The 115,343-nt window shown below is 62.3% G+C and carries 86 protein-coding genes and 1 CRISPR repeat array; of the genes, 41 read left to right on the top strand and 45 right to left on the bottom strand.

From position 1 onward, the window contains the following. The first annotated feature begins 230 nt into the window (after positions 1 to 230). The 4 genes from groL to ACW73L_RS09590 all read left to right on the top strand — a co-directional run bounded on the left by groL (position 231) and on the right by ACW73L_RS09590 (position 5,746). Positions 231 to 1,886: a chaperonin GroEL gene (gene groL / locus ACW73L_RS09605; RefSeq protein WP_498921699.1), complete on the top strand. Its 1,656-nt coding sequence runs from the start codon at positions 231 to 233 to the stop codon at positions 1,884 to 1,886. Positions 1,887 to 2,130: 244 nt separating this feature from the next. Then, complete coding sequence (gene rlmKL / locus ACW73L_RS09600) at positions 2,131 to 4,332, top strand: bifunctional 23S rRNA (guanine(2069)-N(7))-methyltransferase RlmK/23S rRNA (guanine(2445)-N(2))-methyltransferase RlmL (RefSeq protein ID WP_498921697.1); 2,202 nt, start codon at positions 2,131 to 2,133, stop codon at positions 4,330 to 4,332. After that, positions 4,329 to 4,613 (top strand): acylphosphatase, encoded by a 285-nt coding sequence (locus tag ACW73L_RS09595; RefSeq protein WP_498921696.1) that lies wholly within the window; start codon positions 4,329 to 4,331, stop codon positions 4,611 to 4,613. The genes rlmKL and ACW73L_RS09595 overlap by 4 nt, the downstream gene beginning before the upstream one ends. Before the next feature lie 62 nt (positions 4,614 to 4,675). Then, positions 4,676 to 5,746: a potassium channel family protein gene (locus ACW73L_RS09590; protein ID WP_498921695.1), complete on the top strand. Its 1,071-nt coding sequence runs from the start codon at positions 4,676 to 4,678 to the stop codon at positions 5,744 to 5,746. Here the strand turns inward: ACW73L_RS09590 and sdhA are convergent. The 5 genes from sdhA to ACW73L_RS09565 form a co-directional block, all read right to left on the bottom strand. After that, positions 5,726 to 7,516, bottom strand: a complete 1,791-nt coding sequence (gene sdhA, locus ACW73L_RS09585) for a succinate dehydrogenase flavoprotein subunit (protein ID WP_498921693.1) — start codon at positions 7,514 to 7,516, stop codon at positions 5,726 to 5,728. The genes ACW73L_RS09590 and sdhA overlap by 21 nt on opposite strands. A 4-nt stretch (positions 7,517 to 7,520) precedes the next feature. Continuing rightward, positions 7,521 to 7,901: a succinate dehydrogenase, hydrophobic membrane anchor protein gene (sdhD, locus tag ACW73L_RS09580; protein ID WP_498921691.1), complete on the bottom strand. Its 381-nt coding sequence runs from the start codon at positions 7,899 to 7,901 to the stop codon at positions 7,521 to 7,523. Between the two features lie 9 nt (positions 7,902 to 7,910). Beyond that, complete coding sequence (gene sdhC / locus ACW73L_RS09575; RefSeq protein WP_498921689.1) at positions 7,911 to 8,291, bottom strand: succinate dehydrogenase, cytochrome b556 subunit; 381 nt, start codon at positions 8,289 to 8,291, stop codon at positions 7,911 to 7,913. Between the two features lie 404 nt (positions 8,292 to 8,695). Further along, positions 8,696 to 8,917 carry a DUF2970 domain-containing protein gene (locus ACW73L_RS09570; RefSeq protein WP_498921688.1) on the bottom strand — a complete coding sequence of 74 codons (222 nt, stop codon included), beginning with the start codon at positions 8,915 to 8,917 and terminating at the stop codon, positions 8,696 to 8,698. A 102-nt stretch (positions 8,918 to 9,019) separates the two neighbouring features. Next, positions 9,020 to 9,415 (bottom strand): hypothetical protein, encoded by a 396-nt coding sequence (locus ACW73L_RS09565; RefSeq protein ID WP_498921687.1) that lies wholly within the window; start codon positions 9,413 to 9,415, stop codon positions 9,020 to 9,022. A gap of 317 nt (positions 9,416 to 9,732) precedes the next feature. Between ACW73L_RS09565 and metH the strand changes: the two genes are divergently transcribed. The 14 genes from metH to rluB all read left to right on the top strand — a co-directional run bounded on the left by metH (position 9,733) and on the right by rluB (position 23,546). After that, positions 9,733 to 13,371 (top strand): methionine synthase, encoded by a 3,639-nt coding sequence (gene metH / locus ACW73L_RS09560; protein ID WP_498921685.1) that lies wholly within the window; start codon positions 9,733 to 9,735, stop codon positions 13,369 to 13,371. An 80-nt stretch (positions 13,372 to 13,451) separates the two neighbouring features. Next, the gene (locus tag ACW73L_RS09555; RefSeq protein ID WP_498921683.1) at positions 13,452 to 13,703 is read left to right on the top strand and encodes a glutaredoxin family protein; all 252 of its coding nucleotides are present in this window, start codon (positions 13,452 to 13,454) and stop codon (positions 13,701 to 13,703) included. Positions 13,704 to 13,749: 46 nt separating this feature from the next. Then, positions 13,750 to 15,129: a class II fumarate hydratase gene (locus tag ACW73L_RS09550; protein WP_498921682.1), complete on the top strand. Its 1,380-nt coding sequence runs from the start codon at positions 13,750 to 13,752 to the stop codon at positions 15,127 to 15,129. A gap of 72 nt (positions 15,130 to 15,201) precedes the next feature. Continuing rightward, positions 15,202 to 15,984 carry a succinate dehydrogenase iron-sulfur subunit gene (locus ACW73L_RS09545; RefSeq protein ID WP_498921680.1) on the top strand — a complete coding sequence of 261 codons (783 nt, stop codon included), beginning with the start codon at positions 15,202 to 15,204 and terminating at the stop codon, positions 15,982 to 15,984. A gap of 5 nt (positions 15,985 to 15,989) precedes the next feature. Beyond that, positions 15,990 to 16,229, top strand: coding sequence for an FAD assembly factor SdhE (locus ACW73L_RS09540; protein WP_498921679.1), 240 nt, complete (start codon positions 15,990 to 15,992; stop codon positions 16,227 to 16,229). After that, positions 16,204 to 16,668, top strand: coding sequence for a protein YgfX (locus ACW73L_RS09535; protein ID WP_498921678.1), 465 nt, complete (start codon positions 16,204 to 16,206; stop codon positions 16,666 to 16,668). The genes ACW73L_RS09540 and ACW73L_RS09535 overlap by 26 nt, the downstream gene beginning before the upstream one ends. A gap of 35 nt (positions 16,669 to 16,703) precedes the next feature. Next, a complete protein-coding gene (locus ACW73L_RS09530; RefSeq protein ID WP_498921677.1) occupies positions 16,704 to 17,255 on the top strand; it encodes a tetratricopeptide repeat protein in 552 nt (183 codons plus the stop codon). A gap of 1 nt (position 17,256) precedes the next feature. After that, positions 17,257 to 19,200: a DNA repair helicase YoaA gene (gene yoaA / locus ACW73L_RS09525; RefSeq protein WP_498921675.1), complete on the top strand. Its 1,944-nt coding sequence runs from the start codon at positions 17,257 to 17,259 to the stop codon at positions 19,198 to 19,200. Then, positions 19,197 to 19,889: a tRNA (adenosine(37)-N6)-threonylcarbamoyltransferase complex dimerization subunit type 1 TsaB gene (gene tsaB / locus ACW73L_RS09520; protein WP_498921674.1), complete on the top strand. Its 693-nt coding sequence runs from the start codon at positions 19,197 to 19,199 to the stop codon at positions 19,887 to 19,889. Before yoaA ends, tsaB begins: the two co-directional genes overlap by 4 nt. 31 nt (positions 19,890 to 19,920) lie before the next feature. Then, the gene (locus ACW73L_RS09515; RefSeq protein WP_498921673.1) at positions 19,921 to 20,541 is read left to right on the top strand and encodes an L-threonylcarbamoyladenylate synthase; all 621 of its coding nucleotides are present in this window, start codon (positions 19,921 to 19,923) and stop codon (positions 20,539 to 20,541) included. Between the two features lie 19 nt (positions 20,542 to 20,560). Beyond that, on the top strand, positions 20,561 to 21,208 hold the full coding sequence (locus ACW73L_RS09510) for a site-2 protease family protein (RefSeq protein WP_139556983.1): 648 nt from the start codon (positions 20,561 to 20,563) through the stop codon (positions 21,206 to 21,208). Then, positions 21,192 to 22,049: a segregation and condensation protein A gene (locus ACW73L_RS09505; RefSeq protein ID WP_498921670.1), complete on the top strand. Its 858-nt coding sequence runs from the start codon at positions 21,192 to 21,194 to the stop codon at positions 22,047 to 22,049. The genes ACW73L_RS09510 and ACW73L_RS09505 overlap by 17 nt, the downstream gene beginning before the upstream one ends. Continuing rightward, the gene (gene scpB / locus ACW73L_RS09500) at positions 22,046 to 22,663 is read left to right on the top strand and encodes an SMC-Scp complex subunit ScpB (RefSeq protein WP_498921668.1); all 618 of its coding nucleotides are present in this window, start codon (positions 22,046 to 22,048) and stop codon (positions 22,661 to 22,663) included. The genes ACW73L_RS09505 and scpB overlap by 4 nt, the downstream gene beginning before the upstream one ends. After that, on the top strand, positions 22,656 to 23,546 hold the full coding sequence (rluB, locus tag ACW73L_RS09495) for a 23S rRNA pseudouridine(2605) synthase RluB (protein ID WP_498921667.1): 891 nt from the start codon (positions 22,656 to 22,658) through the stop codon (positions 23,544 to 23,546). Before scpB ends, rluB begins: the two co-directional genes overlap by 8 nt. A gap of 495 nt (positions 23,547 to 24,041) precedes the next feature. Here the strand turns inward: rluB and smbP are convergent, their stop codons facing one another. Next, entirely contained in the window at positions 24,042 to 24,428 is a 387-nt protein-coding gene (smbP, locus tag ACW73L_RS09490) for a small metal-binding protein SmbP (RefSeq protein WP_498921665.1), read from the bottom strand. A 264-nt stretch (positions 24,429 to 24,692) separates the two neighbouring features. Here smbP and ACW73L_RS09485 point away from each other — a divergent pair, with 264 nt between their 5' ends. Then, positions 24,693 to 24,848: a hypothetical protein gene (locus ACW73L_RS09485; protein WP_498921663.1), complete on the top strand. Its 156-nt coding sequence runs from the start codon at positions 24,693 to 24,695 to the stop codon at positions 24,846 to 24,848. A 149-nt stretch (positions 24,849 to 24,997) separates the two neighbouring features. On the opposite strand, the gene ACW73L_RS09480 is transcribed toward ACW73L_RS09485, so the two are convergent. From ACW73L_RS09480 to ACW73L_RS09455, 6 genes are all read right to left on the bottom strand, one after another. After that, on the bottom strand, positions 24,998 to 26,347 hold the full coding sequence (locus ACW73L_RS09480) for a sigma-54-dependent transcriptional regulator (RefSeq protein WP_498921661.1): 1,350 nt from the start codon (positions 26,345 to 26,347) through the stop codon (positions 24,998 to 25,000). Then, positions 26,344 to 26,706, bottom strand: a complete 363-nt coding sequence (locus tag ACW73L_RS09475) for a response regulator (RefSeq protein WP_498921660.1) — start codon at positions 26,704 to 26,706, stop codon at positions 26,344 to 26,346. Before ACW73L_RS09475 ends, ACW73L_RS09480 begins: the two co-directional genes overlap by 4 nt. Continuing rightward, the gene (locus tag ACW73L_RS09470; RefSeq protein ID WP_498921658.1) at positions 26,703 to 29,165 is read right to left on the bottom strand and encodes a PAS domain-containing sensor histidine kinase; all 2,463 of its coding nucleotides are present in this window, start codon (positions 29,163 to 29,165) and stop codon (positions 26,703 to 26,705) included. Before ACW73L_RS09470 ends, ACW73L_RS09475 begins: the two co-directional genes overlap by 4 nt. A 358-nt stretch (positions 29,166 to 29,523) precedes the next feature. Further along, on the bottom strand, positions 29,524 to 32,664 hold the full coding sequence (locus ACW73L_RS09465) for an efflux RND transporter permease subunit (protein ID WP_498921656.1): 3,141 nt from the start codon (positions 32,662 to 32,664) through the stop codon (positions 29,524 to 29,526). Then, entirely contained in the window at positions 32,661 to 33,854 is a 1,194-nt protein-coding gene (locus tag ACW73L_RS09460; RefSeq protein ID WP_139556993.1) for an efflux RND transporter periplasmic adaptor subunit, read from the bottom strand. Before ACW73L_RS09460 ends, ACW73L_RS09465 begins: the two co-directional genes overlap by 4 nt. A 53-nt stretch (positions 33,855 to 33,907) precedes the next feature. Next, positions 33,908 to 35,500, bottom strand: coding sequence for an efflux transporter outer membrane subunit (locus tag ACW73L_RS09455; RefSeq protein ID WP_498921654.1), 1,593 nt, complete (start codon positions 35,498 to 35,500; stop codon positions 33,908 to 33,910). 219 nt (positions 35,501 to 35,719) lie between these two features. Between ACW73L_RS09455 and glsA the strand changes: the two genes are divergently transcribed. Next, the gene (gene glsA / locus ACW73L_RS09450) at positions 35,720 to 37,561 is read left to right on the top strand and encodes a glutaminase A (RefSeq protein WP_498921652.1); all 1,842 of its coding nucleotides are present in this window, start codon (positions 35,720 to 35,722) and stop codon (positions 37,559 to 37,561) included. A gap of 44 nt (positions 37,562 to 37,605) precedes the next feature. On the opposite strand, the gene ACW73L_RS09445 is transcribed toward glsA, so the two are convergent. Beyond that, the gene (locus ACW73L_RS09445) at positions 37,606 to 39,861 is read right to left on the bottom strand and encodes a CHASE2 domain-containing protein (protein ID WP_498921650.1); all 2,256 of its coding nucleotides are present in this window, start codon (positions 39,859 to 39,861) and stop codon (positions 37,606 to 37,608) included. 1,087 nt (positions 39,862 to 40,948) lie between these two features. Between ACW73L_RS09445 and ACW73L_RS09440 the strand changes: the two genes are divergently transcribed. After that, positions 40,949 to 41,731, top strand: coding sequence for a hypothetical protein (locus ACW73L_RS09440; RefSeq protein WP_498921648.1), 783 nt, complete (start codon positions 40,949 to 40,951; stop codon positions 41,729 to 41,731). Positions 41,732 to 41,916: 185 nt separating this feature from the next. Here ACW73L_RS09440 and ACW73L_RS09435 read toward each other — a convergent pair whose 3' ends face one another. Beyond that, positions 41,917 to 42,573 carry an HD domain-containing protein gene (locus tag ACW73L_RS09435; RefSeq protein ID WP_498921647.1) on the bottom strand — a complete coding sequence of 219 codons (657 nt, stop codon included), beginning with the start codon at positions 42,571 to 42,573 and terminating at the stop codon, positions 41,917 to 41,919. Positions 42,574 to 42,961: 388 nt separating this feature from the next. On the opposite strand from ACW73L_RS09435, the gene ACW73L_RS09430 reads away from it, so the two are divergent. From ACW73L_RS09430 to ACW73L_RS09420, 3 genes are all read left to right on the top strand, one after another. Then, the gene (locus ACW73L_RS09430; protein ID WP_498921646.1) at positions 42,962 to 46,372 is read left to right on the top strand and encodes a FecR domain-containing protein; all 3,411 of its coding nucleotides are present in this window, start codon (positions 42,962 to 42,964) and stop codon (positions 46,370 to 46,372) included. 139 nt (positions 46,373 to 46,511) lie between these two features. Continuing rightward, complete coding sequence (locus tag ACW73L_RS09425) at positions 46,512 to 46,964, top strand: hypothetical protein (protein WP_498921645.1); 453 nt, start codon at positions 46,512 to 46,514, stop codon at positions 46,962 to 46,964. A 276-nt stretch (positions 46,965 to 47,240) separates the two neighbouring features. Continuing rightward, positions 47,241 to 48,047 carry a hypothetical protein gene (locus ACW73L_RS09420; RefSeq protein WP_498921644.1) on the top strand — a complete coding sequence of 269 codons (807 nt, stop codon included), beginning with the start codon at positions 47,241 to 47,243 and terminating at the stop codon, positions 48,045 to 48,047. 113 nt (positions 48,048 to 48,160) lie between these two features. Here ACW73L_RS09420 and ACW73L_RS09415 read toward each other — a convergent pair whose 3' ends face one another. From ACW73L_RS09415 to ACW73L_RS09400, 4 genes are all read right to left on the bottom strand, one after another. Then, positions 48,161 to 53,296 carry a peroxidase family protein gene (locus tag ACW73L_RS09415; RefSeq protein ID WP_498921643.1) on the bottom strand — a complete coding sequence of 1,712 codons (5,136 nt, stop codon included), beginning with the start codon at positions 53,294 to 53,296 and terminating at the stop codon, positions 48,161 to 48,163. Positions 53,297 to 53,700: 404 nt separating this feature from the next. After that, positions 53,701 to 54,327, bottom strand: coding sequence for an SCO family protein (locus ACW73L_RS09410; RefSeq protein ID WP_498921642.1), 627 nt, complete (start codon positions 54,325 to 54,327; stop codon positions 53,701 to 53,703). Between the two features lie 35 nt (positions 54,328 to 54,362). Then, positions 54,363 to 56,138 (bottom strand): multicopper oxidase family protein, encoded by a 1,776-nt coding sequence (locus ACW73L_RS09405; RefSeq protein WP_498921641.1) that lies wholly within the window; start codon positions 56,136 to 56,138, stop codon positions 54,363 to 54,365. Between the two features lie 86 nt (positions 56,139 to 56,224). Continuing rightward, positions 56,225 to 56,794, bottom strand: a complete 570-nt coding sequence (locus ACW73L_RS09400) for a sensor histidine kinase (protein ID WP_498921640.1) — start codon at positions 56,792 to 56,794, stop codon at positions 56,225 to 56,227. Positions 56,795 to 57,521: 727 nt separating this feature from the next. Between ACW73L_RS09400 and ACW73L_RS09395 the strand changes: the two genes are divergently transcribed. Next, on the top strand, positions 57,522 to 58,937 hold the full coding sequence (locus tag ACW73L_RS09395; protein WP_498921638.1) for a sensor histidine kinase: 1,416 nt from the start codon (positions 57,522 to 57,524) through the stop codon (positions 58,935 to 58,937). Positions 58,938 to 59,119: 182 nt separating this feature from the next. On the opposite strand, the gene ACW73L_RS09390 is transcribed toward ACW73L_RS09395, so the two are convergent. Next, complete coding sequence (locus ACW73L_RS09390) at positions 59,120 to 59,800, bottom strand: response regulator (protein WP_498921636.1); 681 nt, start codon at positions 59,798 to 59,800, stop codon at positions 59,120 to 59,122. Positions 59,801 to 59,978: 178 nt separating this feature from the next. Then, positions 59,979 to 61,541, bottom strand: coding sequence for a transglycosylase SLT domain-containing protein (locus ACW73L_RS09385; RefSeq protein WP_498921634.1), 1,563 nt, complete (start codon positions 61,539 to 61,541; stop codon positions 59,979 to 59,981). Positions 61,542 to 61,768: 227 nt separating this feature from the next. Here ACW73L_RS09385 and ACW73L_RS09380 point away from each other — a divergent pair, with 227 nt between their 5' ends. Then, positions 61,769 to 64,405, top strand: coding sequence for a tetratricopeptide repeat-containing protein (locus tag ACW73L_RS09380; RefSeq protein ID WP_498921633.1), 2,637 nt, complete (start codon positions 61,769 to 61,771; stop codon positions 64,403 to 64,405). Positions 64,406 to 64,408: 3 nt separating this feature from the next. On the opposite strand, the gene ACW73L_RS09375 is transcribed toward ACW73L_RS09380, so the two are convergent. The 9 genes from ACW73L_RS09375 to ACW73L_RS09335 form a co-directional block, all read right to left on the bottom strand. After that, positions 64,409 to 64,858, bottom strand: a complete 450-nt coding sequence (locus tag ACW73L_RS09375; RefSeq protein WP_498921631.1) for a YqaA family protein — start codon at positions 64,856 to 64,858, stop codon at positions 64,409 to 64,411. Beyond that, positions 64,842 to 65,657: a 3-deoxy-manno-octulosonate cytidylyltransferase gene (kdsB, locus tag ACW73L_RS09370; protein ID WP_498921629.1), complete on the bottom strand. Its 816-nt coding sequence runs from the start codon at positions 65,655 to 65,657 to the stop codon at positions 64,842 to 64,844. Before kdsB ends, ACW73L_RS09375 begins: the two co-directional genes overlap by 17 nt. Further along, the gene (locus ACW73L_RS09365; protein WP_139557012.1) at positions 65,654 to 65,872 is read right to left on the bottom strand and encodes a Trm112 family protein; all 219 of its coding nucleotides are present in this window, start codon (positions 65,870 to 65,872) and stop codon (positions 65,654 to 65,656) included. The genes kdsB and ACW73L_RS09365 overlap by 4 nt, the downstream gene beginning before the upstream one ends. Beyond that, on the bottom strand, positions 65,865 to 66,872 hold the full coding sequence (lpxK, locus tag ACW73L_RS09360) for a tetraacyldisaccharide 4'-kinase (protein ID WP_498921627.1): 1,008 nt from the start codon (positions 66,870 to 66,872) through the stop codon (positions 65,865 to 65,867). Before lpxK ends, ACW73L_RS09365 begins: the two co-directional genes overlap by 8 nt. 21 nt (positions 66,873 to 66,893) lie before the next feature. Further along, positions 66,894 to 67,340 carry an ExbD/TolR family protein gene (locus ACW73L_RS09355; protein WP_498921625.1) on the bottom strand — a complete coding sequence of 149 codons (447 nt, stop codon included), beginning with the start codon at positions 67,338 to 67,340 and terminating at the stop codon, positions 66,894 to 66,896. Positions 67,341 to 67,350: 10 nt separating this feature from the next. After that, positions 67,351 to 67,980 carry a MotA/TolQ/ExbB proton channel family protein gene (locus tag ACW73L_RS09350; RefSeq protein ID WP_498921623.1) on the bottom strand — a complete coding sequence of 210 codons (630 nt, stop codon included), beginning with the start codon at positions 67,978 to 67,980 and terminating at the stop codon, positions 67,351 to 67,353. A 154-nt stretch (positions 67,981 to 68,134) separates the two neighbouring features. Further along, complete coding sequence (locus ACW73L_RS09345; RefSeq protein ID WP_498921621.1) at positions 68,135 to 68,785, bottom strand: transglycosylase SLT domain-containing protein; 651 nt, start codon at positions 68,783 to 68,785, stop codon at positions 68,135 to 68,137. A 387-nt stretch (positions 68,786 to 69,172) separates the two neighbouring features. After that, positions 69,173 to 69,475, bottom strand: a complete 303-nt coding sequence (locus ACW73L_RS09340) for a ComEA family DNA-binding protein (protein WP_498921620.1) — start codon at positions 69,473 to 69,475, stop codon at positions 69,173 to 69,175. A 297-nt stretch (positions 69,476 to 69,772) separates the two neighbouring features. Next, complete coding sequence (locus ACW73L_RS09335) at positions 69,773 to 70,660, bottom strand: hypothetical protein (RefSeq protein WP_498921618.1); 888 nt, start codon at positions 70,658 to 70,660, stop codon at positions 69,773 to 69,775. On the opposite strand from ACW73L_RS09335, the gene ACW73L_RS09330 reads away from it, so the two are divergent. Next, entirely contained in the window at positions 70,637 to 70,891 is a 255-nt protein-coding gene (locus ACW73L_RS09330; protein WP_498921617.1) for a hypothetical protein, read from the top strand. The two genes, ACW73L_RS09335 and ACW73L_RS09330, sit on opposite strands and share 24 nt — an antisense overlap. A 446-nt stretch (positions 70,892 to 71,337) precedes the next feature. Here the strand turns inward: ACW73L_RS09330 and ACW73L_RS09325 are convergent, their stop codons facing one another. The 11 genes from ACW73L_RS09325 to ACW73L_RS09275 form a co-directional block, all read right to left on the bottom strand. Then, a complete protein-coding gene (locus ACW73L_RS09325; protein WP_498921904.1) occupies positions 71,338 to 71,676 on the bottom strand; it encodes an integration host factor subunit beta in 339 nt (112 codons plus the stop codon). Between the two features lie 5 nt (positions 71,677 to 71,681). Then, positions 71,682 to 73,352 (bottom strand): 30S ribosomal protein S1, encoded by a 1,671-nt coding sequence (gene rpsA, locus ACW73L_RS09320; RefSeq protein WP_139557018.1) that lies wholly within the window; start codon positions 73,350 to 73,352, stop codon positions 71,682 to 71,684. A 129-nt stretch (positions 73,353 to 73,481) separates the two neighbouring features. After that, the gene (cmk, locus tag ACW73L_RS09315; protein ID WP_498921615.1) at positions 73,482 to 74,150 is read right to left on the bottom strand and encodes a (d)CMP kinase; all 669 of its coding nucleotides are present in this window, start codon (positions 74,148 to 74,150) and stop codon (positions 73,482 to 73,484) included. Continuing rightward, entirely contained in the window at positions 74,147 to 75,475 is a 1,329-nt protein-coding gene (gene aroA / locus ACW73L_RS09310; protein WP_498921613.1) for a 3-phosphoshikimate 1-carboxyvinyltransferase, read from the bottom strand. The genes cmk and aroA overlap by 4 nt, the downstream gene beginning before the upstream one ends. Before the next feature lie 4 nt (positions 75,476 to 75,479). Continuing rightward, a complete protein-coding gene (locus ACW73L_RS09305; RefSeq protein ID WP_498921611.1) occupies positions 75,480 to 76,346 on the bottom strand; it encodes a prephenate dehydrogenase in 867 nt (288 codons plus the stop codon). Continuing rightward, complete coding sequence (gene hisC, locus ACW73L_RS09300; RefSeq protein WP_498921610.1) at positions 76,343 to 77,473, bottom strand: histidinol-phosphate transaminase; 1,131 nt, start codon at positions 77,471 to 77,473, stop codon at positions 76,343 to 76,345. The genes ACW73L_RS09305 and hisC overlap by 4 nt, the downstream gene beginning before the upstream one ends. A gap of 40 nt (positions 77,474 to 77,513) precedes the next feature. Further along, positions 77,514 to 78,596, bottom strand: a complete 1,083-nt coding sequence (gene pheA, locus ACW73L_RS09295) for a prephenate dehydratase (RefSeq protein ID WP_498921608.1) — start codon at positions 78,594 to 78,596, stop codon at positions 77,514 to 77,516. 18 nt (positions 78,597 to 78,614) lie between these two features. After that, a complete protein-coding gene (locus ACW73L_RS09290) occupies positions 78,615 to 79,796 on the bottom strand; it encodes a phosphoglycerate dehydrogenase (protein WP_498921607.1) in 1,182 nt (393 codons plus the stop codon). An 8-nt stretch (positions 79,797 to 79,804) separates the two neighbouring features. Further along, on the bottom strand, positions 79,805 to 80,887 hold the full coding sequence (serC, locus tag ACW73L_RS09285; RefSeq protein ID WP_498921606.1) for a 3-phosphoserine/phosphohydroxythreonine transaminase: 1,083 nt from the start codon (positions 80,885 to 80,887) through the stop codon (positions 79,805 to 79,807). After that, on the bottom strand, positions 80,884 to 83,478 hold the full coding sequence (gene gyrA, locus ACW73L_RS09280) for a DNA gyrase subunit A (RefSeq protein ID WP_498921604.1): 2,595 nt from the start codon (positions 83,476 to 83,478) through the stop codon (positions 80,884 to 80,886). Before gyrA ends, serC begins: the two co-directional genes overlap by 4 nt. 232 nt (positions 83,479 to 83,710) lie before the next feature. Beyond that, entirely contained in the window at positions 83,711 to 85,336 is a 1,626-nt protein-coding gene (locus ACW73L_RS09275; protein ID WP_498921602.1) for an ATP-binding protein, read from the bottom strand. Positions 85,337 to 85,628: 292 nt separating this feature from the next. Here ACW73L_RS09275 and ACW73L_RS09270 point away from each other — a divergent pair, with 292 nt between their 5' ends. The 6 genes from ACW73L_RS09270 to gnd all read left to right on the top strand — a co-directional run bounded on the left by ACW73L_RS09270 (position 85,629) and on the right by gnd (position 96,234). Next, positions 85,629 to 86,888 carry a hypothetical protein gene (locus tag ACW73L_RS09270; protein WP_498921600.1) on the top strand — a complete coding sequence of 420 codons (1,260 nt, stop codon included), beginning with the start codon at positions 85,629 to 85,631 and terminating at the stop codon, positions 86,886 to 86,888. Beyond that, positions 86,881 to 87,963: a hypothetical protein gene (locus tag ACW73L_RS09265; RefSeq protein WP_498921599.1), complete on the top strand. Its 1,083-nt coding sequence runs from the start codon at positions 86,881 to 86,883 to the stop codon at positions 87,961 to 87,963. The genes ACW73L_RS09270 and ACW73L_RS09265 overlap by 8 nt, the downstream gene beginning before the upstream one ends. A gap of 31 nt (positions 87,964 to 87,994) precedes the next feature. Then, positions 87,995 to 88,834: a penicillin-insensitive murein endopeptidase gene (mepA, locus tag ACW73L_RS09260; protein ID WP_498921598.1), complete on the top strand. Its 840-nt coding sequence runs from the start codon at positions 87,995 to 87,997 to the stop codon at positions 88,832 to 88,834. A 281-nt stretch (positions 88,835 to 89,115) separates the two neighbouring features. Continuing rightward, positions 89,116 to 90,975, top strand: a complete 1,860-nt coding sequence (locus ACW73L_RS09255) for an autotransporter assembly complex protein TamA (RefSeq protein WP_498921596.1) — start codon at positions 89,116 to 89,118, stop codon at positions 90,973 to 90,975. Then, entirely contained in the window at positions 90,975 to 94,973 is a 3,999-nt protein-coding gene (locus ACW73L_RS09250; protein WP_498921595.1) for a translocation/assembly module TamB domain-containing protein, read from the top strand. The genes ACW73L_RS09255 and ACW73L_RS09250 overlap by 1 nt, the downstream gene beginning before the upstream one ends. 253 nt (positions 94,974 to 95,226) lie before the next feature. Next, positions 95,227 to 96,234 carry a phosphogluconate dehydrogenase (NAD(+)-dependent, decarboxylating) gene (gene gnd, locus ACW73L_RS09245; RefSeq protein ID WP_498921593.1) on the top strand — a complete coding sequence of 336 codons (1,008 nt, stop codon included), beginning with the start codon at positions 95,227 to 95,229 and terminating at the stop codon, positions 96,232 to 96,234. Positions 96,235 to 96,417: 183 nt separating this feature from the next. Here the strand turns inward: gnd and ACW73L_RS09240 are convergent, their stop codons facing one another. Further along, the gene (locus ACW73L_RS09240) at positions 96,418 to 97,740 is read right to left on the bottom strand and encodes a pyridoxal-dependent decarboxylase (protein ID WP_498921592.1); all 1,323 of its coding nucleotides are present in this window, start codon (positions 97,738 to 97,740) and stop codon (positions 96,418 to 96,420) included. 234 nt (positions 97,741 to 97,974) lie between these two features. Between ACW73L_RS09240 and ACW73L_RS09235 the strand changes: the two genes are divergently transcribed. After that, on the top strand, positions 97,975 to 99,693 hold the full coding sequence (locus ACW73L_RS09235) for a proline--tRNA ligase (RefSeq protein WP_498921591.1): 1,719 nt from the start codon (positions 97,975 to 97,977) through the stop codon (positions 99,691 to 99,693). 261 nt (positions 99,694 to 99,954) lie between these two features. Beyond that, positions 99,955 to 100,392: a hypothetical protein gene (locus tag ACW73L_RS09230; RefSeq protein WP_498921590.1), complete on the top strand. Its 438-nt coding sequence runs from the start codon at positions 99,955 to 99,957 to the stop codon at positions 100,390 to 100,392. 454 nt (positions 100,393 to 100,846) lie between these two features. Here the strand turns inward: ACW73L_RS09230 and ACW73L_RS09225 are convergent, their stop codons facing one another. Next, positions 100,847 to 101,386 (bottom strand): hypothetical protein, encoded by a 540-nt coding sequence (locus ACW73L_RS09225; RefSeq protein ID WP_498921589.1) that lies wholly within the window; start codon positions 101,384 to 101,386, stop codon positions 100,847 to 100,849. 230 nt (positions 101,387 to 101,616) lie between these two features. On the opposite strand from ACW73L_RS09225, the gene ACW73L_RS09220 reads away from it, so the two are divergent. From ACW73L_RS09220 to ACW73L_RS09200, 5 genes are all read left to right on the top strand, one after another. After that, positions 101,617 to 102,657 carry a TolB-like translocation protein gene (locus ACW73L_RS09220; RefSeq protein ID WP_498921588.1) on the top strand — a complete coding sequence of 347 codons (1,041 nt, stop codon included), beginning with the start codon at positions 101,617 to 101,619 and terminating at the stop codon, positions 102,655 to 102,657. 242 nt (positions 102,658 to 102,899) lie between these two features. Then, complete coding sequence (locus ACW73L_RS09215; RefSeq protein ID WP_498921587.1) at positions 102,900 to 103,694, top strand: class I SAM-dependent methyltransferase; 795 nt, start codon at positions 102,900 to 102,902, stop codon at positions 103,692 to 103,694. Between the two features lie 294 nt (positions 103,695 to 103,988). Next, entirely contained in the window at positions 103,989 to 104,423 is a 435-nt protein-coding gene (locus ACW73L_RS09210) for a GlcG/HbpS family heme-binding protein (RefSeq protein WP_498921586.1), read from the top strand. 1,198 nt (positions 104,424 to 105,621) lie between these two features. Next, positions 105,622 to 107,199: a choice-of-anchor Q domain-containing protein gene (locus ACW73L_RS09205; RefSeq protein WP_498921584.1), complete on the top strand. Its 1,578-nt coding sequence runs from the start codon at positions 105,622 to 105,624 to the stop codon at positions 107,197 to 107,199. 96 nt (positions 107,200 to 107,295) lie between these two features. Then, entirely contained in the window at positions 107,296 to 108,630 is a 1,335-nt protein-coding gene (locus ACW73L_RS09200) for a hypothetical protein (RefSeq protein ID WP_498921582.1), read from the top strand. Positions 108,631 to 109,590: 960 nt separating this feature from the next. Beyond that, a CRISPR array of direct repeats spans positions 109,591 to 110,442; the repeat unit is 37 nt; unit sequence GCTTCAATGAGGCCGAGGCATGAAAGCCTCGGAAAAC. A 204-nt stretch (positions 110,443 to 110,646) separates the two neighbouring features. Here ACW73L_RS09200 and cas2 read toward each other — a convergent pair. Both cas2 and cas4g/cas1g read right to left on the bottom strand, forming a co-directional pair. Next, positions 110,647 to 110,934: a CRISPR-associated endonuclease Cas2 gene (gene cas2 / locus ACW73L_RS09195; RefSeq protein WP_498921580.1), complete on the bottom strand. Its 288-nt coding sequence runs from the start codon at positions 110,932 to 110,934 to the stop codon at positions 110,647 to 110,649. A 3-nt stretch (positions 110,935 to 110,937) separates the two neighbouring features. After that, positions 110,938 to 112,620, bottom strand: a complete 1,683-nt coding sequence (gene cas4g/cas1g, locus ACW73L_RS09190; RefSeq protein ID WP_498921578.1) for a CRISPR-associated endonuclease Cas4g/Cas1g — start codon at positions 112,618 to 112,620, stop codon at positions 110,938 to 110,940. Between the two features lie 174 nt (positions 112,621 to 112,794). On the opposite strand from cas4g/cas1g, the gene ACW73L_RS09185 reads away from it, so the two are divergent. Further along, on the top strand, positions 112,795 to 113,157 hold the full coding sequence (locus ACW73L_RS09185) for a ribbon-helix-helix protein, CopG family (RefSeq protein ID WP_498921576.1): 363 nt from the start codon (positions 112,795 to 112,797) through the stop codon (positions 113,155 to 113,157). A 116-nt stretch (positions 113,158 to 113,273) separates the two neighbouring features. On the opposite strand, the gene csb2 is transcribed toward ACW73L_RS09185, so the two are convergent. Continuing rightward, positions 113,274 to 115,343, bottom strand: a 2,070-nt coding sequence (csb2, locus tag ACW73L_RS09180; RefSeq protein WP_498921574.1) for a type I-G CRISPR-associated protein Csb2, incomplete at its 5' end; no start/stop codon positions are given.

Below are 115,343 nucleotides of genomic sequence, written 5' to 3'. Positions count from 1 at the left end.
GTCAGGTGCGTGCCCGCGGTCAACGCGGGCGGAATCCGACTAATGGCAGCACTCGTGCCGTAGCGGTCCGCCTCGGCCAGTGCGCCTTGTTTGGCAGACATGCGGGGACAGCAGTCACACTGAACGGCGAGGAAGCGATCGTTCTGCACGAAGAAGGTATGGCGGCCGATTTAGGTCATTGATTCGATATCAGTAATCCCAGTTTTGGCAACAATTTCGAGGTAGCGATAATGGCAGCGAAAGAAGTTAAGTTCAGTGACGATGCCCGCGTGCGCATGATGCGTGGCGTCAACGTGCTGGCTCAGGCGGTGAAGGTAACGCTCGGTCCCAAGGGACGCAATGTCGTGCTCGAGAAGTCGTATGGCGCTCCCACCGTCACGAAGGACGGGGTATCGGTTGCGAAGGAAATCGAACTCGCCGACAAGTTCGAGAACATGGGCGCCCAGATGGTGCGCGAAGTGGCGTCCAAGACCTCCGATGTGGCCGGCGACGGTACCACGACCGCCACGGTGCTGGCGCAGTCGATCCTGACAGAAGGACTGAAGGCCGTTGCGGCCGGCATGAATCCGATGGATTTGAAGCGCGGCATCGACCGCGCCGTGGCGACCGTGGTCGAAGCGGTCCACCAGATCTCGGTGCCGTGCACGGACACCAACGCGATTGCGCAGGTCGGGACGATTTCGGCGAACTCCGACGACTCCATCGGTAAGATCATTGCGGAAGCGATGGACAAGGTGGGCAAGGAGGGCGTGATCACCGTCGAAGATGGCTCGGGCCTGGAGAACCAGCTCGATATCGTCGAGGGTATGCAGTTCGATCGTGGCTATCTGTCGCCGTATTTCGTCAACAACCAGCAGAGCATGAACACGGAACTGGAAAACCCGTTCATCCTCATCCACGAGAAGAAGATTTCCAATATACGCGAGTTGCTCCCTGTTCTGGAGGCGGTCGCACGGGCGAGCCGCCCCTTGCTGATCATCGCCGAGGATGTGGAAGGTGAAGCGCTGGCTACCCTGGTCGTCAACAACATGCGCGGTATCCTGAAAGTCGCAGCGGTAAAAGCGCCGGGCTTCGGCGACCGTCGCAAGGCGATGCTCGAGGACATCGCGGTCCTCTCGGGCGGCACCGTGATTTCGGAAGACGTCGGCCTCAGCCTGGAGAAGGCGACGATCAATGATCTCGGCACTGCGAAGCGTGTTCAGATTACGAAGGACGACACGACGCTGATCGACGGCGCCGGCACGAAGGAACAGATTCAGGGCAGAGTCGCGCAGATCCGCAAGCAGATCGACGAAACCACCTCGGATTATGACCGCGAGAAGCTGCAGGAACGACTGGCGAAACTGGCAGGCGGCGTCGCGGTGATCAAGGTGGGCGCTGCGACCGAAGTCGAGATGAAGGAAAAGAAGGCCCGTGTCGAAGATGCATTGCACGCGACTCGTGCTGCGGTCGAGGAAGGAGTCGTTCCCGGCGGTGGCGTCGCGCTCGTCCGTGCACTCTCCCAGGTCAAGGACTTGAAAGGCGCTAACCATGATCAGGATGTGGGCATCGCCATTCTCCGTCGGGCGCTCGAGGAGCCACTGCGGCAGATCGTCGCGAATAGTGGGGACGAGCCCTCGGTCGTGTTGAACAAGGTCCGTGAAGGGAGCGGCAACTTCGGTTACGACGCTTCCACAGGACAGTTCGGTGACATGGTAGCGCTCGGAATTCTCGATCCGGCCAAGGTCACCCGCACTGCACTGCAGAATGCTGCCTCGATCGCCGGTCTGATGCTGACCACGGAGGCGATGATCGCCGAGGAGCCGAAGGATGAGTCGCCGATGCCGGGTGGTATGGGCGGCATGGGCGGTATGGGTGGCATGGGCGGTATGGGTGACATGATGTAAGACCGTCGCCCGAACACCCCTGTCTCCGAAAAGCCCCGACGTCTGGCGTCGGGGCTTTTTCATTTCGGGCGGACGTTGTTCCGCCGCGGGCTCTGCAGTCTCGAAGTCGGCGCCCCACGGCCGGGGATCCGTCCGGGTTGCTTAAGCCGCATTGTTGCGGTCCTGACGGATAGGCATACTAGCCACCCATCACTTCGTACCTAACCTCTGCTCGGGCGAAAGCCAAATCCCTGATTCACACATGATGGAAGACGACAGGCAGTTCTTCGCCACGGCCCCGCTGGGGCTGGAAGGACTGCTCGCAGATGAACTGGCCGCCCTCGGGGCCGAGCACGTCAGAGAGACACGCGCGGGCGTGCATTTCGAGGGCGATCTGGCCTGTGCTTACCGAGGCTGTTTGTGGTCGCGCCTCGCCAACCGCATTCTATTGCCTTTGGCGCAATTCCCGGCCGCGTCGCCGGATGCGCTTTACGACGGCGTACGCACGATCAACTGGGGCGAACATCTTCGGCTGACGGGAACACTGGCCGTTGATTTCGTGTCTTCCCGCTCGCGGATCACGCACGAGCTGTTCGGTGCGCAGAAGGTGAAGGATGCCATCGTAGATCAGTTCCTCGACCGCCACGGTCGGCGTCCGGATGTCAGCCTATTCCAGCCGGACATTCGCGTGAACGTCCATCTCGACCGCGACGTCGCCACTGTGAGCCTGGATCTTTCCGGCGAAAGCCTGCACCGCCGTGGCTACCGCTTGTCCGGGGGCTCCGCACCGCTGAAGGAGAATCTGGCAGCCGCCGTATTGATTCGCGGCGGCTGGCCGATCCTAGCCGAGGCAGGGAGTGAACTGCTGGATCCCATGTGCGGGTCCGGCACCTTGCCGATTGAAGCGGCACTGATCGCCGCCGATATCGCGCCGGGTTTGCTGCGCCAGTATTTCGGCTTTCTGGGCTGGGAGCAGCATCAGCCGGAGGCTTGGGCGGAACTGGTGGCCGAGGCCGATGCCCGGCGATCCGAGGGGCTCGAGCGGATGCCCCGTATCGTCGGGCACGACATCGATCGCGATGCCGTGGCCGCCGCCTGGCAAAACGTCGAGCGCGCTCAGTTGCAGGGCCGGGTGCACATCGAGCGCCAAGCGCTAGGGCACGCTCGTCCGCACGGGGAGCGGGCTGGTCTTGTCGTCGTGAATCCGCCCTACGGGGAGAGATTGGGGGAAGTCGCCCAGTTGACGGGCTTGTATCGCCAAGCCGGCGAGGTATTCCGTGAATACTTTCGGGGCTGGCGGCTGACGATGCTGACCGGCAACCCGGATCTCGCCTTTCAACTCGGCATTCGCGCTCAGCGTCATTACGCCCTGTACAACGGCCGAATTCCATGTCGTTTGTTCAATTTCGAGATCGTTCCCGAGCGCTTCTTCACGCCACGGCCGGTTCAGACTCCGGGACAGTCGGCGCCAGTCTACCTGCCGGAGCCAGCCGCTGAACTGAGTGAGTCGGGACAGATGTTCGCCAACCGACTGCGCAAGAATCTTCGGCATCTGGGGCGCTGGGCACGGCAGAATGGTATCCACTGCTATCGCCTGTACGACGCCGATCTGCCGGAGTATGCAGTTGCGGTGGATCTCTACCAGAACGAACGGGTCTGGGCTCATGTACAGGAATATCAGGCGCCTGCCAGTATTGATCCTGCGAAGGCCGAGTTGCGCCTCGCGGAGGCCTGTGCCGCCGTGATGCAGGTACTGGAGATTCCACGCGTACAGTTCTCCCTGAAGGTGCGCAAACGGCAGAAAGGCCTGGCCCAATACGATCGGCAGGCCGATTCACGCCGTTACTTCGAGGTCTCGGAGGGAGGGCTGCGCTTCCTGGTCAATCTCGACGACTATCTGGACACCGGCCTGTTTCTTGATCACCGGCCCACACGGGCGTTGCTGCGGGAACTGGCGCGGGGACGTACGATGCTCAACCTGTTTTGTTATACCGGCACGGCTTCGGTCTACGCGGCAGGCGGTGGTGCCGTGAGCACGACCAGTGTGGATCTGTCCAACACCTATCTGGATTGGGCAAGGCGTAATTTTCAGCTGAATGGCATGGATGACCGCAGGCACGAACTGATCCGTGCCGATGTGCTTGAGTGGCTGGGAGAAGCGCGTTCGACGCACCGGCGGTACGACCTGATCTTCTTGGATCCCCCGACGTTCTCTCACTCTAAAGCGATGAGCGCGACCCTGGATGTGCAACGCGATCACGTGGCGCTGCTGCAGGCAGCCGCTGCTCTGCTGACGGCGGACGGCATTCTGATCTTCTCCACGAATGCGACCCGCTTCAAACTCGATGCGGACGCGATAGGTAACCTGACGGCTGAGGATATCAGCCATGCCACCCTGCCCAAGGACTTCGAGCGTAACCCGAGAATCCACCGCTGCTGGAAGATTACACGACGGGTCCAGGCATGACACGGCGAGTCAGACTCATCGTATCGGGGCGGGTTCAGGGCGTCGGCTTTCGTGCGGCGACGGCCCGGGCGGCAGCGGAAGGCGCGATTGCCGGTTGGGTCGCCAACCGTAGTGACGGCAGCGTCGAAATCGAGGCACAGGGCGAACCGCAGCAGCTGGCTCAGTTCATCACCTGGTGTCACCGCGGGCCGCGCTGGGCCCGGGTGGAGTCGGTCGTGGTCGAGGAACTCCCCTCCGGTGCGGTAACCGAGGGCTTCACGATACGTCAGGGGCTCCGATGAGCGCTGCCCGTTGCGGAAGGCCCAGTCCGACGGCCATGGAGCACGGCTGAGGCACTCGGAAAATGGCTTTGGAGAAGTCGCTCCCGCGCCGCATCGTGATTCCCTTCACGCTGGTGTTCCTGATCACGGTGATTGGGACGGTGGGCTACGAATGGTTGGGTCGGGACCAGGGGGCAACCTGGCTGGATGCCCTGTTCATGACCGTGATCACGATCACGACCATCGGTTACGCTGAAGTCATCAAACTGAACGACTGGGGCCGGTTCTTCACGATGATGATCGCGCTGACCGGTATCGGAAGCCTCTTCTACGGTCTGACGGTCCTGATGGACCATCTGGTCATGAGTCGTTTGATGGACCCGTCCGGAAATCGAAAGATGCAACGTACGATTGAAAAGCTGGAGAACCACGTGATCATCGCCGGACTCGGCCGAGTCGGGCGGCAGGCGGCCCTGGAGCTGTTCGAGTCGGGTGTGCCGTTCGTGATCATCGACCCCCATCCGGAATCGCTTGCCTACACGCTGCAGCGTGGTTATCTGTTGGTGGCCGGCGATGCCACCAATGACGAAGTCTTGCAGTCGGCGGGACTGATGAGTGCTTCCGGATTGATCGTGACCACCGGGGATGATGCGAGCAACCTGTACATCGTGCTGTCCGCGCGCGTGATGCGGTCGGACCTGTTCATCGTGTCGCGCGCGGTCGACGACGCCAGCATTCCGAAGTTGGTCCGTGCCGGCGCGAACCGGGCGATCAGTCCCTATGCGATCGGCGGCCGGCGGCTGGCCCACCTGATTCTGAGTCCGACCGTTGTCGACTTCTTCGACGCCGTGATCAAGCATGGCGAGGAAAGCCTCAACTTGGAGGGAATCAACATCGAAGACGGCGCCGCGATCACCGGCCGGACATTGGCGGAACTCCGGCTGCACGAATCGACAGGGGCGAGTATCCTCGTCGTGATGCGAGACAGCCGCGTGCTGCCCAATCCCGACCCGGAACTGGTGCTGCGCAGCGGCGATCAGTTGTTGGCCTTGGGAACGGTCGAGCAGTTGGACCTGCTCGAAACGATGGTCTCCGCCCGGGCCGATGAGCCGGATGGATTTGAGCTGAGGCCCTCAGTAGACCCGCTTCTTTAGCGGGACCACTTCGACCTCGTCGGTCAGCGTTCGGAGATGTACCGGGCGGTGATCGATCGTGACGCGGGTTTGATCGGCGATCCAGACCAGCGAATGCTTCAACCAGTTGACGTCGTCCCGTTCCGGAAAATCGTCACGAGCATGGGCTCCGCGGCTCTCCTCGCGAGCTTCCGCCGCGGCCAAGGTGGCTAGGGCCTGCGGCAGCAGGTTTTCCAACTCGAGGGTTTCGACCAGATCGGTGTTCCAGATCAGCGAGCGATCGCTGACACGGACATCGCTCATCGAATCGATCACGGACCGCAGTTTTTCGATCCCCGCAGCCAGCGTGTCGGCACGCCGGAAGACGCTGGCGTGGCTCTGCATCGTTTTCTGCATCGCGAGGCGGATGGCCGCGGTAGGTGTCGATCCGTCGGCATGACGCAAGCGGTCGAAGCGCGCCAGGATGGGCTCGTAGCTCGCGCGACGCGGAGCAGCGCTGCGTGTGCCCGGCGTAATGAGCTCGGCGCAGCGAATGGCCGCGGCGCGGCCGAAGACCACGAGGTCCAGCAGCGAGTTGGACCCTAGCCGATTGGCCCCGTGCACCGAGACACAGGCCGCCTCGCCCACGGCCATCAAGCCAGGCACCGGCGTCTCGGGATTTCCGTCCCGCAGCGTCACCACCTCGCCATGCAGATTGGTCGGGATGCCGCCCATGTTGTAGTGTACGGTCGGTTGCACCGGGATCGGCTCCCTGGTGACATCGACGCCGGAAAAGATGCGGGCCGTCTCGGAAATCCCCGGCAGGCGTTCCTCGATGATGGAGGGATCGAGATGCTCGAGGTGGAGCAGCACATGATCACGCTCGGGACCGACGCCACGCCCTTCCTGGATTTCGACCGTGATGGCCCGACTGACGACGTCGCGTGAGGCGAGATCCTTGGCGTGCGGCGCATAGCGAGGCATGAAGGCCTCGCCCTCGCTGTTGGTGAGATAGCCGCCTTCCCCGCGAGCGCCCTCGGTGATCAAACACCCAGCGCCATAAATACCGGTCGGATGAAACTGTACGAACTCCATGTCCTGCAGCGGCAAGCCGGCCCGGACAACCATCCCGTTGCCGTCACCCGTGCACGTATGAGCGGAGGTGCAGGAAAAATAGCAGCGTCCGTATCCGCCGGTGGCCAGGATCGTCATCGGCGCTGAGAACAGGTGCATGGAACCGTCTTCGAGCCGCCACGCGATGACGCCGCGGCAGGCGCCGTCCTCCATGATCAGGTCGACCACGATGTACTCGACGAAGAATTCGGCCGCGTGCTTGAGCGACTGCTGATAGAGCGTGTGCAGGATGGCATGGCCGGTCTGGTCTGCCGCCGCACAGGTGCGCTGTGCCTTGCCTTCCCCGAAATGGGTGGTCATGCCCCCAAAGGGCCGCTGGTAAATGCGCCCATCCTGCGTACGGGAGAAAGGAACGCCGTAATGCTCCAGTTCGATGATGGCGGGAATCGCTTCTCGGCACATGTATTCGATCGCGTCCTGGTCTCCGAGCCAGTCGGAGCCCTTGACGGTGTCGTACATGTGCCAGCGCCAGTCGTCCTCACCCATGTTGCCGAGTGCGGCGCTGATGCCGCCCTGTGCCGCGACCGTGTGGCTGCGGGTGGGGAAGACCTTCGACAGGCATGCGGTCTTGAGACCCCGCTCGGCCAGGCCCAGAGTAGCCCGCAGCCCGGCGCCGCCAGCGCCGACGACTATCACGTCATAGTGGTGCGGAATAAGCGTGTAGGGTGAGGCGGCCATGTATTCAGGTTCCGAGGGCGATGTGCAGGACGGCGTACACCGAAAGTAGCGCCGCGGTCAGCAGGGTGCCGTTGGCGAACAGGATCGCGGTCATACGCAGCGGGCGGCGCGTGATGTAGTCTTCCATGATGACCCGAATGCCCAGAGCGGCGTGGTAGCAGGCGGTCACCACGTAAACGATCAGCAGCAAGGCATTGACAGGGGAGGCGACCCATTCGCTGGCGGCTTCAGTCGTAACGTCCGGAAGACGTGCGAGGGAGACGGCAAACCAAAGTCCCGTGGGCAGCAACAACAATGCGCTGATGCGTTCGCGCCACCAGTGTGTTGCGCCGTGGTGGGCGGAGCCCAGGCCACGGGCGCGGGCGAGCGGGGACTGGAATTCCATAGCGGCTGCCTAAGTCAGGATCTGCGAAGTCACGAACACACCAAAGAGCAGAAGTACCGAACCGACTAACTCAAGGATTACGTATCGCTGCATCCGCTCGCGCTCGAAGCCCCAACCGATATCCCACAGCAGGTGTCTGACGCCATGGCATAGATGAAACAGGAAGGCGTATAGCCACAACCACAGCGCCACCCGCCCGACCGGGGTTGCGATGGCGTCGCGGAGTCGCTCGAACCCGCTCTGGTCGAAGGCGAGAGCCAGCAGCAGCAAGCTCCCGAGCACGGTGCCGACAGTCAGGACGACACCCGAGACACGGTGGGAGATCGACAGCAGCGCGGTGCCGGGCAGGCGGTAGGCCTGGAGATGTGGCGATAGCGGACGTTGTCTCATCTGGGGCAATAGGAGTCTCGTTAAGTGGCGCTCAATGATCGCTGTCGTGCGGGACAGGGCAGGATCGATCCATCCGGCACCGTCGCCGGAACGGGGGTACGGAATTCCCTTCCTCGCCGCGAATGGCGCGCTAACCCCGGTGTCGGCTGGGCGTTCCTTCCGCGGGTGGCCATCGAGCCTGTCCTCAACTGCCCGCACCTGCAACCGCTTTGGCGATGTCGCGATTTATACCGCGTGTCAGGACCCCAAACAAGCGCAATTGGTAGCAGGAAGGCGCATTGCGCTGCATCGAGTGCCGCGTCTGCTTCCTGCGCGGAAACAATCGACATGCGGTGGCGGCGCGGGTCAGCGGCGCTCCGCGGCCGGTGCTTTTCGGCCCGCGGGTACCGCAGGACGCAAGTACCTCAGCCGGCAGAGGCCGACAGTACCAGTCGGACGACGAGATAGATTGCCAGCACCAAGGCCACTGTCATCGCGATTCCGACGAGAACAAACATGGTCGGAGACCCGTGTTGGAAGTCGCGGCGCCGCTTCTGTTCGCTCTGAACCCCGAACGCGGCGGACAATGCGCTGCCGATCATGGAGAACAGGGAAGGCTTGTCGGATCCAGGCGGTTGGTAGCTCACGTGAAGGGCAATCGGCTGGGGTTAGTGCGAAGGCGCGTTGGTCTCGGTACGAGTACGGTGCGGTGCCGCGGGGAGATCCGTGGCGTGGCCGCCATCGGCGATTTACTGCTTTCTGAAGAAGTAAAATCCTTCGAGGCCGCCCTTAAGGATCATTGAGTCCGGCGTCTTCTCGTAGACGACATAATCGATGGTCCGGCCGGGACGGCCGGGGTCGTCGGCCACGATCTTGCCGTCAACGATCTTGTATTTCCACTCGTAGCGGTCCTCGCCACCGAGGATACGGTTATGTCCGGATGTCACGATCGTGCCATCGGCCCGGAACTCCCAGACCCGGTTCTCGGTGATTCGCGCCTTGTTGATGCCGGGCGCGACCGATTCCAGCTTCCATTTTCCGGTCAACTCGGCTCCGTCGGTCAGCGCGACCTCGGCCCAGCCATTACTGGCCACCGCGAGGAGCGCCAGGATTCCCATCAGTCGGATTCGCATTTGTTTCGGCATGACATCGTCTCCAAGTACCGCGTCGATCACCTTCGGTCTGTCAGCCCACCATTCCGCCAACTCAGGCTAATGGCCGCGGCCGCCGTGCGGCGAGAGGGCCGGATTGTGACACCTTCACGCGAAAGCTGGCAAGGAAACCCCGTTGCGGCTTCGAGAGGCTACGGCGAAAAAGGGCTTTATCGTGGCGGGGTGTCACCTTAGAATGCGAACGATCCTCCGTATGCTCCTGTTTCCTCCCGATGTCTCGCCTCCCCACCGTGCGTGCTGAACTTCTCCATCGCCTCCTGTCTGAGCGCATTCTTTTTCTGGATGGCGCCATGGGCACGATGATTCAGACTTACAAGCTGTCCGAGGCCGATTATCGTGGGGAGCGATTCGTTAGCTGGGCCTCCGATCTGAAGGGCAACAATGACCTGCTGTCCTTGACCCAGCCGCAGATCATCGGTGCAATCCACCGCGCCTACCTGGACGCGGGCGCCGACATACTCGAGACCAACACCTTCAACGCCAACCGGATCAGCATGGCCGACTATGGCATGGAGGCTCTGGCCTACGAGATCGGTTACGAAAGCGCGCGCCTCGCGCGCCAGGTGGCGGACGAAGTCACGGCGATGACCCCGGACCGTCCGCGCTTCGTCGCCGGCGTACTCGGGCCGACCAACCGGACCGCGTCGATCTCCCCCGATGTCAACGATCCGGGTCACCGCAACGTCACCTTCGACGAACTCGTCGACGCATATTTCGAGGCGGCCGATGCGCTCGTGGCCGGCGGTGCCGACATCCTGCTGATCGAGACAGTGTTCGACACCCTGAATGCCAAAGCCGCCGTCTTCGCGGTGAAGCGTTATTTCGACGAACGCGGCGTCGACTTGCCGGTGATGATTTCGGGCACGATCACCGATGCCTCCGGACGCACACTGTCCGGCCAGACGGCAGAGGCGTTCTGGAATTCACTGCGCCACGCGCAACCGGTGTCGATCGGTCTGAACTGCGCGCTGGGCGCAAAGCAGCTCCGGCCGTTCATCGAAGAACTGGCGCGCATCTCGGACACGCATGTTTCAGCGCACCCGAATGCCGGTCTGCCCAACGAATTCGGCGAATACGACGAGTCGCCAGAGAGCATGGCCAAGGAACTCGCCGACTGGGCCGAGCAGGGCTTCCTGAACATCATCGGCGGATGCTGCGGTACCACGCCGCGGCACATCAAGGCCATTCACGATGCCTTGCAGCATTTTCCGCCGCGGAGCGTTGCGGAGATCGAACCGCGCTGCCGCCTGTCCGGGCTGGAGCCGCTGAACATCGGACCCGATACCCTTTTCGTCAATGTCGGTGAGCGTACCAACGTAACCGGCTCGGCTGTCTTTCGGCGCCTGGTGGTGGAAGGTCGTTTCGACGCGGCCCTGGACACGGCTCGCCAGCAAGTCGAGAGTGGTGCTCAGGTCATCGACGTCAACATGGACGAGGGCATGCTCGATTCCCAGGCGGCGATGGTGCGCTTCCTGAATCTCGTCGCCAGCGAACCCGACATTTCGCGGGTTCCGATCATGATCGACTCGTCCAAATGGGACGTGATCGAGGCTGGATTGAAGTGCATACAGGGCAAGGGGATCGTCAACTCGATTTCACTGAAGGAAGGCGAGGCGCCTTTCCTGCACCACGCCCGATTGGTGCGGCGCTACGGGGCCGCCGTCGTCGTGATGGCCTTCGACGAGCAAGGACAGGCCGATACGCTGGCGCGGAAGGTCGAAATTTGCGCCCGGGCCTATCGGTTGCTGACCGAGCGGATAGGGTTCCCGGCAGAGGACATCATCTTCGACCCGAACATCTTCGCGGTGGCCACCGGCATCGAAGAGCACAATCGCTATGGGCTGGACTACATCGAGGCGGTTGCCGCGATCAAGGCCACGCTCCCGCATGCGCTGATCTCGGGCGGCGTGTCGAATGTGTCGTTTTCCTTCCGCGGCAACAATCCGGTCCGCGAGGCGATCCACGCGGTCTTCCTGTATCACGCGATCCGTGCCGGCCTGGACATGGGCATCGTCAATGCCGGGCAAGTTGCGATCTACGCCGAACTGCCCGAGGAACTGCGTGAGCGCGTCGAGGATGTCGTGCTGGCCCGCCGTGACGATGCGACCGAGCGGCTGCTGGCCATCGCGGAGCAGTATCGCGGCGACGGCAGCGTCGCGGAACGCAAGGAAGATCTCGAGTGGCGGTCCTGGCCCGTCGCGAAGCGGCTGGAGCACGCACTCGTCAAGGGTATCGACGAGTTCATCGAGGAGGACACCGAAGCAGCCCGTCAGGCGGCCGAACGGCCGCTGCATGTGATCGAGGGTCCGCTGATGGATGGCATGAACGTCGTCGGCGACCTGTTCGGCGCCGGGCAGATGTTCCTGCCCCAGGTGGTCAAATCTGCGCGGGTCATGAAGAAGTCCGTGGCCTATCTGATGCCCTTCATGGAGGCAGAAAAGGAGGCATTGGGCGACCACCGTTCCAACGGTAAGATCCTGATGGCGACGGTCAAGGGCGACGTGCACGACATCGGCAAGAACATCGTCGGCGTCGTGCTGCAATGCAACGGCTACGACGTGGTCGATCTCGGCGTCATGGTCGCCTGTGAACGCATCCTGCAGGAGGCCCGCGAGCATCAGGTCGACGTGATCGGCCTGAGTGGACTGATCACGCCTTCGCTGGACGAAATGGTACATGTCGCCAAGGAGATGGAGCGCCAGGCCTTCGACATCCCCCTGCTCATCGGCGGCGCAACGACTTCCCGAGTGCACACGGCCGTCAAGATCGCACCGCACTATACGCGTGGTGCCACGGTTTACGTGACCGACGCGTCCCGCGCGGTGGGTGTTGCATCCAGCCTGTTGAGCGAGGATCAGCGCGACGACTACATGGCCGGGATCCGCAAGGAATACGAAGACGTCCGGGAGCGGCACGGCGGGCGGCAGTCACAGAAGCCACAGCTGGCGTTGGCCGAGGCGAGGGCGAATGCCTTTCGCACGGATTGGGCTCACTACGCGCCGGCCCGGCCAAGTTTCCTGGGCGTGCAGCAGTTCAAGCGCTTTCCGCTGGCAACTCTGGTGCCGTACATTGATTGGTCGCCGTTCTTCCACACCTGGGAGCTGGCCGGCAGCTACCCGAAGATACTCGATGACGAGGTGGTCGGCGAGCAGGCGCGCGCCCTCTGGAAGGATGCCCAGGCGATGCTCGACATCCTGGTTGCGAACGACTGGCTCGAGGCCAGCGCGGCCGTCGGCTTCTTCTGCGCGAATGCCGAAGGCGACGATATCGTGCTCTTCACGGACGAGTCGCGCACCGAACGGCTGGCCGTCATCCATGGGCTGCGGCAGCAGGCGGTCAAGCCGCCGGGCCAGCCGAATTACTGCCTCGGCGACTATGTGGCGCCCATCAGTTCGGGGGTCGCGGATTATCTCGGCGCATTTGCCGTGACTACAGGGCACGGGATCGAACAGCATCTCGAACGCTTCGCGGCGGAGCATGACGATTACAGCAGCATCATGTTGAAGGCGTTGGCCGACCGTCTCGCCGAGGCTTTTGCCGAGTGTCTGCACGAGCGCGTGCGCAAGGAGCTTTGGGGGTATGTGGCCGATGAGCATTTCAGCAACGAAGAACTGATCGAGGAAGTGTACCGGGGTATCCGTCCGGCTCCAGGTTATCCGGCCTGTCCGGACCACACCGAAAAGGCAACCCTGTTCGAGTTGCTCGACGCCGAGCGTGTCACCGGCATTGCACTGACGGAATCTTTCGCGATGATGCCCGCCTCATCCGTCAGCGGCTGGTATCTGGCACACCCGTCATCCCGCTATTTCAATGTCGGGAAGCTTGGCGAAGATCAAGTCCGGGACTATGCGCAGCGCAAGGGCATGCCGTTGGCCATGATGGAGCGCTGGCTGGCTCCGAACCTGGCCTACGAGCCGTCGAGCCGGTAGGCCGGTCGGCGCATCATGAACAACGGGGCAGAAGCGCGATCCAAGGGGCGGGCAGGGGACGTCGACCACGGAGGGCGGCAGTGACTGCCGGCACGCCAATGCTGACGCTGTTGGGAACGGTGGGTTGCCATTTATGCGACGAGGCCGTTGCGGTCCTGCGGCAGGCCGCGGTCCCCGTCTGGCAGACGGTCGACATTGCCGACGATGCGGCCCTCTTGGCGCGATACGGCACCCGCATCCCGGTCGTACGCAATGAGGGGAGCGGGTGCGAAGTCGGCTGGCCGTTCGATGCTGCGGCGTTGCAGGAGTTGATGGCCAACGGGGCAAACTGAGGCCTTGCACCCGGACTCACCACCGGATTGATCACAGAGGATAACCGTGAATACCCGAATCGAACGCGACAGCATGGGCGAGATGCAGGTACCCGCCGATGCCTTGTACGGTGCCCAGACGCAGCGAGCTGTGCAAAATTTCCCGATCAGCGGCCTGCGCCTGCCGGCTCGTTTCATTCGTGCGGTTGCACTGATCAAACAGACGGCGGCAGCCGTCAACGTGCATCTCGGCCTGCTGGACGGAACGATCGGCGCTGCGATCGAAGCGGCGGCGCAGGCCGTGCTCGATGGCGAGTATGCCGATCAGTTCCCGGTCGATGTCTACCAGACGGGGTCGGGAACCAGCACGAACATGAACGTCAATGAGGTGCTTGCGGCGATTGCATCCCGCAACGCCGGTGTGGCCGTCAGTGCGAACGACCATGTCAACATGAGTCAGAGCAGCAACGATGTCATCCCGACGGCGATCCACGTCAGCGCGGCACTGGCGATCAACGAAGCCCTGATCCCCGCGCTGGAACATCTGTCGGCAACAGTCCGCGCCAAAGGTCAGGCCGAAAGCCATGTGGTAAAGACGGGCCGCACCCATCTGATGGATGCGATGCCGATCCGGCTGGAGCAGGAACTCCACGGCTGGGCCGCGCAAATCGACAGCGGCGTCGAACGCCTGCGCGCCAGCCTGCCGCGCTTGTATCGGATTGCCCAGGGCGGTACCGCGGTCGGCACCGGCATCAACGCGCATCCTGAGTTCGCTGGGCGGGTCGCCGAGGCGCTGGCGGATGCGACGGGCCTGCCGTTCGTGCCGAACCCATCGTTCTTCGAGGGCTTGAGCAGTCAGGATGCCGCTGTCGAGGTATCGGGCCAACTGAAGACGATTGCGGTCGGCATCATGAAGATTGCGAACGATCTTCGCTGGATGAACTCCGGACCCTTGGCCGGTCTCGGCGAGATCGAACTGCCAGCGCTGCAGCCGGGCAGTTCCATCATGCCAGGGAAGGTCAATCCGGTGATTCCGGAAGCGGCCTGCATGGTCGCTGCGCAGGTAATCGGCAATGACGCGACGATTACCGTCGCCGGCCAGGCCGGTTCGTTTCAGCTCAATGTGATGCTGCCCGTGATTGCCCATAACCTGCTGGCCAGCATCGAGTTGCTGGCCAATGTGGCTCGGTTGCTGGCGGACAAGGCGATCGCCGACTTCCGAGTCCGGGAAGACAATCTGACGCGGGCTTTGTCGCTGAATCCGATTCTCGTGACCGCGCTCAATCCGATGATCGGCTACCTCAAGGCGGCCGACGTGGCCAAGGCCGCCTATCGGAGCGGCCGAGCCATCGTCGATGTAGCCGAGGAAATGACGGGGTTATCGCGCGAGCAGTTGTTGGCCGTGCTTGATCCTGCCCAGCTGACCCGAGGTGGAATCTCGGACTGACACTAAAGGTGGGGCAGCGGATTCCTGTCAACAACGACCTTCGATTTCGTATCAATAACGTTAAGGTGCCGTATGGCTGAGTTTCGATTGCCGCCGGGCTCGCAGGTCCAGCCTGGCCGGATTCACCCCAAACCGACAGGCAGCGGAAGCCTTCGGCGGATCGAGGTCTATCGATGGGATCCTGATCGCGATGAGAATCCGCGGATGGATGTCTTTCATGTGGACTCCGAGCGCTGTGGGCCGATGGTGCTGGACGCACTGATCGCGATCAAGAACGAGATCGACAGCACACTGACGTTCCGGCGCTCTTGCCGTGAGGGGGTGTGCGGCTCGTGTGCGATGACGATCAACGGTCGGAACGGACTGGCGTGCACCAAAGCGCTGGATGCCGTGGACGATGTCGTCAGGATCACGCCACTGCCGCATCTGCCGGTCGTGAAGGACCTCGTGCCGGACATGACGCATTTCTATGCCCAGTACGCGTCCATCAAGCCCTGGATGCAGTCCCAGTCACCGGCGCCGGCCGACCACGAGCGACTGCAGAGCCACGAGGAACGCGCCAAGCTGGACGGGCTGATCGAATGCATTCTGTGCGCCTGTTGCTCGACCTCTTGCCCCAGCTACTGGTGGAATGGCGACCGTTATCTGGGTCCCGCCACCTTGCTGCAGGCCTATCGCTGGATCGCGGACAGTCGCGACGAGGCGACTGGGGAGCGGTTGGATGCGTTGGAGGATCCATTCAAGCTGTATCGCTGCCACACGATCATGAACTGTGTGGATGCGTGTCCCAAGGGGCTAAATCCGGCCAAGGCCATCGGGGAGATCAAGAAGCTGTTGGTAGCCCGGCAGACGTGACGGGTGTGCCGCCTGAGTTGGTGTGGCGCTGCCGCCGCGGGACCCGCGAACTCGATCTCTTGCTGTCGCGTTACCTGGAACAGGCCTATGCCGCTGCGCCTTCCGACGAGCAAGCGCGATTCGTCGCCTTGCTGGAGCGCCGCGACAGCGAACTGCAGTCCCTGTTTTTCGGTGGGGCGAACAGGGATGAGTCCTTAGGCGATCTGCCGGCCCGGATTCTTGCGCTCGCTTCGGTTTCCGCTTGAGCCGGGTCCGGCACTCGTGCGCTACGTGGCGCTCCTGCATCTGCTGGCAGCGCTCGCGGTCTGGGTCTGTGCACTGCCGCTGCTGGCGCGTCTAGTTGGGCTCTGCCTGATTGCTGCCAGTCACTGGTGTCAGATGCGCCGGCTATCGCGGCTGGGCGGGTTCCTGTGTTTCGGGGAAGAGCGGGGCTGGTGGCTTGAGCGCAACGGTTGCCCACCGGAGACGCTGGCGATCAGGGGCAGCAGTGTCGTGACGCCGTGGATCGTGGTGGTACAGGCGCGTGGACACCGCGCAGAGCATGCGTGGGCGCTGGTCGCCGGTGCCGGTGATCGCGATAGTTTCCGACACCTGCGGGTGTGCCTGCGAGTGGACAGGTCATCCGGAAATCCGTCGTCGGGGCAGCGGGAGGCGGCTTCGCCGCAAGGCAGTAGCTCTTCTTGACACATCATTCGGCAATTCCAAAACAAGCTTCCGCAATGATCGCCCGCCAGCCCTTGCTGATCGCCCGCTTCATAGTGCTGTCCATGCTGATTGGAATTGCCGCAGCGTTGCCGGGCTGCGCGCCGCGACGGGTTGCCGGGCCTGCACCTAGCGCGGGCCGGCCCCCGGCTTCGCTGCCAGAAGCGGTGCCCCTGTCCTCTAAGCGCGCTGCACCGACGTCGACATCCGAGACCCAGCCCTCCAACGCGGTTTCCTCTCCTGCCGCGGAGAAGGGGCCCGTCGAACCCGCAGTGATCGTCGCGTTGCTGGAGGAATCGGCGGCGAGCCGCTCAACCGGGGATCTGGACAATGCAGCGGCCTCGCTGGAAAGGGCGCTGCGGATTCAACCGCGCAATCCCCGCCTGTGGCATGAGCTGGCACGGGTACGGCTGGAACAGGGCGAACCTGCTCTCGCAGAGGAGTTGGCGCGGAAATCGTCTGCTCTGGCCGAGGACAACGAGGGCCTGATCGCGGCGAATCAGCAACTGATGGAAGAAGCTCGCCAGCGTCAGACGCCTGGGGCACCGGCGCCGGCAGCGGCAGAGTAGGGTGATTTCGCTGGAAGCGGTTTTCGCTGCGGACGGCCCTCTAGCGCGCGAGTTGCCCCATTATCTGCCGCGGGAAGGCCAGCTTGATATGGCCCGGGCGGTCGCTGCGGCGATAGCCGACCGGCAGACACTGCTTGCCGAGGCCGGTACCGGAATCGGCAAGACCTATGCCTACCTGGTACCGGCGATCCTGTCGGGCCGGCGAATCATCGTATCGACGGGGACGCGCACACTGCAGGACCAGCTGTTCGGCAGGGACTTGCCAGTGCTCCGTCGCGCGTTGGGGGTCCCGTTCAGCGCCGACCTGCTCAAGGGCCGCGGCAATTATCTGTGCCGGTACCGGCTAGAGCACGTGCTCGGCTTCCACCTCGGGCAGCGCTTGCAGGATGCCGCCCAGATCGAGAGTCTGCGCCGCTGGGCGCGCTTTACGACAGTCGGGGACAAGGCCGAGGTCGCTGACATACCCGACGAGTCCCCGCTGTGGCATGCGGTTACCTCGACGGCCGACAACTGTCTGGGGCAGGAGTGTCCCAGCTATGGCAGCTGTTGTGTCGCGGCGGCGCGGCGGCGCGCTCAAGAGGCACAGATTCTGATCATCAATCATCATTTGCTTTGGGCGGACTGGGTGCTCAAGGCGGACGGGCTTGGTGAACTGCTGCCCGAGGCGGAGGTGGTCATCGTTGACGAAGCCCATCAGTTCTCCGAGGCCGCGTCGCAGTTTCTTGGGGTCAGTCTGGGCTCGAGACAAATCGACGCGTGCGCCCAAGATCTCCGGCTCGAACTGGGGAAATTTCCGGGCGAGTTCCGGGAATTGGTGGCTGGAGCATCCCGGGTCGAAGAGACGCTGCAGGATGCCACGCTTGCCCTGGGCGGCGCCGCGGAACGCGCGGCCTGGACGCACGCGACCATGCTGCCCGAGGTTGCGGAGGCCTTCGGAGCTCTGGCCGAGAGCTTGAGTACGCTGCGTGATGGGCTTTCGCGGGTTATCGAACGGAGCCCGGGACTGGAGTCCTGCCACCATCGTGTCGAGACCCTGGTTGGGCGCCTCGGGGGGTTCGTCGGGGAGATTGAGACGGATGACAAGGACGTGCTATGGGTCGACGTACGCCGACGCGGGTTCCAACTGTACCGGACACCCATCGACACCGCGGAAGAGTTCGCCCGTTTCCACGAAGCCAGTGGCGCCAGTTGGATCTTTACGTCGGCAACACTTGCCAGCGGCGGGAGTTTCGACGAGACAGCCCGGGAGTTGGGAGTCGATGATTTTGTCGCCTTCCATTGCGACAGCCCCTTCGATTACCGTCAGCAATGTCTGATCTATCTGCCGCCGGGTCTCCCGGAACCCTCTCACCCCGATTTTACGAGCCGAATGATCGAGACCGTTCTGCCGGTACTCTCGGCCAGCCGCGGGCGTGCATTCCTGCTGTTCACGAGCCACCATGCCATGAATCGCGGCGCCGAGTTGCTCCGCCTGGCGGGTCTGCCATTCCCGCTATTCGTCCAGGGTAGCCAGCCGAAGGCCCTGTTGCTGGATCAGTTTCAGCGCGCGGGCAACGGCGTTCTGTTGGGCACGGCAAGCTTCTGGGAGGGCGTGGATGTGCGGGGTTCAATACTGTCGTGTGTGATCATCGATAAATTGCCGTTTGCCTCGCCCGGCGACCCGGTCCTCGCTGCGCGTATCGAAGCCGTCAAGGCGGCGGGTGGCGATCCGTTCCGTTCGTTGCAGCTGCCCGCGGCTGTGATGGCGTTGCGACAGGGATTCGGGCGGCTGATTCGTGATGTTCATGACCGCGGAGTGTTCGTGCTGTGCGATCCCCGGGTTCTGACGAGAAGCTATGGAGCGCGCTTCATCGGCAGCCTGCCACCGATGAAGCGCACGCGCTGCATCAGTGACATCGAGGCATTTTTCGCGGCGGAGGAAGTGGAGGCCGAGGAGTCCACATGAAGATTTTGGCTATAGAAACAGCGACCGAGGCCTGTTCCGCCGCGCTTTTGCAGGATGATGACGTCATTGAGCGGTATGCTGTCGCGCCCCGCGAGCACAATCGCTTGATCCTGCCCATGATTGAAGAGGTCCTGGCCGAAGCCGGGGTAGTGCGGACGCAGATCGACGCCGTTGCATTCGGTCGCGGCCCCGGCTCGTTTACGGGGCTCCGGATCGCAGCGGGTGTGACGCAAGGGATCGCCTATGGGCTCGATTGTCCGGTGTTGCCCGTGTCGACGCTGGCGGCGCTGGCTTTCCAGAGTTTCGAGGAAGCGGCCGGGGAGGGCGTCTATGCCTGCCTGGACGCGCGGATGGGTGAAATTTATGGTGCGCTTTTCCGGCGGGGGCAGGAGGGTGTCCCGGACCTCATCGGGGACGAAGCAGTCCTCGCGCCGGAACGGGTCGAAGCCGCTGGCATAACGGTGCGATTGGGCGTCGGGAGCGGCTGGGTCACCTATCGGGAGGTATTGTCCGAGCGGTTGAAGACGGTCGTCGAGGTGCTTGAAGACCGTTTTCCTCGCGCAGCCTATATCGGGCGACTGGGGGCCCGGGATTTCGCGGCCGGGCGCTGTGTGTCGGCCGGCGAAGCCATACCGGTTTATCTCCGGGATCAGGTGGCGCGGAAACCCAGGACGCAGGCCCGGGAATGAGTCGGCGGGCCGCCTGTAGTAGACTAGGCGGATGGCGCAATACTTCCAGATCCACCCGGACAACCCGCAAATACGCCTGATCCGGCGTGCGGTCGAGATCGTCATGGATGGCGGTTTGGTGGTTTATCCGACCGACTCATCCTATGCGCTCGGGTGCCGGCTGGACAACAAGGACGGGCTGGAACGTATACGGCGGATCAGGATGCTGGAGGAGGCGCACCATTTCACCCTGATCTGCCGCGATCTGTCGCACATCTCGGCGTTCGCGAAGTTCGGCAACGAAGCCTATCGGCTGATACGGCAGTTGTCCCCGGGACCGTATACGTTCATCCTTCGCGCAACCCGGGAGGTTCCCCGGCGGCTGCAACATCCGAAGGCCAAGACGATCGGAATCCGGTTACCGGACAATCCCGTCACCTTGGCGTTGCTGTCCGAATTGGGTGAACCGCTATTCAACTCGACCTTGATCGCACCGGATGCCGAAGAGTCTCTGTCGGATCCGGTCGAGATCCGCGATCGCCTCGAAAAGGCGGTCGACCTAGTGCTGGACGGCGGTATCGTCGCCTATGCCCCGACGACCATCATCGACTTCACGGAAGATGAGCCCCGCGTGCTGCGCCAGGGTGCGGGCCCGGTCGACTTTCTCTCCTGATCCATCCCGCAAACTCTCCATGCCCGATTTAGACACGTTCATCCAGGCCCTCAGCGTATGGGCCATTCCAGTTCTGTTCGCGATCACGCTGCACGAAGTCGCGCACGGTTACGTTGCCAAGCTGTTGGGCGATACGACGGCCGCGAGCCTGGGCCGCCTGTCCTTGAACCCGATCCACCATATCGATCTGTTCGGAACGGTACTGATTCCGGGCCTGCTGGTCGCGACCAGCGGGATGATCTTCGGCTGGGCCAAGCCGGTCCCGGTTGACTACCGTCGTCTCAATCATCCCAAGCGGGACATGGCGCTGGTGGCCGTGGCCGGTCCTGCCGCGAATCTGCTGATGGCCGTGTTCTGGGCCCTGACGATCCGACTTGCCGTTGTCCTCCCAGACTACTTTTCGGAACCGATGCGACTGATGGGCATCGCCGGCATCAAGATCAACGTTGTGCTGGCCGTGTTGAACCTGTTGCCGATTCCGCCGCTCGACGGTGGACGCATCGCGGTGGGGCTGCTGCCCGACAAGCTGGCCTTCGGGTTGGCGCGGATTGAACCCTACGGCTTCGTGATTCTGCTGATCCTGCTGGCGACGAAGCTGCTCGACAGTATTCTCGGTTACCCCGCAGCGTTGCTGATCCGTCTGTTCGCCGATGTTGCCGGACTCTGAAGCCCCTGAGGCCGAGGCCGCCAGTGCGGCCGCGGAGGGGGAGGGCGGAGCTCCCGCCTACGCCATCGTCAATGGGAGCCCGCTGACGCAACTCCCGGAGGATCTCTACATCCCACCGGAGGCCCTCGAGGTCGTGCTCGAGACTTTCGAGGGCCCGCTCGATCTGCTGCTTTACCTGATCCGTCGCCAGAATCTCGACATCCTGAATATCCCGATCGTCGAAATCACGCGCCAGTACATCGACTACATCGACATGATGCAGGAACTCAAGATGGAACTGGCGGCCGAGTATCTTCTGATGGCCGCCATTCTGGCCGAGATCAAGTCGCGGCTGCTGTTGCCCAAGCCGCAGTCTGCGGACGAAGAGGAAGCCGATCCGCGAGCGGACCTGATACGGCGTCTCCAGGAGTACGAACGCTTCAAGAAGGCAGCCGAGCAAATCGATACCTTGCCGCGCTGGGAGCGCGATATCTTTCCGGTCGAGGTCGACAACAGCACGATTCAAATTCGCAAGGTTTACCCCGAGGTGGATCTCAAAGAGTTGCTGCTCGCCTTTCAATCGGTCCTGCAGCGGGCCGATCGAACCGTGCATCATCAGATCCGGCGCGAGGCCTTGTCGGTACGTGAACGGATGTCCTCGATCCTGGCTCGCCTGCTGGATACCAGCGGCCTGGACTTTCTGCAGTTGTTCGAGACGCACGAAGGTCGGCAGGGCGCCGTGGTGTCCTTGCTGGCGATACTGGAACTCGCCAAGGAGAATTTGATCGAGATCATTCAGGACGAGCCCTTGGCCGCTATCTGGGTCCGTTCACGCGGCGATAGCGGGCTGGTGGCGGCGTGAACTGGAAGGATATCGTTGAGGCGGCGTTGTTCGCCTCGCCGCAGCCGCTCAGCGTCGAGGCTTTGCGGAATCTGTTCGAAGAAGCGGAGCGCCCCGACGTCGCCTCTGTCAGGGAGGCGATCGACCAAATCATGCAGGATTACGCGGCCCGACCCGTTCAACTGCAGCAGATTGCCAGTGGCTTTCGGTTCCAGGTGCGGGACGGCTATTCGCCGTGGTTGTCGCGTTTGTTCGAAGAACGCCCCGTGCGTTACTCGCGCGCCTTGCTGGAAACGCTGGCCATCATCGCCTATCGCCAGCCGGTCACGCGCGGCGAAATCGAGGACATCCGCGGCGTCGCCGTCAGTTCCAACATCGTGCGCACCCTGCAGGAGCGGGAATGGGTCCAGGTCGTGGGCCACAAGGAGGTGCCCGGGCGACCGGCCCTGTATGCCACGACTCGGGAGTTTCTCGACTATTTCGGCTTGCGTACCCTGTCCGAATTGCCGGCCCTTGCGGTTTTTTCGGAACCGGTAGCGGACGTGGAGGAAGAGGCACCCGACAGTGTCTTGCCTGCCGATTCTGAACCGCTAGAGGCCCTCACGACCCAAACTGATGAGCCACCCCATGACTGATATCTCCGTCGATCCGAATGAGAACCCCGCAGGCGAGGGCGAAGCGGAAGGGCGTATCCAGAAGATTCTTGCCCGGGCCGGATTGGGCTCGCGGCGCCAGATCGAACAGACCATCCAGGAGGGAAAGGTGTTTGTGAACGGGCGCCTCGCCAAACTCGGTGACCGGTGTGCGCTCAGCGATCGTGTTGTCGTCAATGGCCACCAGATCAATCTGCTCAAACGCTGTGCCGGACCGACCCGGGTGTTGTTGTATCACAAACCGATGGGCGAGATCGTCAGCCGCCGCGACCCGGAAGGTCGGCCGGTGGTGTTCAGTCAGTTGCCCCGACTCGAGAATGGTCGCTGGATTGCCGTCGGGCGGCTCGACATCAATACCCAGGGACTGCTGCTGCTGACCAACAACGGTGAACTGGCGAACCGCTTGATGCATCCCGCTCGGGAAATGGAGCGCGAGTACGCAGTGCGCGTGTTCGGGCACGTCGGCGAGGCGATGCTGCAGCGATTGCAGGACGGCGTCGGGCTGGAAGACGGGCCGGCGCAGTTCGAGTCGATCCGTTCCGCGGGAGGCGATGCGGCCAACCAGTGGTTTCATGTGGTGGTGCGTGAGGGCCGCAACCGGCTGGTCAGACGTTTGTGGGAATCTCAAGGCGTCACGGTCAGCCGCCTGATCCGGGTGCGCTTCGGTGACGTCCTGTTGCCGCCGCGACTGCGAGCCGGCGGATCCATGGAACTCGAGCCGGAACAGATCGAAGCCTTGATGTTGTCAGTCGGGCTCTCGGTTGCGGAGCAACCCACCGATAAGCCCCGTCGCGTTCGGGATGAGCTCTCGGAAACTCCGCGTCGTGGCAGACAGCGCCAAACGACGGGGCGGTCGCGGCGCTGAGTGAGCCGAGGCTTGTCCAGCATGGACGGTAAGGATTCAGGTTCGATCGGGTATCAGTCGCGGGATTGCGTGCGCTCGAATGGCACGCGGTGACGAAACGATGAGAGCGGACTTCCTCGTTTGCGGGATCCGGCCCCAAGCTTTTTGTTTGACATAATATATATTATGCGCAATCGTCTGTCGCTAACATGTCTGGAATGTTGGGCGGCCTACCGAGTGGATCGGCGCCCGGCGCACCAATCAGTTCGACGAGTCAGCACCGCGTCACTTGAAGCCAGGACTGACCGGGGCTATTTGCTGCGCTTGTTAAGTCTCTTGCGGTGTGGGTATTTTCGGCCGGATCAAGGCATCTATCTGCTGGCTTGGCGGCCCGTTGGCGCAATACGTCGAGGCCGCAACTTTGCGCGGCGTACACCTTCACGGGTCTTGCCGGCTGATGGCGAGAACGGCGGGCTTTAAGGCCCGCCGTCTGAAAACTGTTGGGAGCGTCGCGTCTTATTGCGCGGCCTTTAGGTGTACGACGGCTTCCTCGGCCGACTTCTTGGCCAGGTCGGCATGTCCGAGCTTGCCGTGTTCGATGGCACTGTCCAGGCTCTTGAGTCCTGCATCCAGATGTTGATCCGCAACCGTCGCGTGTTCTTTCGACATTGCGGCATGCTCTGCGATGGCTTTGGCGTCTGCAGCTTTGGCCGCAGCATCGGCATGCGTCAGGGCCGCGGCCATATGGCTTTCCTCGGCCAGCGCTATCTGGGTCGACAGTATCAAAGCGATGCCCCCGATCAAGGTCGTCAGTTTAGCGTTCATCGGCAAAGTCCTCTTCGTGATGTTTGCTTCTTTGGCTCTTTTGTCCGCTTGTAAGCGGATCCCGGCGACTTCGAGCATTGCCAGCGCGGATGCATTTAGATCCAGCGGGCACGGTTCGCATGTCGCTTACCCTGTGATCGCGCCGCGTTGGCTTGGTTCCCCGAGGCCAGTGTTGGCTGCCGCCAATATGGCGAAAAGCAAACAGGAACAGTCACCTATATGTGACGTCTTGATCACGCGTTGGCTGGAGCCAACAGTGCGTCACGGCTGCGTTTTCGCGAAATATCTACAAGCCATTAAAAACAATGAAGAATATCGGTTGGCACGATTACTTCTAAGTTCTTGGCACGGCGATCGGTTAGCGACTACTCACCGTATTTCCATCACGTAGACTCGGCGGGCGAGAACGGCAATTACACGGTCACCTGCTATTTGCCGCCAAAGGACGGCAGCCTGAAGTCCTGGATTGGGTCGATCGTCATCGACGAACCGAACTAGCGGACGCCCAGACCGTAATGATCACAGGAGAATAAGGTGCTCCGGCGGCGGATCCCTCCTGCCGTCGCCTGGGCATCGCCTTGGCCGAGGGTCTTCGATACGGTGCTTAAGTTAAGGAGCTATCCTGTGCCGCAGCCGACTCCCCTACTCTACTCGGAGGGTTCCTTAAAGTGCTTTACGTCCAGCGAATGGCGCCGCAGCAAGTTGTAAAACTCGCTTCGATTGCGTTTGGCCAGTCGCGCTGCCTGCGTCACATTCCCGCCGGTGCCTTTAAGGATCCGAATGAGGTACTCGCGTTCAGCATTGCTCTTCGCTTCATCCAGCGACAGGACTTCTCCAGCCTGATTTTGCAATGCCCGCTGGACCTGACCGGCGGATACGAGCTCAGTCGCACTCAAGGCCACAATCTTCTCGATCACATTGAGCAGCTGCCGGATATTCCCCGGCCACGGTGCTCCCAGTAGTATCTCCATGGCTTCCGGTGCGTAGCCGTTGATAGTCTTCCCATATTTCTCCGACACCTTGGAAGTGAAATGTCGGACGAGCAGCGGGATATCGTCGACGCGTTGCCGCAGCGTGGGAAGTGCCAGACTCACGACGTTCAGGCGGTAGAACAGGTCTTCGCGAAATCGCCCCGCCTCGATTTCCTTTTCCAGGTTACGATGCGTGGCGGACACGATGCGGACGTTCATGGGCGTGCTGTCGAGTGCCCCAACCGGCCGTACGGCCCGTTCCTGCAGGACTCGCAGCAGCTTGACCTGCAGTGCTAGGGGCATGTCGCCGATCTCATCCAGAAACAGCGTTCCGCCATTGGCTGCCAGGAACAGGCCCCTATGGTCCCGGGTCGTTCCGGTGAAGGCCCCTTTCACATGTCCGAACAACTCGGATTCCAGTAGATTTTCCGGAATCGCACCGCAGTTGATTGCGACAAACGGATTTGCGGCGCGCGGGCTGGCTCGATGGACGGCCTGGGCCAGCAATTCCTTGCCGGTGCCCGACGCGCCGACGATCAACACGCTCGCATCCTGCGCTGCAATCATCCTGGCCTCGGCCAGGACCGTCTTCATTTGCGCGTTGCAGGTAATGATGCTGCTGCACCAATCCGACGGCTCCAGTTCATGGTCGCCGGTACTCTGCGCTAGCGCGCGGCGCACTTCCACGAGCAGAGTATCGGCTTCGAAAGGCTTGGTGAGGTAGCCGAAAACCCCTCGCCGCACCGCGTCTACCGCATGTACAACCGAGCCGTGTGCCGTGAGTATGATCACCGGGAGCGCCGGGAACTGGACCTTTAGGGTCTCGAACAGGGCCAGTCCATCCATGCCCCCCATCCGGACGTCGGTGATGAGCAGGCTCGGCCGATGGATTGCGACCTTCGCCAGGGCCTCCTCCCCGCTGCTGGCGCTAATCACCGAAAAGCCCTCGAGCGTCAGGCGCAGGGCAAGGAGCTTCAGCAACGCGGGGTCGTCGTCGACGACCATGATGCGGATGCTCCCCGTCATTGCAGCAACCGGTCGATTAGCGCAAGGAGCGTCGTCTGTTCGAACGGCTTGGTCACGAAGCCTGCCGCGCCTTCGGCAAGGCACGCCTCGCGATCGGCGGCAGCGGCGCTCGCCGTCAGAAAGACGAGAGGCAGCGAGGCGAACTGCGGGTCCCGCCTTAGGGCGCGAAGCACTTGACGGCCATCCAGTTCGGGCATCAGCAGGTCGCAGAGTACGAGGTCCGGCTGCCCGTCGGCAACCAGGTCGAGACCGGCGCGGCCGTTCTCCGCTTCGAGGACCTCGTAACCTTCCAGTCTGAGCAACTGAGAGGTCAGTTTTCGAAGAGCCGGATCGTTTTCCACCAGGAGAATTTTCTTCATGCAGGGTCTCCCGTAAGAGGAATTTTCACGGTGAATCGGGTGCCTTGGCCGATGTTGCTGACATAGCTGATTTCGCCTCGGTGAAGGTCCAGGCATTGTTTCACTATCGCCAGCCCGAGCCCCGTGCCCTGGATGTGATTGACATTGCGGGCCCGATGAAACGTGCTGAACAGGTTGGGTTGATCTTCCCTGGGAATACCGACGCCCTGATCGGCAATGTCGAACACGAGCGCATCGGGCTCACGTGTGCGAGTCAGCGTGACCTGCGAGCCCTTGGGTGAGAACTTGATCGCATTGCCCAGCAAGTTGGCGAGAATCTGCCTCAGCAGATGGGGATCGATGTGGGTGGGGTTCGCTGGCCCCACCGGCAGGAACACGATCCGGTGTTCCCTGCCCACTCCGGCTCGCAGTTCCTTCAGCAATACCTCGCAGAATGCGTCGATGTCGGTCACCTGAGGATTGAATGGCAGGTGACCGGTGTCGGCCTTGCCGATGAACAGCACTTCCTCGAGCATTTGCGTCATCGTTTTCACGGCGTCCTTGATCATCACGATCAGGGCGCTCTGTTCCTCCGGAGGGAGCCTTGCGCAGTATCGCTCCAGCAACTCCGCGGATGAAAGAATGGCCGTCAGCGGCGTCCGGAATTCATGCGAAGCCATGGCAATGAAGCGCGACTTCAGTTCATTCAGTTCCTGTTCTCGAGTCAACGCCTTCCGCACGTCCGCTTCGGCCTCGCGCAGTTCGGCCTCGGTCCGGGCCCGATTGGCTGCTTCCAGCGCCAACGCGACCAAATTGCCGATCGACAACGCGAAACCGACCTCCTCCAGTGACCAGTTGCGGGGCGGCCCGATATGTTCGTGGCAGACCACCGCGACGACGTGGCCGTCCATCCAGACCGGGACGTCCAGCATTGAAGTGATGCCTTCGGGTATCAGGTAATTCTCGCGGAACTCTGCCGTCGCGGGATCGCGGCGGGCATCCTTGGCGATGACCGGGCGATTCGACACCAGCGCCGCAAAGTACTGTGGGTAATCGGCCATCCGGAATGCCGCTAGTTCCGATGCCGGGGCGGTGTCCCCGAGTGCCGCGCGGTAGACCATCTCGGCTCGCAGGACGATGTCCTTGCCGGTGCTGTCGAAGCGGCCGAACATGACTCTCGCCAGTCCGAGCGTATGCGCTGCCGTGCTTAGAATGTGCCGTAGTGACGCCTGGAAATCGACTTTGTCGGCCCGCGCCAGATCATACAGAACGGTGCGGAACAGCAAGGCCTGCTCGCTCCGCTGTTTCTCGGCCTCGGCAGCGCGGTGTCGTTCGGTCACATCGCGCAGGAACGCGCTGAACAGGTAGCCTTCGGCGCAGTGCACCGGCCAGACCGACAGTTCCATAGGGAATTCCTCACCGGAACTGCGGATCGCGGAAAGCTCGATGGTCGCATTCAGAACTCGGGATTGCCCGCAAGTGAGGAAGCGCCGCATGCCCGCTTCGTGGGCGGTACGGTAGCGTTGGGGGATTATCAGCTCGGACAGCCGCCCGCCCACTGCCTCGCTCCGGGACCAGCCGAAAATGCGCTCGGCCGCGGCGTTCCATTCCAGGATGACGCCGCGGCTATCGATGGTGATGACGCCTTCGGCCGAGGACTCGATCATCAGGCGGAGCCGCTCGGTCCGTTCGGCAATCCGCTGTTCGAGGTTCTCGTTCAGGCGGCGAAGCTCCTCCCGGGCGTCGCGACTCTCGGTGATGTCGGAGACGATGCCGATGAGGCGCTGGACCGCGTCGGACGGGTCAAACAGCGGGAACCCCTTTTCGCGGACCCAGCGCACCTCGCCGCTGGGTCGCCGGATCCGATATTCGACCTGATACGACGCGTGGTCGCTACTTGAGCGGGCTGCCACCACCCGCTGCCGGTCATCGGGATGTGTGGCCTCGGCGAGGACGCCCGGGCCGGCATAGAAGTCCGCGGTGCTGCGCCCGAAGACCTGCTCGAACGCGGGATTGACGTAACGGAGTTGCCCGCGATTCGGCTCCATGATCCAGAAGACATCCTCGACCTTCTCGGCAATCTGGTGCAGATGACCTTCCGTCTCCCGGAGGCATTGTCGGCCGCCGATGGCTTCCGCCAGGATCCAGGTCACGAGCCCCGTTGTATCGGACACCGGTCGGAGCGACAGTTCGACCTCGAGCCAACCCGGGCCCGCCTCGGTGCGCACCAAAGACCGTATCCGCACAAATTCATCCGCCGCAGCGCGCGCGAGCGCAGCCCGCACCGCATCCCGCTCTTCAGTACCGCGCCACCACGGCCCGTTCCAGAGCGGCTTGCCGAGCACCGAGCCGCGTTGGTCGGGGAAGAATTCGAAAGCGGAGCGATTGACTTCGGCTATCGTGCCGTCGGCTCGTAGCACGGCGACCAGCACGAAACCGGGTCGCGCCGGCTCCACCTCCGCTCTCGTCACCGGCGTCATGCCCGCGCTGGGATCCATTCTTGCCGCCACTTGATCAATTGGCATACCTCCGCCGTGGGCCCGGGCAGCCGAAGTGCTCGGCCCTAAGCTGTATGAAGCGCTGACGAAAAACGCATTTTCCGAGTGCGCCGCTCCGAAAGGCCTACATGAGACAACGTTACGGGCAGCGCAGCAAGCCTCTTGCCCTTCGGCGCTGTGCGCGTTGCTGGCTTGAAAGATGTCATGAGGGAGCACCACCGGCGTGGAAGGGGGACCAGACCTCAAGTTCTCGCGCAGGAGCCGGGGCTCGCTGTTGGTCGTGGCTGGATCCCTTAAGGCGGACCGATGGTGGGGGCTTTTCGAGATCGCGTTGAACGGATCAGACAGCCGTTTTCGTTCGCGAGGACTTGCGTTCGCTCCAACGCTGCGTCAGGACGTAGAACACCGGAACGAAGGGGATTGCGAGGATGGTCGAAGCCAGCATGCCGCCGAACACGACCGTGCCGATGGCCCGCTGGCTGGCTGCTCCGGCCCCGTCGGCCGTCAGCAGCGGCACGACACCGAGGATGAAGGCGAACGAAGTCATCAGAATCGGCCGGAAACGGCGCCGGGTCGCTTCGACGGCGGCCTCGGCGATCGTCATCCCTTCTGCGCGCAATTCCCGGGCAAACTCCACGACGAGAATGGCGTTCTTGCTGGCCAGGGCGATCATCAACACGAGCCCGACTTGCGTGTAAAGGCTGTTTTCGTAACGACGCGAGATCAATGCCACGATCACGCCTACCAGGGCCATTGGGACGACCAGGATCACGCCGAACGGGCTGGACCAGTTCTCGTACTGTGCCGCCAGCACCAGGAAAACCAGCAGGATCGACAACGCATATACGAAATAAGCCTGATTGCCGACCTGTTTCTCCTGAAACGCGGTGGCGGTCCAATCGAACGCCATGCCGCTGGGCAAGTTGGCACTTGCGACCTGCTCCATCAGCTTGATGGCATCACCCGAGCTGTGCCCGGGTGCCTGCGCGCCGAACAGTGGTGCCGCAGGGTAGAGGTTGTAGCGGGTCACGAGTTCCGAGCCGACCCGCCGGTTGACATTCAGCATGGTGCCAAGCGGCACCATTTCCTGCCGGCTGTTTCGTACGTAGAGGTTTTCGATATCCGTGGGCTCCAGACGATAGGGTGCGTCCGCCTGCACGTAGACCTGGTAAGACTGGTCGAACTTGTTGAACAGGTTGACGTAGGACGATCCCAGAAAGGCTTGCAGCGTTCCGAAGACATTGTTCAGCGGTACGTCAAGCGACTGCGCCTTGACTCGGTCGATGTCGAGGAAAAGCTGCGGGCTCTGTGCGCTGAACGTACTACCCACGAATCCCAGCGCCGATTGCCCGCCGGCAGCCCGCATGGTTTCCAGAACGGTTCTCTGCAATTCGGCCAATCCCAGGCTGTGGCGATCTTCGATCATCATCTGGAAGCCGCCGGCCTGACCGAGGCCGGCAATCGGTGGCGGAATCACCACGGCGATCCGGGCTTCCTGCACGGCGTCGAACTGCTGCTTCAGGCTGGTCAGGATTTGCCTCTGATCGAGCCCCCTCTCTCCGCGTTGGTCCCACTTCTCGTAGATGGCGAAGGTGCTGAAGGCATTCGAGACGTTCGCGGCGTCGAGCATGGAGAAGCCGCCGATCGTGACCCATGCGGCAATCCCGGGGGTCTTGGCGAGCACACTGTCGACCCGCGCCGATACCGCCCTCACCCGCGGCTGGGCGCTGCCCTCAGGGAGCTTCGCGACGACGATCGCATAACCCTGATCTTCGATCGGCAGGAATCCGGTGGGATGCCGGGCAAAGAACCACGCGCCGACGCCGACAATGACGAAGAACACGACGGCCATCCAGCCGCTTCGAGCGACCATGGCGCGAACGAGGCGCGCATACCCGCTTTCTATGCCGTCGTAGACGCGGTTGAAGCCCCGGTAGAACGCATTCGGCCGGTAGTCGGCCGGGCGTGAGCGCAAATACTGGGCGCACTGCGCAGGCTTGAGGGTCAAGGCATTGATGGCGCTGATCACCGCGGTCGAGGCGATCACCAGCGCGAACTGTCGGAACAGCTGGCCGCTGATGCCCGGCAGAAAGGCGGCCGGCAGGAAGACCGCAATCAGTACGGCCGTGATGCCGATGACCGGACCGGTCATTTCGTGCATCGCCTTGATCGCGGCGTCCTTCGGCGACAAGCCCTTCTCGATGTAGTGCGAGGCGTTCTCGACGATAACGATCGCGTCATCCACGACGATCCCGATGGCCAGAATCAGGGCGAACAGGGTCATCAGATTGACGGAAAAGCCGAGCATGGCCATCGCCGCGAAAGCGCCGATGATGGTGACGGGAACGGTCGTGGCCGGCACCAGCGTCGCCCGCCAGTTCTGCAGGAAGATCATGATGACGACGAGGACCAGAACGCCGGCTTCCTTCAGCGTTTCGTAGACGGCATCGATCGATTGTTGAATGAAGTCCGTGGTGTCGTAATGGATCGCGTACTTGAGCCCTTCCGGAAATTCATGGCTCATCTGTTCGACGGCCGCTCGGATGTTCTTCCCGAGATCGATGGCATTAGCGCCGGGCAACGCATACACGAGAATCTGCGCCGCCTTGTGCCCGCTGACACCCGCGAAGTTGCTGTACATCTGCTGGGACAGCTCGACCCGCGCGAGATCCTTGACGCGCACCAGTTGGGCGGTTTCGTCGTTCTGCGTGCGGACCGTCTTGACGATGATGTCCTCGAACTCCGACACGTCCGACAAGCGCCCCAGGGCATTGACCGTGAGCTGGTAGGATTGCTCCGCGGGCACGGGCGCCCCGCCCAGTTGTCCGGCGACCACCTGATTATTCTGTTCGCGCACCGCATCGGCGACATCCATGGTCGTCAGGCCGTAGTACTTCAGGCGCTCCGGGTTCAGCCAGATGCGCATGCTGTATGCGCCTGCCCCCAACACCTTGATCTGCCCTACCCCCGGGATCCGGCCCAATGGGTACTGCATGTTGATCATCGCGTAGTTCGACAAAAAGGTGTCGTCGAAGCGGTCGTCCTCCGCATACAGGCTTACCACCTGCAAAATATTGGTCGACACCTTTTTGATCGTGACCCCCTGCTTTTGCACGGCGTCCGGCAACTGCGCGAGTTGCCCGTTGACCATGTTCTGCACGAGGCTCATCGATGCATTCAAGTCAGTCCCGACGCGAAACGTGATCGTCAGCATGTAGGTCCCGTCGGAACCGCTCGTCGAGGACATGTACATGGAGTTCTCGACTCCGTTGACGCCCTGCTCGATCGGGATGCCGACAGTCTTTGCGATGACTTCGGCGCTGGCGCCCGGGTAACGTGTCACGACCTGTATCGTCGGCGGAACGATATTCGGGTATTGCGCGACGGGCAGGTTCAGCAGGCTGACCGCGCCGAGGATGATCGTGATGATCGCGATGACATTCGCGAAAATCGGCCGTTCGATGAAGAAACGGGAGATCATTGCGCGGTCTTCGCCGGGGCTGCATGGGGGGCGTCGTCAGGGAGCGGCGCGCGGGTGGGTGTGACCGGGCGCCCTGGCATGGCACGCAGCAGACCGTTGACGATGACCCAGTCGCGATCGTCAACACCGGAGGTGATGGCGACGCGACCGCCGGTCTTGGCGCCCAGCGTGACGGGGCGACGCGCGACCATGTTCTTGTCGTCCACGACCAGCGTGAACGCACCGCCCTGGTCGAAGCCTACGGCGTCCTCCGGCAGCAGCCATTGTTGCTCCGGCTTCCCGGTCTCGGCGCGGATCCGAACGAACAGGCCAGGCAGGATGCGGTAGTCGGGATTCGGCAGCAAGGCGCGGAGTTGGAGGGTACCGGTCGTCGTGTCGACTTCGATCCCGCGATAATCGAGCTGGCCCTTGTGCGGATAGCCTTCTTCGTTGGCCATGCCGAGCGCCAGCGGAATGTAGGGGACCTTGCTGGCCGTGTCCGTTCCCTCGTTCTGGCGGGCACGGCGGACCCGTAGCAGATCCTGCTCGCTGATCGTGAAATAGGCGTAGATCGGATCGATCTGGTTGATCTCGGCGAGCACGGTCTCCTCCCCTGCCCCGACGACATTGCCCGGGTCCTTGTACCGGCGGCTAACCCGGCCGCGGAACGGGGCCTTGACGGTCGTATAGCCGAGATTCAGTTGCGCCAGTTCGACCTGCGCCTCGGCCGCCATGACGTCGGCCTTCGACCCATCGCGTTCGTAGCGCCAGCGATCCACATCGGTCTGCGCGGCGGCGTTCTCCTGCAGCAATCCGATAAAGCGCTTGAACTCGGTCTCGGCATGGAACAGCCGCGCCTTTGCCGCCAGAAGCTGGGCCTGGGCCTCTTTCAACTTCGCCTGATAGGTGTTCTGTTGAATCACGAACAGCACCTGGCCCTCGTTGACGACATCGCCCTCCTTGAAAAGTATCTTTTCGAGATAGCCCTCGACACGTGCCCGCAATTGCACCGTGTGCAAGGCCTGGGTGTTGCCGGTGAACTCGAGGTACGGTTTGATTTCCCCCCGAATGGGATGACTTACCGTGACCGGTGGCGGCGGTGGTGGAACATAGGTGTTGGGGTTCTCACAGCCCGCCGACAATACCGACAGGGCGAGCAATACCGCCGACGCGAAGCGCCCGACGCAGCAAATGGGAAATGGTTTCGTCACCTCGGGCCTCAGGCGTTGGCGGCTTGCAATGGATGGGATGGCAACCGGAGAGTTCACCACGCGGGCGCTCGGATCAGGTTCGTTGGGCGCTCTGCAGGCACGGGCATGGGTTCGAGCAGTTCCCCCCAGTTGGTGCGCCGCGCCATCGCATCCTTGATGGGAGCCGGTACGAAGTCCTTGCCTTCACGGAGTTGCCAGCCGCCACCGAGCGCCCGGTAGACGTTGACCAGGCTGGAGGCGATATCGCCAAGGGTCGTCGCAAAGCTGTCCTGTTGCTGCAGCAAGGATTGTTCGGCGGTCAAAACGGTCGTGAAATCGGCGATACCCTCGCGATACTGCAGCGTCGCCAACTGCAACGAGCGCTGAGCTGCCGCGGTGCTCTGTGCGAGATAGTCAGCCGCATCCTGCGTCTTGATGAACGCGATCAGACCGTCCTCGACTTCCCGTTGCGCGCTCAGGACGGCATTCTGGTAAAGGGTCAACGCTTCCTGCAGCAAGGCGTCCTGGGTTCGCACCTGGTTCGTGATCTGCCCGTAGTTGAACAGATTCCACTGTACGGCCGGTCCGAAGCGGTAGAAATGACTGCTCCACTGGAACATGTCGCTCAGACTGTTCCCGGAAGCGTTGGACGACACGAAGCCAAAACTGCCGCTCAAGGAAAACGCGGGATACAGATTGGCCTCGACCACACCGACACGAGCCGACTGGGCGGCTGCTGCCATTTCCGCCTTGCGGATGTCGGGGCGGCGGCGTAACAGATCGGCCGGAATGCCGACGGCGACGTGGAGCGGCGGCGAAGGGATCTGCGCCATCCGCGCGCCGGCACCGAGGGGTTTGTCCAGTGTGCGCGGGGACTGCCCGAGCAGCAGGCATAGCGCATTTTTGGTCTGGCGGAGTTGGCTTTCCAGCGAAGGGATTGAGGCCTGGGTGCTGCCGAGCACGGTTTTGGCCTGCTCTACGTCGCGTTGAGAGGAACTGCCCCCGCGGAACTTGGCCTCGGCAATCTTCAGGCTTCCCTGTTGCGCGGCGACGTTGTCGCGCGCGATGGCGAGTTTCTTCTCGAGTGTTCGGATACGAATATAGAAATTTGCAACGTCGGCCGTTAGCGTCACAAGTGTGCTGTCATAGTCGGCCACGGCACTGAGTAACTCGGCATCGGCGGCTTCAATGGCACGACGAAACTTGCCCCAGATATCGAGCTCCCAACTCGCCGTCATTCCGATTCGATCTATCCACAGGGTGTGCACCAGACCGTCGCTCGTTGGCAGCCGCTCGCTGAGCCCGCGGAGCGGCAGGTGAAACTTCTCGACCAATCCGGTCAGATGTTGTTGTTGTGGATAGAAGTCACCGATCGCAATGCCGAGTTGCGCCCTGGCCTCGAGGATGCGGAGGCCCGCCACTCGCAGCGGAAGGTTCTGCGAGTAGGCCTGTTCGACCAGCTGATTGAGAACGGGATCCTTGAAGACTCGCCACCAGGCCCGGGTTTCAGCGCTGCTGCTGCGCACTCGCTGGTCGCCCTTTTCCAGCCAGTGGGTGGCGAGATCGGAATGGGGAGTTTCAAAGTCGGGTCCGATCAGACTGCAACCCGCGCTGAGCGCGGCCAAGCACACAATCCCGACCAGGGACGCGAACACGCGACAATCCATGCAATCCTCCTTGCGGCCCATAGTAGCGGACTGGCACGGCCCGTGCCAGCATCAGAGCCGGCCAAAGGCGCTGCCCTTGCGTTATGGCACCTCCGACGCCAAGGTTGTGGGGAGCCGATGGGGAAAGAGACGCTGGCGACCGGCTTCTGCCCTTCCCTGCTGGGGCGGCATCAATAATGCTTTCGCTACCAGCAGAACCATCCAGAGCGAGGGGATAACGTGATACCCGAAGGGAATGCGCTGCAACAGTACCTGGACACCCTTTACCGCGATTACGCGCCGCTCGACGACGGCGAGGTCGCCAGCTACATACCCGAACTGACGAAAGCCGACCCTGAATGGTTCGGGATCGCCTTGGTCACCGTGGACGGGCATGTGTATCAGAGCGGCGATACGCGACAGCCCTTCACGATCCAGTCGATATCCAAGGCGATCACCTATGGGCTCGCGTTGGACGATAGCGGCATCCCCAGCGTGCTGGGCAAGGTCGACGTCGAGCCCTCTGGCGAAGCCTTCAACGAGATCAGCCTGGAGCCGGGTACCGGCCGTCCGCGGAACCCCATGATCAATGCCGGGGCGATTGCCACCGTGGCGCTGATCGCCGGTGATACGGCGGATGAGAAGCTCGCTCGGATGCTCAAGACCTACGAACGCTATCTTGGCCGTAAGGTGACGATAGACGAAGAGGTTTACCGTTCCGAAAAGTCCACCGGTCACCGCAACCGAGCCATCGCCTACCTGCTGCGCAATTCCAACATCATCGAGAAGGACACCGATGAGATATTGGATGTGTATTTCAAGCAATGCTCGATTCTCGTCGATTGCCGTGATCTGGCCCTGATGGGTGCCACGCTGGCGAACGACGGAGTGAATCCGATCACGAGCGTGCGGGCCTTGCCCAGTCCGCTGGTGCCTAAGGTGCTAAGCGTCATGAACTCCTGCGGCATGTATGACTATTCCGGCGCGTGGGTGTACGAGGTCGGCATGCCGGCCAAGAGCGGTGTCGGAGGCGGCGTCATGGCCGTGCTACCCGGACAATTCGGCCTCGCGGTGTTCTCGCCGAAGTTGGATGCGCGCGGCAATAGCGTGCGCGGTATCGCCGCCTGCAAGAAGATATCCAGCGACTTCGGGCTGCACGTCCTGCAGACCGGGCGCATGACGACCACCTCAGTCATCCACGTGCGCTACAACGCCGCGCAGATTCCCTCGAAGCGCTCGCGGGCAGCCGAACACACACGAGCGCTGAGTGTTCTGGGCGCACGGGTCGTCGTTTTCGAACTCGCGGGCGACCTGGTTTTTTCGTCGGCCGAGATCATCGTCAGCGAAGCCATGGGCGCGATGGACACGGCAGACTTTCTAATTCTTGACTTTCGGCGCGCGCCGCGGATCGCCCAAGGTGCCGTCTGTCTATTGGTGGCCTTGATACAAAGCCTCGGCCAGGGGGGAAATACGGTATTGCTGACAGGCATCTCGGATAAGTTCGAAGTGGTGCGGGAGATCCGACGGCGCGTGACCGCTGTCGAACGGGAGCCTCTACTGGGCTGCGAGGACGTGGATCACGCACTGGAGTGGTGCGAGGATCGCTTGCTGACCGATCACGCTGCCACAATCTCGACGGAGGTGCCGCTGGCGCATCAGGCGTTTTGCGACGGCTTCTCGCCCGAGGAACTGGCGGGACTGGAATCCATCACGGAGCGTCGGGATTATGCCCCTGGGGCCGTGGTCTGCAGGGAGGGGGAAGTCGCCGAGTCGATTTTTTTCATCCTGCGTGGCCAAGTCAGCGTCAACATTCCTTTGGAACACCGGCGATCGGGACGAATCTCGATGTTGTCCGCCGGCTCGGCCTTCGGCGAAATGGCACTTTTCGATCAAGGGGTGCGCACTGCCGACATCATTGCCGACGGCCCGGTTACCTGCCTCGAACTGGACTTCGCGCGCCTGGAAGCCGACTCATCGCCACTGCACGCACGGATCCGCTACCAACTCGTTCGTAATATCGCCCGAGGACTGAGCCGGAAACTGCGGCAATTGACCGGGGAAGTCCGCTTGTTGCGCCGGTGAAGAAAGGCGGTGCGCCAGCGCTCGCGTGCGGGGAGAAATCCCGGCTATTTTGCGTCCAGTGCGACGACCAGCGGGTTTGCGGGTAGTTCGGCAGCCATGAGGAAGCGTCGGCACCGCGCCAGATGGAACTTGGTCGGCCCGTCATCCGGAAACCTGTCCTGCAGGGCCGAGAAAGCGCGCTCGGCCTCCCGCCAGTCTCCCGAGGCCAAGGCCTGCATCGCTTGCTCGAACTCGGCGCAGAGTCTCAGTTGCCTCTCTTCGGCCGCGTAGCGCAGGGCGACGACCTCGACGACCGGAAGCGGCGTGGTTTTGCCGACAAAGCAGAAGTCGCCGACATGCCGCAATAGTAGATCGTTCACCCCTTCCACCGCTGCCCGCGTGGCGAGGATCTGCGTGCCCATCTGCTTGTTCAAGCCCTCCACTCGGGCGGCCGTGTTGGCACAATCGCCGACGATGCTGTAGACGAAATGGCCTCCCCCGCCGGCATGCCCCACGTAGGCCATGCCGACTTCGAGCCCGATTCGCAAAGACTGCGTCAGCAGTGAGTAACGCTCCTTGAAGGTCGCCATCGCCTTTACTGCATCCAGTGCGCCAAGAATCGCTTGATGCCGGACAGCGACCGTTTCTTCATCCGACGTCCAGGCACACATGATTCCGTCTGCACGGAACTCGACGACATCCACGCCGTTCTCGCGGAGGGGTTGCGACAGTGTGTCGAAATAGTCGTTCAGGAAGACGGCCAGTTCCTTTGGCCGCAACTGTTCGGAAATCGTCGTGAATCCCGCCATATCCGAGGCGAAGCAGCAGCTGTAGGCCACACGGTTGATCGCGGAGGGGTCCAGGACCTTGTCCGTGAAGTCCCTCGCAACCCCTTCCGGAAGATAAAAGCTGATGGCCTCCGTGGCCTTGTTTTTTTTGTGCCGCTCCAGCAGGTATTGGCTCACCAAGCCAATGAAAAGGGCCAGCGGTAACTGCACCAACATCGGGATGGCCAACGGCAGCCAGCCATGAGCCTGAACAAAGGCCTGATAAACGCCGAACGCGTAACCGCCGCCGAGTAGGAGTGCAAGAGGAACGCCGGCTATCGCTGGCAGCAGATAGACCATGCTGCCGAGCAGACCGCCCACGATAGCCAGTACCGCGGCAATGGTGAACGGACTGGAGGGTTGCAGCCCCTGTTCATGCAGCAGATTGCCGAACGCGGTCGCGGCGATCTCGACACCGCTCAGATCAACGCCGTCGTCGTTGGTAAACACCGTGTAGAACCGATCCGGCTGTCCCGGGTCGTAGAGATCCGAGTAACCGACGAAGACGACCTTTCCATTGACATCGGGGGGCGGCTGCCCGCTTCCGGGGTCTTCGCTGTTCATGACGACATGGTAGGGGATGGTCGCGATCGTGCCGGGAGGACCGTAGAAGTTCAGGTAGCGATGATCATCACCGGCATAGAGGCTGATCAGCGACCTGACGGCCAGCCGCTGGCCTGGATCCGGAATGCGGGCGGGGTCCTGCTCCAGAAGCTGTCTCAGCGCAGGTGCCAGGTCAGGGTCCTTCTGGAACAGCTGCCGGGTGTGTGCCATCAGCTTGCGGAGTTCGACTCCGCGCAGGTCTCTTTCGCGGGGCACCGTGACGGTGCCGGTGCGGCCAAGCCCTGATGCCCGCAGAAAAGCCCAGAAATTCGGCTGTATCCCGAGCGTGTGGACTTGCAAGGCCACAGCCGGCATCGTCGCCGCGTCGCCGACACTGGGCTTGAATGCCCAAAAGTCGTACACCGCCACTTGCACCTTGGGCAGGGGAAACGGCCCCAGGCCCTTCGCGGCATTCGCCAGCGGTGAGATGGGTGGCACGAGTTGCTCCATCCACACCGAGCCGGAGGGTTTGCCACTCGCGTCCAGGATCATCTGGCGCTTGCCGACAAGCTTCGTCGCCAAGACGACCCGGTTCGATCGCTCGATTGCGCGAGCAAAGGCCGAATCCTCCAAAGCGGTCTTCTCCGTCTGAAAGTCGAAGTCGAAGACGATGGATGACGCGCCCAACGCCGTCAGCCGGTCGACCAAACGGGCATGCACTGACCGGGGCCACTCGCGCGGTAGCCGCGAAAGTCCGAGGTGAACCCCGGTCTGATCGTCAATCGCGATGACGGCGACTTCCGGCGGCGGATCGATTGCACCGCGCAGCTTGAAGAGCCATGCCAAGCCGAAATCCTGCTCGACGCCGTGCCCCAAAGGGCTGATACCCAATACGGTGCCGACCGACGCCGTGGCTAAGCCGGCGAGAAGGCCCTTTACCCAGCGGCGCATACGCTCTCCCTGTTGCCACGGTAGGAGATGGCTTCGGCCCCGTCTGGTCGGAGCACAGTCGCGATCGAGGACAAAAGACTGATGCTGCAATTCTGCATGGGTAGTGGCGATGCCTTCCCGGAGAGCCGTCGCGAGTGGCCCTGGGGATGTCGGTCGTTCAGTTCCGGCCTAATTTCTATCGTCCCAGGCATACTGGCCCTTCATTCTACGTGATCCTCGTCGCGCTGCCGCGCTAACCCTGGACAGCCGGCCACATCGGTTTCTGCCGAACCGTTCGATGACTGCTGTGCGGAATGGGCATGATTGGTGCGATTGCGGACTTCAGTGCACTATTGATGTGCGTGTCAGGCGTTCCCTTATTCGCCATCATGATTACCGATTGGCGCTGTAACAGGGATTTAGTGGCTCATCCTTCGCTGGCATGGTACATGCTGCTAGATCACGCCTGAATCGTCGCGGGACACACGTTTAACTGCTTCAAGCGCCATGGGGTCGACGCGGTGGCAGTGCTTTCACGAAATACAAGAATGACAAGAGAGTGCAGACAGGGACCATCTCGACGGATCGCCTGCCGAAGCGGTCGATAACTTTGTCTCAATCGGCATTGGGGTTCCCTTATGCCGGTCCTGAAAGAGTCCCCTACTCCCTTAATTCTCCGAACGGCTATCGACCTGTCCAGTGAGGAAGAACGGGCGAATGGTCCTGGCTCCCTCTCAAACGATCAGAGTGATTGGCGTCGCAAGTCCCGGCGCCCGGTCGTTGTATCGATCTGATTGCCCGGGAGCAGTTGCAATCTGTCGACCAACGTTCTCCACACTATCGGGCGCTGCAGTGAGGCCAGGAGCCCTACGCTGCGACTGTGGCATAGCCGGGTGAGCGGGGTTCGGGTTACTTCAACGAATATGTGCTGAGGCCTTAGTCGCTGTTCCACCGGAGACTGGGCCCCTGCTGCTTTATTCATTTGGCCGCACTGGAGTTCGGCCTTGGGGGAGAAAGGAAGCGTCTGCGCACAGTACGCCAAGTCGCTCTGCTGGCGAGGCAGGCTGTGCTTTGGGGTAAACCCTAAATCATCCGTTCGGAGAAGCTCATGTACCGATCCCGTTTCGCGCTGGCCCTGCTGGGGCTGACATTATCCCTATGGTCGTTGCGGTCGCTCGCAACACAGGCCGTTACCGTACTGGACCTCGAGGGAAACCCGACCTGTAATTCCCTGGCACTGAATTCCGTTTTACAACTCTCGGATAACTCGCCGCCGGCGGCTGGCGTACCGAAAACCATCTCCGCTTCGGGTGGGCCGTCGATTACCTATAGGCTCGACGCAACCCGGACAGGCATCAGCCTCTGGAACGTCGTAGGAACGCCGCAGACCCCCATCAACTTCGTGATTGCGAAATCCCAGGGCAATACCGGGGCGCGGGTATTCCACTTTTCTCCGGCCGGAGCGTTGCAGGACTCGCTGGCAACGGCTCGGGGCACCATTACCCAGATCAGCTTCTGCTATGGCCTCGCGATGCCGGCGAATCCTGGCGGCAGTCAGGCTCTGCCGGATTGCTCCGAGATCAATGACCAGTTGGACGAAACCGGTATCGCGTGTCCTACAGACGGCAGCCGACGTGTGATATACAGCTTCGATCCGGACGCCCCTAATTGGAACCTGACCGCCTGTACGTGCAATGCGACGCTGACCAGGTGCAATCCGGATGCCTCCTTCCCTGAGGACGCGGACGCCTGCCCTTCGGGGGCAACGAAACTTCCGCGGGTGCCGGTCCATGTCGAGGCTGTTGAGGATCCCTTTGTCTGCTCGACGCTCGGTGGTACTCGAACCTGCACCTGTGTCGACCAGAACAAGGCGTTGGCAGGCTGTCAGTAGCGCTCTATCTCGGGACCAGGCAACGAGGACGCCGGTGCCCTCGGCGCCATCTGCTTTTCCGGCCGCTGCAATGCGGCCGGAAAATGCAGCCGGTCAGTCCGGTGCAGCGGGTTTGCAGGGTGCGCTTAACGAAAGAACCGCCTGCACAACCCGACAAGGGGTTCTCGTCGACCGGGACCGCGCTTTCACTCGTAACCGGCAGCCTGCAAACGCGCAATGAAGTTGCTGACATTCTCGCGCGCCGCATGCTCGTAGCGGGCGTGGAACCATTCCGTTCGAAAGATCCGCTCGCGCCCTAACAGTGCTCGGAGGAAGCCGAGTTGGGCCGGAAAAAACGTATCGTCCGGAATATGTGCCGCTTCTCGCCTGATGTTTTCGCTGTCCTGCACATACTCGCCCCATTCCGAGGCCAGCTGCGAGAGATCGATGTCCACCACGTAACATCCGTCGGCGTCATTCGGCTCATCCCGATGGCGCGTCAGCAGGATGTAATGACACACGGTTCGAATGTGGTCCGGGTCATGCTGGTTGTGCGCCATGGTCTGAAACAGCGCGGCACTGTCCTGTTCGTTGGTTGCTGCGCCGGGGACATAGATTGCATCGTGCAACCATAACGCCATCTCGACGGCGTCCGGACAGTCCATCAAGCCGGAGCATCCATCAAATTCGGAAAGACAGTGAGTCAGGTGCCCCCAGCCATGGTAGCGCCGTTCTCGTGCACCATAGTGGCGAAGCAGCGTATCGAAACGCGAGTCACCTTGGTTGGTAGCCCCGCCCATCAAGCTGCGGCCCCACAATTCCCGGAAGCGTTTCCGCAAATCGATGCTCATATGGCTGGTCATGCGAGGTCTGTAGCTCCATTGGGGCTGCGCGGACACGCCAGGAAGTCGGTCCATTCGTTATTGTCTAGCAAGGCTTAAGCCATCTGGGGGGGCACAAGGCGCTGCCGCGACCGTTTGCGCGTGCCCTGAAATTGTGCGGCATCGACTGATGGCGCCTCATAATCGCGCGTCCGTGACCGCCCTGGGTTACTCGTTCTCCCGCAACGACTTAGGGTATCTCCCGCAGCGGCCTGTCTGTGTCGACTGGAATGGAACCTGCTTACAAAACGCAACGTGATAAGCACCCTGCGTAGGCCGTCGCCGCCGGTGATGGAAGGCCCACGGCCGAGGAGCCTTGATTTGGCCTGATAGGGAACCTCGGGATCAGGAACAAAGAGGTGTAGCGACGATGCGAACGTTCTTGTGGCCGACTCTGGCCGCGGTCTTGTTGACAAACCTCGAGAGCCGGGCCGAGGAAACGTGCGCGCCCGTTGGTCGTCTGGCGTCCGTCGAGGGTAGCGTCGAAATCGCTCATGCCGACGAGAGTTCATGGCAGGTCGGTAGACTCGACGAGCGCCTATGCGAAGGCGATTCGGTCCGGGTTGGGGAGTCGAGCCGGGCGGCCGTGCAGCTCATCAATGACGCGGTGTTGCGCCTGGATCAGTCCACCACCGTACGCCTGCTGGACATTACTGCTAAGAAGGAGGAACGTTCCCTGCTCCAACTGGTTGCCGGGGCACTGAAATCGTTCAGCCGCTCGCCACGGCACATGGCGGTCAACACCCCGTATGTGAACGGTATGATCGAGGGTACCGAGTTCGCGATGCGGGTCGACGGCGAACAAACCGAGGTCACGGTCTTCGAAGGGAAGGTTTCGGCGGTCAACAGTCATGGCAAGCTGGCGCTCACGCCAGGCCAGTCGGCGGTAGCGGCCCGCGGCGCGGCGCCGCGGGCGTACACTCTGGTCAAGCCGCAAGATGCAGTGCAGTGGACGCTCTACTACCCCCCGATCTTTTCGTTCTCGGACAACTCCGGCAAAGTTCATTCCTCAGCGGAATCCGACGGTCTGCAACGGATCATAGGGAGTGCCGCACGCGGCGACGTCGTCGGCGCATTGCGACTGGCGGGAGCGATTCCGCCATCCGCGAGGACCTCCCAATACGACGTGATTCACGCAGCGCTGCTGTTGCAGGTAGGACGCGTCAACGAGGCGCGAGGTGCCATCGACGCCGCGTTGCGTCGCGACGCGAAGTCCGGCCTGGCGTATGCGCTGCGTTCCGTCATTGCCATTGTGCAGAATCAACGGGAATCCGCCCTGCAGGACGCCCGTAAGGCGGTCTCTCTGAGTGGTAGCGCTGCAGCCAAGATCGCTCTCTCCTATGTGCAGCAGTCGGCATTCGATATTCCGGGGGCTCGCGATACGCTGCTAGCAGCCGTCAAGGAACATCCGAACGATGCCAACGCGTGGGCTCGCCTAGCCGAACTGCAGTTGATGCTGGAGAACCGCAGCGAGGCCACCGAAGCCGCGCGGAAAGCGGAAGCGCTGGCGCCGAATCTCTCCCGGACGCAGATGGTGCTCGGTTTCGCCGCGCTGGCGGAGTTCCGCGACCGTGAGGCCATGCAGGCCTTCGAGCGCGCGGTGAGCCTCGATTCGGCCGACCCGATGGGGCATTTCGGCCTCGGGCTGACGCGCATCTATCGCGGCGACGTGCCGGAGGGCCGGAGCGAACTCGAGGCGGCCGTGGCGCTGGGTTCGTCCAATGCCCTCCTCCGCGCTTATTTGGGTAAGGCCTATTTCGAGGAGAAACGCCATCCGCTGGATGAGCAGCAATTCAGAATCGCGAAGGAACTCGATCCGTCGGATCCTACAGCCTACTTGTATGACGGAATCCAGAAGCAGACGGTGAACCGTCCCATCGAGGCGCTGAAGGACATTCAGGCCTCGATCGACAAGAACGACAGCCGGGCCGTGTACCGCAGCCGGCAACTACTCGATCAGGACCGCGCGGCGCGTGGCACGACGCTGTCCAGGGTGTACAAGGATCTGGGCGTGGTGCAATGGGGCATCCGAGAAGCGACCAAGTCATTGATGCTGAGCCCGGCGGACGCCTCAGCCCATCGGTTTTTGTCAGACTCCTATCTCGGGATCCGTCGCCGCGAGATCGCCCGTGTCAGCGAGCTGCTGCAGGCGCAATTGCTGCAAGACATAAACATCTACCCGATCCAGCCGAGCATCTCCGAGACCAACCTGAACATCCTGACCATCACCGGTCCCTCGAATCCCGGTTTCAACGAATTCACGCCGCTGTTCGAACGCAATCAGGCCAAGTTGTATGCCAGCGGGGTCGCCGGCAACAACAATACCTATGGCGGCGAAGGGGTCGTCGCGGCGGTCTATGATCGACTGTCACTCAGTGCCGGTGCTTACACCTATAACAGCGACGGTTTCCGACCCAACAACGGCATCAACCAAACGATCTACGATTTTTTCGCGCAGGCGGCGATAACGAACGAACTCAACGTCCAGGGTGAGTTGCGGCGGCGAAACTCCACCGAGGGTGACCTTGCCTTCAACTTCAACCCCGGCAATTATCTGGCAAACCAACGCATCACGCGCGATCAGGACATGGCGCGCGTCGGTCTGCGGTACTCCCCTACGACACATTCGCACTTGCTGCTTTCCTGGATCTACAGCACGCTTGACTTTACCGACCGCCAGCCGAATCAGCCGATCGATCCATCCCTGTTGGTGACCCTCAATGCCGTCAATCGACAGCCCGGAAACCAGTACGAGGCGCAGTACATCCATGAGTTCGACTGGATCAACCTGGTAACCGGGGCGGCCTACGCCAGCGCTTCATACAACACCGACGTCACGGCCACCTTTACCGATCCTGCCGGTACGCCGCTTTTCAGCGGCAGTGTTTCCCAGCGCTATCCGGTTCAGTTTCCGCACGCGTACATGTACCTGAATGCCAAGACACCGCAAAAGGTCACCTGGACGACGGGCTTTAGTTACGATGACTTTGAACAGGGCCCGATCAAGGAAACCAGCATCAACCCTAAGCTCGGTGTGCAATGGCAGACCACCCCTGACCTTCTGCTACGAGCCGCGGCCTTCAAGACCATGAAGCCGGTACTGGTCAACAATAGGACCATCGAGCCGACGCAGATCGCCGGCTTCAATCAACTCTTCGACGACATCAACGGTACCAAGTCCTGGCGCTATGGATCGGGGTTCAACTGGCGAATCACGCCGGAGTTTTACCTCGGAGGCGAAGCGACCTGGCGCAGGATCGACGAACCGCAGGTCTTCGTGGACGAGAACAGCGTGGAGTCGGTGTTTACCGAAGGACGTCGGGAGCAATTCCACGATCTGTATCTGTTCTGGACCATCACCGATCAACTCATCGCGAAGTTGGAGTTTGCCTACGACGATTACAATGCGGCGCAGGGCATCGCGACCGAGTTTGACAACCTTCCGACCCATGTCAGCACGATCAGTGCGCCGATCGGACTGACCTACTACAGTCCACAAGGCATGTTCGTGGGTGCGACAGGCAGCTTTGTGGATCAGACGGTGCAGCGATCGGCGAACTCGGTGGATGCCAGCGGGAACGACAATTTTTTCCTCGTGGATGCGAGCATCGGTTATCGTTTTCCAAAGCGCTATGGGCTCATCAGTTTTGCCGTCCAGAATCTGATGGACACGAAGTTTCAGTATCAGGATGACAGCTTTCGAGAGTTCCGGACCGAGCCGGTGACTGGACCGTACTTTCCGGAGCGGACGTTCCTGGGTCGGCTGGTGATCAACTTCTGATGGTTCCATACCCATGTCGCTCGCCCCGTCGAAAGGTGTTAAGGTCCATGCCACGACGATCATGGCCTTTGTGCTATTTCCGGGATCTGCTCGGCTCGTGCATCCAGTATTCCGTTTCACAACACCAGAGAGTAGCAATATGAAATCTCACGGCGTCGGAATCGCTTGTTTGGTCATGTTCCTTACCTTAGGGCTTACGCGGACCGCCCTCAGCACTGAACTGCCCAACTGTGAGGATCTCTTTTCAAAGCAGAAACAGACCAACAGGGGCCTGACCATTTCCTGCAATCCGGATGGGCCGCCCCAACTCGCGTATCTGATCGATCCCAATGATCCCAAGGGTGACCCAAAGCTGTGCGGTTGCAATGCGGACTGGGTGAAGTGCGATCCCTATCGCAATAACCCGGATACAAATCCCGAAAGCAAGAAAACTGCGGCGGATCCTTCCTCGAAAAAGAAATGGTCGCTACCGCCCTGTGTCGAGGGAACGGGAGGATTGAAGGCCATTCCGAGCGGCTTTGAATACATTAATGACGGCACGACTGCCTGCACGACCACCGGTGGCTCTCGGCTCTGTTTTAGGGCGCGTTGAGCGGGATGCCACAGCTTACGGGTGGCCGGCCATCCGGCGCGCCACCCGTCTGCTTGTCGTTGTTCCACGGGGCCGAAGGTATTCGAAATGGGCCAAAGCGTCGGCCCGATTCGCTAGCGTTTTGTCCGAGTCCGAAATGTGGGCAGTAAACTGACTTGATGCAGGTGCGCTATCCCCTGGCGCCCCGTTGAAAACCAATCGCCAAATGTCCTTGAGTGAGGCCGGAGGCCGCAATCCAGGGCGTTGAGCCGATTCCGGCTCATTTAATCTGATGACATGAGCACCCGAAGAAAGAGCAGAGCCGGGATAGTCCTGCTATCCCGTCGCGCCGTGTTGATTGTTTCCCTGCTGGCAGTTAGCGGGATCCTGCTCTATTTTTATCACCGCACGCAGTGGGACCTCCTGTCCAATCTCGCGATGATTCCCTTGGAGCTAATCGTCGGGGCCATCCTGGTTGAGGGCTATGTCGCCCGCAAGGAACAGGAAAAGCGTGCCAGACAATTGATGTTCATCAAAAGCTTCATCTTCCGCTCAGAGTTGCGAAATCTGTACCTGGCGAACTTCGCGGCGCTGGAGCAGCCGGCCATTTCGATGTCGATGATACGACGCGCCAACCTGGAGCAGTTGCGGGCCATGAGGGAAGCGGCCGCAACCCCGCGCTACCGCTCTCCCGAGGAAATGGAGACGGTCATCATGGAGTATGTGGCTGCCTACCCGGTGTTTTACGGGTTCATGGAGTGGGCTATCGCTAATGATTCGGATGCCATCCTGTCCGAGATGGTCTTTGTGTTGCATTTCATACAGGATGTGAAGGTATTCAAGCGCATGAGTCCTGGAAAGCTCTACATGCAACAAGCACAGCAGCACCAGCAGTTGATGGGAAAGGTCATGCGGCTCCTCGGTACCGGCATCGTCAAGTTCCTCGATTACGCCATCGAGCTTCACGTAAACCAGCCCACGACCTTTGACGATTTGCTCGCGGACTATGAGGCCGCCAGTCGGTCACCGACACTGCCACCGGAACAGGATACGTCGTCGGTGGCGGGACACACCTTGTTTCAGGCGCTGATGCGGAATTCCTGAGGGAATCGAAAGCGTGCCGGCCAAGTGGCCGCGGAAGCCGAAATGGCCGGGCGATGACGCAAGGCATCGCCCGGCCCACGACTCTCGATTCTGTCCTGATCCCCAGAGTCGGATCAGGGATTCACGATGAAGTCACTGGGACCGATATTGGCAGCGGGTCTTGCGACCAATCTGATCGTTCCACCGCTGCTGATCGTAACCACGGTGTCGGCCCCCACCCCAGTGATGACGACTCGGCTGGCGAAAGTCCCCGCAGACACGCCGAGTTGTCTGATGTCCAACAGGTCCTGTCCACCTGCGGGGTTTGCGTCGAAGCCGTTGATCACGTCGGCACCGAAACCAGAGGCAAAGCGGAACGTGTCGAGTCCGTCGCCGCCATTCATGGTATCCGGGCCCACGCCGCCAATGAGTATGTCATCACCTCCGCCTCCGATCAGGTTATCGGCGCCGGCACCTCCATCGATGACGTCCGCCTGAGCGGATCCCGTGAGTGTGTCATCGCCAGCGCCACCATTGATGCGCACAATCTCGGTCAGCGTAACGTTAGAGAAGTTCAGAACATTGGCGTCACCCGTGCCGCGAATGACGACATTCGAGAAGCCGTTCCCGCTGATCTGTTCGACCCCGGTGAGCGAACTCAACCCAATGAAGGTATTCGATGCGAGTGCTTCAATCCGATCCGTACCAGCCCCGCCGTTCACAGCATCGTACCCGCTGTTGAGACCGATCAGAATCAGATCATCGCCGCCATTGGCGTTGACCGTGTCGTTGCCGGCGAGTGGTGAGATCTTGTCCCTGCCTCCCGTGCCGTTGAGGAAATCCGCTGCGGCAGTGCCGGTCAGCACATTCCCGACGACACCCGAGGACGCCGAGAAAACGGTTTCCAGTGTGCCGCGGTCGTCAATGAACGAAACGGCGATTCGGACGCGCTTGCCCACCTCCGCTGGTCCCGGAATGAATGTGAGGCCGGTTGCACCTGGGATGTCGGTGAAGAGCCCCCCAGAGCTTTGTTGCCAGCGGAAACTGAAGCTCGCTCCAGTCAGACCGTCTTCATCCGTAATTGCATCGATGTTCGCGGTGACCGGAGTCTGCGTTTGCGGCTCGTTTCCGGCTGCATCAAGCGTCGGAATGCCAACGGGCAGGCTATTCACATTGGCAAGCGCATCGGTCGGAGCGGAGGTTATGCTTTCCGCGTGCCCGGCATTGTCGGTGAAGTTGGCAACGACACGCAGTGTCTGTCCCACCAAGGCATCTCCCGGTGTGAAGCTCGGGCCAGTTCCGACCGCAGTCCAGGCAGAACCATTAAAGGCCTCCCACGTCAGGACAATGGAGGCGGTGTTGACGCCTTGACCGTCCGTGAAGGCGGGTGTGGCGGTTAGCAACTGATTTTCTTCAGGCGAAACATCGCTGATGTTGATCGTGCCTGTCGCCGGCGTGTTGGCTCCGACCGCGTCCGTGCTCAAGAAGGTTTCCTGACCGGGAGGGCAATCGCCGTTCGCGTCGATCGCGTTGCAGAATGCCAGGCGCTCGATGTGGCGCAGCGTGTCGGTACCGTCGAGTCCGGTGCCCCGCGCATGAATCACGGTTACCACACCCTCCGTGACGCTCATGTCATAGTCCTGTTGGGGGCCGGAGAAGACGGCTGTGTCGATGTCGGCTCCTGGCGCGCCGGGCACTATCACGCGCCGGATCTCGAGAAACCCGGGGTTCAGCACTCCCGTCTGCACATCGGTGCGCAGCGGATTCATGCTGTCGAACAGTCGGACATCGTCCGGTGCATAGGCGGCGGCGAGTTGAACGTTGAGCCATGCATCGCCGTCGATCAAGTCGTTCCCGCCGCGGCCTTCGATACGGTCGCTCCCGGCGCCGCCGAGGAGGATGTTGCCCCCAGTAAAGGACGTCGACCCTGCCGGCAGGAGGTCAGCCAGTCCTGCGATGCGCGCGATCCCCTCCTCGGTGAGTTCATGCCCAACCATCGCGACGGCATCGCGGCTGTCGCCCCTGAGGTTGTCGTTGAAGCGCCAGCCGGACAAGGCTTCGACCAGGTCATACCGATCGCGCAGGGCGTCGACATTTGGCGGCAACAACGCGGACAGTGACATGTCCGCGTTTGCGGCTGCCGGGTCGTTCTTGTGGGTGACCCAGTCGAAACCGAGCATGCCCTCGTTGCGTTCGATGCCCGGGCCGGTGACCATGATGTCGTCGCCGCCCTCGGCGTCGTAGTCGTCGTCGCCACCGTTCCCAATGATCACGTCGTTCCCTGGTTCGTTAGGATCGTCCTGGAACGGTGCGCCGTTATCGCCCTGCAGCAGATCCGACTGCCCGCCGCCTTCGATCCAGTCGTCACCGTCGTCGCCGAACACGGTGTCGCTGGAGTCCCCGGCAAAGATCACGTCGTTTCCAGGCCCGCCGAAGGTTTCAGTCGGATCGGAACCGCCGACGATGTAGTCATTCCCCAGCCCGCCTTGATTGAGGTCGAACCCGGGTCCGGAGAAGAGCGCGTCATTCCCGTCGCCCCCCTTCAGCACGTCATCGCCGAAGCTGTCGGTCAGAATATCATCGCCATCGCCGCCGATCAGTTGGTCGTTACCTGCCCCGCCTTCCAGACGGTCGTCACCTTCGTTGCCCCGCAGGGTGTCATCACCCAGCCCGGACCGGAGCCAGTCCGCGGCAGTGGTGCCATTCCAGACCACATGCTCGGCACCGGCGAAGCGGATGGTCCCGTCGGCCATGCGGGTCAACCGCGTGGCCTCGTTGATCGTAGGGGTGCTCGGGTCATCGACTATCGCCCCACTGCTTCCGAGAACCTCCACATTGAAGCGGAAGTCAGCCCGCGAGAATGCGTCGGCTGGCAGTGCGTTTGCGTCCGTGTTGCGCATGACAATCTCGGCGAAGGAGTTACCCTCCAGTTGGACCAGAAGGTTCAGCCCTGCGGTGCGGGACAGGTAGTAAAAGCGATCCCCGTCCTGAAGTTTTTCCAGTTGTGTCTCGAAGACGTAGTTGAAAGTCGAGCCCAGTAGGCCGCCAAACGGCGACTGTGCTTCTGCCAGGCCACCGATCCAGAAGTCCACGTCCCCTAATCCGGTGGGGTGTTCTCCCCAATAGTCGCCGGTGCCTGTGATGAACTCCAGGTTGTCCTCGGGCGGGGTCAACGAGGACGCGGGATCGAGCAGAACCGCCGCCGCGGCCCGGCGCTGGGCCTGGGTACCGGTGATGGTCGGATGCGTCCCATAGGCTGCGATGAAATTGACCAGGGACTCGGGGTGACGCAGCCCAAGTCCGAAGTCGGCCCAGTTCTGGTAGGGAGCCAGCGCCGCATTGCCAGTCGCGTTGAAGAACGCCGTGCGCGCCGCCTGCAGACGCGGAATGCCCTCGCTGCGCCCCCTCGCCAGATTGATGGTGGCCAGATCCAGCGGGAGACCCAACAAGCGGTTACGCAGGGCTTCGGTGACGAACTCGTCCAACTCGTTGCCCACCTGGTCGGTCATGCCGCGGAAGATGCTCCCCGCTGCCAGTCGGGCATTCAGGGTGCCGGAGGGGCCCTGGTTGAAGGCCAGGGGATTCAGGAAGGCGTCCAGCAGCGGGATATCAAAGGCTGCGCCGCTCGCCGGTGTACGGGCCACGACCTCCGTGAGCATGGAGTGACCGAAGCGGTACACGGTGTGCGCAAACTCGGCCGAGATCGCCGGATCGATGTCGGTGTGGTAGCTGGCAAACACATTGACCTGTGGCTGCACCTTGCGCGCAAACTCCTCGAATACCAGATGCTGGTACTGCATTTCGGTGACGAAACGCGCCGCCTGAAACAGACGCTCGCCGTATTCCCACCCCGAAACAGGATTCGAGGCCATCCATTGGTCCTTCTGGGCTGCCGGGAGGGCGTTGATCAAATCGTGCAGGTAGACAGCCAAACGGTTATGTTCGGCATGGAACACGGTATGGATGGCCGTCAATCCGATGTTCTCGTTGCCCCGACCGTCCCCGGTCAGGAAATGGGCGTTCAACAACTCATCGTCATACGTGCCGGGATCGGCCAGGGGGCCGGGAGGGTTGACCTCCTCGTCCAAGTCAGGCGTCAAGCCCGAACGGGGTACGGCGTTATGCGCAATGTCGTCGAGGAAGGCATGTCCGGTTCGGACCGCGCCCACAACGGAAATCGGGGCAGCCGGGTCGCCCTCTTGTAATACATTCCCGGGGAACACTACTTGGGGAAACCCGTTGGGTCCCGGGACGAAGTGGCCGTACGGGTCGGTCGCCAGCAGCGGAACGTTCGAAATGTCGGCGTCTGTCAGCTGTATGCCGAGTAGGTGGGCCGCCTGCGCCTTGACGTCACTCCAGTTCGCGATATTGCCGGCAATCTGGCCGTCTAGCAGTTTGCCCGTGGGAATCGGCCGGTTGCTCTCGTCGAGCAGATACGCGCGCAGAAAAACCTGGTGCGACGGGTGTGAGGTATAGGTTTGATTCTGATCGACGAACGGGGTGGTGGTGTTCGTTGCCTCCTGAATGTCATCGGCGGTTCCCAGGGTATTGTCTGGTCCCGGGAGATTCGTGGCCCGCGTAAGAACCATGAAGTTGGTCGGACTGCCTTCGATGTACAGCGGATCATCTGGACGCAGCGGCATGAAAACGGTGCCGCCGCCCTTGGTGACGAGGTCCAGGCCATGGTCGAAAAACTGCCCGAACAGCGTAAAGGTCGAGTTGTAGGGCGCTGACAGACCCTCGTCGGGTGCTCGGTTCGGGATGAAAAGGGTTCCGAATAGATCCTCTGCTGCGCCTTCCCCCGCAGCCGCCACGGCGGCTGGATTAGTGTCCGTCTGGTCGACGATCAGATTACTGACGAGGCGCGGAACGGAGTCCTTGACCAAGCCGAATTTCTGCGAGTAGCTGGTGTCCTCCTCGGCCAGACGAAAGGATGGAGGAGCCAAACGGGGGAATACGCGGTCTGCGGCACCGAACTCTTCCTGACCTTCGATCAGGTTGTTGCAGCGACCATCCACCGTACGCAAGCCATAAGGCAGCAGTGGTGAGGGAATCTGGTCGCGCAGGGCCGAACAGGGGTAACCGGGAGCGGCCACATGACCTTCGGCGATCTGAATCTGGGTTAGGATAAAGCGGAGATCGGAGTTGTTGATGGTGAAACCCAACGCGGGCGCCGCCTGGACCTGCGGCGCGGGGAGTGAAACCAGGCCCGTTCCCATCAATGCCGAGGAAGATAACACCCGGGATACCGCCATTGCGGAACGTTTCATGCGCGAGACATGGTTTGGAACAAAATTCATGGCGGCAGCCCCCTGTTGGCGATTGGATCGGATGAATGCGCTCGTAGCGAGCGGGTAGCCAAGGGTAAGCCCTCGCAGGGCGCGTGCTTGTCGGAGCGTGCACCGACAACCGTGTCCGCTAATTCACCTACATTCGATAAGTAGGGTTTTTGGCCGGTAAATGACGGAGCCCGCACGCGCTGCTTTATCTCCTACTATCTCGAGCCGATAGCGGAAGGCGGGTCATGCAAATAAGTGAAACCAAGGTCTGCAGCCAGCTTGTCCAATATCTGCTGTGTGGAAACCGCAAATCCAATAGTGACGTTGGATCCATTCGGTGCTGGGGAAGCGCGATGAAGCTGATATGCCTGTCACTAAGGGCGTGTCTCGAGGTATCAGCCGGTGTAAATGATTGTGCGATCGACGTGGTTGACGGTCGCCAGGATCTGATCGGGCTCGGCCATAACGGCTGCCATCGTCCAACGCTGATACGCATCATTCCCGATCCGAAGGACTGCGGTATGGGTGTTGCTGTCATCATCGAGTAAGGGGTCTGGATCAACGAAGCCGAGGCGGTAACGCAGATCGCGGATAGCTTCCACGCCGCCGGTAAGAAAGTTCCAGCCGTGCTGGACACGATGCCTTTCAGCATATTTCTTGAGTACGGTTTGATCGTCCTCGTCGGGCTTCAATGTGATCGAGTACATGAAGACGTCACGCCCTACCCGTTCGCCCAGCAGTTGTTGTAGCCGCAATAGGTTCCGCGTGCCGAGCGGACACGTGTTCTCGCACCGGGCGTACATCATGTTGATGACCACGATCTTGCCGCGAATGAGGTCGTCGTAAAAGCGAACAGTTCGGCCATCGTGAGTCTGCACCAGGGTGTTCGGGAGACCCTGAGCGCGTGCCGGCGTGGCCAACGCTGAGGTGGTCGGCGTGCGGAGCGACCGCCTGGCGGTCAAGGCATAGCCCGCCAATGCGGCGCCGGTGATTCCGACCAACAAGTTTCTACGTGTGTTCATGGCAGATCTCCGCTCTTGTGTAATCGGGCGCTCCGTCAGTCCTTGATGTCCCAGCGGACCATCATTGCGTGATCCTCGTGTGGCAGGTTGTGGCAATGCATCACGTACTTGCCGACAAAGTCGCGGAAGCGCAGAAAAACCCGCAAGGTGGTATAAGGACCCAACACAAAGACGTCTTTGCGTCCCTGCTCATGCAGCGGCACCGGTGCCGGCACGCCCCTCACGGTCTTGCCCAGAATGCGCCCCTCCTCGAAATGAACGTGTATTGGATGGGACCAGCCTCCGGAGGGATTCACGAGTTCCCAGATCTCGGCCGTGCCGCGGCGCACTGTGGCGCGCGCCGACTTGACGTTGACGAGCCCGTCGTTGACGGTCCAAAGCCCTCCCTTACGCGCAAACTCCCAGCGCCGTACCGGTGCCGCGGCGATCTCCTCGGCGTTCAGTACCGGCAGCGGGCGGAGTGCCGACGGCACACGGCTCAGATCCGCGGAAGGCGGATCGCGATCCACGACTATCTTCAGCACGCGCGCTCCGGGCTTGCGAACGTCCTTGGGTCCGCGAGTCGATTCCTGTCGCAGTCGATTGACGAGGTAGAGCACGGTGCCCCGGGGATAATTCGCGAAATTGACCACCAGATCAGCGCGTTCCGCCGGCGCGATCCGCACCCGATCCCGCGCCAGCGGCGCCGGCAACAGGTTTCCGTCATTGGCGATATGGCTAAAGGACTGAACGGCATCACTTGCGGTGACTAGGTAGAACTCATAGAACCGCGTCGGCCCGGCATTCAACAAGCGCAGGCGATAGCGTCGGCGCGCGACGCGAAGGACGGGTTCGATCTTGCCGTTGACCGTGATCTTGTCGCCGAAGGTACCCTCCGGGTCCATTGCGTCAAAATAATGTGTGCCAGAGAGATCGAAACGCTTGTCCTGAAAGAGAAGAGGATAGTCATAGGGGTGACTAGGCAATTTCAGCGCCGCCGGATTGGGATCCTGCTCGTCGCCCGAGTCGAGTTCATCATGTAGTAGGTAAAATCCAGCCAGCCCGCGCGATGCGTTACTAGCGGTGAAGTCCAGCGTATGGTCGTGGTACCAGAGCGTACCAAGCGCTTCGCGCGGATCGCCGATTCCACCGTACTGATCGAGACCGGCGTAAACGTTGGGATAGAAGTAATCAGAGAACTGGCCGGGAGCGGACAAGGTGGGCCCGGCCTTCGAGGCACTGAAATAGTCGCCCGGAAACCCGTCACTCTCCGACGGCGCGTGCAGGTTATGCAGGTGCATGCTGATCTCGGGCGTTCCGAAGCCGACGTGATCCTGCGGCAGGTCATTGAACAGCCGGCATATTATCGGTTGACCATAACGCGCGATGATCGTCGGGTTGAGTTGGTAACCGTGGGTGGTGTTGCCTTCGTATCCCCATACCCGCTGAGGCGGGTAAGCCGGGTGGAAGACCCAATCAGCGACCTCTTTCGCCCGCAACTCATAGAGATCGGCTGTGCCGGGGGGCAACTCGGGTTGGCCGAAGAACTCGTCCCAGCGTTGATGTTTGTCGCGACCGCACTCACCGTTTTCGCCGTTCGACACTCCCCTTGGCGCGGGTGCCAGTTCGCCCTTGCTCAGAGCTAGCGGGACGACCTGGGGCAGTTCCTCCAGCCAGGGCGTGGTCCGTGGACTGGGAGGCAGTTCAGGTACCAGCGCGCCGCTGGTCCGGGTTATCGCAGTCAGGCCGATGGCTGGCGCGCTGCCCGCCAATTTCAGTAGCGCGCGACGGGCAGCATCCACCTCAGGGTCGAGCACTTGCTCATTCTGCATATTGCATTCCCTCCGTTCCGAGACCCATAAGCTCCGTAGTGCGGACCACGGATGCCGTTTTTCTTATGACTTATCTGAGAGTACGTCTACCGCTGACTCGGCAAAGCCTGGTTCCTCTTGTCCCGGAGGGGTTGCAAAGCCGCCTGGCTGTCACAGGAAGGCAGCTCGGCTGGGGTTTGAGAGTGGGCCAAGGGCACGACGATCTCGACGACCGTACCCAGACCGGGGCGACTATGAACCTGCGCGTAACCCATTACGGTTTCGGCGTGTTCATTGATCATCCGCAAGCCGAGGCCTTGTTCGCCCTGGATTCGATGCTCCATGTCAAACCCGACGCCATCATCAAGGACACGCAAGCTCAGGTAGTCGCGCAGGTGGGTGTCCAAGACGACGTAGATCTGTGTGGCCCGAGCATGCCTTAGGGCGTTGTCGAGGGCGAGGCGCACGGCAAGGAAGCAGTGCACCTTCACGTCATCCGCCAGTCGGATCGGGTCTTGCTCTGCCGTTACCCGCGGACAGATCGCGCCGCGGGAAGCAATGAGCCCGCAGTGGACCCGGATGGCATCGACAATCATCAGGCGCTCCAGGAATGGTGGGCTCAGATCATCACTTACGTCGCGCAGCGCCCTTATCGCATGGTTAACCTCGATGAGCATGTCATCGATTAGCGTGTCTGGGGACCACGCGCGATCCTGCTCTGCCCTGAGACGCTTAAGTTCAAGTTGCACAGCCTGCATTGATTGCGCCGCAACCTCATGGAGGATGCCGGCCCAGCGCCTCCCTGACTCGCGTTCTGCGTCATCCCGAAGTTTTCGAACCTGCTGCAACCGAGGGCAGGCATATCGGCGGGACTGGCTCGGTGTGTCCTCGGCCGCGGCAGCTCGGCTGCCATAGGATCTCGACGCCATTGCTTTACCCTCCTCCCCGTTTGGTCCATACGCCTGAGATGCTCGTTTTCCTGAGCAAAGGATACGGACCTGACCAGAGGAGGGTTGTCGGGGTGTCGACGCACGGAGTTGTCCGCAAATTCGCCTACACGGCGGGTCGGTTGGCTACCATTACCCCAGAGGAACGAGTAACTCCAGGGAGGTGGGGTCTCGCGGTTTCTTCTGTCGTGAAGGGAGCAGCAGACGGGGTCAGACGGTCGGTTCGCAGAGGCTCGGCTACCGGCCTGCCGCCAGAGTGCGGTCCGCGGATCAGCGGTACCTCGTTACGTGTTTCTACGTATTGTCGGCTCGTTCTACATCTGTTTGCATACTCCGCGTGAGAACCCCATTGGGGGATCGGGTTTTCTCTGAGTTTTTGTTGTCACCGTTGAGCGCGGATCCGCGGCATCGCACTTCTCTGCCGAGATCCTCGCGCGACATGTCAGTTGGAAAAAATATGCCGCTACAAACGAAAGCGTATGTGGAGGAGGTTTCCCCCCTGTTTTCCCAGGCCTGGCATCACTCAGACAACAGGCAGAGGTCGCTGCTGACGCGCACGGGCAAGTGCGGGAAATGCTCGCTAGAGGTCCATTTGGCGAGGGGAGAACATGACGGTGCCAGCGGAGTCGCGGCGCGCTCCGGGAATCTGTTAGGAAAGGTGGAGGCGCTGTCTGACACAGCGCGGTATGCGGCCGCGATGCGGGCGATTGGCGATGGGATCTGGGAATGGCAGATCGCCACCGACCGAGCGTACTTTGACGAGCGCTACTATGCCCTAATAGGGTATGAATACAATGAATTCCAGGCCTCTTACGCTGCCTGGCGAGAGCGTGTGCATCCTGACGATATTCGCGGTGCCGAAGCAAGCCTACGCCATAGCGTCGCAACGGGAACCGGATTCGAGATTCAGTTTCGTATGAGGCACAAATCGGGTTACTGGATCTGGACCGTGGCGCGCGGCAGGGTCATTGAGCATGACAGCGGGGGGCATGCATCCATCCTCGTCGGAACACTGACCGATGTCACGGCCCGAAAGCACAACGAACAGGCGCTACTTGAACGGCAGAAGGCGCTTTGGTCGGCCAATGCGCAATTGACGGAGATCTTGCGGGCTCACACGACAGCACTGTCGGCCGAGACTGCCCACCGCATTACGGCCGAATCGGAACTCTTGAAGGCAAACGAGCAGTTGACAGTGGTCGCTGCCGCCTGCTGTCGTTTAGCCCAGGACTTGGCACTGGCGGAGGAGCGTGAGCGCAAGCGTATCTCTCGACTGCTGCACGATCATCTGCAACAAGTTCTCGCCGCCGCCAAAGTCGGTATAGCCCGCGCAGCGACAGTGGCGCCTCTTTCCATGCAGACTTCGTTGATGGAGGTCGCCGAGCTCCTGACGCGGTCTTTGGAGATCTCTAGTTCCCTCAGTAAAGAACTTTATCCTCCGGCGCTGATGGTCAGCGGGCTCAAGGGCGGATTGGAGTGGTTGGCTTGCTGGATGCGCGACAAGCACCGCCTGCGGGTTAACTTGAAAATGCAGGAGCTAGGGCCCGCCATACCTGACTCACACGCGATCGTCATTTTCGACGCGGTGCGCGAACTGTTGTTCAACACCGTGAAACATGCTGGCGTTGACTCGGCCCGCGTGGCCATGAGCCAAACGACGGGACGTAAACTGAAGGTTGAAGTAAGCGACCGTGGCTCGGGCTTCGATCCAGCAGTCGTACTGAGAGAGGGAGGCCTACAAGTAAGTTTCGGCTTGCCTGGTATTCGAGAACGGGTCTTGTCGATTGGGGGGGAATTTGTCGTAATGAGTTCGCTGGGGAATGGAAGTCGCTTTAGGATCATCGTTCCCGTGGATACGGGAACGATGGCCTGACCGTACCGCACTCACTCGGCCGTTGACGCTTCATTCACAGAAACCGCGAGCGTGGGGGGAATGTTCCGGGTGCTTTGCTCTCGATCTGCTTGCCAAACGCAACACGCACCACCGCCCCCGAGAAGACTGGTCGGTTGTGGTAAAGACCGCACGCCCGGCCCGACTGGCCGACAGCCCCACGTTTAGCGGACTTGATCTCCGGGGAGAATTCGGGCCATTATCGCGTAGCGCACGACATCCGCCAGGCAGTGCAGATCCAGCTTGCGCATCAGGCGATTGCGGTAGGTATCGACAGTTCTCGGGCTCAGCCCCATGCGCCGCGCAATTTCCTTGCTGCTGTGGCCCTGCGCGATCATGCCGATAACGTCACGCTCCCGCGGCGAGAGAGCCATTGCCGGATGACCGGTACGCGCCAATGCCCGCAGTTTGGCGCGGAGAGAACTCGTCAGGAAAGTGCCTCCGGCGGCCACGGTCTTGACCGCCAGCAACAGATCTTCGAAAGAGTTCTCCTTGAGCACGTAACCTGCCACACCTGCCTCTTCGGCTTCGAGAGCGGCAGAGGGGTCGTCGTGCATCGTCAGGAGAACGATGCGGGTGTCAAGCTTGGCCGCCTCGACTCGACGTGCGACATCGAGTCCAGTTATGTCTGGCATGCTGACGTCGAGTATGGCGACGTCTGGCTTCAGCGATTCGATCAGCTTCCAGGCATCTGCGCCATTCGCCGCCTGGGCGACAAGCTCGATGCTGGTCTCACCCTCGAGCAAAGGCACCAGACCCTGCCTGAAGATGGCATGATCATCGGCGATGATCACAGTGATCGACATGTTCCTCTCCCCCTCGGCTCCGCAGGATTGATCAGCCATTGCAACTCGCCTCTTGTCACGGTCGGGCGAGGTTTATGGGGCTTGCGGGTCTGGGCTCGCTGGGAGCCGGCATGAACATGAAACAGCGAAACTCGCCTCGTCGGCGACTTTCGTGCCGGGTGGTCATCCCGGTCGAGCAACAAGGGATTGAGGAGCCAGAAGCCGAGCCTGTCGAAAACTACACGGGAAACACCAGCAATTCCTGACCAGGAGTCAGCGCGGTATCGGTTGTCAATCCGTTCCACTCTGCCAGTTTGACCGGGGGCACACCGTGCTTCTTTGCGAGACGGGCTAGCGTATCGCCCTTCTTCACGACGATGGTCTTCGTGCCGACGAATTTCGCACCGGATACATGGGCGGCCACCATCTGAGCGTTTTCGCTTGGCAGCAGGATGGTGTAGGCCTGCTTGGGGGGCTCGACGTCGGGTTTGAAAGCCGGGTTCATGTGGAAAAACGCTTCGGGTGGCAATCCTGAGGCAGCTACGGCGTCAGCCAGTCGCACCTGCGCGCCGAGTTCAACGGAAGCCAGCTCGGTGGTGTTTGCCTGCTTGCGGGCCGGCGTGCTGATGGTGGCCGGGTCCCCGATCAGTCGGGCCAGCGCAACGATCTTCGGTACGTAAGCCTGAGTTTCTGCGGGCAGGTGCAAATCCCAGAAGCTCGTGCCCTTGCCGGCTTTGGCGTTGGCCAGGATCGCGCGCTGAACAGCGCCCTCGCCGCAGTTGTAGGCTGCCAGGGCCATGAGCCAGTCGCCCTTGAACAAGCCGATCAGATGCTTGAAGTAGCTGAGCGCTGCTCTTGTCGAGGCGTGGACATCGTAGCGCCCATCGTATTCCTCGGACACGGTCAGGCCATGTTGGACGCCGGTGCTGGGAATGATCTGCCAGAGTCCCGCGGCTGCCTTCGGCGAGACGGCCGTCGGTTCAAAGCCACTCTCCACCATCGGCACGATGACCAGATCGAGCGGCAGCCCTTTGCGACCGATTTCGCCGACGATATGGTTCAGAAAAGGCTCTGCTTTGCGGGTCAGGTAGGTCACGCGTCCCGGGTGCTTGCGGAATTCGTCGATCTGAGACTGAACGCGATCATGCTCGACCGAGGTCAGGATCAGGTTGCTCCGGATGTGCGACCAGAGCCCTTCCCGGCTTACCTTGCCTATGGTCCGAACAGGTTTGCCAGTCCAGGGTTTGGGGCCGGCGATGGGGCCGGTATCGGCGATTTCCAAGGGTTCCGTGTAGCCCCTGCCCTTCTGCATCCGAAGACGTTCGATCAACTTGCCCTTGGCAAGGATGCGATTCTTGTCGACTCTTCGCCGCTTTCCCTTGACGTCGTCGAGGCCTTGGGCGCGGGCCAGTTCGGCTGCTTCCATGGCCGTTTGCACCTTCTCGCGCTCGGCCTTCTCCTGCTCGGCCAGCTTGGCCCGCCGCGAAATGATTTCTTCGATGATCAGGTAATCGGATGGCGGGAGATCGCCCGCCCCGATTGAACCACTGCCACCGTCGAAAGCGCCGACATCCGGATTGCCGGTCGCGGCCTCGCCCGCACGCGAGTAAAAGATCAACTTGCGGGGCGTGCTGGCGACGCTGGGTTGTGCTGGACCGGTGGGTGCCTGGTGGGCACATGCGCCCAGGAGGGCGGGAAGGGTCAGTGAGGTGATAAGGCTCTTGACGTTCGTCCGAGATTCCGTGGCCGCAACCCAGGTCCGTTGGAACATGCGAGCCGTCTTTTTGATTCTTCTACGCATTCGGGGATGAGCCTCCGATCAGGTCCGCCGCGCTAAGTCTGCCGTAGGTTAAGCCTTATGGCAAGCCAATTTCATTCCCGGAGAATGACTTGCACCCGCATTCCGCGGGCTGGACGCACCCGCTCAAGTGACCTATTGTGGACGCGCGGCCGGAAGCCGCAATCGCCAGGCGCGGGATCCGCCCGCCCTGTCCCGGACAGTGAGATAACTACGCAATAGGGGGCACCATGAACGACGTTGTCGAAACCGCGCGGCGGCTGATCGCGGGAACCGTGCCATGGCCCGAACGCGAAACTTTTCAGGAACTGATCGCTGACCTGTTGCGCGGACTCCATTTCGGGATCGCCCGGGCAGTGCTCGCGAGAGCGCGCGAGCGCGACGCTTCGGACCACTGGTTGACGCAGCAATTGGCAATCGCCACCTATAAGGATGAGTCCCTGGTGCCGCGGATCCGGTTCGACCGCGCGCTGGAATTGCTGAAGGAGATCGGTCTGCGCGACCCGGAGAACCGTGACTCGGAGACGCTTGCGCTGGGCGGTTCCGTGCTGAAACGTCTGTGGGAGTTTGGTGGGCAAGTCGAGCACCTCCAGGAAGCCATCGCCTTCTACCGTGCCGCCTACGAGCGGAATCCGCTTCAGGACATGGGCTACGGTGGCACCAATGCCGCTTTTCTGTTGGATCTCCTCGCTGCCCAGGCGGAAACCATTGCGCGGCGGAGTGGTTCTAGCGAGAGCGCCGAGGCCCTGAGGCTGCGGGAAGATGCTCAGTCATTGCGCGTGCCTATCCTCTCGGACCTCGTGGCGGCATTGGAAGAAAGTCCCGGCCTGGCCGAACAATACTGGTTCCTGGCGACGTTGGCGGAGGTCTGTTTCGGCCTCGGGGAGTACCCGGAGGCGGGAGCCTGGCTGCGCCGTTTGCGGGAGTGCTTCGAAGCCGAAGGCAGTCGTGCCAGCGAATGGAAACTCCAGACGACCTTTCGCCAGTTGGTCATGTTGGCGCGGTATCAGGGTATCGCGTTCCCGCCCGAGGGCAGTAATGTCAACAACTGGCACCCGGCGTGGCAGGCGCTACATGCCCTGCTCGGCCCCGATACTGCCGCCGCACTCACCTGTTACCGTGGCAAGGTCGGGCTCGCTTTGTCGGGTGGCGGTTTCCGGGCGTCACTGTTTCATCTGGGAGTTCTCGCCCGGCTCGCGGAGGTGGATGCGCTGCGCGGCGTGGAAGTGCTTTCGACGGTATCCGGGGGCAGTATTGTCGGAACGCACTACTACCTGGAACTTCAGCGCCTGCTCGAGGATCGGGCCGACAGTGAACTGACGCGTCAGGATTACATCGATCTGATAAGGCGTCTTCAGGAAAACTTCCTGAAGGGGGTGCAGCGAAATCTCCGGGTCAGGGTTTTTGATGACCTTAAGGGCAACATCCGGCTGCTGCTGTCGACTGCCTACAGCCGTAGCATGCGGCTTGGAGAGCTCTACGAATCTGAGCTGTATTCACAAGTGCGGGATGCAAAGGGAGATGCGCCGCGTTCCATGCCGCAAATCCTGGTACGGCCGCGAGCGCCCGACGGGACGCAAGTCGCCGACTTCAATCCCCGCTTCCACAACTGGCGCCGGCGCAGCAAGGTGCCGATGCTGCTCATCAACACGACCTCACTTAACTCGGGCCACAACTGGTTCTTTACCGGCAGCTGGATGGGTGAGCCGCCTGGGCTGATCGGGGGCGAAGTGGACGTCAACGAACGCTACCGCCGCCTCTACTACCACCAGGCGCCTACCAAAGAACTCCGCAATTTCCGTGTTGGCTACGCTGTTGCCGCCTCTTCATGCGTGCCCGGAATGTTCGAGCCGCTCGTGCTGCAGGACCTCTATCCAGACAGAACGGTCAGGCTCGTCGATGGCGGCGTCCATGACAACCAGGGGGTAGCCGGGTTATTGGATGAGGGCTGTACGCTCATTCTTTGCAGTGACGCCTCGGGGCAAATGGCCGACGTGCCGCGCCCGGCCAATGATCCCGCGCAGGTCCTGCTGAGGGTAACGGGCGTGCTGCAGGATCGGGTGCGCGAGACGCAATACCAGGATCTGCGCGGCAGGCTCGAGGGTCGCGCGTTGAGCGGGGTATTCTTCATTCATGCGAAGAAGGAACTGGAAAGTCATCCGCTGGACTGGATTGGCTGCGATGAGCCGTGGGACCTTCGGCCAGACCCGCCGCAGCCCTTTACGTCCTACGGCGTCGACAAGACCTTGCAGCGGAAGTTGTCGGAATTGCGGACCGATCTGGACGCGTTCTCCGACGTTGAGGCCTATTCGTTGATGGCCAGCGGCTATCTGATGGCGCGTCGGGAACTGGACGTCCTGCAGCAGCGCCACCTCCGGGATGGCCGCCCCGGTAGTTGGGGGGACTATGATCTCGATGCCACCAGCCTGACGGACTGGCCCTTCTCACCGCTGATCCCGGTACTGGGATTGCCCGAAGGTGCGTCGGCTGCGAGGACGGATCTGGAATTGCAGCTCGACATCGGTTCCTCTCTGTTTCTGAAGGTCTGGAAGAGCATCCCAGAATTCCATCGCGCCCTGACGTACGGACTGGGCGCTGCTGCCCTGTTGTTGATCGTGTTCCTGGCCGTGAATTGGGATGTCACGCTTTTGACCTGGGGTGGGCTGGCAATGCTGCTCGCGGGCGGTTTGGCCGCGGCCTATGTTCCGCTGCTGCGCTGGTTCAACCCCACGGCGGAAACGCGGAGCTTTCTGACCAAGCTCGTGATGGCAACCATGGGTTACGCATGGGCCAAGATCCACCTGCGCTATGTCGCTCCGCACTTCCTGGCGCGCGGTCGACTGTCGCGCCTGCTCGGGCTGGACTGAACGTTACAGTGTGCTCGCGACGGTGTGCGAAGCCCAGAGAATGGCGGCATAGCGAAAGGCCTTGCCCACAGCGATCGCCAGCAGGGATTGCCAGAACGGAAGGCGCATCCAACCGGCAGCAAAGCAAAATCCGTCGCCGATGATCGGCAGCCAGGAAAACAGCAGCAGTGGCCACCCCCAGCGTCGCAGATGCGTCACGGCGCTGGCGCGCCCAGTGGACAGCACGGCATCTGGACCGTACCGGCGCGCCACGAAGCGCCCGAGGAACCATGTGGTCAGTGCGCCGAGGGTATTGCCGAGCGTGGCGGTACCGAGCAATTGTCCGTCGCTGAACTGGCTCAGCCCCGCCAGATAAGCGAGGACGGCTTCGGACCCGCCCGGCGCGAGCGTCGATGATACGAATGCGCTGATGAACAGGCCGGTCAAGCCGAACGTTTCAGCCCACTGGGTCATGGTTTTCGCCGCGCTCGGAGCGCGCGGCTCTATCCGCCAAAACCGCTTCGACGCGCTTCAGGTCTTCTTCAGTATCGACGCCTGCCACCGGGGCTTGAGCCACCCTCAGCACGCGAATCCGCTCACCGTGCCACAAGATGCGCAGCTGCTCCAGGCACTCGATATCCTCCAGCGGCGAGCGTGCCCACGCGGCGTAACGTCGCAGGAAGCCGGCAGTGTAGGCATACATGCCGATGTGTCGGAGATGCTTGAAGCCGCTGTTGACCTGCCGGGGTTGTTTGGTGAATCCCTCGCGGTCCCAGGGGACCGGTGCCCGGCTGAAGTAAAGGGCGTGGTCCGCGCAATCGACGACGACCTTGACCGCATTGGGATTGAATATCTCGGACGGATCGTCGATTGCGGTGGCGAGTGTGGCGACCGCAGTCGGTGTCGGGGGCAACAAGGCCTCGGCCAAAATGCGGATCAGGGCGGGATCCACCAGCGGCTCATCGCCCTGCAGGTTCACGATCCGTTCCTCGGCATCCCATGCCAGGCGCTCGGCGACTTCGGCCAGACGCTCGGTGCCACTGGAATGCCGAGGACTGGTCAGCACGGTCGTGACGGGCAGTGGCGCGATCGCCTCCCCGATCGAAGGATCGTCCGCTGCAACGATGACTTCCGCAGCGCCTGCAGCGATTGCGCGTTCGCAGACGTGGACGATCATCGGCTTCCCGGCGATAGGGATCAGCACCTTTCCGGGCAGGCGGGACGAGCCCATCCGGGCGGGGATGACAATCTTGAACGGTGCGGGTGAGTTCACGGCACGATGGGCCCGCCATGCGCCTTCGGGTGCAAGGCGTCGTACTCCTCAAGGCTTATCCGTCGGGCCTCGTTTTCGAGCATCACCGGGATGTCATCGCGGATCGGGAACGCCAGGCGGTCGAATTTGCAGATTAGTTCCTGCTCCTCGCGTTGGTAAACCAGTTCACCCTTGCACAGAGGGCAAACCAATATCTCCAGCAATCGCTTATCCATGGGGTGTGTTTCTCAATCGTTGAAGTAAGTCGCGACCGAACGCGGGCTCGACATCGGCTTGGACCGGAACGTACCAGAGTTTCTCATGGGAGAAGCTCCGGCATTTCACTGCGTCCTTTTCGGTCATCAGCACCGGTTTATCGTCAGGGAACGTGACATCCTCGGGCCGGTATGCGTGATGGTCGGGAAAATCCACGGGATCCACCGAGATGCCCAACCCGGCCAGATGTCGGAAAAATCGCTGTGGATAGCCGATTCCGGCTATCGCCCGCACCGGCGTTCCGACAAAATCCGTCAATGGAACGGTATGGCCGGTCGACAGGTTTATCGCCGTGCCACCTTGCACGGTCATCCCGTATTCGCCGCTGAGGACCTCACCATCCCGGCGCACGACGAAATCGACCGAGCGTGCCCGCGCGACGGGTTCGCGCAGTGGTCCCCCGGGCAGACACCACCCGTTGCCGAAGCGCCGTTCTCCGTCAACCAGCAGAATCTCCACATCTCGCCCCAGACGATAATGTTGCAGTCCGTCGTCAGCTATCAGGATGTTGCAAGCGGTCTCGGTCAGCAGCGCCCGGGCCGCAAGCAAGCGATCCCGTGCGACCATCACTGGGGCGCCGGTTCTCTGGGCGATCAACACCGGCTCGTCACCGCATGCCGCGGGGTCGGTCTCCGGTTGCACGCGCAGGGGTTCTGTCCGCCCAGGTTTTCCGCCGTAACCCCGACTGACGATACCCGGTGAATAGCCGGCGTTCAGCAGGAATTCCACCAGCCATATCGTCAGGGGGGTCTTTCCGGTACCCCCTACCGTTAGATTACCGACGACGATGACCGGCACCGGTAACCGCCCGACGGAACCCAGGCCCCGTCCGTAGGCCCAGCGGCGTAGGCGCGCAGCAGCGCAAAAGAGCAGGCTTGGGGGAACCAGCAGGGGGTTGACCGAACGGCGGCGATACCATTGATTTTCTAGCCAACGCCCAAGTCTTTCCTGCCGGGTCATCGAGTGCCCACGACCCCGGCATCAGCGTGCATCGTGGCCCCTCGGCGCGGGTCCGGGAGACGTCCCGTTCGACTCCAGCATAAAGCTGATTTGCCCGAGACCGACTTGGCTGGCGGCATCGAGTACCCGCATGACCGACTCGTGTGGCGTCTGGCGGTCCGCGCGAACGACCACCGCTGTTCGGTCCCCGGAAGCCGCGCTCGCCAGCAGCGCTTTCAGCGTACTCATTTCCGGATCCTTTGCCGCAACCCCGTCGACCTCCACCCGCCCATCGCGATCGATCGTCACGCCGATTCCGGTGTTCTGTGTCGTCGCCGGTGTCGCAGATTGCGGGAGCCGGACCTTCAAACCCGTTTCCCGTCGGAACGTCGTCGTCAGCACCAGGAAGATCAACAGCACGATGAGTACGTCGATCATGGGGATCAGATTCAATTCGGGGTGGTCGGGCGTCCGCGCACGAAAGTTCATGGTCAGTATCTCAACTCGCACCGTCGGCATTGCCGCACTCGAGCGCGGCCAGCACATGTAGCACTTCGTCTTCCATACGCAGTGCCAACTCGTTGACGCGGCCGTGCAGGTAACGATGGAACATCAAACTGGGGATGGCGACAGTGAGACCGGCCGCGGTCGCGAAAAGAATCTCGGAGATCCCGCGCGCGAGAAGCGCCGGATCGTTCACTCCTTGCGCTGCCGAAAAGACCGAAAACACTTTGATCATGCCCAGAACACTGCCCAGCAGACCGAGATAGGGAGAGATCGCCGCGATCGTACCGAGTGTGTTGAGATAGCGTTCCAGCCCGTGCACGACTTGTCTCCCGGCCTGCTCGACACTTTCCCTGACCGCTTCGCGCCCACGCTCGCGTTGCGCCAAGCCCTCCGCCAGGACCGCGCCGAGCGGAGAGCTGCTGCGCATGATGCGCAAACTCACGGGATCGATGTGTTCGCTGCGGCACAGCGCGCGTACCTGGGGGATCAGGCCCGTCGGCATGACCCGCGACGCGCGGAGCGTCCAGAGCCGCTCGAGAATGATGGCGACGGCAACGACGGAGCACAGCAAAATCGGGCCCATCAGCCAACCGCCGGTCTTGATGATGTCGAGAAGGTTCACTGGCGCGGCAAGGAAGCCAAAGCGCGGCAGTTTACCCTAAAGCTCAGGTCCACGTACGGGCAGCGCGATAGGAGCAGCCGGAAGGACGGGTGGTTTTGGTCCGTGGTAAGGCGCGTAGCGGAAGACTGGAATAGTAATTACGACCCGTGTTGCGCTAATTCATCCGCCGGTAGTAGTCGAGCACTCGGGAAACATAATCACGTGTTTCCTGGATCGGGGGAACCTTGTTGCCATGTCGCTTGACGGAATTCTCTCCCGCGTTGTACGCAGCGATTGCGAGACTCAGATCGTAAGGAAACATGTCGATCAGGTCGCTGAGGTAGCGCGCCCCACCTTCGATATTCTCTGCCGGATCCTGACGATCGCGGACTCCGTAACGCGCCGCTGTGCCCGGCATCAACTGCATCAGGCCGACGGCGCCTTTATTCGACACGGCTCCGGGGTTATAGGACGATTCGGCACGAATCACCGCATGCAGCAGTGCCGGATCGAGGCGATATTTATTGGCAGCGGCATCGATCAGGGGTGCGTACTGTACTCGATGGTTGATTAAATCCTGGGAGCGCAGCGTCCGTCCCGTTCGAAACGGAGCCAGCCCTTGGCCATAAAGCGATCCGCTTCGTGTTGGTTTCGGTGGAGGCGGAACGGTCGACTTGATGATACGCCGATAACCGGCGTGACGAGGGTTGTCGGTGTAGAAAACATGCCCCGTACTGTCGACGAACTTATAGACATCAGCGATAGCATCGACGCTTGGCGTCGCGATAAGGGGCCATGCCAAAGCCCAGATCAGAAATCTCCGCACGTGCCTCGATCCTCGTTATGTCGTTATCCTGGTGGCATCGCACCGTTTTTATACGCAAGTCTGGGGCGTGCATCAAGTGCTTCGGGAAGGTGCTTGTTCCTCCCTGTTGTGCCCAAGCTTCCGCGAGGGCGGTTCCGCGCCGACGCTAGCGCTGCCGAAGAGACTGTAGCGCGCGGACAGCAGGTGGGTGAGTCAGAAGGTGCCGCCGATCGCACTTTGCCCGGGTGGGATGCTAATGGACCGGTGAGGCAAAAGGTTCAGAGAACCAATTTGGGGTGCCCGGGTGCGCTTCGAGTGGAGCCGCGCGGGCTTGGGGAACGGTATGCCAGCTGGAAAAGGGACGGAGCGGGCGCCGGTAGTCGCCCGCTCCGAGGAGTCGGAAAAAATCTATTTGGCGGGAGCCGCGCCGGCAACCTCGACCGGCTTGGCGCCGACCGTGAGATTATTGCGGTTCTTCTCGATCAGCGCTTGTTTGATACCCTTCACGCGGGACAAATCCTCGATCGAGTTGAACTTCCCGTTCTTCTCCCGTTCCTGCACGATGGCATCGGCTTTCGCCTTGCCGACTCCCACCATGGCTTGCGCCAACTGATCGGAGTTGGCCGAGTTGATATCGACGGCCTCAGCCAGTGCGAAGGACCAGGTAAAGGCTGCAACAGCGATGAAGACAAATTTGAACAACGCGTTCATTGGATCTCTCCCGTAAAAGGGTGGAAACAAATGTCCTGGTGTTCTCGATACCGCCAATGAGCCCTTGGCTCCGGAGCAATGCTTCCTGGCTGTCGCCCTTCCCTCGTCACGGCCTGTGGCCTCTTGCCGCCTGGAGGATGGAGCTAAGCCCTGCCTAGGATAGTCATCACCAAGTCGAGGAACACCGTGGAGTCGCGCCGGCACGAGGCCGACAGGGGCTAAGCGTAGACGCCAGCGTCCTATCTTCAAGCTAACGACCGGTTCTGGCTGGCCCTATTGCCGGATATGTGACGGCGTTCACTCCGTGACGGGCTTTATGGTTTCCCAGTATTGGCAGGAGGGACATCGCCAGTAGATCTCGCTGGCATTGAACCCGCATTGCGAACAGACATAACGCCGGGTTTGAGGAGGCAGAAGCGAATGCAATGCCAGTACGACGCTGGGCAATGCGGCTAGGTGCTCTTCCGTGCTGCTTTGCTTCAACAGGTCGAGGAGTTTTCGTGTTAAGGGCACGGATGGAGAGCGGATGATCGCCGAGAGCAGATAATCGATAGCAGCGGCGACATTATTCGCTGCTGCCAGCCGCTCACTCAGCAGAACGGCGGCCTCGCTGCATCCGCAATCCTTGTGGAGACGTGTCAGCCAAGCAAGCAGGCCTTCCTCATCCTTCCGCGCAGCATGCAGCAGTACACCGAGATCGAGGATTTCCGGCAGGAAGGCAGGAGCATGGCGTTCCAGCATCGTCAGGATGGCGGGGAGTTCGGACCATTCCCCGCGTTCGGCCAGCAACCCGGCTCGCTGCAGCAGAGCGCGGGCGCATTTCGGATCGTCGCGCAGCGCCGCCTGCGTGAGCCCGAGCGCGTCGTCATCATGGCCGGCGTCGCGCTGTTGTTGCGCCAACTCACAGTAGAATTGGGCAATAGTTTCACGGTGGACTGGTTTCTGTGATCGCCTCAGTCTCTTCAGACAGTCGATCGCCTTCTCCCACTCCCTCTCCCGTTGATAGATTCTCAGCAAGCTTTCCAGCGAGCATGTGCTGAAGTCAGGGTGTTCCTGAAGCGCCAGGAAAATGCCTTCGGCTCGGTCCAATAAGCCGGCGGCAGAGTAATCCGTACCGAGTTCCAGTTGAACTCGGGATCGAAAAGGTTCGGCGAGCCCGGCGTGGGAAAGCAGACCTTCGTGCACTGCCAGCGCCTTGTCAACTTCGCCACGGCGACGAAAGAAGTTGCCGATCGCGAGCCGCAGTTCGCGGCCCTCGGTATCCGTGGCGGCCGTTTCGGACAGGAGATCCAGGGCTTCCTCGACCCGATCCTGAAGCATGTACTCCAGGCCGCGCGTATAGGAGGCGTTCAGTTCCCGGACGCGATGGAAGCGGCGGTCAGCGGCGTATTGGCGCCGCGCGACAAACCAACCTGATGCGGCGGCAATGGGTAACAGGAGTGCGAGCAACTCTAACATGGGCCAGCCTGAGCCGTTTACACCTGGGGCGGAAGAGGCGCCGCGCCTCGGCGCGGCGTTTCCAGAGCCGGTCCAGAGGAACTACACAGGCGCGACACCTGTCTTGGAGAGGCGCCACGGTAAGGGTGCGGTCGAGCCAGGGATGGCCCGAATGCGCTTGTGGTTCGCGATCCCAACATCCAGCCAGCGGCCCGGTGATGCTGAACAGCACGCAACCGAGGGCCCGCAGTCCCTTATTCTGCAGGGGTTGTAAGACCTCTCGCACACAAAAGCAGAGGATCCCTTCCGAGGACGGGACCCCGCTCCCTTCGAGATTTGCGCTTGCGTAGGTCAGGGGCCGTAACCCGCAGCCGATTCCATGTCGATGTCGAAAGGAGTGCTTTTCGGGCCGGACAGATCGTCAGTCAGTGCTTATCCACCCGATCGCGGAGTTCTTTCCCAGGACGGAAGTGGGGTACGTACTTGGATTCGAGCGGTACAGACTCACCCGTCTTTGGATTGCGTCCGAGCCGCGGCGGTCGATAGTGCAGGGAAAAGCTGCCGAAGCCTCGAATCTCGATGCGCCGGCCCCCTGATAGGGCATCGCTCATGTATTCGATCAGCACTTTGACTGCCGACTCGATATCGCGGGGCGGCAAATGACTGAAACGAGCGGCCAATGACTCGATAAGTTCGGATTTGGTCACTGTCATCTGGAGCAGAATCTGTGGGAACCCCGGGGTAACCCCGGGGTTGGCGTGGATCGAGACTACTTATTCTCCATCTGTTCCTTGAAGATGTCGCCGAGGGTTGGGGTCCCGGCGGAGGCTGCCTGAGTGTAATCCTTGAGTGCAGCCGATTCTTCGTCGTGGTCCTTGGCCTTGATCGACAGCGAGATGTTCTTGCTCTTCTTGTCGACGCCGATGAATTTCGCCTCGACCTCTTCGCCGACGCTCAGCAGGCTGCGTGCGTCTTCGACCCGGTCGCGTTGAATTTCGGAGGCCCGGAGATAGCCCTCAACGTTGTCGCCCAGCGTGATGACAGCCCCTTTGGCATCCACTTCCTTGACCACGCCCCGAACGATGGCGCCCTTTTCATGAGCTCCGATGAAGTTCTGGAAGGGATCCTGCTCGAGCTGCTTGATACCCAGGGAGATACGTTCCCGTTCCGGGTCGATCGCCAGCACGACGGTTTCGACTTCGTCACCCTTTTTGAAGTTGCGGATCGCTTCTTCGCCGGTGGTGCTCCAGGAGATGTCCGACAAATGGACTAGACCGTCGATGCCGCCGTCCAGACCGATGAAGATGCCGAAGTCCGTGATCGACTTGATGCTGCCGGAGATCTTGTCGCCCTTCTTGTGCAAGGCCGAGAACTCTTCCCACGGATTCGCGCGGCATTGCTTCATGCCCAGCGAGATCCGTCGACGGTCCTCGTCGATATCGAGCACCATGACTTCGACCTCGTCACCGAGCTGCACGAGCTTGCCCGGGTTGACGTTCTTGTTGGTCCAGTCCATTTCGGAGACGTGGACCAGACCCTCGACGCCTTCCTCAAGCTCGACGAAGCAGCCGTAGTCGGTCAGGTTGCTGACCTTGCCGAACAGGCGCGAGCCGGACGGATAGCGGCGAGCGATATTGACCCACGGGTCCTCGCCCAGTTGCTTCAGGCCCAGCGATACGCGGTTTTTTTCCTGGTCGTACTTGAGGACCTTGACCTGGATCTCCTGGCCGATCTGCACACATTCCGAGGGATGGCGAACGCGCTTCCAGGCCATATCGGTAATGTGCAGCAGGCCGTCGATGCCACCCAGGTCGATGAAGGCGCCATAATCGGTGAGGTTCTTGACGACACCGTTGATGATCGCTCCTTCCTTCAGGCTCTCGAGCAGGGCTTCCTTCTCGGCGCTGTATTCGGATTCGACGACGGCGCGGCGTGACAACACGACGTTGTTCCGCTTCTGATCGATCTTGATGACCTTGAATTCGAGATCGCGATTCTCGAGGAATGTCGTGTCGCGCACCGGTCGGACGTCGACCAGCGAACCCGGCAGGAAGGCACGGAGAGCGCCGACGGCGACGGTGAATCCACCGCGGACCTTGCCGACGATACGTCCGACGACGGTCTCGTTGTCCTCGAAAGCCTGCTCCAGATCGGTCCAGGCCTTCATCTTTTTCGCTTTGTCGCGCGAAAGCAGCGTGGCGCCGAGGCCGTCCTCGATCATGTCCAGGGCGACTTCGACCTCATCGCCAATCTGGACCTCGAGTTCTCCGTCGGCGGCGAGGAACTGCCACCGGGGGATTACGCCCTCCGACTTCAGACCTGCGTTCACCACGACGACATCGGACCCGATGTCGACGACGGTGCCACGGACGATGCTGCCAGTGCGCATTTCAGCGCGGGCAAGGCTTTCTTCAAACAGTTGCGCAAAGCTTTCGGTCATAGATTCTTCCGCCCAATCAGCGACCGGGCGATACTCACTCAGTCGATCAGATTAAAAAAACCTCGCCCGTCGTCAGCACGAAGGCGAGCCCAAAGTCTGTCCTAATAAGGTCTGCCGGGTGCGCGGTGGTCAGAGGACGCCAACCACCGCGAGGCAACGTGCGATCACTTCATCGATGCCCAGATCGGATGAATCGATCACCAGCGCCCCGTCCGCGATACGCAATGGCGCTTCGGCCCGTGTGCGATCGCGCTCGTCCCTTTCTTCGATGTCCTTGGTTAACCGCGCAAGGGTAACATCCACACCCTTCTCTTTCAACTGCTTGTGCCGACGCTGTGCCCGGACGGCCGCACTGGCGGTCAGGAACACCTTGAACTCCGCGTCCGGGAAGACCACCGTGCCCATGTCCCGGCCATCGGCAACCAGCCCCGGCAACTGTCGAAAGTCCCGTTGCTTCTGCAACAAGGCCTGACGAACCGGCTTCAGTGCGGCGACCGCCGAGGCCATCGCCCCGCAGCTCTCGGTGGGAATCCGGTCCGTGACGTCGATCTGGTCCAGCCAGACGCTTGGGGGTTCGCCCGAGGAAAAGCGCAGATCCATCCGACCTGCAAGTCTGGCCACGGCGTCCTGGTCATCCAGCGAGAGGCCATCGCGTTCGACCGCCAGACCCAAGGCGCGATAGATCGCACCGCTATCGAGGAAGTGCCAGCCGAGGTGGCGGGCCACGGCCCGGCTGACCGTCCCCTTTCCGGACCCGCTGGGGCCATCGATCGCCAGCACCGGAACGACGTGACTCATGGTGCCGTCTCGTCTGCAGCGGAGATGGCCAGCCCAAGGCCGGCCGCCAAGTCGACGAAGCCCGGGAATGAGGTGGCGACATTACGGCAATCGCGCACGACGACCTCCCCCTGTGCCCGCAACGCACTGATCGCGAATGACATGGCAATACGGTGATCGCCATGGGAGACGATCGTGCCTCCCCCGAGCTGTCCGCCGCGTATGCGGATGCCATCGGGCGTTGGATTGGCTTCGATACCCAGCGTCGACAGACCGTCCGCCATGACCTGGATCCGGTCGCTTTCCTTGACACGCAGTTCCTCGGCGCCCGTCAGGACGGTCTCGCCCTCCGCACAGGCCGCCGCGACGAACAGGGCCGGGAACTCGTCGATGCTCAGCGGAACGAGGTGTTCGGGAATCACGATCCCGCGCAGGGGGCGGGATCGTACCCGGATGTCGGCGACTGGTTCTCCGCCGATGATCCGTGCATTCAGCACTTCCAGTTCGGCTCCCATCAGTCGCAGGATGTCGATCACACCGGTGCGCGTCGGGTTCATGCCCACATGTCTCAGCAACACGTCCGAGCCGGGTGCGATGGAGGCACCGACCAGGAAGAAGGCGGCGGACGAGATGTCGCTGGGAACGTCGATCTGCGTGCCGCGCAGGGTGCCGCCACTGGACAGGGCGATCCAGTCGCCGTCTCGCCGCCAAGGATAGCCGAAGCCCGTCAACATGCGCTCGGTATGGTCGCGGGTAGGCGCCGGCTCACGCACGCGGGTTTCGCCTTCGGCATAGAGTCCGGCCAGCAACAGGCAGGACTTCACCTGTGCGCTCGCAACCGGCATGTCGTAGGCGATGCCGTGCAGCCGCTGGCCACCGTGGATGTGCAGCGGGGCCGTGCCGGCGTTTGTCGTATCGATAACCGCACCCATGGACTTGAGTGGCTCGGTCACCCTTTTCATTGGCCTGCGGTTCAGAGACTCGTCACCGAATAGAACCGAATCGAACGCCTGGCCGGACAGCAGGCCGGAAAGGAGCCGCATGGAAGTGCCGGAGTTACCGAGATCGAGTGGTGCCTCCGACCCCGTCAGCCCGTGCAGGCCTACCCCGTGAATACGCACGCGACCAGCCTCCGGTCCCTCGATGCGGACGCCCATCTGGCGAAAGGCCTGGATCGTCGACAGGCAATCCTCGGCTGACAGAAAGCCGCTGACCTCGGTGACGCCCTCGGCAATCGCGCCCATCATGATGGAGCGATGAGAGACCGACTTGTCGCCGGGCACGCGGAGTTCGCCCTGAAGTTTTCCGCCCGGCTGTATCCGGAACGTCAAAGTGGAATGTGCCATGTGGTCAATTGTCCATGCGTTCTAAGGATCGTTGTCGTGCTGCCCGGGCCGTTGACAGGAACTCGAAGAGGCGCTTCGCATCGCGCTGTTCCAGGCAGGCCGCGAAGTCGTCCAGCTCGGTGCCGAACGCCTGCACCAGTGTCAGGATCTGCGTGGCGTTCGCCAGGCAGATGTCCAGCCACATTTCCGGGTCGCTGGCAGCAATCCGGGTGAAATCGCGGAATCCGCCGGCCGCATATTGAAAGATCTCCGCCTGCTCATCCTTGCGTCCGAGCAAATGGACCAGCGTGAAGGCGAGCACATGCGGCAGATGGCTGGTAGCGGCCAACACCTCGTCATGATGCGCCGGGTCCATCGACGACACGCGGGCCCCGAGGGCGGTCCAAAACTCCGTAACCCGCTCGCAGGCGAGGGTCGAAGTGCCCGGATCCGGCGTCAGGATCACGCGCTTGCCCGCGTACAGTTCTGCGTTCGCGGCACTAACGCCGCTACGTTCGGCGCCCGCGATGGGATGGGCCGGGACGAAATTCGGGGGCAGCGTGCCCAGCGCGGCACGGCAGGCATCGATGACACTCAGTTTGGTGCTGCCTACATCGGTATATACGGCACTGTCGGACCAGAACGGCGCCAGTTCGCTACAGACACGGCCGACCGCGCCGACTGGAACCGCAATGACGACGAAGTCGGCATCCTCGGCTGCGCTCAGTGTGGCACTGCCCCGGTCAATGACACCGAGCGTCGTGGCTTCGGCCAGATTCCGGGCGTCCCGGTCGACCCCGACGATTTCCCGGCAAAGACCGCGTTCACGCGCGGCGCGGGCGACCGATCCACCGATCAAGCCGACGCCGATCACGCAGAGGCGGTCGATCATGAACCGAGAACCCGATCGAGCGCGTCGATAAAGAACTGGTTCTCGGCCTCGGTGCCGATCGTCACGCGCAGATGATTAGGAAGTCCGTAGTTGGCGATGGGGCGCACGATAACACCCCGTCGCAACAAGGCCTCGTATACCGGACCAGCCGTGCGCTGCAAATCCATGGCGATGAAATTGCCGATCGACGGAATGTAAGGCAGGCGCCGTGCCTTGAACGCTTCCGTCAACTGCTGCATACCGGCGCGGTTCAGTGCGACGGAACGTGCCAGATAGTCCTCATCGGCCAGCGCGGCCTGCGCCGCGGCGAGCGCGACGGAATTGACATTGAAAGGCTGCCGAACCCGGTTCAGCAGATCGGCTATGGCAGGACTCGAAACCGCGTAGCCCACGCGCAGCCCGGCCAACCCATAGGCCTTCGAGAAGGTGCGCGTGACAATCAGATTCGGATAACGCGACAGACTCGGCAGCACGCTGGCGTAGTCACGCGCCTGGGCGTATTCCACGTAAGCCTCGTCGACGACCACGAGCACCTGCGGTGGCACGGCTGCAATGAAGCGTTCCAGCTCAACCGACGGGACATGAGTGCCGGTCGGGTTATTCGGATTCGCGATGAACACGAGTTTGGTGCCGGGCTCGATGCTGGCAGCCATCTGCTCGAGATCGTGGCCGTAACGCGGTGCGCGGCGCCCGTCATGCGCCGGCGCGACAATTGCCGTCGCCCCGACCGCTTGCGTCACGATCGGATAAACCGCGAAGGCATGCTCGGAGAACACCACGCTGTCACCCGGCGCCAGAAAGCAGCGGGCAATGACCTCCAGCACGTCGTTCGAGCCATTGCCCAGCGTGATCTGTTCGCGCGCCACGCCGTTGTGGCGAGCCAGCGCAGTCTTCAGTTCATGTCCGCTGCCATCCGGGTAGAGATGAATCTCGAGCAAGGCACGCTGAGCCGCTTCGAGGGCCTTGGCACCGGGGCCGAGCGGATTCTCATTGGACGCCAGCTTGACGATCTGCTGCAAACCGAGTTCCCGCTGCAACTCGCCGATCGGCTTGCCCGGCTGATAGGGCGTCAGTGCACGGACACCCGGCGCAGCCAGTCGTTCGGGAATCAGGGTCTCACAAGCCATAAGGACGCTCGACAGGAAAAAGGGTCGTCGGTGAATCGGCTCAAACGGCGCGCGGATAGGAACCAAGCACCTTCAGCATCGTGACGCTGGGCTCCAGCGCCTGCAATGCGCTGCTCAGGGCCGGATCTTCCCGGTGCCCCTCGACGTCGATAAAAAACACGTAATCCCACAGACCGCGACGCGAGGGGCGCGATTCGATCTTGGTCATGCTCAGGCCGAAGTGGGCGAAAGGCTCAAGCATCGCATACAGCGCGCCGGGATGATTGCGCGTCGATAAAACGAGCGACGTCCGGTCGCTGCCGGTACGTCCGACCGGGCTCCGACCGATGACGAGAAATCGGGTGGTGTTGTCCGGCTCGTCTTCGATATTCCGTTCGAGAATTTCGAGGCCGTAGATCGGTGCCGCCACCTCGCCGGCAATCGCCGCGGTACCGGGGGTGCTGGACGCCATCCGCGCGGCCTCGCTGTTGCTGCTGACCGCCGTGCGGCGGGTCCCGGGCAGGCGACGGTCCAGCCATTCCCGGCACTGGGCCAGTGACTGTTGATGCGAGAACACCTCGTGGATATCAGGCAGTCCGCCCGCCGTGCTCATCAGGTTATGGTGAATGCGCAGTAGCACTTCGCCCGTGATCACCAGCGGCGATTTCAGGAAGCTGTCCAGGGTGTGCGTGATCACTCCTTCCGTGGAATTCTCGACCGGCACGACGCCGTACTGGCAGTCACCGCTCTCAACGGCCCGGAAGATTTCATCGATGGCCGGCAACGGCTCAGCCAGGATGGCATGCCCGAAATGCTTGTAGGCTGCCTGCTGGGTGAACGTTCCCTCGGGTCCCAGGAAAGCGACCGACAGGGGCTTTTCCAAGGCCAGGCATTCGGACATCAGTTCCCGGAAGAAGCGCTTGACCGCGTCGTCGGACAGGGGGCCCCGGTTCTCGGCGGCGATACGCCGGAGCACCTCGGCCTCCCGTTCGGGTCGATGGAAGCATTCGGTCTCGCCGCTGGCCATCTTGGCCTCGGCGACCTGCAGCGCGTAGCCCGCACGCTCGTTGATCAGCGCGAGAATGCGCGCATCGACAGCATCGATCTGGGTGCGCAGTTCCAGAAGGCTACGGGGTCCCGACACGTCAGTAGCCCTGCCGGATCAATCCTGACCGTTGCCGCACGCGATGCGTGCCGACAACACGCCGCTGATGCCCCGGATCGCGTCCAGCGTCGAGTCCGGTACAGGGTTGTTCAGGTCGATCAGCGTGTACGCATAGTCACCGCGGGATTTGTTCAACAGGTCCAGAATGTTCAGATTGGCATCCGCCAACAGACTGGAAATCTGGCCGACCATGTTCGGAACATTCTCGTTGGCGACCGCCAGCCGGCAACCCTCGGTCCGCGGCATGAAAACCTCGGGGAAATTGACCGAGTTCCGAATGTTCCCATCCTCGAGGAAATCACGGATCTGGTCGGCGACCATCACGGCGCAGTTCTCCTCGGCCTCGGCTGTCGACGCACCGAGATGCGGTAGTACGATGGCCTTGCCGTTGCGGACCAGTTGCGGCGAGGCGAAGTCGGTCACGTAAGTGCGGATCTTGCCGCCATCCAGTGCGGCAAGGACCGCGGCCTCGTCCACCGTCTCGGCGCGCGAGAAATTCAACAGCACGGCGCCCTGACGCATCGAGCCGATGCGGCCCGCGTTGATCAGCCCGCGCGTCTGGTCGTTCAGCGGGACGTGGATCGTGACCATGTCCGAACGACTGAGCAAGTCGTCGATGCTGACGGCCTTCGCGGCCGAAGAGGACAATTGCCAGGCGCTGTCGACCGTCAACATCGGGTCATACCCGACGACATCCATGCCGAGGGCAATGGCCGCATTCGCCACCCGGACCCCGATCGCACCCAGCCCGAGCACGCCCAGCGTCTTGCCGGCCAGTTCCGAGCCGCCGAACTGCTTCTTGCTCTTCTCGACTTGCGAACTGATCGTCTCATTGTCGCCTTCGAGGTGACGCGCGAAATCCCAGGCCTGGCAGATGTTGCGACTCGCCAGCAACATGCCGGCGATCACCAGTTCCTTGACCGCGTTCGCGTTGGCGCCCGGCGTGTTGAAAACGGGAATGCCGCGTTTGGTGTATTCGCCCACCGGGATGTTGTTCACCCCCGCACCGGCACGACCGACCGCCTTCAAGGAATCGGGAATCGGCAGGCCATGGAGTTTGAACGAGCGCAGCAGGATCGCATCGGGGTGTTGTATCTCCGAGGCGATCTCGTAGCGGTCGCGTGGCAGGCGCTCCAATCCCTTGGGCGAAATGGCGTTATGAGTCAGAATCTTGTACATGTGGAACCTCAGCCGTAACGGCGTTCGAAATCGCCCATGAAGGCGATCAGCGCATCGACGCCGGCCTCCGGCATCGCGTTGTAGATGCTGGCGCGCATGCCGCCCACCGAGCGGTGACCGTCGAGCGTCACCAGCCCCGCGGCCTTCGCTTCCTGCGTGAAGGTTTTCTCGAGCGAGGCGTCGCGCAACCGGAACGGCACATTCATCCGGGACCGGACCGCGGGATCGACCGGATTCGAATAGAAATCGGAGGTGTCGATGACACCGTACAGCTTCGCGGCCTTGCGCGCATTGCGCTCTCCGATGGCTTCCAGCCCGCCTTCGGAACGGATCCACTCCAGCATCAGGCCCAGCAGATACCAGTTGTAGGTCGGGGGCGTGTTGATCATCGAGCCGCCGTCGGCCTGTGCCCGATAGTCGAACAGCGAGGGTGTGTGCGGCAGTGCCTCGCCCATCACGTCGTCACGCACGATGACGACAGTGATGCCGGCAGGGCCCAGATTTTTCTGCGCGCCGGCATAGATCACGGCAAAGCGCGAAACGTCGATCGGGCGCGACAGAATGTTCGACGACATGTCGCATACCAGCGGCAGGCCCGCGGCATCCGGGATCTCCGGGAACTCGACGCCGCCGATGGTCTCGTTCGACGTGTAGTGCAGGTACGCCGCATCCGGATCGATCTGCCAGGTCGCCCGGTCCGGAATCATCAGATACTTGTCGGCCTTCGAGGTCGCCGCGATCTTGACCTCACAGAAGCGCTTGGCTTCGGCGACGGCCTTTTCCGACCACAGGCCGGTCTCGACATAGGCAGCGGACTTCTTTCCGCGCAGCAGGTTGACCGGCACCATCGCGAACTGAGTGGTCGCGCCACCCTGCAGGAACAGGACCTTGTAGTTGTCCGGCACGCCCATCAGTTCGCGCAGATCGGCTTCGGCCTTGGCGGCGATCGCCATGAACTCCTTGCCGCGATGGCTCATCTCCATCACCGACATGCCGCTGCCGGCATAATCCAGCATCTCTTCCCGGGCACGATTCAGGACGGCCTCGGGCATCGTGGATGGCCCGGCGCTGAAGTTGTACACACGTTTCATTCGTCTAACTCCAATACATCATCAAAATTCTCGTCGTCGCCGGCATCATCGTCGCCTTCGCCCGGCAGATAGGGTATGCGGTCCATCCCTACAACCTTCTCGCCGGACGTCAGCCGGATGACGGTCACGCCCTGGGTATTGCGGCCGAGCACGCGAATCTCCTCGACCCGGGTGCGGACCAGCGTACCGGCGTCGGTGATCAGCATCAGTTCGTCCTGGTCGGCAACCAGTGCCGCGCCGACCACGGCGCCGTTGCGCTCGGTGGTCTGGATCGCGATCACGCCCTGCCCGCCGCGGCGATGTTTCGGGAAATCGCTGACGGGTGTGCGCTTACCATAGCCGTTCTCGGTGACGTTAAGTACCGTGCCCTCGGTGCCGATCATCAGCGCAATCACGCGCTGACCTTCCTGCAGCGTCATGCCGCGCACCCCGACCGCGGTGCGACCCATCGAGCGGACCTCGACCTCGTTGAAGCACACGGCCTTGCCGGCGTTGCTAAACAGCATCACGTCCTGCTGTCCGTCTGTCACGGCGACATTGACCAGGCGGTCATCGACGCGCAGATCGATCGCGATCTTCCCACTGGGCCGCGGGCGTTCGAATTCGCGCAGCGGAACCTTTTTGACGATGCCGAGCGTCGTGGCCATGAAAATGAAATGCGCCTCGTCGAACTCGCGTATCGGCAGGATGGCGTTGATGCGCTCACCGTCCTCCAGCGGCAACAAGTTGACGAACGGCTTGCCGCGTGCGGTCCGACTGGCGACCGGCAGATCGTAGACCTTCAGCCAGTACACCTTGCCGACGCTCGAAAAGCACAGGATCGTGTCATGTGTGTTCGCCACGATCAGCTTCTCGATGAAATCCTCTTCCTTGGTTGCCGCAGCGGCCTTGCCTCGCCCGCCGCGGCGCTGTGCGCGGTAGGCTGACAGCGGCTGCGACTTGACGTAGCCCTCATGGGACATCGTCACGACCATGTCTTCCTCGGTGATCAGGTCTGCGGTCGACAGGTTCAGATGACCCTCGATGATCTCGGTCCGCCGCGCGTCGCCGAACTGGTCGCGCACGGCCATCAGTTCGTCGCGGATGACTTCGAGCAAGCGGCGGTCGCTGGCCAGAATCGCGAGCAACTCATCGATCTGTCCCAGCAGCGCCTTGTACTCGTCGACGATCTTGTCCTGCTCCAGGCCCGTCAGGCGGTGTAGACGCAGATCGAGGATGGCCTGGACTTGGGCCGGCGACAAACGGTAGAACCCGTCGACTAGGCCGAACTCGGAAGTGAGCAACTCGGGGCGGGAACGTTGCGCGTCCTCGGCCCGCGCCAGCAAATCCGCCACCACGCCCGGGCGCCAGGTCCGCCCGAGCAGCCGCTCCTTGGCTTCGGCCGGGTTGGCCGAGGTCTTGATCAGTTCGATGACTTCATCGATGTTGGCCAGGGCCACCGCCAGGCCTTCCAAGACATGAGCGCGCTCGCGCGCCTTGCGCAGTTCGAAGATCGTCCGCCGGGTAACCACTTCGCGGCGGTGGTCGATGAACGCCGCCAGCATTTCCTTCAGGTTGAGGCAGCGCGGCCGTCCACCGAGCAGAGCCACCATGTTGATGCCGAACACGGTCTGCATCTGGGTCTGCTGGAACAGATTGTTCAGCACGACCTCGCCGCTCTCGCCGCGCTTCAACTCGACGACCATGCGCATGCCGTCCTTGTCGGATTCGTCACGCAGGCCTGAAATGCCTTCGAGCTTGCCTTCCTTGACCAGCTCGGCGATTTTTTCCATCAGCCGAGCCTTGTTGACCTGATATGGCAACTCGGTGACGACGATGCTTTGCCGACCGCTGTCCTCGGCGCCTTCGAAATGGCTCCGAGCCCGAATGTGGATGCGCCCGCGGCCAGTATGGTAGGCCTCGCGTATGCCGCTGGCGCCGTTGATGATCCCGGCCGTCGGAAAGTCGGGGCCCGGCACGTGTTCCATCAATTGCTCGATCGTGGCCGCGGGGTTCTCGATCAGCAACAGGCAGGCGTTGATGACTTCGGTCAGGTTGTGCGGCGGAATGTTCGTCGCCATCCCGACGGCGATACCCGCCGAGCCGTTGACCAGCAGGTTGGGCACGCGCGTCGGCATGACCGACGGTTCGCGCTCCGACTCATCGTAGTTCGGCACGAAGTCGACCGTCTCCTTGTCGAGATCCGACAGGAGTTCGTGGGCGATTCGCGCCATGCGGACTTCGGTGTACCGCATCGCCGCGGGCGGGTCGCCGTCGACCGAGCCGAAGTTGCCCTGGCCGTCGATCAGCATGTAGCGCAGCGAGAATGGCTGGGCCATGCGCACGATCGTGTCGTAGACGGCCGAGTCGCCGTGCGGATGATATTTACCGATCACGTCACCGACCACGCGGGCCGATTTCTTGTACGGTTTGTTCCAGTCGTTGCCGAGCTCGTGCATCGCGTAGAGCACGCGGCGGTGCACCGGCTTAAGCCCGTCGCGCACGTCCGGAAGCGCCCGTCCCACGATCACGCTCATCGCGTAATCGAGGTACGACTGCTTCATTTCATCTTCGAGATTGACCGGGATGACTTCCTTGGCAAACGAACCCATGGCAACTCTTGGTCTGATTCAGCGTCTCAACAGGGACGGAGCAAAGAATAAGCCCTCAGCGGGATGCGAGAGCCCCAGCGAAGGCGGGGAGGCAGCGTCGGCAATCCACTGAAACGGAAAGACCGCGCATTATAACAGAACCCTTTCCGGGTCAGTTGCCTGAGCGGGTCGCCCGCGGTCGAAGCGGCGGCGGGAACCTGCGTTGCGACCCCCTGCAACATGCGGCGAGGACTCAACGCCCCTGGCGCCACCACCGACCGACGATGCCCTCGATGTCCAGGTCTTCCGGGCCGTCGCGCCAACAACCGTGATAATCGACGTCGCTGCTGTTCGGCGCCGGATCGGGCCGGTCGATCTGAAAGCGAATCGGTACGGGCACCGCCTCACCCAGCGCCATTGCCTCGCCGCGCCCCAGCGTGGTCAGCACGTTCACAAAATCCGATTCGCCCTCCGGAACCAGCTGCCGCACGTAAGCCTGATCGTCGGGATTCGTCAGCCGGAGGCAAATGTAGGTCCCGCACTGCGACAGGACCGTTTCGGACAACTCTTGCGGACGCTGGCTGACGACCGCCAGCGCGACGCCGTACTTGCGCCCTTCCTTGGCAATGCGTTCCATCGACTTGCGCGCGCCTGCGAAACTCGATCCGGGGTCCCGCGGAATGTAGGCGTGTGCTTCCTCGCAGACCAGCAGGATCGGGAACTCCCGTGCGCGCGGATTCCAGTAATTGAATTCGAAGGCGAGGCGCCCGATTTGCGCCGCGATCCCGGGACGGATGTCGAACGGGACCGGGCTGAGATCGATCACGTTGATGGCACGCTTCGGAGACCCGAGCCCGACGAAGTCGCGCAACAGGCCGGGAAGGCTCTCGGAGCAGTTCCGGCGTGACGGGTTCAGCAGGAAGTCATAGCGCCCATCGGCCAGCCGGCTTTGCAGCTTGATCAGGAACTGATCGAACTGGCCGAACAGCGGCCCGCGTGTCTTGCCGAAGTCGGTACGGAGTTCATTGGCCTCCTTAAAGGATTCATAGACCCGTGTCAGCGGGAAATAGACCGGCGAATCCACCGAAATGGATTGCAATCCAAACTGCGCGCCATTCTTGCGCTTCAGATCGAGCACGATGTCACGCAGAAAGGCGGTCTGCACCGGCGCGTTGTCGTCGTTCGGGTCGATAAGGAGATCGACGAGCTCGGCGAAGGTCATCAGCCAGTAAGGGATTTCCAGTTGACGCGCATCGAGGTAGCGGACGCAGTCCGGATCGAAGGCGCTGCGCTCGGCTCCATCCCGGTCGACCCAGCAGTACTCGCCGTGGAGATCCAGCAGAATGATGTGCGCTCGCGGCCTCGTCGCCACCAGATGTTGCAACACCGAGGCCACCGCCCAGGACTTGCCGGAACCCGACTGACCGAGAATCGCGAAATGACGGCCGCACAGACTGGAGGGATCGAGAAACACCCGGGCGTCCGGGTAGTCCTTCAGCCGTCCCAGGGGAAAATCGAGAGGTCTGACGCCTGCAAAGATCGCGTCGACATCGGCTGCGGTGACTGTCCTGACCTCGGCGCCGGGCAGGGGGTAATCGCTGATGCCGCGCCGGAAGCGGCCCTCGGCTGTAATCTCGCCCAGCGGATTCACGATCAGCGTGCCGCCTGCCGCGGTGGGAATCCGAGCGTCCAGCCCGTGCATTTCCTGCACGACGGCGATCAGGCGGCTCGACGCCTGCTGCAGCGTGACAAAGGTGCCGACCTGGCCCCGGGGGCCGGGGCTGTCGCCCTCCCCCGGCGGATCCGTGAGCAGACGTGCCGAGATGCGTCGGCCCCTGATTTCCCAGACATGCCCAATCAAAACGTTATCGTTCGTCATCGTCGCCCTCCCCTGCCGGCTCCCCAAAGCTTAGCGCAGATGCCGAGCCGGCCTCCCATGAGCCGCCGCACGCCGCCCAACGCGAAATGGGTGACGTTGTCATCGAACTCCTTATGTTCGTACAATTCCGACCAGTACAGTGGTCCATGATCGGCGGGCTCTCGAACAGGCAAACGACGATGACCATCTGCGCACACAATAAGAACGATAAACACGCCCCGCTATTGCTCTCGGCCGCCGGCTGCGCCGCCTTCGGGGACCCCGGCCACTGCTGCGACGATCTCGATCCGACATGACCTCATCCATCTGGCGTATTGGCCAATTCCTGAATTCGGTCCAGACCAGCTTCGTCGGACTGCTGCAGATATGGTCCATTCCCCTGGTGCTGTTGTTGAGCCTGGCCTCCGGCTACACCACCTACTATGGGTTATCGCACTTCATCACCGACTGGATCGCCGTCGTCATCACGGTCGCCGTGCAGTCGGTCATCGTGATCTGTTCGCTCGAACTGGCGAGCGTACGCTGGCGCGCCAATCTCACCCGCTTCGTCACCGTCAATGTCACCTTGGCCATTGCGGTCTTCGTGTCGGTTTCGTTTTCTTACTTCAAGTTCTATGAGTTGTCCCACCGGGACACCATTCTGCTGGATCGCGAGCGGCAGCTGAACACCGAAGTCAACAGCTTTTTGACCGAAGTCACGCGGCAGAAGGCGGCGCTGATTGCAGACCAGCGCACGCGCATGGAGAAATCGGCGCTCGAGGCGAAGCAGGCTTTTCTCAATGCGCTGCCGAGTCAGCAGCAGAATCGCCGGGGAAAAATCGGGCGTGGGCGCGTCTGGAGCCACTTCAACCAGTTGCAGCAGTCGGAGCAGTCCCGCCTCAAGGAACTGGCGTCCCAGCTGCAGGCTCTGGATGCGCCCATTCAGGAGGCGCGATCGGCCTTGCAGCGCTTCTCGCTCGATCTCGGCAATGCGGCCGCATATGATCAGGTCATGGCCGCGGTCAACAACGTCAGCGGTGTTGCCGAGCGGTTGATCGCCGGTCAGGGCGGCGAAACCGTCGCCCCGCCGAAACTCGTCAGCTATGGCAGCTTCGCACGCGGCATGACGCCGTCGTTCGCGATGTGGGAAGACCTTTCCTGGTTCGCACTGGCCTGCGCGGCCATGGTCGACTTCTTCACGCTGGTGTTGTCCTACCGTCTGGAATTCACGGCGCCGGGCCCGTTGACCGACGAGGAGCGCGATCTGGCCTTTCGCGGCATCGTCGAATTCAACGAGTTCCGTATCAACGACGACGACGAACTGGAGTTCGTCATCGAGAAAACCGAGCTCGAACGTGCGCGTCGCTACGCCGACTGGTTGCGGATGTTCGTCGTGGCCTTTCTATTGAACCGAGGATTTCTTCGCAAGGTCGACCGCCGGTCGGTGGAATTCGCGCCGAACCTCTATCCGATCATCGCCGATCGTCTGCGCACCGATGCCGAGGGTCTGGCGCGCCTGCCCGATCCGGGCGAGCGTTTGCGGGTCCTGTTGAACCCGAAGAGCCATGGCTGACGATACCTTAGAGGACGCGACCTGGGAGGCCGGCTTCGAGGGCGATAGAGCCGTCGTCGTCTCACGGCTGGGTTTCTTCCACCGCGTCTTCCCGCGGCCGCAGCGCTATTCCCGGCGCTTCTTCCACGACGTCTACGAATTGCCGATCGAGGAGTGGACGCTGCCGATTCCCTCGCGCGAGTTGTTGCCCGGCTGTTTCGTGGAAACCTCGGTCGAACTGCGCTTCCAGCCCACGTTTCGCTATGCCAGCCAGGATCTGGCGCGCCTGCCCGCGCTGGGAGCGCATATCCGAAACTCATTCCTGACGCTGCTCACCGATATCGTTGAGGAAGAGCTCAAGGCGCTGGAGAACCCGGTTTGGCTGACCGACGGCTGCCACGCCATCGAGCGGCGCATCGTCAACGCGATTCAGGAAACCCTCGCTCTGCGCGACATCCAGAGCCGGGTGCGCTGCACGGTCACGGTCGATCTCGAAGGTTTGATCGGGGCGTCGCTGGATGCGCCCACAGAGGACGTCCGCTACCGGGCCCTGCGCAACGAACTCCTGCGACGCCGAAACGAATTGATCGAGGCCGAGAGCCAACGCCAGCTCGAACTGGAGCAGCGTGAGCGCGAACGGCGTCTGGCGGCGGAACACGAGGCGCTCGAACTGGCCCGCAAGGAAGCGGAGTTGCGTCAGGCCGCGCGCGAGCGCGAGCTCGAAGATCTGCGAGCCGAAATCGCCGCCGAGGAACGGCGCCAGGCCGAGCAGCGCCTCAGCGAGGCGCGGCAGCGCGAGGAACAACTGCGGACAGAGGCCCATCTGCGCGATCTCGAGCGAGACATCGACCTCAAGGACCAGGACCGCCGCGCCCGGATGGTCGAGGATACCGAGGACCGACTGAAGCGCGAGATCGAACTGCTGGCGCTGGAACGGCAGCGTTTGATCCTCGAAGAAGAGATCCGCGATATCAAGATCGCCAAGGCCAAGGGCTGGGTCATCAATGCCAAGCGCCGCTTTTCGCTGGGACGGAACGCCGATCCCGACAAGTCGGCGGAGGCCGATCTGGACGACGGAGGCAAGGGAGATGAGTAGGTTTGTCCGTAACCCGAGACCAGCACACACCATGACGAATTCCCTCCGCTGCCTCGCTGCGGCCGGCGTGCTGTTGACCGCGGGGTTTGCCTGCGCGAAAGAGTGGTCACAGGTGACCAACCCGGCTCCCGGCCGTCCTCAGGCGATCGGTCAGACCTCCAAAGGCTGTCTGGCTGGTGCCGTGGCCCTGCCGACCGATGGTGTCGGTTATCACGTGATGCATCTCGAGCGTCACCGGAACTTCGGACATCCCCATCTGGTGGACATGATCGAAGCCATCGGCCGTGCGACGGCGCGTGACCGGCTCGGCGTGTTGCATGTGGGTGACTTGTCCCAGCCGCGCGGCGGACCCACGCCTTTCGGGCACCGCAGCCACCAGACCGGACTCGATGTCGACGTTTGGTTTGCGATGGACTCGTCGCTGCTGGGCCGGGCGGATTCCCTGCGCTCCAACCTCGATGCACCGAGCTTGCTCAGCCGCACCGGCAGCGGCCTGAATCAGATGTTGTGGGACGACAAACATGCCCGGGTGCTGGAGTTCGCCTCCCGCGTCCCCCGGGTCGAGCGCATCTTCGTCAATCCGCACATCAAGCGGGAACTCTGCCGCTCGACTACCGGCGACCGTTCCTGGTTGCGCAAGATTCGCCCGTGGTGGGGCCATGACGACCATTTCCATGCCCGCTTGTCCTGTCCGCCTGACAGCCCGCAATGCGAGTCCCAGGAACCCTTGCCGGCGGGCGATGGCTGCGACAGCTCGATGGACTGGTGGTTCCGGGCTCCGACGACGACGCCCACGCCGGGTCGCAAGGCGCCGCACCATATCGAACTGTCGCGGATGCCCAAGGAATGCCAGTGGGTGTTGATGGATTGACGGCCATGGCCCGCAACTGTCGGGCGCCACTCGGCCGCGCCCGGACAGATGGGCGTACCCCCCACGACCCCGCTCCGGGACCCCGCGCGGCGAGCGGGGTAGCCATCTGATCCGCAACTGCCCGACCGTTCGCCGCAGGACCTCATCGCGCCCGGCCCCAATGGCCGCGCCACTGCGAACATCTGGTCCCATCGAGGGGGCATTCCCGACAGGCCATGGCTCGCCGGTCGTGCCGCGCGGCTGAAACCGCACCGGCAGCCCCCGGAAGGCTCCGGCCTGCTTTGGTCCCGTGGCGATCGGAATGGGCCGCTTGCGGTGCCCGTGGCCTGCGCTGGCTTCCAGCCGCCGTTCTGCTGATCGTCATCACCAACGCGAACGCGGCCGACCCGCAACCCTATGCCGTCACCTTACGCGAAACGGGCCAGGTCGAACTCGATTCGGCGCTAAAGGACGTCTCGAACCTGCTGAGCCTGCAGGAAGGCGCCCCTGTTGGGCCGTTTGCTCTCGTGGCGAGGGCACGTGAGGACAGCGAGCGTTTCGTCAGCGCGCTGCGGAGCTTCGGCTATTACGATGGGAAAGTCAGCCTCACGATCGGCGGCAAAGGACTCGACGACGCCGGCCTGCTCGCGCGCCTCGACCGGGCGCCCGCGGATCCGCCGATCCCGGTGCTCGTTGCAGTCGAGTTGGGTCCCCTGTTCCGTCTCCGCAAGATCGTCGTCGAAGGAGATGCTCCCGCCGATGTCCGGGCGGAACTGGGGCTTTCCCCCGGTGCGCCGGCCGCCGCGTCGCTGGTGCTGGCCGCGCACGGTCGACTGATCGATCTGTTGCGGCAGAAGGGCCACGCGCTCGCCAAGGTCGATCCGCCGATCGCGACCTTGTATACCGCCGACAAGGTGCTCGACATCACGTTCAAGGTTGACGCCGGCCCCAGCGTCGATCTGGGAAAGATCTCCGTGACCGGCGCCGACCGGATGCGCGACAGCTTCCTGGAACAGCGCGTCATGGTGTCCACGGGGGAACCCTTCAATCCCGAGGCGATCGAGAAGGCGCGCCAGGATCTCTCTGCGCTGGGAGTGTTCTCGTCGGTGCGCGCGCGCCCGGCCGATGCGCTGGATGAGCAAGGCCGACTGCCCATCGAGTTCTCCGTCACCGAGCGGCCACAGCGGGTGGCCAGCGTCAGCGGCGCGTATTCGACCGACATCGGCGGCAGCGCCGGCGTCTCATGGCGCCACCGCAATCTGCTCGGCAGCGCCGAACAGCTCAATCTCAGCATCGGCATCTCGCAACTCGGCGGCAACAGCACCATTGGCGTCGGCTACAACGGCGCGATCACGTTCATCAAGCCCGATTGGCTGCAGCGGGAGCAATCCTTCCAGGCCAGCCTTGGCGCCGTCAAACAGCACTTCGATGCGTTCGACCAGACGGCCGCCAGCACCGGTGTCCTGGTCAACCGGCGCTTCTCGGAACACTGGGGCGGAAGCCTCGGCCTCGCGGGCGAGCAGGAGAGCATCACGCAGCAGGGCGCGACCTCGGACTATACCCTGCTGAGTCTGCCGGCCACGCTCAAGTACGACGATACCGACAACCTCCTCGATCCCACGGAGGGCATCCGGGCGGCAGGACAATTCACGCCAACCCAGCCGCTGGCCGGACGCATTTCCCAGCCGTTCGCGTTGTCGCAGGTCGCGGCATCGACCTATTTCGACATCGCTGACCCCGGGCGCAGCATCGTCGCGCTGCGCGGCCTGATCGGCTATGCCATCGGCGTCAGCCAGTTCGACCTCCCGGCCGACAAACGTTATTACGCCGGTGGCAGCGCAACTGTCCGCGGCTTTCGTTTTCAATCCGTCGGCCCGCGTTTCCCGGACAACCGGCCGCAAGGCGGCACGGCCGTCGCAGCCGGCACCGTGGAGTTCCGGCAGCGCTTCTTCGAGGACTACGGCGCCGTCGCCTTCGTGGATGCCGGTCAGGTATCCGCGAATGGCGCGCCCTTCACCGCCGGCTGGCGCATCGGCGCCGGTCTGGGGGCGCGCTACTACACCTCGCTCGGACCGATTCGCATCGACGTAGCCGTGCCGGTGACGCGCGAAGCGAACAGCGGGTCCTTCGAACTCTATCTCGGTCTCGGGCAGGCTTTCTGATGGGCCGCCTGATCCTGTGGCTTACGCGCATCGTGGTGGCCCTGCTCCTGCTGCTGGTCGGTCTGCTCCTTTTTCTGAACACGGCGCCCGGATTCCGTTTGATCGAACGCCTCACCCCGCTGCTCAGCGAGGGTGAGGCCGCGATTTCGGGCTTGTCCGGACGGTTTCCGGACCGCTTGCGGGTTGCGCGGATCGAATTGATCGACCCGGCCGGGGTTTGGGGGCATCTGGACGATGTGGCGCTCGACTGGTCCGCCCGGCACCTGTTCCAGGGCCGCGCCGATATCGACCGGCTCGCCGTGGCCCATATCGTCATACAGCGGGTACCGGAATACCCGGAGGATCCCGAGGAAGACAATTCCCTTCCGGTATTCTTTGCGTTCAGCGAGCTGTCCGTCGCCCGCTGCGACCTCGCCGCGCCGGTGGCCGGCGTGGCGATGAGCCTGCGGATCACCGGCAGTGGCGACCTCAGCGCCCTCGACCGCGGCAGCGCCGACCTGCAGATCGAGCGGACCGACGCTCCCGGTAGCTATCGTCTCGTCGGGGCCGTAAGCCCCGAGGGAACCCAGCTCCAAGCCACCGTCAACGAACCTCCTCAGGGTCTCCTGGCGGGTCTCGCAGGACTGCCCGATCTCGGTGCGATCCAGGCCCGGGCAAGCATCGAGGGCCCCTGGTCGGACAGTCGCATCGCCTTGAATCTGACCGCCGGCCCGCTCCGCGCCGAGGCTGGCGGCGCAATCGATTGGTCCGCCAGCACCGCGCGGGTGACCATCAAGCTGACGGCGCCAGCCATGAAGCCGCGGCCGGATCTGTCCTGGCAGTCCGTTCAGGTGACCGCGCACATTGACGGACCCTTTGCCGGCCCCAAGGCCAACGGCAGCGCGCAGATTGGGCAGTTGACCGCCGGGGGAGCGACCGTCCGCAGCCTGACCGCCGATCTTCGCGGGGACGCCGAGCGAGTCCAGGTGCAAGCCGAAGCATCCGGCGTGAGATTGCCCGGCCCCAGCCCGGGCTTGCTCGAGAACCATCCCCTGACGTTGTCGGCAACCGCCGATTTGCGCGCGAAGAACCGGCCGATTGCCTTCAAGCTGCGGCATCCCCTGCTCGGCGTGGATGGCACGGCAGTCACCGTCGGCAAGCGGCAGGTCGAAGGCAATCTGGCGCTGCCCGCGCTGGCACCGGTCCTAGCCGGTTTCGGGGTCGACCTGCAGGGCACGGCAACCCTCGACTTTCGCGTCGCCGAGCAGCAGACCGGCCTGCAGATCGACATGAACGGAAAGCTGGCGGCCAAATCCGGTGCCGCGCCACTGCCCGCCTTGATCGGACCTGCCGCCACGTTCCGAGCGGCCGCGCAGATCCGGGGCACGGAGGTGACCCTCCCGCAGCTTCAGTTCGACGGCAAGGCGCTGACGCTGGCCGCCGACGGAAGCGCGAGCCCGCAGGCCGTTGCCCTGAAGTACAAGCTCGCGCTCCTTGACCTCAAGGCCTTGTCGCCGGAATTGCGCGGCCGCCTGAACGTCGATGGCGCCTTGACGGGTGCGCCCGCCGCGATGGCGCTGGATGCCGCGCTGGCCGGGGAAGTCTCTGCCCGCGGAATACCGAGCGGTCCGTTGACCGCAAAACTGAAGGTTATCGGTCTCCCGGGCCAGCCATCGGGGACGCTGACCGCGCAAGGCAGCCTGGAAAATGCACCGTTGGCCCTGTCTGTCGCTGCGATGCCGGCGTCCGGCGGCGAGGTCAGTGTCCGGATCGATAAACTCGACTGGAAGAGCCTGCACGCGACCGGTGCCCTGTCGTTGCAACCGGGGTCGTTCGTGCCGGTCGGCAAGATGGAGGCACGCGTCGGTCGCCTGGAAGACCTGCGGCGTCTGGCCCGTGCTCCGCTGACCGGCACGCTGACCGTCACCCTGGACACCAGTCGCGGCGACCGGGCCATGCAGGCGCACCTGCGTGCCGAGGGGCATGACATCGGTATCGAAGGGACGGCTGTGGCCGCGGCGCTCAGCTTGCAGGCCACGGCGCAGGATCCGCTCGTACATCCGGTGTTCAACGGACAGCTGGGCCTGAAAGGCCTGAGAGCGGGTGCCATCGAGGGCGGTGCGTTACGCATCGATGCGTCCGGTCCCGCCGAGGCGCTGGCCACGCGGCTGCAGGTCGAGTTGCCGGGTGTCCGCGGCGCGCCCGCCACTCTGACGGCCACCCTGGTTCTGGATGCAATGCAGCGCGAACTCGAACTATCGGCCCTTCAGGCTAACTGGCGGCAGGAAGTGCTCCGGCTGCGACGCCCGGCGCATCTCGCGTTCGGCGACACGCTCGCGGTCAGCCGGCTGAGTCTGGCGTGGCGGCAAGCGTCCCTCGATGTGGAGGGGCGCGTGTCGCCCGATCTGGATCTGACGGCGGAATTGCGCGATGTTCCGGCCGACGCACTGACGCTGATCGACCCCGATTACGCTCTGGACGGTCGGCTGCAGGCATCCGCCCGCCTGAATGGCCCGCCGGCACAACCCCGCGGTTCGGTGCGCGTCGATGTGACCGGTGTGCAGGGTCGCTCGGGTGCTGCCCGAGGGCTCCCGGCCCTCAATTTCAGTGCCAATGCACTGCTCGACGGCGAGAATGCGCGTATCGATGGTCGATTGACAGGGGGTACGAACGCCCAGATCACGCTGCGCGGTGATGTGCCACTGCGGCTGTCACAGCCGCTGAACCTGCAGGCGGACGGGGCGGTTGATCTGAAATTGCTGGATCCCCTGTTGATGGCAGAGGGCCGGCGCGCTCGAGGCCGCATCGCACTGAATGCCGGTCTCCGGGGCACGCTGGGCGAGCCGGCCATCACGGGCGGATTCCAACTGTCGCAAGGCGAATTCGAGGACTACGCGATCGGCTTGCGCCTGTCCGACCTGACCGCCTCGGTACAGTCGGACGGCGATCGGCTGCGGATCGACCGACTGGAAGCCCATGCGGGGCCGGGTCGTATCGACATGCGCGGCAGCATCGGCGTGCTACAGGCGGAACTGCCGATCGATCTGACTCTGACCGCCCGCAACGCACGCCCGCTGTCCAGCGACCGGATGACCGTCACGCTCGATTCGAACCTGACGCTGCATGGCGATGCCCACCAGCGCTTGGCTGCGGCCGGCAACATTCACATCCGTCGGGCCGAGATCCGTATTCCGGAGCACATTCCCGCCACGATTGCCGTGCTCGACGTGCGGGTGCCGGGTGCGCCCCCTCCCCCGCCGCCTGCACCCGGTCCGGACATCGGAGTCGACCTGACGATCGATGCTACCGACGAGATCTTCGTCCGGGGCCGCGGCCTCGATGCCGAGATGTACGGAAAGATCCACCTGCTCGGCACCGCGAACGCACCGCAGCCGAATGGCCGTTTCGCGATGCGTCGCGGGCAGTTCACCTTGATGGGCAAGACCTTGACCTTCAGCCGCGGCGAGGTCGGCTTCGACGGCGGCACGCTGACCAATCCGACGCTGGATTTCGTCGCGAATGCGACCAACAACAACATCACGGCCACGCTCGCCGTCGGTGGCACGGCCCGTAAGCCGAAGATCACGCTGACCAGCGTGCCGGAGCTGCCGCAGGACGAGATTCTGGCGCAATTGTTGTTCGGCCGGGGATCCGCCGCCCTGAGTCCGCTGGAACTGGCACAGATTGCCGGTGCCCTCGCCTCGCTGACCGGCGTCACGTCGGGCCTGACGAACCCGCTCGAAACCGTGCGCAAGGGACTGGGACTGGACCGCCTCGCGGTCGGCAGCACGAAAGCCGGCGCGCCCACGCTGGAGGCAGGGCGTTACGTGGCGCCCGGCGTGTACCTCGGCGCGAAACAAGGTTTCAGCGGCGGCAGCGCCATTCCGCAGGCCGCGGTGCAGATCGATGTCACCGAAGGACTCAAACTCGAGGGCACGGTCGGAGCCGGAAGCAACAACGCCACGGCAACCAGCACGGGCGCCAGCAGCGCTGGCGTGCTGTATCAGTTTGAATACTGACCGCGGCGTTGGGCCATGGCCGATCCAGGATCGAGGCGCTGGCGCAAGCGCCCAGGCCTGACGCCAGACCGTCAACGAGTTCCAGTAGAATCGTGGGCGGTAACGACGGGCACTCGAACGCAGCCTGTAGACGAGTGATGGTGCGTTACTTGCTTGTTCCCCGCCAGGAACCCCGGGTGATGCGGTGGCCGCCGAGCGCCGCCGGCCATCAGCCACTCAACCCTCTACGATTACAGAACTTTGGAGTGACACGATGCAATTAGGCATGATCGGTTTGGGTCGCATGGGCGCCAACATGGTGCGCCGCCTGCTCAATGCGGGCCATCAATGCACGGTCTACGATCTGAACCCGGAATCGGTGCGTTCCCTGAGCGCGGCCGGTGCCCACGGCACGAACGACCTCGCCGCCTTCGTGGCGGCGCTCGAGGCACCGCGTGCTATCTGGATCATGCTGCCGGCGGCCATCGTCGATTCGACGATCGCCCGGCTCAAAGAGCATCTGGAGCCCGGCGACATCCTGATCGACGGCGGCAACACGCATTACATCGACGATATCCGGCGCGCGAAGGAACTGGCGCCGGAAGGACTGCATTACGTCGACGTCGGAACCAGCGGCGGCGTCTGGGGACTGGAACGCGGTTACTGCCTGATGATCGGTGGCGAAACCAAGACCGTGCAGCATCTCGACCCGATCTTCCGGACTCTGGCCCCGGGCCAGGGCGATGTGCCGCCGGCCGAGGGTCGCGACGGCCGCGTCGGCACCGCGGAACAGGGCTATCTGCATTGTGGCCCGGCCGGGGCCGGGCATTTCGTCAAAATGGTCCACAACGGCATCGAGTACGGCATGATGGCCGCCTATGCGGAAGGCTTCAACATCCTGCACCGGGCCAATATCGGCAAGCAGGGTCGCGCCGCAGACGCGGAAACGACGCCGCTGCGCCACCCCGAACACTATCAGTACGACCTCGATCTGGGCGATATCGCCGAATTGTGGCGCCGCGGCAGCGTGGTTACCTCATGGCTGCTGGACCTGACGGCCAATGCATTGTCCCAGTCCCCGGACCTGGGGCATTTCGGCGGGCGCGTCTCCGATTCGGGCGAAGGCCGCTGGACCATCGAGGCCGCGATCGCGGAGGGCACTCCGGCGCCGGTGCTCACCGCAGCCTTGTTCCAGCGTTTCTCCTCTCGCGGTGAAGACGAGTTTGCCTGCAAGATCATCTCGGCGATGCGCTACCAGTTCGGTGGGCATACCGAGAAATAGCCCGCCCCGGGCAGCCGGCGATAGCGGCGAGCGCAGCATTGCGCCGTTGATGCCGCCCCGCAGGCTGCCTTGCACGATGGCCCGCTGCGCCCGCGGATCGAGCGTCGCGCCGGAGCGCACCAAATGGCAACGCGTGGGCGTGTACAGCCGCGCCGCCGCGCCTGTCCCCTCCCTGCTCGGCGCTCAGTTCCGCACGCGGGTATCGGCTTCCATATCGGCGAGAAACTGGCTCAGAATCGCCTCGCTGGCATGAGGCATCACGACGACATGCGCGCACTCGCAGGCGATACCGCCGATCGGTTGATGCATCGTCGCCAGCGAATATTTCGTCACGACGGCTTCGCTGGGCTGACGAAAGTACAGCGTGTTCGAGCGGTCGTTGACCCGCGTCGCATGGTACCGCGGCATCCGTGACTGCATCTGATCCAGCAGCCATTCGGTTCGCTGCAGGATGCCGTTCGCGTTTTCTGTCAACGTCGCGCGAGCCCGTTCCGTCGTGAAGTAGTGGAATTCTGCCGGCTTGACCGCATCGCGGGAGCACGTGATGGTGCCGGGTACATGCCGTATGTATTCGGGATTGTGCAGCCGACTGAAATGCCCGCAGAATTCCTCGAAGCTCGCCGCTGTCGTCAGGTAGAGCCCGGCCGGCGCCGGAAACCCGAAGAACTTGTGGCAGGAGACCGCGATCGAGTCGTAACGGGCGGGTCCGCCGGAAGGTCCATTGCGCAGCAGCTCGGCCGCATGCCGGGTGTACGGCAGATAGCCCCCGAAGAGTGCAGCGTCCAGATGGACATATGCGGCATGGCCTTGGAGCGCGGCCTGGATTTCGTCCATCGGATCGATCGCGCCTTTGAAGGTGGTGCCTATCGTCGGGACGACCAGCGCCGGGCTATCGGCATTGGTGGAAAGCTTCTGCTGAAGATCCGCCGGGTCCATACTGCCGTCGGGCCGTGTGTCGACCAACACCCGATCGATGCCCAGCAGATCCTGCAGGATCTGGATCGAGTAATGGGCCTCCGCCGTGAAATACGCCTTGGGTACCTTTCCGGTACGCGCCTTCAGTAAGGTCCGGCCCATGTACATGCCGTGCAGGTTGCTGTCGGTACCGCTGTTCGACACGAAGCCCCAGGTGTCGGCCGGAACGAAGCCGTAAAGCGGCGCGAAATCCAGGATCACCTGCTTTTCGATGTCGCGGGTGTCATACAGCATCGAGCTGCGCCTGAACGGATTGCCCACGTTGTTGTACGCGACTCGCCCGATGCCGACGTCTTGGAGTTGTTGCCTCCAGGCGAAGAAGTCTTCGTTCGGCATCAACATGTTGATCGGGTAACCCAGGACGCGATCACGCAGTGTTGTCCGCCGCGCCTTTGCAGCGAGCGACCGGGCATCGGTCGTGACGACTGGCGCGCTGTCCCTAAGGCGGACCAGGCTCGCCGGCGTGCAGCCACCCGCCAGCGCCATCATGCCGAGTGCGGATTGGCCCAGAAAACGGCGGCGTGTCAGCATGGTCTCAGTGCTCGTTCGAAAAAGGGTCGGCGCGATACGCACGCGAGCGAACCGGACGGCTTGCGGCGGTGCAGCGACATTGGGTTCGCCGGGAGGCGCACGGCAGTATGTTAATCCGGTCGGCGCCGAAATGGAGCGTCAGCGCATACCGTAGCGTCGGAGCGAAGCTGACGGTCCGGGGCCCCTGTCGCTACAATAGCGAATCGAATGCAAACACAGGACGCTCCCCCCACCATGCGCACCAGCCAGTTCCCGTTGAACACCGTCAAGGAAACGCCCGCCGACGCCGAGATCGTCAGCCACAAACTGATGCTCCGAGCCGGGCTGATCCGCAAGTTGGCAGCCGGCCTTTACAACTGGCTTCCGCTCGGCGTTCGAGTGCTGCGCAAGGTCGAGCGCATCGTGCGCGAAGAGATGGACCGTACCGGCGCACTGGAGGTGCTGATGCCCGCGGTCCAGCCGGCTGAACTCTGGATGGAGTCCGGCCGCTGGGAACTGTACGGTCCCGAACTGGCTCGGCTGAAAGACCGTCATGACCGCGACTTTTGCCTCGGCCCGACGCACGAGGAGATCATCACCGACCTGGCGCGCGGCGAGATCAAAAGCTACAAGCAGCTCCCGATTACCTACTACCAGATCCAGACCAAATTCCGCGACGAGATCCGCCCGCGCTTCGGCGTCATGCGGGCGCGCGAGTTCATCATGAAGGATGCTTACTCCTTTCATCGGGACCGTGAATGCCTGCAGCAGACCTACGACGCGATGTACCAGGCCTACAGCCGCATCTTCACACGCCTGGGCCTGGAGTTCCGGCCGGTGCTGGCGGACACCGGCGCGATCGGCGGCAGCCTGTCGCACGAATTCCATGTGCTGGCCGATTCCGGCGAAGACGCCATCGCGTTTTCCGATCAGAGCGATTATGCCGCCAATGTCGAAATGGCCGAAGCCGTCAGCCCCACCACCCCGCGCCCGCCGACGGCCGAAGCGATCGAGAAGGTGGCCACGCCCGGCAAGAAAACCATCGAAGAAGTCAGCGAGTTCCTCGGTCTTCCGCCGCAGCGTATCGTGAAGGCCATCGCCGTCATGAGCGGCGAGCAGTTCCATTTGCTGCTGCTGCGCGGCGACCATGAACTGAACGAGATCAAGGCCCGCAAGTTGCCGGAACTGGCCGAACTGCGTTTCGCAGAGGATGAGGAAATCGAGCGGTACATGGGTTGCCGTGCCGGCTATATCGGCCCGGTCGGTGCGCCGGAAACCGTTAGCCTCATCGCGGACCGCGCCGTGCTCGCCCTGAACGATTTCGTCTGTGGTGCCAACGAGGCCGGCTTTCATTACACCGGCGTCAGCTTCGGTCGCGACCTGCCCGAGCCGGAACGCATCGCGGACCTGCGCAAAGTCGTCGAGGGCGACCCGAGCCCGGACGGCAAAGGCACGCTGCGCATCGCTCGCGGTATCGAGGTGGGCCACATCTTCCAGCTCGGCACCAAATACAGCGCGGCCATGAAGGCCGAGGTGCTCAACGAGCAGGGACAGAGCGAGGTCGCGATCATGGGGTGCTATGGCATCGGCGTCTCGCGCGTCGTCGCCGCGGCCATCGAACAAAACCACGACGAGCGCGGCGTCATCTGGCCCGAACCCATCGCGCCGTTCCAGGTTGCCCTGGTGCCCATCAACATGCACACCTCCGAACGGCTGGCCGCAGCTGCGGAAGAACTCTACAGCACCTTGCGCGAGGCTGGCTTCGACGTGCTGTACGACGACCGCAAGGCGCGGCCCGGCGTCATGTTCGCCGACATGGAACTCATCGGAATTCCGCACCGCGTCGTCATCAGCGAGCGTGGCCTGGATGCCGGCACGCTGGAATACCGTGGGCGCCGCGACGCCGAGAGCCAGAACGTCGACCTGGTCGGCATCGTCGACTTCCTGCGCGCCCGCATGAACGCGAGCGGCTGAAACGCCTTCTAAGGAAGGGATCGCCGTGGCGCCGATTTGGTGCTCGACTCCGTTTGGTGCATGGCTGCACTGCAACGCAGCATTCCGCGACTTCCTCCGGAAGCTTTGGCGTTTGGGGACGCCGGCCGATGCGGTACGTTACCCATGCTACCTGCTGGCCTTTTTGTTGCTTGGCATGTACCAGATTAAACCGCTGGGCTACCGTCTCGCTGGGGGGCGGGCAGCGACGGGTAGCCCCGAATCCGAATCGCGAGACATCCCGTGAACTTCATCCAGAGTAAACCCATCGCTGAATTGCGCGCGCTGATGCGCGCGTATCCGTGCCTGAGCGGTCTCTCCATCGCGGTGCCGACACTGATCCTCGTCGGCGACGCAGTGCTGCCGACGCTGGGCCATGTGTTGCACCTGTTGATCGAAGTGGTCGAAGTGCCGCTCGAACATCTGCTGGAACACGTGTTTCACCTGACGCCCCGTCAGGCGCAGGGCGTGCTCGCGTGGACCGCGCTGGCCGGGTTGATCTACCTGTTGATCCGCTTCGTGCAGAAGACGATAGCCGAGACGCGTCGCGCAACCGCGGCGACCACCGAAGCCTTCCGCAGCCTGAAGGGCAATCTGGGTCCGACGCTGCGCGAGCGCCCTGCGGCCACCCTCACGCTGACCGTCGGTCTGCTGGGCGCCATCGCCTTCATGATGTTCTGATCCCTCGGGTCTGCTGTGAGCCCTCTCGGCGAATCGCGCGGCGTCGAGGGTAGCGTTGGTTCGCCCGGAGGGCCGGGCTCCTACAAGGAACCGCTTGGGCGCAGCGCCATCGAGGATGAGACCGGTCTGATGTGCCCGTCGGGCGGAAACCGGGAAACCAAGGCGTGCCTGTAGGAGCCGAGCCCTCTCGGCGAATCGCGCGGCGTCGAGAGTAGCGTTGGTTCGCCCGGAGGGCCGGGCTCCTACAAGGAACCTCTTGGGCGCAGCGCCATCGCGGATGCGACCGGTTTGCTTTGTCCGTCGGGCGGAAGCCGGCAATCCGAGACGTGTCTGTAGGAGCCGAGCCCTCTCGGCGAATCGCGCGGCGTCGAGGGTAGCGTTGGTTCGCCCGGAGGGCCGGGCTCCTACAAGGGACCCCTCGGGCGCAGCGCCATCGAGGACCTGAGGAATTCCGCTACTGCGGTGGTTTCAGCGGCCCCCAGTTCTCGTAACGCCCGCCGCTGCCCGGTTGGTGCTGATAGACCAGCACCCGGAAGCCATTGCCGAAGGACGCACCGATCATGGCCATCGGCGCCAGCGGTCCGGCATAGAACAAATGAATCGTGTCGATCCCCTGCCGCATGAATTCGGCACTGCGGTCGCGCACTTCGTAGAGCAATTCCGGAATCGCCTCGGGCGTCAGCGGCTTGTCGCGAAACACCCGCGCGATGCGCTCCTCGGGAATGTCCTTCAAGCCCTCCTCGCCCATCCGAAAATTCTCGACTTGCACGCGAATGTCCATGTTGGATTTCAGGTCCACCAACAGAATCGCCGGCCGCTGACCGGGCTCGCGCCTTACCTGATCGAACCACCGCTGTCGCCGCCGGCGGCGCCCGATGACGACGTCCCACCAGGTCCAGAAAACCGGGACCGCCAGTACCAGCCCGAGCCAAATCCCGATCGGATCCAGGATATTCATCGTAAAATCGTGCAGGGCATCAAGCATGGCGAACATGGCACAAGGTAAACAGGCCCGGCATTTTCGCATTCCGCGCCATGTGCGTGCAGCTTCGACAGGGGTTCACGGCTCCGACCTCGATACGGCTTTGCGATCGGTTGCGGCAGTGCCGCATCGATCAGCCGCCTTGATGAGGATCAGCCGAAGAGGCCGGCGTCCTCTGTCCATGCTCATCATTTTCTCCAAACGGGTCCAGGCACCGTGGAGTGCCGAGAGGTTGCAGGCCAATGAAGGCGAATGTCGGACGAATCCTGTGCGGACTGACCGCGTTGCTATTGACCGGGGGAATTGCCCAAGGAATGCCGGGCATGGACATGACCGGAGGGGTCGGCGCCGAGCCTCCCTCCACTTCGCACCCCATGGGCGGAGGACTGGCATCCGCGGGCTCGAACTTCGAGATCACCTACAGCGCCGACGGCAAGACGGCCCTGTTCACGTCGACCCGCCCCGGGAGCATCGAGTCGGGGACACCCTACAACTTCGATATCTGGATGGCCCATAAGGTCGACGGCGTGTGGCAGCCGCCCGTCCCGCTGGGGCCGGGTATCGACCCGACCGTCGGCCCGAATCTCAACACGCCGGCCTGGGAATTAGAGGCCAGTTTCTCCGACGACGGCAAACTGATCTATTTCACGCGATACCAGGCCGGCAACCTGTCGACCGGCGATCTGTACGTCGCGCAGCAGGTAGACGGTGTCTGGCAGCCGGCCCGGAGTTGGAACGACGTGCCCGAACTGCCGCACCTCAACACCCCGACCGGCGAGGAACATTGCCCTGTCATCGCCTCCGACAGCCTGATTTACTTCAACTACCAGCAGCCCGGCGTCACGCAGGACAGCGATGTCTGGAAGGTCGAAAAGAAGAATGGCGTCTGGCAACCGCCGCAGAGCCTGGGACCTCGCCTCAACTCACCGTACCGCGATCATTTGCACTGGACCGGCCTGTCACGCGACGGCCAGAGCCTGATCGTCACCAGCAACCGGCCCGACCTCGCCTCGCGTGGCGGGCACGACGAATGGATTGCGTACCGGAACGCGAAGGGTGACTGGCAGGAACCCCTGAATCTGGGCGATACGATCAATACTGCCGGCGAGGACATGTGCTGGACCTTCACGCCCGACGGTCAGCAGTTCACCGGCGGCTGGGGGCCGCGGGGCAGCTTTGACTTCACGCCGCGCTGGGTCAGCAAGAACGACATTCCCTTGTTGAAGAACTTCGAGCCCATCGGTCCCCCGCCGAACCTGCTCGCGGCCCACCCGGTGAAATAATGGCAACACCGCGCGCCGCGCGAATTGCGGAAGCGCGGCCGTTACCATTCACCCCCCATTGCTGGGAAGTGGGAGCGGGTCGGGAGGGCGAGACCGTCTGCGGGAGGGAACCCGCAGGCTAGCCTCCAGGGACGGATTCACGGCGCGTCTCGGCTTCCCCGCCCGCTCCCGCGAGGGGGAGGCGTGAACCGTTACGCCCGGCCCGGGTCCGACGCCTAAATCACTCGCTTTGGAGTACGTTCATGACCGGCTATGTCGACGATGTGGTGATCCCCTACGACCGCGACCTGGGGCCCGTGCTGTTCGAGCATTACGGGGCTGACACGGCCCGCCGCATTGCCGAACTCGCGCCCCGGGATGTACTCGAGATCGCCGCGGGTACCGGTATCGTCACCCGCCATCTGCGGAACCTGATGCCGGAGACCTCCCACCTGACGGCCATCGACATCAGCGATTCGATGATGGAACTGGCCCGCAGCAAGTTCCGCCCGGGCGAGCGCATCACGTTTCAGAATGCCGATGCGATGGCGCTGCCTTTTGACGACGAAACCTTCGACGCGATCGTCTGCCAATTCGGCGTGATGTTCTTCGACAAGGCGGTAGCTTTCCGGGAAGCCTATCGGACCCTCAAGCGCGGCGGACGCTATCTGTTCCGCGTCTGGGACTCGGAACACTACAATCCGTTCGCCAGCGTCAGCTTCGAGGTCTTCAAGCGATTCTTCCCGGACAACCCGCCCCGCTTCCTGCTCGACCCCGTGGCCTGCCACCAGATCGACCCGATCAAGGAAAAGCTGCTGCGCGCCGGTTTCGACCCCATCGTGATCTCCGTGCAGCGCCACGAGTATGAGATTCTCGATGTCTCCGCCTTTGCCAGGGCGCTGGTCTACACCCCGGTTCTGTTCGAAATCCGGGACCGCGGCGGCGTCGATCCCGAGGCGATCACCGACGCCCTGGCCGAGGCGTTCCGCAAGGAACTGGGCAGCAGCCCCATGCGCTATCCGATGCAGGCCATCCTGTTCGAAACCGGGAAGCGCTAACCCAGGAATGTCGCGACGCCGGGTTGTCGCAGCCTCGCCGGGCGGTTCCGTCGCGGCATGCGCGTACCGGGATCATGCGCGCCGGGGCCAATAATCTCGTCGCCGGCACCTTCAGCGTCTAACGCATCCGTCGCACCAGCGGCCCATCGAAGTGGGCGCTGATTTCCAGCGCCTGCGGTGCGGTTTGCGGCTGCGGGTGTACGATGCACCAGAGCGTTTGCCACCGGGTGCCGTTCCGGGCGCGCTCAGGTCGTCTGATCAGACGAATTCCCGCTGCTCGCGGAGGACCGCACCATGCACGTGACATTCGAACAAGCGCAACAAGCCATCGAGGCCGCGATTCGCAAGGCCAATGCATTGCACACCCAAATGTGCATCGCCGTGGTCGATTCAGGCGCGGAGCTGAAAGCTTTCGCCCGTATGGACGATGCCTGGGTAGGCAGTGTCGACATTGCCATCAAGAAAGCCAAGACCGCCTGCCTCTTCGGCATGACGACAGGACAGATCGGCAGCCTGTCGCAGCCCGGCGGACCCCTGTACGGCATCGAACATTCCAATGGCGGACTCATCACCTTCCCGGGCGGCGTCCCGATCGTCACCGAACAGGGCGTATTGATCGGGGGCCTGGGTGTCAGCGGCAGTTCGGTGGAGAACGACCATCTCGTCGCCCAGGCCGGCGTCGAAGTGATCGGCGTGGCTGCCCTCCCTGACCATCCCTGGCGGACCTGACCTCGGCCGACTTCCGCAGCGCCCTCGCGACCCGTTCAATCCCCTGCCCTGTCGTTTTGTCGATCACGGCGGGAGAGGCACAAGGTGCGAGGGCTTTCCGAAACGTGGCGCGGCCGCTTCGCCGTCCCGCGCCGCGATACCCTTAACGCGCAGTTTCTCCTCACGTCGCACGATCAGACGCTTACAACGTTTGGTCCTGGCTAACCATCCCTGCAGCGCGGGAAGCCCAGCACACACCGGCACTTCCTCAGGTCTTCAGCCTCCCGCGAAAGTGTATCTCTATGCCGAAATATTCCTATTTTCAGGCGATGAACACTCCGCACAAGGGTGTACAAAAATAGGAGAATGTACCTATTTAATAGGCAATCTCTCCAATAGACATATCGCATAACTTTGATTAGTGTTTATTCCATAGAAAACCGACAAAAGCCAAGGCTCTTGTCGAAAGGGAAACTGGCCTGGCTCGCCGTGACGCGCAGCGAGGCTGAGCATGGCAATCGCATGAAGACTACGAGTGATGTCGTGCGCCCGGCGCACGCTACGAGATATCGCTGCAGGTGCTTGACATCGTGCGCACGGCGCTACGAGATGCTTCTACAGTAGCGTGCGCAGTGCGCACGAAACCACTGTAGCGAGTGCAGTGCGCACGAACCTACTCCATGCGATTGCCCTGCGAGGCTGACGCGGATCGAGACATGATTGGTAAACGATCTCTCTGGATCAAAATACATCACGCTGCGATTCTTACGACGGGATAAGCAAGCAGATATCCAACGATTGCGATCGTAGAGATACCTCACCGGGCCGGCTGGGCAATAATCAAGCCTGGGAAAGGCTTGCCTCATCGGAGGCCAATGCCATGAACGCCCACGACCATGACCTGCCGCGCACACCGAGCGCACGGAACGCCGGTCGATCAGAACCCCGCCTCATTGGGACAGGCAGGGTATCGCGTCCCCCGCCGGATTGCGGGCCAGGCGCGAACCACACGCCGATGTCGCTATCGCTAGGCCCCTCCACTGGAATGCCCGCCGCCCGCGGGGAAGGACGGAAAGAGGCAACTGTGCGACCGCGGTGGGGCAAGCGCTTCCGACCGGGTGTCAGTGGTAACCATTCACCACCCCTTTGCTGGGTCGTGGGAGCGGGTCGGGAGCGCGAGACCGTCTGCGAGACGGAACCCGCAGTCGAGCCTCCAGGGATGGATTCACGGCGTGTCTCGGCTTCCCCGCCCGCTCCCGCGAGGGGGAGGCGTGAACCGTTACGCGTCAGTGGCGTCCTTGCCGGTCTTGGCCTGCTGCTCGCACTGTGCGGCAACGAGGGTTGGGCGGCGTCGATCTCCATTGCCGCGGGCACGGCGCCGGCCGCACGGGCTGATGGCTTGTGCTCGCTGGTCGAGGCGATCATAAACGCCAACCGCGATGCCAGGACACACGCCGACTGCCCGCCCGGCAGCGGGCCTGATGTGATCGTGCTGCCGTCCGACAGTACCCAGTCGCTCACTGCTGTCGACAACCGATCCTATGGAGCAACCGGGCTACCGGTGGTGACGTCGGAGATCACGATCGAAGGCAAGAACAGTCGCATCGTCCGCGCCAGCTCCGCACCGGCGTTTCGTCTGGCGACCGTGACCGGCAAGCTCATCCTGAAGAATGTCACACTGCAGGGCGGCGCACAGCCGACCTGGGACAACGCCAGTGGCGTCCGCAATGGGGGCTGCGGCATCCTGATTTCGCAAGGAACCGTCCACCTGGAAAACAGCACGGTATGCGATAACGCATGCTACTACCGCGGCGGAGGCATCTATAACCACTACGGCCAGCTCAGGGTTACCAACAGCCTGATTACGCGCAATAGCGGAAGTACCGGCGGCGGCCTGGCTCAATACCATGGCACGGCCGAAGTGACCGATTCGGTTATCTCCGAAAACCTCGCCAACAAGAACGATGGCGGTGGAATCTACAATGGTGCCAGCAACCTGACCCTGAGCCATTCGACCGTCAGGGATAACCGGGCCAACTATGGAGGCGGGATACGTCAGGAATGGGATAGCCGCAGTACGATAAGTGACAGCAATATCCTGGACAATCACGCCATAACCTCGGGCGGTGGGATCGAGAATGGTGCGTTCGCTTCGCTGACCATCTGCTCAAGCACGATCGCGCGGAATAGCTCGGACGGCCGAGGCGGCGGTCTCACCGGCACCATGTCGCACAACGGCACGCTGGTCGTGAATACCACCATCAGTGGTAACACCGCTGGCACCACGGGCGGAGGGGTCTCGATCTGGGGTGAGGGCGTCACGACGCTGACGCGCAGCACCATCGCCTTCAATCACGCCAACGGCAGTGGCGGAGGCCTGTTTACCGCCAACAGCCCGACGCTGTTGTCGAACACGCTGGTAACCGGCAATAGCGCTGACGGCACCGGCCCCGAGATGGTTTGCCAGGGTGCGCTTTGCTCGCGTTACGCCACGGTCAACCACTTCAACCTCTTCGGTTATGCGGGGCGGGCCGGCCTGGTCGGCTTCTCGCCCGGGACGCGCGATATCGTCCCCACTCAACCGCTGGCCGCGATCCTGGACAGTGCGCTCGAAGACAATGGGGGCGCCACGCTCACGCATGCCCTGCTGCCTGGAAGTGCGGCCATCGACGCCGGTGACCCCGATTTCGAGAAGGTGATCTACGGCCGCACTGACATCTACGACCAGCGCGGACCCGGCTTCCTGCGCCTCGGCGGCTCACACATGGACATCGGAGCCTTCGAGGTCCAGCCCTGAGGGGCAGGAACGGACGAGAGGCCCGATCGGCAGCCGTGTCGGGCCATCGCCTCAGTGGCAGCGCAACGGCATGCCCAACACAATGGGGGAACGACGATGAACGACAAACCAGGAATCACCAATCGACGCGCATTTCTGAATAGTCTGGCCGCGGGCGGCTTGGCGCTCAGTTTGTCCGCATCGAGCAATCTCGCGCAGGCTGCCCCGCTTGCGGTTCAACTGCGACACGTCGGCGGACCGGATCGCCCGTACCAGACGGTGCAGGCAGCGCTCGACTCCATCTCCGATGCCGCGCGCGACCGGCCGTACCTGATACTCGTCGATCCCGGGTGCTACGACCTGAGCGAGAATCGCAGGCCCGTGGTGCTGCGGCCCTATATCAGCGTTGCCGGAACGAATCGCCAGTCAACGATCTTTCGCACCAGCGACGACCTCAATTTCCGTATCGCGAGTTACACGAGCGTATCCAACCTCACGATTCAACATCGGTGCTCCATGGGAGGCTCCGCCGCCCTTTTCGGAAGCACCGGGACTCTAAACAGTTTTCTCGTCGACTCGGTCGATGTGACCGTCGAGGGCACCGCAAGCGGCTTCCGCTCACTCGGTTACGTGGACCTTGGGGAATTCCGCAATGTGGCCATAGTCACCGAGGGAACCGGCATCGAGATCGCCGGCGGCGGGCATGTCTATATCCATGACTGCAACATCCACCTGATTTCCGGCCAGACCGGAGGCGATCACATCGGCGTTGTCGGCGCCAACTACTGTCGGATCTTTGTCTTCGGCGGAAAGCTTGGAACCGGTTACGGATATCCCGACATCGCCGACCCCACCGGGAGCGTCATCGGCTGCTTGGCGCGCCCCAATGCAACCGGCCGTATTCATTTGTTCAGCGTGTGGTCCATCTGTCGGAACATGTCGAAGGACCCTGGCATCTCCGTCAATTGCGTTCGCAATGAATCCAGGGAGCTGCGCATCCGGCTATTCGATTCCTACCTGCAGAGTGAGGCCAGCAGTCTTGCCGCGACCCGGACCCTATGCAGCGTGGGTGGAGGGAAAATCGAGGTCTATGGGACCCGCTATGCCATGTGCGGCTCCGAAATGATCTTCAGCGCGAACCAGATCGGGCTGCAGCGATACGATGCGAGCGCCAATGGAACCACGATCGGCGGCAATAACAGCGGCCCGACCAATGGCGGGTTGATTTTGCTGGATGCCTCTCAGGGGCCCTTCACGCTGTACCTGCCGAGCCCGTCGAACAGCATACCCACCGAGCAGTTCATCTTCAAAAAGGTCGACAGGACCGCCAATGCGGTCACGCTGAGTGCCGGCCGGACAACGATCGATGGCTCACGTCTCTACCGCCTGACCGCACCCTTCCAACGCTTGCACGTGAGATTCGCTGACTCGGCGTACTACGTCGTGGGGTGAGACGTTCGCACCAACCTTGCCGCACATTTCGACCAGGAGGGCGCCTGGTGAGCAGCCGCCAAGGAGTCCACGACATCATTTCGCCTCGTGGGCAGTTGCAAGAGTCCTAGCGCAGAGTGCGGGCCGCCGGACGGGCCCACGATCCGGAATTCGGTGGCTTTGTTCGCCGCCGACACGCCGTTGGATGCTCGACAAGCCCCCGGCGCCTTCCCCGACCGAGGAGCGGGCGCTCTGCCATTCGGCGGCGCCGTGCCGAGCCGTGGCAGCGACATTCCGAAAACCGCGCTCGATTCTCGGAGCACCGGCGTTCCCGCTCCGAAACTCGGTCTTGATTCTTTTCTAATCGGCGTCGGGATTCCATCAACCGAGAGCCATGTTCCGAGCGTCGAGCTCGACTCAAAAATTATCGGCGCCGGTTCTGCGAGAATCCCGGGCGAGACTCCGAGAACCGGTGTCGACTCTCTGAGTATCCCCGTCGATGCTCTGAGATCCTCGGTCGACTCTTTTTATGCCGAGCTCGACTCTCCGAATATCGGCGTCGGAGTTCCGAGTATGGCCGTCGAGTCTTTTAGCGCCGACCGGGGTGTTTTACGGATCGAGAGCGGGCGACGGAGCGTCCCATCGGTGAATGCGGGAAGAGGCATCGCGTTGCGGATGGCCACACACACTGCCCTATACACCGCGTTCGGTCGTTCGGGCGAAACATGTCCCCAGCCGGAACCGGCGGTTCGATCTCATAGGTGAAGAGCGGAATCACCACGTCCTGCGTGAACAGCCGCTCGATCTGACTGTCCGTACCATCGAGCGGGTCGTCCGAGATGATCGAGCTCGAGCGAAACACCTCGAAAAATGGAATCGCGACGAGCCGGTAATCGGCATCCCGTATGAACTTCAGCGCGGCTTTCGAAGGAACCGTGGCCAGGTGGAATACCGCAGCCAACGAATTACGGGCAATCTGATGCTTCAATGAGGCGGAGGCATGAAAGCCTCGGAAAACCCGAGATACCGCCTGACGTGGTCATCGACGCCGGAACGTGGCTCCAATGAGGCCGAGGCATCAAAGCCTCGGAAAACAAAAGGACATTGAAAAGGCTATCGTCAACCTGTTCGGGCTTCAATGAGGCCGAGGCATGAAAGCCTCGGAAAACAAGCCGAACCGGACGATACGGAGTCAGCGCCGATCAAGCTTCAATGAGGCCGAGGCATGAAAGCCTCGGAAAACGATGAATTTCGCGGCGCGGCGCAGATCGCGCAGCAGCTTCAATGAGGCCGAGGCATCAAAGCCTCGGAAAACCGCATTGGAACGCGGTTTGAGGAACAGTTAGCGGCGCTTCAATGAGGCCGAGGCATGAAAGCCTCGGAAAACATGCCGCGCAAGGCTTTCGAGCGCGCATTCCCGGGCGTGCTTCAATGAGGCCGAGGCATGAAAGCCTCGGAAAACGGGATATTCGCGCCGATGTCGTTTACCGTGACCGTGCTTCAATGAGGCCGAGGCATGAAAGCCTCGGAAAACGGCCTGTTCCATCTCATTGATGGCGGGGCATTTGTGCCGCTTCAATGAGGCCGAGGCATGAAAGCCTCGGAAAACGCGGCTTTCCTTTCGCTGTCGGTGCGGGCCGGACCAAGATGCTTCAATGAGGCCGAGGCATGAAAGCCTCGGAAAACGTGATCAGTGTCCGGGGGGGCGGGCGATGATCACCGCGCTTCAATGAGGCCGAGGCATGAAAGCCTCGGAAAACTAGCGGACTGGTCGCTAATGAAACCATCGGCAACCTGCTTCAATGAGGCCGAGGCATGAAAGCCTCGGAAAACAGCCGCCTTTCGCACCCTTGGTGGGTGCGGCTTCCAGCGGCTATGCGCGAGCGGTCCCGAAAGAACCCAATGGAAAGGGTAAAAAACGGGTACCGGAATCGCATCGCCCGGTAAATTTACTCGATTGTTAAAGAACTTGCACCTCGCGAGTGCTACCGGCCTTCCGAGCGGCACCGCACCGCTCGCGAACGCGCGGCAGGCGCTTCAGACGATGGTCGCGCTGCGTTCGATGGCCTCGAAAGGCCGGCCGATGGTCCGAACCTTGGGAACGACGCTTTCCGCGGGACCTATGTCGACAATGAGGACATGGTCCTCGGTCTGGTCGATCTCATCGGCGAGCCCAGCCTCCAGTTTCAACAGGGATATTCGGTCCAGCCGGCACTGGAACACCGAATACTGTAACCACTCGCCATGACCGCACATGATCTTGTAGACCTGACGCCAACGCCTCGGACAGGCGATGTCGTAACTGATGAAGTACAGATGCTCCATGGCTCACCGTGTCACGAAATTGGGGTACTCCGGGATTTCGCCGGACAGATGGCGAATCAGTAACCGGGACTGCACTTCCAGCAGACGCCGATAGCTGATGCGATAGCCAAACAGCGGATGCGTCACTTCCTGTTCCATGCGACGCTCGAAAGCGGCGATGAAACGTTTGCGCCCGGCGTCCTTCAAGGCGCAACTTCCGGCGGCGGTGACAAAGTCATCCGGCTTGATCTCGCCGAGTTTGATGGCCGTGATCACCGTCGAATCGGCCAGCAGCGGTCGGAATGGCTCCATCATGTCGAGGGCCAGAGCCGGCCGGCCAAAGCGCGGCTGATGGTAGAAGCCGCGGTAGGGGTCGAGGCCGACCGCCGACAACGCGATGGTCCATTCCCGAACCACCATGGCATAGGCGAACGAGAGCAGCGCGTTGACCGGATCCCTCGGAGGACGCCGATTCCGGCCGTTGAAATCGAAAGCCCAGGCGTCACCGCTCCCCTTCAGCATCCGCGAGAAGTGGCCGAAATAGCGGCTCGCGGCGGTGCCCTCCACGCCGAGCAACTGCTCCAGCGAACGGCAGCTCTGCGCTTGTCGCAGATCCCGCTTCAAAGTCGCCAGCACCGTGTCCTTGCTCGTGTCCGTATCGTTCGACACCGCATTCCTCCGCAGTAGCGTGCGGCAATTCGCGATCTTCGCCGCCACCCAGGACCGTGCCAGTCGCAGGCTGCAGTCGTCATCGAAACTGGCGCGATACTGATGGGTGCGTGTTTCGACATTCCGATGGCCGGTGCCGACCGTGTGGCCCATGAACCAACCCCCGTAAGACATCCACGAAACCGGGATCTCGCGGCGGAACAAGTCGTGCAGCAACGGGGTGGTCAGGGTGGTGGAACCAAACAGCACGACCTGGGATGTGTCGTTCAAATGCACCTCGGCGACCCGTTCCCGCTCGACCTCGATGGCAATGTTTTCGCCATCCTTGCGGACATAGGCTCGGGGCGACTGAACGTACAGCGGCAGCGCCCGCTCATTGGCCGGAAAGATCGGACGCGGTGGCTCGCCGGAGCGTTTGAGGAAGCGGAGTTCATCCGGCAAGCAGATCCCGACCAGAGAGCAGCGGGGGCATTTCGGACTGTCCTCCAGCGGTTCCGGAATCGGCCCTGCGGGCAACTGACGGGCACCTTCGATGGCCGCCCGCGTCAACCCGATCAACGAGTCGTCGAAGGCGACCCGCACTCGTTCGCGCGAACCGCTGAAATAGATCCAGCCGCCCTCGGCGCGGTAACCGTGCTGTCGCAACAACAAGCCCTGGGCACACAATTGGACCCGTTCTGGGTCATAGGCACCCGCAGCGACATGCGGTCGCTTGCCGCGCTTGTAGTCGATCGGGGCGACTTCATCGCCCTCCCCTTCCACCAAATCCAGCTTGGCCGTGATACCCAGTTCGGGCGAACTCAGCGAGACGGATGTCGCATGGATCTTTTGGTCATCTTGCGGCTCATTGGGAAGTTCCCCGGAGGGGCGATCGACCCGCTTGTGACGGATGCTGCCGTCCACCGTGTCGGCACTGGCGGCAAATTCGCCCTGCACCCATTCCAGGTACGCAAGGCGCGGGCAGTAGACGTATTCGTTCAACATGCGAACGGGGACCAAAGCAACCTCCTCGACGGCGCTGGCTTGGGCGTCAGTCATAACAACCCCCGGGTGGTGTGTCCTTATCGTGTGAACGGGATCGGCCGGCTGCCTTCGATTCCCCCTCGCGTCCAACCGGTGAGGGGCAGCTTCCGACAGGCGGTAGCCAGAACCTCGCGGTAGCCGGCCTCGCCATATAGCGTGTAGTACTACACGTGTTACGGACCGTCATAGATGAGTACCCTGAGCATACGATTACCCGAAGCCCTCGAACGGCAGCTGCAGGAGGAAGCCCGCAAGGCCGATAAAACGCGCTCGGAACTGGTCCGTGACATCGTGGCGGAGTACCTGACGCGCCTGGAACTTGAGCGGTTCATGGCGGAACTGGCGCAGGAAGCCCGCCAGGGCTACGCCGACGCGGAACTGCGCCGCGAAGCGCTGGAGTTGGCCGAGGACTTCCTACCTCTGGAACAGGTCGTGATCGACCAGCCCCGCGCCCTCGACCGTGATCGCATCGGCGAAGGCCCACTCGTTACGCTGACCACCGGGGAAATGGAGGCGGTGGAAAGATCGCTGCGCGCGGTGTTGGGGATGTAAGGCGCGCGTGGTTGCTTTATCCGGCGCATCGCTCGGTTCTGTTCCTGCTAATGCCGCCCATGCAGTGGCGATGAACGACTGATGTTCCCTGTCGACATTGCGACCCCGGAGTCGGCTCACCCGGGTTCGGCTCTGAATAGCCCGCCACCCGCATGACTGTCGCGTCCCAGCAAGATGGGGCCAGGAACGGCGACGGCAAACTTGAGGCGAGCAAACGCTCGAACACCGCCGCGCGGGCCGGCGAGCACGTCAAGGATCTCGACATCCGGATTGGGCAGCGCTCGCCTCAGGCATTCAAGCCGCATGTCTTCGGCCAGCGCCGCGGGCTCCGACTCCTGCCGCTTCGGAAAGCGAGTGGGAACGTAAGGCGACACGCTGACCCAGTCTCGGGATCGCTGGGCAAACGGGTTGTCTTCCGAGAGCTCCTTCGCCGCACCAAACTCGAACACACCGAGCCGCCCTGCTCGCACCGTCTCCAAGCCTGTCGTCACTCGCTCGAATGCTCGCCGATCGCTCTGCGAAGGTTTCACCCTCCGATCCACCCGCCAGGGGGCGATGACCAATAGCTGATCGATCAGCCCGTCTCCGTCGTTGTCATCGGCGGCAAGGAATACATGGTCGTGCCGCCCGGAGTGCGCAGCAGATCCGTCAGGCTCATGGCCAGAGAAAAGACGGGAGACCGTTCCAGAGAGGTCGCGATCCAGTGCCATCAGGCTACGCCGTACCGCCTCGACGAAACCTGAACGCTCGGAGATCGACGGGAGATTGCCGGATGATAAAGGCAGGACGACAGCGTCTCGTATGCTGTCGCGCACTGGCCGCAAAAAACCCAAGCCATAGTAGCGTCCATCGCCGATCAGAATCGGGCCGGGCACCGGATTGGTGAACTCGATTTCCAAGTGATGAAGCCGATCGGGCGTGAATCGTGCCCCATGGGCGAAGGACTTGGCGCATTCACCCCTTGCGTCGAAGGACTCCCGTTGCACTCGACGCACCGTTGCCTTTCCCTCCAGGCCTGCATGGCGCAGTGCTTCCACGGCGGCGAAGCTCACTGCGGCCGCGGTCAGGGCATGCTCGCTGCCATTGCGTTGCCCGCGGCTGCGGGGAACGGGGAGAACAACAGGGGTTACCGTGCGCCATGTTCGTGATCGGTGCGCACCTTCTGCGCCGATGCCGTAGTGCCACAGCATCCTTGTGTCGACGGCAGGGATCAGCACCGGACCAGCTTCAGAGAGAATTTCCCCTGACACGGGGTCAGTGCCCAGATTCAACCCCGAGAATGCCCAACGGATGTCAGCGACGGGAATGGGGCAGTTAGGCGGCACCTCAACCAAGACTCTGCGAACGTCCTGGTTGGTCTGGGCGTGGCCAATGGAAGGCAGCGGGATGATGCGGATGCGGAGGGCCTTGTCGGCCTCACTGGCGCCCCTACCTATGACGATCTTTTCTACGAGTTTCGGGTGGTGCGGCTGCAGGCGATGAGCCGCATGATCGCGGAGGGCTTCGGCGAACCCGGCGATTGTCGCCAGCGGTTGTGGCGAGAAAAGGCTGTCAGACCCATTTTCCCGGATGTCGTAAAGAAATCGACTGGGCGGACAGCCGTAGCCCACTTCGTCGAAGATCGCGGGTGGTGCCTGCCGGAAGTTGCCGTCCTTAAGCCGGACCAATTGTGCAGCATGCCGTTTAAGCAAGGAATCCAGCGATAGGTTCTTCCGCGGGCAACGCAAGGTTAATCCAGCGCCACCAGGCGTGGGTCGATAAATCAGGCCCTCATATTCCTTGAGCCGCCGCTCTGCCTCTCCCGCATCGATCACTTCAGCTGCAGCGTAAGCCATGTCCACGCCGCGTCCGAATTGGTAAAGCAGTTCAGCCAGCCGAGTGACGGTATCCGCGTGACCATCATCGGTGTCGAAGGTCCACACATAGACGACCGGAATTTTCTGGTCAAATAGTTGTGGGCGGAAGTTCTTGGGGTCGCGCTTCTGCGCCGCGCGAGCCAAATTCCCGCCGAAAGCGTCCGCACCATTCCGCGGCACATAGTAGGTGGTATTGGCCGTATGGCGGGCTTTAGGCACAGCGATGATGGGTGGGCGTTGACACTCCAGCCAGCTTAACAGGATGGTGAAAAACCGCTCTGAAATTCCCCTTACCTTTCCCGCCGAACCAAATCGGCTGGGTGCGGGGTC

The organism is Methylolobus aquaticus (genome assembly GCF_054172105.1).
The sequence above is the reverse complement of the archived record's forward strand: the minus strand, read 5'-3'. Positions and strand labels throughout refer to the sequence as shown.

Excerpts from the sequence above, each read along its gene's own strand:
- groL (WP_498921699.1), top strand. The coding sequence starts at position 231 with ATGGCAGCGAAAGAAGTTAAGTTCAGTGACGATGCCCGCGTGCGCATG.
- rlmKL (WP_498921697.1), top strand. The coding sequence starts at position 2,131 with ATGGAAGACGACAGGCAGTTCTTCGCCACGGCCCCGCTGGGGCTGGAA.
- ACW73L_RS09595 (WP_498921696.1), top strand. The coding sequence starts at position 4,329 with ATGACACGGCGAGTCAGACTCATCGTATCGGGGCGGGTTCAGGGCGTC.
- ACW73L_RS09590 (WP_498921695.1), top strand. The coding sequence starts at position 4,676 with ATGGCTTTGGAGAAGTCGCTCCCGCGCCGCATCGTGATTCCCTTCACG.
- sdhA (WP_498921693.1), bottom strand. The coding sequence starts at position 7,516 with ATGGCCGCCTCACCCTACACGCTTATTCCGCACCACTATGACGTGATA.
- sdhD (WP_498921691.1), bottom strand. The coding sequence starts at position 7,901 with ATGGAATTCCAGTCCCCGCTCGCCCGCGCCCGTGGCCTGGGCTCCGCC.
- sdhC (WP_498921689.1), bottom strand. The coding sequence starts at position 8,291 with ATGAGACAACGTCCGCTATCGCCACATCTCCAGGCCTACCGCCTGCCC.
- ACW73L_RS09565 (WP_498921687.1), bottom strand. The coding sequence starts at position 9,415 with ATGCCGAAACAAATGCGAATCCGACTGATGGGAATCCTGGCGCTCCTC.
- metH (WP_498921685.1), top strand. The coding sequence starts at position 9,733 with ATGGGCACGATGATTCAGACTTACAAGCTGTCCGAGGCCGATTATCGT.
- ACW73L_RS09545 (WP_498921680.1), top strand. The coding sequence starts at position 15,202 with ATGGCTGAGTTTCGATTGCCGCCGGGCTCGCAGGTCCAGCCTGGCCGG.
- ACW73L_RS09530 (WP_498921677.1), top strand. The coding sequence starts at position 16,704 with ATGATCGCCCGCCAGCCCTTGCTGATCGCCCGCTTCATAGTGCTGTCC.
- tsaB (WP_498921674.1), top strand. The coding sequence starts at position 19,197 with ATGAAGATTTTGGCTATAGAAACAGCGACCGAGGCCTGTTCCGCCGCG.
- ACW73L_RS09515 (WP_498921673.1), top strand. The coding sequence starts at position 19,921 with ATGGCGCAATACTTCCAGATCCACCCGGACAACCCGCAAATACGCCTG.
- ACW73L_RS09510 (WP_139556983.1), top strand. The coding sequence starts at position 20,561 with ATGCCCGATTTAGACACGTTCATCCAGGCCCTCAGCGTATGGGCCATT.
- ACW73L_RS09505 (WP_498921670.1), top strand. The coding sequence starts at position 21,192 with ATGTTGCCGGACTCTGAAGCCCCTGAGGCCGAGGCCGCCAGTGCGGCC.
- rluB (WP_498921667.1), top strand. The coding sequence starts at position 22,656 with ATGACTGATATCTCCGTCGATCCGAATGAGAACCCCGCAGGCGAGGGC.
- smbP (WP_498921665.1), bottom strand. The coding sequence starts at position 24,428 with ATGCTCGAAGTCGCCGGGATCCGCTTACAAGCGGACAAAAGAGCCAAA.
- ACW73L_RS09480 (WP_498921661.1), bottom strand. The coding sequence starts at position 26,347 with ATGACGGGGAGCATCCGCATCATGGTCGTCGACGACGACCCCGCGTTG.
- ACW73L_RS09475 (WP_498921660.1), bottom strand. The coding sequence starts at position 26,706 with ATGAAGAAAATTCTCCTGGTGGAAAACGATCCGGCTCTTCGAAAACTG.
- ACW73L_RS09470 (WP_498921658.1), bottom strand. The coding sequence starts at position 29,165 with ATGACGCCGGTGACGAGAGCGGAGGTGGAGCCGGCGCGACCCGGTTTC.
- ACW73L_RS09465 (WP_498921656.1), bottom strand. The coding sequence starts at position 32,664 with ATGATCTCCCGTTTCTTCATCGAACGGCCGATTTTCGCGAATGTCATC.
- ACW73L_RS09455 (WP_498921654.1), bottom strand. The coding sequence starts at position 35,500 with ATGGATTGTCGCGTGTTCGCGTCCCTGGTCGGGATTGTGTGCTTGGCC.
- ACW73L_RS09445 (WP_498921650.1), bottom strand. The coding sequence starts at position 39,861 with ATGCGCCGCTGGGTAAAGGGCCTTCTCGCCGGCTTAGCCACGGCGTCG.
- ACW73L_RS09440 (WP_498921648.1), top strand. The coding sequence starts at position 40,949 with ATGTACCGATCCCGTTTCGCGCTGGCCCTGCTGGGGCTGACATTATCC.
- ACW73L_RS09435 (WP_498921647.1), bottom strand. The coding sequence starts at position 42,573 with ATGACCAGCCATATGAGCATCGATTTGCGGAAACGCTTCCGGGAATTG.
- ACW73L_RS09430 (WP_498921646.1), top strand. The coding sequence starts at position 42,962 with ATGCGAACGTTCTTGTGGCCGACTCTGGCCGCGGTCTTGTTGACAAAC.
- ACW73L_RS09425 (WP_498921645.1), top strand. The coding sequence starts at position 46,512 with ATGAAATCTCACGGCGTCGGAATCGCTTGTTTGGTCATGTTCCTTACC.
- ACW73L_RS09420 (WP_498921644.1), top strand. The coding sequence starts at position 47,241 with ATGAGCACCCGAAGAAAGAGCAGAGCCGGGATAGTCCTGCTATCCCGT.
- ACW73L_RS09415 (WP_498921643.1), bottom strand. The coding sequence starts at position 53,296 with ATGAAACGTTCCGCAATGGCGGTATCCCGGGTGTTATCTTCCTCGGCA.
- ACW73L_RS09410 (WP_498921642.1), bottom strand. The coding sequence starts at position 54,327 with ATGAACACACGTAGAAACTTGTTGGTCGGAATCACCGGCGCCGCATTG.
- ACW73L_RS09405 (WP_498921641.1), bottom strand. The coding sequence starts at position 56,138 with ATGCAGAATGAGCAAGTGCTCGACCCTGAGGTGGATGCTGCCCGTCGC.
- ACW73L_RS09400 (WP_498921640.1), bottom strand. The coding sequence starts at position 56,794 with ATGCTCATCGAGGTTAACCATGCGATAAGGGCGCTGCGCGACGTAAGT.
- ACW73L_RS09395 (WP_498921638.1), top strand. The coding sequence starts at position 57,522 with ATGCCGCTACAAACGAAAGCGTATGTGGAGGAGGTTTCCCCCCTGTTT.
- ACW73L_RS09390 (WP_498921636.1), bottom strand. The coding sequence starts at position 59,800 with ATGGCTGATCAATCCTGCGGAGCCGAGGGGGAGAGGAACATGTCGATC.
- ACW73L_RS09385 (WP_498921634.1), bottom strand. The coding sequence starts at position 61,541 with ATGCGTAGAAGAATCAAAAAGACGGCTCGCATGTTCCAACGGACCTGG.
- ACW73L_RS09380 (WP_498921633.1), top strand. The coding sequence starts at position 61,769 with ATGAACGACGTTGTCGAAACCGCGCGGCGGCTGATCGCGGGAACCGTG.
- ACW73L_RS09375 (WP_498921631.1), bottom strand. The coding sequence starts at position 64,858 with ATGACCCAGTGGGCTGAAACGTTCGGCTTGACCGGCCTGTTCATCAGC.
- ACW73L_RS09365 (WP_139557012.1), bottom strand. The coding sequence starts at position 65,872 with ATGGATAAGCGATTGCTGGAGATATTGGTTTGCCCTCTGTGCAAGGGT.
- lpxK (WP_498921627.1), bottom strand. The coding sequence starts at position 66,872 with ATGACCCGGCAGGAAAGACTTGGGCGTTGGCTAGAAAATCAATGGTAT.
- ACW73L_RS09355 (WP_498921625.1), bottom strand. The coding sequence starts at position 67,340 with ATGAACTTTCGTGCGCGGACGCCCGACCACCCCGAATTGAATCTGATC.
- ACW73L_RS09340 (WP_498921620.1), bottom strand. The coding sequence starts at position 69,475 with ATGAACGCGTTGTTCAAATTTGTCTTCATCGCTGTTGCAGCCTTTACC.
- rpsA (WP_139557018.1), bottom strand. The coding sequence starts at position 73,352 with ATGACCGAAAGCTTTGCGCAACTGTTTGAAGAAAGCCTTGCCCGCGCT.
- cmk (WP_498921615.1), bottom strand. The coding sequence starts at position 74,150 with ATGAGTCACGTCGTTCCGGTGCTGGCGATCGATGGCCCCAGCGGGTCC.
- aroA (WP_498921613.1), bottom strand. The coding sequence starts at position 75,475 with ATGGCACATTCCACTTTGACGTTCCGGATACAGCCGGGCGGAAAACTT.
- ACW73L_RS09305 (WP_498921611.1), bottom strand. The coding sequence starts at position 76,346 with ATGATCGACCGCCTCTGCGTGATCGGCGTCGGCTTGATCGGTGGATCG.
- hisC (WP_498921610.1), bottom strand. The coding sequence starts at position 77,473 with ATGGCTTGTGAGACCCTGATTCCCGAACGACTGGCTGCGCCGGGTGTC.
- ACW73L_RS09290 (WP_498921607.1), bottom strand. The coding sequence starts at position 79,796 with ATGTACAAGATTCTGACTCATAACGCCATTTCGCCCAAGGGATTGGAG.
- serC (WP_498921606.1), bottom strand. The coding sequence starts at position 80,887 with ATGAAACGTGTGTACAACTTCAGCGCCGGGCCATCCACGATGCCCGAG.
- gyrA (WP_498921604.1), bottom strand. The coding sequence starts at position 83,478 with ATGGGTTCGTTTGCCAAGGAAGTCATCCCGGTCAATCTCGAAGATGAA.
- ACW73L_RS09275 (WP_498921602.1), bottom strand. The coding sequence starts at position 85,336 with ATGACGAACGATAACGTTTTGATTGGGCATGTCTGGGAAATCAGGGGC.
- ACW73L_RS09270 (WP_498921600.1), top strand. The coding sequence starts at position 85,629 with ATGACCTCATCCATCTGGCGTATTGGCCAATTCCTGAATTCGGTCCAG.
- ACW73L_RS09265 (WP_498921599.1), top strand. The coding sequence starts at position 86,881 with ATGGCTGACGATACCTTAGAGGACGCGACCTGGGAGGCCGGCTTCGAG.
- mepA (WP_498921598.1), top strand. The coding sequence starts at position 87,995 with ATGACGAATTCCCTCCGCTGCCTCGCTGCGGCCGGCGTGCTGTTGACC.
- ACW73L_RS09250 (WP_498921595.1), top strand. The coding sequence starts at position 90,975 with ATGGGCCGCCTGATCCTGTGGCTTACGCGCATCGTGGTGGCCCTGCTC.
- gnd (WP_498921593.1), top strand. The coding sequence starts at position 95,227 with ATGCAATTAGGCATGATCGGTTTGGGTCGCATGGGCGCCAACATGGTG.
- ACW73L_RS09240 (WP_498921592.1), bottom strand. The coding sequence starts at position 97,740 with ATGCTGACACGCCGCCGTTTTCTGGGCCAATCCGCACTCGGCATGATG.
- ACW73L_RS09235 (WP_498921591.1), top strand. The coding sequence starts at position 97,975 with ATGCGCACCAGCCAGTTCCCGTTGAACACCGTCAAGGAAACGCCCGCC.
- ACW73L_RS09225 (WP_498921589.1), bottom strand. The coding sequence starts at position 101,386 with ATGTTCGCCATGCTTGATGCCCTGCACGATTTTACGATGAATATCCTG.
- ACW73L_RS09220 (WP_498921588.1), top strand. The coding sequence starts at position 101,617 with ATGAAGGCGAATGTCGGACGAATCCTGTGCGGACTGACCGCGTTGCTA.
- ACW73L_RS09215 (WP_498921587.1), top strand. The coding sequence starts at position 102,900 with ATGACCGGCTATGTCGACGATGTGGTGATCCCCTACGACCGCGACCTG.
- ACW73L_RS09210 (WP_498921586.1), top strand. The coding sequence starts at position 103,989 with ATGCACGTGACATTCGAACAAGCGCAACAAGCCATCGAGGCCGCGATT.
- ACW73L_RS09205 (WP_498921584.1), top strand. The coding sequence starts at position 105,622 with ATGGATTCACGGCGTGTCTCGGCTTCCCCGCCCGCTCCCGCGAGGGGG.
- ACW73L_RS09200 (WP_498921582.1), top strand. The coding sequence starts at position 107,296 with ATGAACGACAAACCAGGAATCACCAATCGACGCGCATTTCTGAATAGT.
- cas2 (WP_498921580.1), bottom strand. The coding sequence starts at position 110,934 with ATGGAGCATCTGTACTTCATCAGTTACGACATCGCCTGTCCGAGGCGT.
- cas4g/cas1g (WP_498921578.1), bottom strand. The coding sequence starts at position 112,620 with ATGACTGACGCCCAAGCCAGCGCCGTCGAGGAGGTTGCTTTGGTCCCC.
- ACW73L_RS09185 (WP_498921576.1), top strand. The coding sequence starts at position 112,795 with ATGAGTACCCTGAGCATACGATTACCCGAAGCCCTCGAACGGCAGCTG.